This is a genomic window from Campylobacter concisus, assembly GCF_002913045.1.
Taxonomy (GTDB): Bacteria; Campylobacterota; Campylobacteria; order Campylobacterales; family Campylobacteraceae; genus Campylobacter_A; species Campylobacter_A concisus_AP.
This window is the reverse complement of record NZ_PPAF01000035.1, coordinates 516,961-631,059: the sequence shown is the minus strand read 5'-3', so window position 1 is coordinate 631,059 and position 114,099 is coordinate 516,961. Positions and strand designations below refer to the sequence as shown.

Genomic DNA, 114,099 nt, shown 5'->3' with positions numbered 1-114,099 from the left:
AGTGAAAAAACTTAGTGAAAATAAAGAGAAATTTAGCATAAACTATAAAGATCATAAAGGTATTTTAACCTACAATATCGGAAATGTTTCGGTTATCGGCAACGACTTTTTGGTAGCAAATCCTGAATTTGACTTCTTTATCGATGTGACAAATAAAAAAACGCTAAGTTTTCGTGCAAATGGCAAGCTTGACGTTAGTGCCATGGCAAAGCACCTAGTTGGCGGCGGTGGGCATGTTAATGCAAGTGGTGGGCTATTTACAAATTTTAAAGATGGCTTTAGCTATGAGCCGATTAAAGCCCAGATAATCGATCTAATAACCAAAAAAACACAGGAGGATATATGAAAGAAGAAGAGGTAAGCGTAGAAGAACTTAGCTACGAGCTTAGTATGGTGCTTGAAGCGATGTTCTACTATGCTGGGGTAAAAAAAGACAAACTTGAAGAGGCAGTAAATCTTTATGTCGAGTGCATCGATGATGCGTTAGAAAATTCTGATGCTAGCGGAAGCGATGAGGTCATAGAGATAGTTGAGTATATGAAAAAACATCATTCAAAATTATTTAAATAAGGAGAAAATATGAAGAAAATTTTAGTTTTAGCGGCGGCACTTTTTGCACTAAATGGGTTTGCAAATGAAAATTTAGACAAAGCAAACGAGCTTTATGCAAAGAAAAATTTCAATGAAGCTTATCTTTATTTTAATAAGGCTTGCGGCGAGGGTATCAAAAAAGCTTGCACTATGAATGCGATCATGCTATTTAACGGAGACGGTGTAGCAAAAGATAGAGTTCAGGCTGAGAAAATTTTTACAAAAATGTGCGACGAAAATGAGGGCATGGCTTGCGAAAAGCTAGGCGAAATGATCGCTTATGGCCTTGTAAAAGATAAAGACGCAAACGAAGCAAAAAACGAAGAAAAAGCAAAGGCTTTGTTTAAAAAAGCTTGTGATAACGGCTACCAACCAGCTTGCGACTTCGTAGCAAAATAAATTTAAGAGGCTTAAAATGGGCTACAAACATAAAGATTTGATAGGAACTAGAGAGCTTAGCAAGGAAGAAATTTTATATTTTTTAGAGGCGGCGAAAGAGTTTAAGGAGCTAAATTTAAGCCAAGTGAAAAAAAATGACTATCTTCGTGGAAAGACCACGATCAACGCATTTTATGAAAACTCGACAAGAACAAGGACTTCTTTTGAGATCGCAGCAAAGAGGCTTGGGGCTGATACGATAAATTTCAGTTCATCAAGCTCTAGCGTGACAAAGGGCGAGAGCCTAAATGACACGATGAATAACATGGCTGCTATGAGAACTGACATCATCGTGCTTCGTCACCCAAGCTCTGGGGCGGCGAAATTTGCAGCTGACAGGACAGAAGCTAGCGTCGTAAACGCAGGGGACGGCACAAATGAGCACCCAAGTCAAGCTCTGCTTGATCTTTTTACACTAAGAGAGCATGGCAAAATTTTGGATAAAAATCTAAACGTGGCGATCATCGGCGACATCGCTAGAAGCCGCGTGGCAAGGTCAGACATCTGGGCGATGAAGAAATTTGGCATAAATTTAAAGCTCTTTGCACCAAGGATGATGATGCCAAAAGATGCTGAGGTCTTTGAGTCTCAAATTTGCAAAAATATGGAAGAGGCTTGCGAGGGCAGCGACGTTATCATCATGCTTCGCATCCAGCTAGAGCGTGGCGGTGCTGACGTGGCGTTTCCAAGCTCGAGGGAGTACTCAAAATTCTTTGGACTAAATAAAAATAGGATAAAGCTAGCAAAACCTGATGCGATCGTGCTGCACCCAGGACCGATAAATAGGGGCGTGGAGTTAAACTCAGACGTGGCTGATGGCACGCACTCAGTCATACTAAATCAAGTTGAAAACGGCGTTGCTATAAGAATGGCGATACTAAATACGCTTGCAAAAAATAGGGGCTAACGATGAAAATAGCAATAATTAACGGCACTATCGTAAATAGCGACGAGAAATTTAAGGCAAATATCCTAATAGAAAACGGCAAAATAGCCAAAATCGGAAGTGAGAAATTTGAGGCAGAGAAGGTTATCGACGCTACAAATAAGCTCGTAATGCCAGGACTTATCGACATGCACGTGCATTTTCGCGATCCTGGTCAAGAGTATAAAGATGACATTATCTCAGGCTCCGAAGCGGCCGTGGCTGGAGGAGTGACCACCTGCCTTTGCATGGCTAACACAAACCCAGTAAATGACAACGCCTCGATCACAAGAGCGATGATAGAAAAGGCTAGAAACTGCGGACTGATCGATCTTTTGCCAATCGCTGCTATCAGCAAAGGGCTTGGTGGCAACGAGATCGTTGAAATGGGCGATCTTATAGAAGCTGGCGCAGTTGCATTTAGTGATGACGGCCTACCAGTGACTAGCTCAAGCGTGATGAGAGCGGCGCTTGAGTACTCAAGCATGTTTAATAGCTTTTGTATAAGCCACTCAGAGGACTGCTCGCTTTGCAGGCAGGGCGTCATGCATGAGGGCAAGGTCTCAGCCATACTTGGACTTCGCGGTATGGCGAGAGAGAAAGAGGAGATCGCAGTGAGCCGTGATATGCTGCTTGCAAAGCTCACCAAAGCGCACATCCACATCGCTCACGTAAGCTCAGAGTACTCGCTAAAGATCATCGAAATGGGCAAAAAAGAGGGCATAAATATCACGTGTGAAGCCACACCTCACCACTTTAGCTTTAGCGACGATGAAATTTTGAAAAATGCCTACGATACAAATTTTAAAATGTCACCGCCGCTTCGTGAGATAAGCGACGTAAAAGCTGTAAGAGAGGCGCTAAAAAGCGGCCTTATAGACGTTATCGCCACTGATCATGCCCCACACCACACAGACGAAAAGATAGTGGAATTTGACAAGGCGCCATTTGGTATCATCGGACTTCAAACCCTTGTGCCACTTACCTTAAAGCTCGTAAATGAGGGCGTTATAAGCTTAGAGCGCATGGTGGAGCTAACTTCTACAAACGCTGCTAAGATGCTAAATTTAAAAGATAAAGGCAGGCTTGCTGAGGGTATGCTAGCTGACATCGCAGTGATAGATCCTGAGATCGAGTATATCTACGACGAAAAGATAAACCGCTCAAAATCGGTAAATTCTCCGCTTTTTGGCAAAAAGCTAAAAGGCGCAGCAACTACCACGATAAAAAGTGGCAAGATCGTCTATGAGTTTGGAAAATAATATAAATTTGCTCTTGCTCGCGAGTAAATCCTAAATCTTCAAAATCCAAAATTTGCTAGAAATTTCTAGCAAATTTTATTTTTTATGAGTTGTATTTTTTAACGATACCGCGAACTACTTTTTCTATAAAAAGCGCAGATTCAACTTCGCAGTGTTCTCTTGTAGAGTGCGGTGAGTATATATTTGGTCCTATCGAACAAGCACTAAGACCCGCTTTTTTCTCTAAAAGTACGCCGCATTCAAGTCCAGCATGCACAGCTGTTATCCTGGCTTCTGGTTTATAAATTTTTAGCTCTTCTAGGATGTCGTTTGCAAATTGATCATTTATAGGTTTCCATGCTGGATTTCTATCTTTTGCAATGACGCTAAAGCCAAGCGCTTTTGCAAGCTCTGAAATTTCAAATTCCATCCTGTTTAGCCCGTCTTTGCTCATTGATCTAGCAAAAAATTCCACTTCAAGTGTGCCATCATCTTTGATCTTTACAAGTGAGAGGTTTACGCTATCTTGTGGTATGCCTAGCTCGCAGTTATAGGCTCTTACGCCTTGTGAAAATGAGTTAATAAGAGCTAAAATTTTCTCGCCATTTTCTAAAATTTCATCCCCCGCGCCAAGCTTTTTCACGCTTAAATTATCGCACTCGCTCTTTAGCTCCTTACCACTTAAAACCAGTGCAGTTGCGCCACTTGGGATAGAGTTGCTTCGCTCGCCACCTTCAAATTTGACAAGCTTACAGCTATTTTTAGTCACAAATGCCGCCAAAATCTTGATCGCATTTGGGATATTTTTATGTATCTCGTTCCCAGAGTGTCCGCCAGGCAGTCCGCTCACTTTTATTTCATAAAGCGTGCTCTCTTTTGTTTTTTTGCTATTAAGTGAGATAGTGGCAAATAAATTTACACCGCCAGCGCAGCCGATAGTGACGCGGTCGTCTTCTTCGCTGTCTAAATTTAAAAGCTTATCGGCTTTGAGATCGCCACTAAAGCCAGTGGCTCCGATCATGCCGACTTCTTCGTTGTTTGTAAAGAGGCACTCAATGTCATCAAATTCGCTTATCATCTGCATCATGATAGCCACGCCGATGCCGTTATCGGCACCTAAAGATGAGTTTTTAGCTCTCATGTAGCCATCATCGCCGTAAACTATTTCGATCTTTGGAGCATCGCCCATGCAGACCATGTCGTAGTGGCTTTGCAAGCAAATTTTTGGCTTGCCTTTAAACGCATGAATGTTGCCAAAGTTGTCGACTGCGACCTCACAGCCCTTATCTTTTGCATAGCTAGCTAGAAAATCACGCATCTTATCAGTCTCATAACTGCAGTGCGGTATCGACGCAAGTGTCTCAAATTTCGTTAGAATTTCACTATTTGACATATTTGCCTCCGTAGATTTATTTTATTTCGCCCTTATAGCCAGTCGCATCGACTGCCTTTAAAAGCTCTTTTTCATCGACCTTGTCATCTGCTATAACAACAGCTTTTCGCTCTTTTAGCGATACATCTGCCTTTTTTACGCCATCAACGCTAAGAGCAGCCTTTCTTACTATTGCCGTGCAAAGCGGACAGTGCATGCTGGGTACGGAAATTTCTATCTTTTTATCAGCGTAGCTTGCAGCCACCAAAAGGGCTAAAACTAAAATTTTACGCATAAATTTCTCCTAAAAGCTCCGGGTATGTGAGAAGTAAAAGCAAAATCACTCCAAAAAGAATATATATAAGTATCCATTTTTTCTTTTTATAGCTTAGGTTGCAGCTTTTTGGCTTGTAAAATAGACCAATTCCTGAAATCACAAAGCAAATGACTGCTATAACGCTTAAAGTGATGCGGTACTCGTATAAATTTTGCGTCCAAGAAAGAAATGAAAAAGAAGTGCCAAAAAGCAAAAAAAGAAGCGCTGGCAAGCAGCACAAGGTAGCGCCGATAGCACTACCTATGGATGTTAGTATCAGCCAAAAGGCTCTCATTTTAGCTCGGTTGAGGCGTAGTTGTAGCTAAATTCTTTTGGCGAATAGTAGTTTTGTGTGTTGCCATCAACTTCAGCGTATGGATAGCCAAAGTTATTTAGCGGAGTTTGCTCTGGAGTTGGCTTTAAGATAAAGTCGCGGCCGTAGTTAAAGCCTATCCAGCACATTTCCCAGTTACCAAAGCAAAAGTCTCTAACAGCTACGATCTTAGCGTCATCATTTGTTAATTTCTCGCCCAGTCTCACCTTTGTGACGTCTGCTGGATCAACAGGTATCCAACCATAGCCTTTTAGATAAAACTCAGCCCTGCAGTGTTGTCCGCCTGAAATTTTAGCTACGCCATCTTTTGCGCTACCCATTTGATCTGAAAATCTAGACTGGCCAACTCTGATACCAAAAATTTCTCTTGCTGGAATGCCAACTGATCTGCAAAGTCCCACAAAAACTGAGTTTATGTCGGTGCATTTGCCAACTAGCTTGCCACTTTCCAGGATCGCTCTAACATCGCCTGTGCCACATCCAAGGATGCTGTTATCGCGCTGCATCGTATTTGCAACCCATGTGTAGATCGCTTTTGCACGTTCCAAGTCACCTTTTAAGTTTCCAACTATATCTAGTGCCTTTGCTCTTACGACGCCGTCAGTTGGGATGTGTGAAGTTGATTTTAAAAATTCCAAAACAGCAGGATCTACCTTCTCGTTTGGATCGTAATTTACCTTGCTAAAGTCAGTGTTGCGCTCTGTTGTTTGGATTTTAAACTGCACATTTAAGATAGGTCTTGGCTCATTTTCTTCAAAATCAGCATACATTGTAGGTATTAGCGTATCTGAAATATAGACGTTTTTAGCGGTTGTGTTTATGACGTAGTCTTGGGTTAGTTGCTGATAAGTGGTGCTTAGTGGGAGTGGTAACCAAATTTTTGAGCTTTTGCCTTTTTCGAGCAGCTGGTGTTTAAAATTTACATCGAAATTTTTGACAACTGGACTTGCTGGCTCATCTTTAGCTAAAGTGACACTTGGAAGCAGACTCGCTGCACCTAAAAAACTACTGAATTTAAAAAAATCTCTTCTTTGCATAAAATGCCTTTTTGCTTAATATTAGCCAAACTTGGCTCTAAAACTGCCTGCTATTCTAGCATAAAATTTTTATTTATGATAAAATCCGCCACATGAAAAAGATTATATTTTTAGGCTTTATAGCGCTATTTTGCAATGGTTGTCTTTATATGAACGAGCGTGGAGTTTCGACTCAATATTATAATGATTGTAAAGAGTATTATGACGCGACTGGCACCTACCAAAAAGAGTGTCCGCACAACATCGTCGACTGGAAATAGCGTGGATCTTAGCAAATTTAACGAGCAGCAAAAGCAAATTTATAATAGGATAGAAAATTTAGCAAATTTTGACTGCGAGCTTGAGCTAAAAGATAGTGTAAATGTGAAATTTAAAAATTTAGACCAAGCTAAAAAAGATGAAATTTTTGATCTCGCCCTTAGCCTAAAGCCTTGGCGAAAAGGGCCATTTTTGCTTGATGATATATATATAGATAGCGAGTGGCAAAGTTTTATTAAATTTAATATTCTAGCTTCCCACCTAAATTTAGCTGGCAAAAGCGTGGCTGATGTGGGTTGCAACAATGGATATTATATGTTTAAGATGCTTGAATACGCCCCAAAAAGCATAACTGGCTTTGATCCTAGCGTGCATACATATTTGCAGTTTGCTTTTTTAAATAAATTTATCCGCTCAAATATCGCTTATGAGCTTCTTGGGGTAGAGAGCTTGCCAGAGTTTGGAGTAAAATTTGACACCATTTTTTGCCTTGGCGTGATATATCACAGAAGCGATCCCATAAAGATGCTAAAAGAGCTAAAAATGGCTTTGAATCCTGGAGGCGAGCTATTTTTAGACACGATGTATATAGATATGGATGGCGACTTTGCGCTAAGTCCAAAGGATAGGTATTCAAAAATTCCAAATATCTACTTTGTACCGACACTCTCGGCACTTCAAAACTGGTGCGAGAGGGCTAAATTTAAGGATTTTACCCTGCTTGATACAAAGGCGACTGATCCAAACGAACAGCGAAAAACGCAGTGGATAGATGGAGAGAGTCTTGGAAATTTCTTAGATCCAGACGATAATACAAAGACCATCGAGGGCTACCCAGCTCCAAAAAGAGCATATGTTAGAGTTAAAATTTAAGGATAAAAATGGCAGAAGAAAATATCTATGATGTAAAAGACGAATCGCAAATAATCTTACCAGAAGATGAAAACCCATTAAGAAATGAGATCAAAACCGCTCCACTTACAAAGCTAAATTTTAGCGGAACGGCATTTTTACTTGAAAAAAATCACGCAAAGACTAGGTTTTTTACTACAGATGATATGGTGTGCGATACTGAGGGGCTTATTCATAGTGGGTTTATTTTTATGGGCGCAAATCATGCCGCGCTTTTAGCCATTAATGAAGAATTTTGCGTTAGTATCGGGGCTAGGATAAATTTCTTTGGACCGCTAAAGCTTGGTGACGTGGTGGAATTTGACGCTCAAGCAAGATTTGAAGAGAGTAGAAAACGGGAAGTAAAAGTGTTTGGATACGTTAAAGATATAAAAATCTTTGAAGGAATATTCCAACTTGTCACACTTGAAGAGCATATCTTCTTGGCTCAACAAAAAAATATCCAAAAAGAAGCTGCTGTAAGGCAAAAAAAAGAGCAAGAAGAAGCTAAGGCTAATAGCTAAAAGTAAGTAAAAATTTTTGATTTTTAATCCCAAATAAAACGAAATTTTAAAAAGACAATCTTTATCTCATTATCCTATTTTGGTAAATAATTGGTAACATTTTTTAAAATTTTAAGGAAAATTAAGCAATAAAATTAATTTTCTATGATAATGCCCTTTCAAAACTTTTTATCAAAAGAAGATTTAGATGAAAATTACAAAAGTTAGCTTAGCTGCTTTGGTTGTTTTAGGTGCATTTTCAAGCGTTGCAAGTGCAACTCCACTTGAAGAAGCTATAAAAAATGTAGATCTTTCAGGATTTGCAAGATATCGTTATACAAATGATAGTACTAAGAAAACTACAGCTGATACTGTAAAAGGTAATACTGCAGGCCATGCTTTTAGAATGCAAACATCATTTAAAGCCGCTATTGATGATAATTTCTTTGGTGTATTGACACTAAGATATGCTGCTACTGATGATTCAGGCGATAAAGTAGCAACTGGTACAGATAAAACAAATACAACAAATTCTTTTGGTGTATATGAGATGTATCTAGGATACAAAGTATCTGACACTACTATTACAGCAGGCAAACAACTTATCAAAACTTTCTATGATGATGGCGAGCTAGCCGGTACTGGTCTAAAAGTAGTAAGTACTGATATACCAGGCCTTACTTTGACTGCTGCTGCTTATGATGCTTTAGCAAGTGACCAAGATAATGATGGTCCTTTGGTTGGCAGAATAGTAGAAGGCAAAGACGGTAGTAAATTTAATGATGCTCCAGGTAACCTTTACTATTTAGGTGCAGCTGGTAGCTATGATCCAGTATCATTTAAGGCTGCAATTGCTAACCTTCAAGAGATAGCAACACTCTATGGTGCTGAAGCTGGTGTTAGCTTTAATGTAACTGATGATGTAAACCTAAACCTAAAAGGTCAATTTGTCCATAACGACTCAGATCACAAAGATGTAGCCGATGCAAATTTCTGGGCTATCCAAGCTGGCACAAAACTATTTGGTACTAAACTTAACGCTGGCTACTTAGACTTTGATGCTAAAAACAAAGATAATAATAAATGGTCATTTGTTTCAATTGAATCAAATGGTCAACTAATCAACCCAACTAAGATCTTAAATGGTGCAATGAGTGGTAGCAGACAATATTACAATAACATCAAAGGCAACAACGACTACTGGTTTGTTAATGCTGGATATGACATAGATAAATTTGGCTTTGGTGCTGGATATACTCAAGGTAAAGGCTATAGCTGGGATCTTGGCAAAGAGAGAGCAAAAAGAAGCGAATGGTCTCTTGATGCTAGTTACAAATACAGCAAGAAACTTACATTCCTTTCTTGGTATGCAGCTGCTAAAGATAGAAAAGACGGTGTAAAATTCCAACAAGATCGTATTAGATTTGAAGCAAAATATAGCTTCTAAAACATTATATCCGAGCGAGTTTTCGCTCGGATCTTTTCAAACATTTAAAATAGATCCCATATAAAATTTCTCTACCCTTTTTGATTGACTTTTAGCTTTATAAAAAATATAAATTTTTAATAGTGATTAAGTGTATTCTAGAACCTTGAAATTTGAAATTAATACCACCAAAATTTTTAGCTATTTTTTACTATACCTATCCAATAATCAATATCGTTTTGCTCGACCTCTAGTGTACTACTTTCTCCGTGTCCTGGATAAAGTGTGAAGTTGCCTTTTAAATTTTTACACTTTTCTAGGCTTTTTAACATTTCATTTTTGTCTGAAAAAGGAAAATCCCAGCGTCCTATGCTTCCTCTAAATAAAAAATCCCCACTAAACATCGCGTCATCTATCTCTATCATCGAGCAGCCTGGTGTATGTCCTGGAAAATGATGAAATTTAATACAAAAATCATCAACGTTAAAATTTTCATCATTATCAACCAAAACATCTGGAGTAAAAGTACTTTTCATATAACCAAAAATATCACTCTCACACATGAAAGCATCAAATTTGTTAATATAAACTGGAACTTCTAGCTCATCTTTTAATTCACCAGCATCAAAAATATGATCAAAATGCCCGTGAGTGCAAAGGATAGCTTTTAAATTTTTAGCATTTTGTAAAACCCATTCTTTTGCCCCGTCTCCTGGATCTATCACTATAGATGAGCTATTTTTTGTAATGATGTAACAATTAGTGCCAAAATCTCCAAAACTTTTGTGCATTACTCTCATTTTTTACCTTAAATTTATTATTTCTTAAAATTTTACATCTTTTTACTTAAACTTAAAGAAAAATTTTAAATTTACTTAGTATAATTTTTGCAAAAGGAAGCAAATCTAGGCAAAGGAAGAATGAAGGAGTATCAAAAGATCGAAGAAACTTTAGTTTTTAGCTTAAAAGATAAAACTAAAGATAAAAATTTGTTGTTGGGTGTTAGTGGAGGTATTGATTCTGCTGTGGTAGCGACTTTGTGTGCAAGAGCAAAACCAAATGAAACTCATGCACTCATCATGCCAACAGCATCATCAAACAGACAAAATATGGACGATGCCTTAAATTTATGCGAAAAACTAAATATAAAATATAAGGTTTTATCCATAGAGGGTATTTTAAATGCCTTTTACGAAACGATAGATGTAAATTTAAGCAATTTAAGAAAAGGGAATTTAGCAGCTAGAGTTAGAATGAGCTTGCTTTATGATTATTCATCTAGTATAAACGCTCTAGTTATCGGAACAAGCAACAAAAGTGAGCTTATGCTTGGATATGGTACGATATTTGGGGATTTAGCATGTGCAATAAATCCTATCGGAGAGCTTTACAAAAGTGAAATTTTTGAATTTGCAAAACATCTTGGGGTTGATAAAAATTTTATCAACAAAGCACCTTCGGCTGATTTGTGGGATGGTCAAAGTGACGAAGGTGACATAGGTTACAGTTATGCTGTTATTGATGAGATTTTAGAAAATTTAGAAAATAACAAGGAGCAAGTCATCAAAAAGTTTGGATTAAAAGCAGTATCGGATATAGAAAATAGAGTTGTTTCAAACAGGTTTAAACGACAAATGCCGTTGATAGTGAAAATTTAAAGGATTAAAGATGAGAGAGATTCCGTTTTATAGACCAACTATCACTGAGCGTGAAAGTGAGCTTATTGAAGAGGCTTTGCACTCTGAAAATACTACTAATATCGTTGCTAGATTTGAAGAGAAGTTAAAAGAGTATTTTGGTGCAAAATTTGTAGTTACCACAAATAATATCGCAGCCGCACATCACTTGGCACTAAGCGCGCTTGACACTAAACGCGGAGATAAGGTTATTTGCTCCATAAATGCTTTTCCTAGCATTGCACAAGCTGTTAGACATTTTGATGCTGAACCTATTTTTGTGGATGTTGATGAAGAAGATTTTAACATCTGCCCGGACGCTCTTGAGAAAGTGCTAAAAGAGCAAAATCACAAAAAATTAAAATGTGCTTTTATCTCTCATATCGCAGGTCAAAGTGCTAGGATGGATGAGATAACGGCGGTTTGTGAGAAATACGGTGTAAAAATTTTAGATGATGCAAATCGTGGTATGGGACTAACATACAATGGTAAAAAAGTTGGTTCAGACTCCTTTTTGTCATGCTTTCAGACACATTCGCGTGTACAAAATCCTATATCAACGGTTGGATTTTTTACGACAAATGATGAGGAAATTTATAAAAGAGCAAAACTACTTCGCAACTATGCTCTTGTAAATGGCATTGATAAATTTGGTAGCTTGAGTTATATTTATGATGTCGTTGATATTGGCTTAAAGTATGATATAAACTCGATAAATGCAGCATTTTCTATTGCGCAGCTAGAAAGAACAGATAAGCTCATACAAAGAAGACAAGAGATCGCAAAAATTTATGATAAAGAGCTTGGTGAGTGCCACAATATAACAATCCCTGTTAAGAAACGCGAGCACATTTATACTCAGTATATTATTAAGATAAATAAAAATCGTGACGGCTTTGCTAGAGAGCTTTTGGAGCACGGAATTCACACATCATTGCACTACATACCGATACATTTACTAAGTTATTATAAAAACAAATACTCGCTTAAAGTAAATGATTTTCCAAATGCTTTAAAAAATTATCAGCAAGTGTTGTCATTGCCTATTTATCATAGTCTGAGCGATGAAGAAGTGCAATACATCTGCAACAAAGTAAAAGAAATTTCTAAAACTCGTGTTTAAGAAATTAAATATTTTCTTGCATACTTGGGCGAATGAATATTTTTTTCGCCCAAATTTCTTTCAAATTTTACTAGCATTTTTACTTTTGCCATTAAGTTTTATCTATTTTCTTATTGTTGTTCTTAAGAAATTTACTGCTAGAAAAATAGACTTTGGCATAAAGGTAATAAGCGTTGGAAATTTAACTCTAGGAGGAAGCGGGAAGACTCCACTTTGCGTGGCAATTGCTAAAAATTACGAGGGCGCTTTTATCATTCTTAGAGGCTATAAAAGAAAAAGCAAAGGCATGCAAGTTGTCGCTCGAAATGGCGAAATTTTACTTGACGTAACAGCAAGTGGCGATGAGGCGATGATATATGCCACAAGTCTTAAAAACGCAAATGTGATAGTAAGCGAAGATAGGAAAGTAGCTATAAAATATGCCAAAGAGCAAGGTGCAAAGTATATCTTACTGGATGACGGATTTTCTAAATTCGACATAGTCAAATTTGACATTCTAGTACGCCCAAACCCAGAGCCAAGACTAAAATTTTGCTTACCAAGCGGGGCTTATAGATATCCATTTAGCTTTTATAAATTTGCTGATTTTGTGGCGATCGAAGGGCAAACTCATTTCAGAAAGAGTGAAATTTTAAATAAAAGTGAAAAAATGGTTCTAGTTACCGCCATAGCAAACCCAGCCCGCCTTGAAGCGTTTTTTAGCGAGTGTGTGGGACAGGTCTTTTTCCCTGACCATTATGATTTTTCAAAAGATGAGTTAGAAGAGATTTTAAAAAGATATGATGCAGCCTCGCTTTTGATGACGCAAAAGGACTATGTAAAGGCAAAGGACTTTGGGCTGAGAGTATCGCTTATAACGCTTGAAGTTACGCTAAGTGAAGAGTTTAAAAAGGTTTTAGAGCGACAAATTTAAGCCCAGTTTGTTATAATGAGCCACTTTCTTAAAGGAAAATTTAGATCAAAATGAGAATTTTAATCACCTCGGTCGCAAAGAAAAAAGAGGCAAAAAAACTAAGTAAAAAGCTCGTAAAAAAAAACCTTGCAGCTTGTGTGAGTAGCTTTAGCACAAAAAGCATTTATCTTTGGCAAAAGGAGCTTTTTGGTGAAAAAGAGCAAATTTTACTCATAAAAACGGACGCGAAATTTAAAAAAGTAGCTAAATTTATAAGAAAGCACCACAGCTACGAAACCCCAGAAATCTTGGCACTTAAGCCAAAAGAGGTATTTAAAAAGTATGAAACTTGGATAAAAAAATCAACCAAAAAAGGCAAAAAATGAGACTAACACCGACAAGAAGTGTAAAAGATGAAAAGATAAAAAATGTAAATTTAAGCACAGCTATGCTTAGCCCAAGCTCTGCTCACGGCGGACTTTACGCGCCAAAAAAGCTTCCAAAAATAACAAAATCAAAGTGGCAAGAGCTCTCACAATTAAGCTACGAGAAACTCGCACTTTATATCATATCACTATTTAAATTTGATGTGCCAGAGGCGTTTTTCAAAAAGGCGGTTAAGAGATACGCGAGTTTTGACGATCCAAAGCATCCAGTCATTTTTAAAAAAATAGATAAAAATTTATACGTAAATGAGCTCTATCACGGCCCAACTAGGGCATTTAAGGATATGGCGCTTCAGCCCTTTGGCTCGCTGCTTAGCCAGCTAGCAAAAGAGAGAGGCGAAAGATATCTTATTATGTGCGCAACTAGCGGTGACACGGGCCCTGCGACACTTCAAACCTTTGCAAACGATGAAAATATCAAGGTCGTCTGCCTCTATCCAGATGGCGGCACGAGCGAGGTTCAAAAGCTGCAAATGCAGACCATGCAGGGTGAAAATTTAAAGGTTTTTGGCATAAAAGGTGACTTTGACGACGCTCAAAGAGCGCTAAAAACGCTGCTTGCAAATGATAAATTTAAGGCCGAGCTTAAGAAAAAGCGCCTTAAACTAAGCGCGGCAAACTCGGTAAATTTTGGCAGAATTCTCTTTCAGATCATCTACCACGCCTACGCTTACGCAAATTTGTTAAAACAAAAGGCGCTTAAGGCAAACGAGAGCTTTGACATTATCGTGCCAAGCGGAAATTTTGGCAACGCTCTTGGGGCGTATTACGCTAAAAAAATGGGCGCAAAGATCGGCAAGATCAAGATCGCCTCAAATGCAAACAACATCTTGACGCAGTTTTTCACCACCGGCGTTTATGACTTAAGAGATAAAAAGCTGGTTAAGACGATAAGCCCAGCAATGGATATATTGATCAGCTCAAACGTCGAGCGCTTGCTGTTTGATAAATTTGGTAGCGTTAGAACCAATGAACTCATGCAAAGCCTAGCTAAAAATAAATTTTATAACCTTAGTAAGCAAGAGCTTGAAGCGCTAAAAGAGGACTTTGAGGCTAGCTGGTGCGAAGATAAAGAGTGCGAGGCATACATTGCAAAGCTCGCAAAGGACGGCTACGCGATCGATCCGCATACAGCTACTTGCTTTAAGATGGTGGATGCTAGCTGCATAAACGTCATAACATCGACTGCACATTGGGTGAAATTTACGCCAAGCATGATCAAAGCGTGCCAGATCAAAGATACAAAAGATGAAAAAGATGCGCTGGCAAAGACCGCTAAAATCTTAAATGACAGCGTACCAAGTTCAATAAATTCGCTATTTAGCGCGAAAATTTTACACAAAAATATCATAAAAGAGGACGAGATCGAAAAGTGCGTCCTAGAATGGATCGAGCGATGATAATTATACCAGCCCGCCTTGCCTCAACAAGGTTTAGTAACAAAATTTTAAAAGAGATAAATGGCGTGCCAATGTTTGTGGCAACGGCTCTTAGAGTAAGTGGTGTGGATAATGTGGTGGTTGCGGTGGATGAGCAAAGTGTGCTGGATATCGCCAAAGCTCACGGTATAAAAGCGGTGCTAACTAGCAAAGATCATCAAAGTGGCACTGACAGGATAAACGAAGCAACGCAAATTCTGGGGCTAAATGAGAGCGAGATCATCATAAATGTTCAGGCTGATGAGCCATTTATCGAGCCTGAAAATATCGCTAAATTTAGGGCATTTTGCGAGCAAAACAAAGAAAAAGCCTTTATGTTTTCTTGCTATAAAAAGATGGACGATGAGTTTGCAGATGATAAAAATTTAGTCAAAGTAGTGACTGATTTTGAAGGCTATGCACTTTACTTTTCAAGATCTAGGATACCATTTAACAGAAGCGAGTGTAAAAGTTATAAGGCTCACCTTGGCATTTACGGATACAGCGTAAAGAGCCTAAAAGAGTTTTGCGTTCTTGCTGCTTCAAGCCTTGAAAATACCGAAAAGCTCGAGCAGCTTCGTGCTTTAGAAAATGGTAAAAAGATAGCGATGCTAGAAGTTGAGAGCCAAAGTATCGGCATCGATAGTGAAGAGGACTACCAAAGAGCGCTAGCTAAATTTGGCAAGAAATAAGTCGGCAAATTCTCTTTAAATAGAGTCAATATTTAAGGAGAATTTATCTAAATTATTAATCTTTAAATGCAGCAAAAAATATTTTTCTACTCAAATAATATAAAACTAATTTTTCTTGATTTTTATTTTTTTAATTCTGTCTTTAACTACGTAAAATTTTAAAATTGCACTCGAGTAGAAGTCTTTATAGAAACCTAAAAATTTAGGCTCTTTCTTAGTGCAGATAGCTGCGAACACGCTCTCAAGGTCGATTCTCTCTTTTTGTGTCAAATTTTCCATCTATTTTCCTAACAACTTTCTCATCTTATTGATAACAAATAATATTTCATCGTCGTCAAGCTCACAAAGCAATTTACAAACCGCAGCAGCAGCTTGCGGCTTTGAGTTGCCAAGCCTCCAATCTTGATATGTTCTCATTGGTACACCAAGCTCTTCTGCCATTTTTGCTTGTGAAATTTTCTTACCGATATTTTTTGCCTCAACTGCATTATGAAGCAAATTAAATATATCACTTGTTTCAATCATTAAAGTATTATACGGATTATTTTATTAAATATACATAAAATAATATATAAATAATAGTAATACGTATAAATAAATTAAAATATATTATATATTATACTATAAAACATTATATTAATACGTAAAAACGTATAAAAATATTAGAACATAGAGGTAATATAAAAATTTTTAAGTTTGTTTAATTGTTTTTTTGTAATTTTATTTTCGGAAAGGCTTATGCAATTAATATTAAAAAAGCTTAGTTATATAGACTAAATATATATAAATAAATTATTTTAACTTAAATACTTGACATTGATAAACTAAAGTTGTATAATCCACTTAGCAATTAAAAAGAAAGAGTGCTAAAAGTGAGTAAAACAAATAAACGTGATTTGATACTAAATTCTATCATCGAGGCTTATTTACAAGATAATATGCCTATTGGTTCAAACGAGCTTGGCTCTCGTATGAGCGCGGCTATTCCGGCTTCTACGATACGCGTTTATTTCAAAAAGCTTTCAGATGAGGGCGAGATTACAAAGCTCCACATTAGTGGCGGTCGGATACCGACAATTGCTGCGATGAGAAGATATTGGAGTGAAATTTTTGCTATAAGCGATATAAATTTAGAGATAAATGATGCCGAAGAACTGAAAAAGTTATGCGATGAATTTGAGCTTTATTGTATGATTTTTGGCACAATTGATAATGAATTGCTAGAAATTTTAAATTTAAATGATAGATATATGATCTTAAATTTTGGTGAAGATGAGATCGTTATTAAATTTGATGCCAGGATGTATAAATTTTTAAGTAATCTTGTAGGAGTTGGTTTAAACAAGCTTGAGCTTATCTGCTCTCAAGTTGGTTTAAGTGAACTGAAAAGCAAAATAAGAGAGCTTAAAAGGACTAAAATTTACTTCCAAGAAAATGAAATTTTAGCCTTTGATATGTTTAAGGATAGACGTTTTAAGATGGTTTTTGACCCAAGTTTTAGTCTGCAAATGGATGAAAAACTTACATTTTCTCCTATGTTTGATGAAAATTTTATGGGGCTCAAATTTAGCGCAAACTATCTTGGTAACGAAGCACAGATGATCTGTGCTGGCAGTATTTATACTGACTATGTAAAATTTATAAATCTAATAAAGGAGGCTGCGTGAGCGAAGAGGTAAAAGAGCAAAACCTACCTGAGGTTGAGCCTGTGCAAGAACTAGCTAGTGATAGCGTAAATTTGGACGCACTTGGCGATATTTCTAAGGTTGAAAAACTTGAAAAAGAGCTCGGAGAAATAACTGATAAATATTATAGAGCAAATGCTGAGTTTGAAAATATCAAAAAGCGTTATGAAAAAGAGAAAACGGACGTTGCAAACTATGCAAATGAGAAATTTGCTAGGGACTTGCTGCCAGTCATCGATGCTCTTGAGATCGCTGCAAATTTTGATCCAGAAGATGATGAATTTGCTAAAAAGATCAAAGAGGGCATTTTGATAACTATAAATCAGTTTAAAAAATGCTTTGTAAAGCATGGCGTAAGCGAGATACCAACTGATACTGAGTTTGATCCAAGCGTGCATAATGCTGTTTTAAGGGTCGATAGCGAGGAGAAGCAGAGTGGTCAAATCGTACAAGCTTTGCAAAAAGGCTATATGATAAATGGTAGGGTTTTACGCCCAGCTATGGTCAGTGTAGCAAACTAAATTTAAAAAATAAATCTAATAAAAAGGAAAAATATGTCAAAAGTTATAGGTATAGACTTAGGTACAACAAACTCTTGTGTGAGCGTTTTTGAGCGCGGCGAGAGCAAGGTTATCCCAAACAAAGAGGGTAAAAACACGACTCCATCAGTTGTTGCTTTCACAGACAAGGGTGAAATTTTAGTAGGTGACGTTGCAAAACGTCAAGCAGTTACAAACCCTGAAAAAACGATATATTCTATCAAACGTATCATGGGTTTGATGAGCAATGAAAAAAATGCTGAAGAGGCAAAAAGCCGCTTGCCATATCACGTTGTAGACAGAAATGGTGCTTGCGCAGTTGAGATCGCTGGCAAGGTTTACACTCCACAAGAAATTTCAGCAAAAATTCTTATCAAACTAAAAGAAGACGCTGAAGCATATCTTGGAGAGAAGGTAACAGATGCGGTTATTACTGTGCCAGCTTACTTTAACGATAGTCAAAGAAAGGCCACAAAAGAGGCTGGAACGATCGCAGGACTAAACGTACTTCGTATCATCAACGAGCCAACAGCTGCAGCACTTGCTTATGGTCTTGATAAAAAAGAGGCTGAGAAAATTTTAGTTTACGACCTAGGTGGTGGTACATTCGACGTTACAGTACTAGAGACTGGTGATAATATCGTTGAAGTTTTGGCAACTGGCGGTAACGCATTCTTGGGCGGTGATGACTTTGATAACAAGATAATTGACTGGCTAGTAAGCGAGTTTAAAAATGAAAATGGCATCGATCTAAAAGGCGATATCATGGCACTTCAACGCTTAAAAGAAGCTGCTGAAAATGCTAAAAAAGAGCTAAGCTCAGCTCAAGAGACTGAGATAAATTTACCATTTATCACAGCTGATGCAACTGGTCCAAAACACCTTGTTAAAAAGCTAACTCGTGCTAAATTTGAGGGCATGATCGACTCACTTGTGGGCGAGACTATCACTAAGATAAACGAGGTAACAAAAGACGCTGGTTTAAATAAAAGCGACATCAAAGAGGTCGTAATGGTCGGTGGTTCAACTCGTGTGCCACTAGTTCAAGAAGAGGTTAAAAAGGCATTTGGTAAAGAGCTAAATAAGAGTGTAAACCCAGATGAAGTCGTGGCTATCGGTGCTGCGATCCAAGGTGCGGTTATAAAAGGCGACGTTAAAGACGTGCTACTTCTTGACGTTACTCCACTTAGCCTTGGTATCGAAACACTTGGCGGCGTGATGACAAAGATCATCGAAAAAGGCACAACCATACCAACTAAGAAAAGCCAAGTCTTCTCAACTGCTGAAGATAACCAAAGTGCCGTTACTATCATGGTTTTACAAGGCGAGCGTGAGTTTGCAAGGGATAATAAATCACTTGGAAATTTCAATCTTGAAGGTATCCCAGCAGCTCCAAGAGGTGTTCCTCAAATAGAAGTTGAGTTTGACATTGACGCAAACGGAATTTTAACTGTTTCAGCAAAAGATAAAGCAACTGGCAAAGCTCAAAATATCACCATCTCTGGATCAAGCGGCTTAAGCGAAGAAGAGATAAACAACATGGTAAAAGATGCTGAGCTTCATAAAGAAGAGGACAAAAAACGTAAAGACGCAGTTGAAGCTAGAAACCAAGCTGATGCACTAGTTCATCAAACTGAAAAGAGCATGAGTGAGCTTGGCGAGAAAGTTCCAGCTGAGGATAGAAACAACATCGAAGCTGCGTTAAATGATCTAAAAGAGGTCTTAAAAGATGAAAATTCTTCAAAAGAGCAAATCGATGCAAAAGTAGAAGCTCTAAGCAAGGCCAGCCACAAACTAGCAGAAGCTATGTATAAAAAAGATGAAAACGCTGGAGCAAACGGCGGAAATAATAAAAAAGACGACAACGTTATAGACGCTGAAGTCGAGTAAAACTCCTAGAGCAGGGCGCTTGCCTTGCTCTTTTATAAAATTATCTTCATAAATTCTTAAAATTGATTCAAAATAAGCAGTTTAAATAGTTAAAATTTATATAATGCCAAACAAAAAGGCGAAAAATGTATTTATTTTTTTTGATTACTCATTTAATTTGTGCCATTGTATTTATAGGATATGTATTTTTCGATGTTTGCATATATCCGTTTGCTAAAAAAACGGTTGATGTCAAAACCCTTGAAATAGTTAAAAAAGCCTATACAAAAGGTAGTGCAAAGGTTTTTGGTACGGCATTTTTATTGCTTTTAATAAGTGGCGCTTATATGGCAAAAGACTATTTTGGAGGCGAGCTTGGCTGGTGGCAAAGCAACTTTCAAAAGCTACTGCTTGTAAAAATTTTTGTTTTACTTATAATGTGCCTTGTAACTTTTATATCTGTTTTTAATGTCGTTATTTTAAAAAAGCCTGATCCATTTGGTAAATTTTCACATTTAATAGCTCTAGTGCTTTGCCTGATAATGGTCATTTTGGCAAAAGTAATGTGGTGGGCTTAAAAATTTAGCTAACAAATCTAAGCAAATCGCCAGCTAGAAGTTAAAAATTCTTTAATCGATACTCTTTAACTTATCTTTATTTAGCCCTTCTTCTATGCGTTTTATCTCTTCACTTCCGTCTCTTACGACGTTTTTGTCAAATTCCAAGTAGTCATTTATCTTTTTTGGATATTCAACGTGACTTAGGATAAATTTAAAGACATTTAGCCTAGCTTCTTTTTTGTTATCGCTTGAGACAATGACCCATGGCGAAATGCTATTGTGAGAGGCAAGAAGCATTGAGTATTTGGCGATAGAGTATTGATCCCAAAGCTCTTGTGCTTTTTGATCAACGGGTGAAATTTTAAATTGCTTTAACGGATCATTTTGCCTCTCTTTGAAGCGTTTTTTCTGCTCATCTTTTGTGATTGAAAGATAAATTTTAAAGAAAATTATGCCAGAGTTTATGATCATCTCTTCAAATTTTGGCACTTCACGTAAAAATTCCTTATGCTCTTCTTGCGTGCAAAAGCCCATCACTGGCTCAACACCAGCTCTATTGTACCAACTTCTATCAAAGATCACGATCTCTCCAGCACTTGGCAGATGAGTCACATATCTTTGAAAATACCACTGCGTTTTTTCGACATCACTTGGCTTAGCAAGCGCTACTATACGGCAACCTCTTGGATTTAGATGCTCAGTTAGGCGTTTTATCGTTCCTCCTTTACCGGCTGCGTCGCGCCCTTCCATTAACATAAGTACTCTAAGGCCTTTTTCTTTTACGTAATTTTGAAATTTTAAAAGTTCAATTTGAAGTAGTCTAAGCTCTTCCTCATAGCCAAGTTTCTCACTTTTTTGGTGTTTTTTGTCTTTTGACATCTTTGCTCCTTTAAAATTTCACATACTTTCACGATTTTACAATAAAATAGAATAAATTTAAGAATTTAGACTAAAATCATCTTTTTTAATTTAGTAAGGATTAGTATGTTTTTAAAATTTCTTTTTTCGATTATTTTATTTGCAGGCTCGCTTTTTGCCGAGGTTTTAGATGTTAGCAAAGCCTTTGTTTTAACCCCAAGCGTTGATAGTCAAAATGTTGAAGTGAAGTTTAACTTTGGTGAAAATATCTATCTTTATAAAGAGAGTTTTGAGATTAAGCTAGCTGGCAAAAAGATAAATGAGCTATTAAATTTGCCAAGTAGTGAAAATACGGGAGAATATGAAATTTATCCAAAAGATTTTTCGATTTTTATCCCATTAAATTTAGTAAAAGAAAATCTTTCAAATGGCAAAGCAATACTTGACATTAACTATCAAGGCTGTGCTAAAAACGGCATTTGCTATCGTCCGCAAAGTAAAATTTATGAGATAACTGACCAAGCTGGAAAATTTAGCATCGCCACTTTTAAAAAAGAGCAAAAAAACGATACCGACATTCTTGCTGAAGAATTTTCTAGCGAGCAAGATATTGCAAATGGGCTTGGAGATAAAAATTTTTTTATCTCACTTCTTACTTTTTTTGGTTATGGTCTCTTGCTTTCACTAACACCTTGCGTCTTCCCGATGATACCGATACTTTCAAGCATAATCGTCTCAAAAGGTGCTAATTTAAATGCAAAAAAAGGCTTTTTACTATCATTTATCTATGTTGTCGCGATGAGCCTAGCTTACGCACTAGCTGGAGTGGCAGCTAGCCTACTTGGCTTTGGTATCGCAGGAGCTTTGCAAAATATCTATGTACTTGGCACTTTTGCGGCCATTTTTGTCATTTTAAGCTTTAGTATGTTTGGATTTTATGATATAAAATTGCCAGCAAAATTTGAAAATTTGATAAGTAAAAAATCGCAAAATAGTTCAGGCTATGTTGGAATTTTTATTATGGGCTTTGCCTCAGCTCTCATCGTATCGCCTTGTGTAGCAGCACCATTAGCTGGCGCACTTCTTTATATTGCCCAAAGTGGAAATATCTTTTATGGTGGCATTATGCTTTTTGTCATGGGGCTTGGCATGGGCGTGCCGCTACTTATTATCGGGCTAAGCTCTGGAAAGCTCTTGCCAAAACCTGGTAGTTGGATGGACGAAGTGAAAAAATTCTTTGGTTTTTTAATGCTCATAATGGCGATTTGGATCCTTTCGCGTGTGCTCGGAGAATTTTTTGAGCTATTAGGATATGGCATTATAGGTGTTTTTATGGCAGTTTATTTTGGGGCATTTGAAGTAGCAGAGCAAAGCTGGACTAAGTTTAAAAAAGCGTTTTTTATCCTAGTTTTTATATATTCAGTTATGCTAATAGTTGGTTCATTTTTAGGCTCAAAGGAGGCTTTTTCTCCGCTTTCTGGACTAAATTTGGTAAAAAGTGATAGTGCGTTAAAATTTAATTCCGTTAAAAATTTAGATGAACTAAATGAGATAATAAAAAACTCAACCAAACCCGTTTTAGTAGATTTTTATGCTGATTGGTGTGTAAGCTGCAAAGAGATAGAAAAGATCACTTTTAAAGATATTGACGTTATGAATGCTTTGGCAAATTTTGCACTTATTCGTATCGATGTAACAAATGGTGGATCACAAAATGATGAGATGCTAAGAAATTTTGGGCTTATTGATCCGCCTGCGCTCTTACTATTTAATGGTGGCAACGAGCTAAAATTTCTTAGAACTATCGGCTTTATAGATGCTAAAAATTTTCTAGCAAAGCTTGAAAAAATTAAATAATCTTGTCCTTGCTGTTACAAAGATCATTTAAAATACACTCATGGCAAAGCGGTTTTTTGGCTTTACAGGTGTAACGTCCAAAGAGCACCATGGCTTGATGAAGCTTGCCAAGATCTGTTTTAAAGGCATGGCTAAGATCAGCTTCAGTGGCTTCTGGCGTTTTTGCATGGCTAAGATCAAGTCTATGCGCTACTCTAAAAACGTGCGTATCAACAGCCATAACATTTGCATTTGTAGCTTCTAAAAGCACGACATGGGCGGTCTTTTGTCCAACTCCAGCAAGCGCTTTTAGCTTCTCTTCATCAAGCGGGATTTCTCCATTATAAAGCTCAACCACGCTGTTTGCCATTTTGATTAAATTTACCGCCTTGTTATTAAAAAAGCTGCACGAGTTTATCATGAGTTTTAGACTTGCTAAATTTGCGCTAGCTAGCTCATAGACGTCTTTATACGCTTCAAATAAGGCTGGAGTTATTAAATTTACTCTTTTATCAGTACACTGGGCTGAGAGCATGACGCAGACAAGTAGCTCATATAAATTTCTAAATTTAAGCTCGCTTTTGGCGTCTTTAAACTCTTCTAGGAGCCTTCTTTTTATCTCTAAAATATTTTTTTTTGTTCTCATTTTCGTATTTTACCTTATTTTCTTAAGTTAAATGAAAAGTTATCGCTTTATTTGATATAATCCTGCCCATAAAATCAATTTTTTTAAAGGATTTATATGAAAAAATTTTTGTTTCCAGCAGTTTTAAGTTTAGCGGCAGCTGTTACTCTAAATGCAGCAGTAGTTGCAACAGTTGATGGTGATGCTATAAGTGATAGCGATATTTCAAGCCTTTTATCAGCAGCTATGCCAGGATTTGACGCTAGCAAGCTTCAACCAAATGAGAAAAAACGTATAATCGACGATCTAATAAATAGAAAACTTCTTTTAAAAGATGCTAAGTCTAGCGGTATCGAAAAAGATGTAGAGTACATCAAAGCTGTAAAAGCAGCGCAAGAAGGCATCGCGGTTGAGCTTTATATGAGAAAGCTTTTTGACGGTATAAAAGTAAGTGATAACGAACTAAAAGATTTTTACAACAAAAACAAAGCTAGCATGAACCAACCAGCTCAAGCAAGAGCGAGACATATCTTAGTTGAAGATGAAAAAACAGCAAATGACATCATCGCTCAACTTAAAAATTTAAAAGGCGAGGCATTAACAAAGAAATTTGCAGAGTTAGCAAGCCAAAAATCAATCGACAAAGGCTCAGCAGCACACGGCGGCGAGCTTGGCTGGTTTGGTCAAAGCCAAATGGTAAAACCTTTTGCAGATGCAGCATTTTCAATGGCAAATGGCACAGTTTCAACAAAACCAGTTAAGACTCAGTTTGGATACCATGTTATCTTAAAAGAAGATGGCAAAGCTGCTGGCACTGTAAGCTTTGAGCAGGCAAAACCAGAGATTGAGCAAGCTGTAAAAATGGAGAAATTCCAAGCTGCTGTTAGACAAAAAAGTGAAGCTCTACGCCAAAAAGCAAAGATAGAATATAAGTAAAATTTGGAGGATAAAATGGGCGTTTTAGATATCGTAAAACCTGGTGTTTTAAGCGGAGATGATGTAACAAAACTTTATGCTTATGCCAAAGAGCAAGGTTTTGCAATACCTGCTGTAAATGTCGTAGGTAGCGACTCAGTAAATGCTGTTTTAGAAGCGGCAAAGGTTGCTAACTCGCCTGTTATCGTTCAGTTTAGTAATGGCGGTGCAGGTTTTTACGCTGGTAAAGCCTGCGAAAATGCAGCCGTTCTTGGTGCGATCGCTGGAGCAAAGCATGTTCATTTACTAGCCAAGGCTTATGGCGTGCCAGTCATTTTGCACACAGACCACGCTGCTAGAAAGCTTTTGCCTTGGATAGATGAGCTAGTAAAAGCAAGTCATGAGTATAAAAAAACTCACGGCGTACCACTCTTTAGCTCTCACATGCTCGACCTTAGTGAAGAGAGTCTTAATGAAAATTTAAGTACATGCGAGAAGTATCTAAAAGAGCTTAGCGAGCTTGGCATCAGCCTTGAGATCGAGCTTGGCGTCACTGGTGGCGAAGAAGATGGCGTAGATAATACAAGCGTTGATAATGCGCTTCTTTACACTCAGCCAGAGGATGTCGCACTTGCCTATGAAAGACTAAGCAAGATAAGCGATAAATTTAGCATTGCAGCTAGTTTTGGTAATGTCCACGGCGTTTATAAACCAGGTAATGTCGTGCTAAGACCAGAAATTCTTAAAAACTCACAAGCCTATGTGGCAAAGAAATTTAATACAAAAAGCGACAAGCCAGTAAATTTTGTATTTCATGGCGGTAGTGGCAGCGAGCTAAAAGATATCAAAAATGCTGTAAGCTACGGTGTTATCAAGATGAACATTGACACCGATACTCAGTGGGCTTTCTGGGACGGCGTGCGTGAGTATGAGGCTAAAAATAGAGCATACTTACAAGGTCAGATCGGCAATCCAGAGGGCGATGATAAGCCAAATAAAAAATACTACGACCCAAGGAAATGGCTAAGAAGTGGCGAGGAGAGCATGGTTAAGCGTCTTCAGACTGCTTTTAGCGACTTAAACTGCCTAAATAGGAACTAATCCTATGCAAAACCAAAATGATTTTAGTGAGCTAAGCGTACCAAAAGAGCGCCAAGCTCACTCTTTCTTTGTCTTTTTTAAAGTTATCTTTATCCCTTTAGCTATCTACATCTTGGCAATACTTGCGTATCTTGGCGTTATAAATTTTCAGATGAAGCTTCACACCATCGTGATGATGGGTGTTATACTCTTTGTCGCTTTTATATTTTCTCGTCACAGCGCTTTGGTCGCTTACTCAAATTTCTTGGCAAATGCCAAAGACTACAAGATAAGGCTAAAAGAATTTATCATCGCTCATCTTTTTGAAATTTCAGGCGTCAAAAAGGCAAACGCTAAATTTGAAGATTTTTTTGAGAGCTATACAAGAAATTTTAGAAATGACAACCTAGCAAACATCGGCCAAGCAGTCTTTCCTATGCTTGGAATTTTAGGCACATTTATCAGTATCGCTATCTCTATGCCAAGCTTTAGCTCAAGCACTGCAAACGGCCTTGAAAAAGAGATCGCTATACTGCTAAACGGCGTAGCTACGGCGTTTTATGTATCGATCTATGGTATATTTTTAGCGCTTTGGTGGATGTTTTTTGAAAAGATAGGCGTTAGTAAATTTGAGAAATTTTACAGTGAGCAAAAAGAGCTTAGTCGTGAGTTTTTCTGGCAGGAAAATGAGTTAAATGCAAATTTCATGAAAGCAAGTGTAGGCTACTTTAAAGATAGTCATGACGCCTTTAAAATGGTGCTTGACGATAAACTTTTAAGAAATTTAAATGATCAGGTAAATGAAAAATTTGACAGACTAAAAGAGCTTTGCGAGGTCGAGAAAAATATCATAAATCAAAGCAAGGCTGAGCTTAGCACAAACCTTAAAATGCTAAATGAAGCTAGCCTAAAACAAGATGAATTTGTAAAAATCCACTCTGATATGCTAAAGGCAGTAAGCGCGTTTTCTAATGCCTTTAAAGATATGGAGGTTAAAATTTTAACCGAGCATGCAAAGCTTAGCGAAATTTTTAGCAGAAATTTAAACGCTACAAAAGAGAGTCAGCTTAAACTTGAGCAGGCTATCAAAAGTTTTGACAAGGTTTTAAGAGAGTTTTCTTACTCGCTCATGAAAGAGCAAAACGACGCACTAAAGGAATTTAGAGCCTCACTTATAGAGAGTGCGACGATATTTAAGGTAGCTTATGAGCAAGAGGGTAGGAGCTTGGAGCGTGAAAAAGAGCGTGAGAGCTTGATCGCTGAGCTTAAGAAAAACATAGACGAGATCGACAAAGAAGCAAATTCTGTAATAGAAAAAATCGAAAATCTAGTGCAATGAAAATAAACAAAAATAACGAAGATCAATCAAGCTTTTGGGTTTCGTACGCGGACTTGATGGCTGGTCTGCTCTTTGTTTTTATGCTACTTATCGGTGCTGTCGTCGTAAAATACGTCCTAACTCAAAACACCCTTGAAAATAAAGAGCAAGCTATCATCGCAGCTTTAGCAAATTTAAAAGACGCTCAGGGTAAGAATTTTACCCTTGAAGAGCTAAACGACGCCCTAAAAAGCGAGCTTTCAAAGATAAGCGACGAAAATATAAATTTGAAAAAATCAAATGAAATTTTTGTTATCCAAATAGACGCTCTAAAAGAAAAACTAGCCCAGCTCATAGAGGAAAACAAGGACGCAAATACGAGCATAAAAGAGCTAAATGCTAGCATTTTTGATCTAAATCAAAAGATGATCGTGCTAAATGATGAAATTTCATCAAAAGATAGAGCGCTTAGTGACGCAAATGAAAGCAGTGAGAAAAATTTAGCCAAGATCGCCTTTTTGCTTGAGCAAGTGAGCCAAAGAGAGGCTAGATATGACGAGCTTTTAAGGGATCTAAACGTTACTCGTGACAGAGTGAAAAATTTAACCGGCATCAGAGTAAAAGTAATCTCAGCCCTAAAGGATAGGCTAGGCTCAAGCATTGAGATCGATCCAAACTCAGGTGCGTTAAAGCTTAGCTCCTCAGTACTTTTTGATAAAGGCAGTGCAGTCTTAAAAGAAGAGGTCAAAGAGGAGTTAAAGGCCACGCTTAGTAAGTATTTTGACGTGCTTTTAAATGATAAAGAGATCTCCTCAAACATCGATCAAATCATAATCGAAGGCTTTACAGATAGCGACGGAAGCTATATTTATAACTTAGAGCTTTCACAAAAAAGAGCTTACGCTGTGATGGAATTTATAAATTCATTTAGTGACGATACTCGCCTTAGAAAGCTACTTGTTGCAAGCGGACGAAGCTACAACGAGCTAGTTTTTAAAGACGGAGCCGAGGACAAGGATGCTTCAAGACGCATAGAGATCAAATTTTCACTCTCAAATAAAGAGGCTATCAACGAGATAGAGAAATTTTTGGAGTTTAAGGGTGATTGATAAAATTCGCTTAAGAGGGCGAGAATTTTTGCTTTTAAGAGATGATCTGCTAGGCGAGTTTAATGGCAACAAAGCAAGAAAACTAGAGTATTTTTTAAACGCTGATCTTAGCGGCATCAAAGCCATCGTATCTCACGGCTCAAGCCAGTCAAATGCGATGTATAGCCTAAGTCTTTTTGCCAAGCTAAAGGGGCTTAAATTTTACTACATCGTCTCTCATCTAAACTCAAATTTAAAGCAAAATCCGGTTGGAAATTTCAAATTTGCACTTGAAAATGGCATGGAAATTTTTGTAAAAGAGAAGCGTGAGAAATTTGCCAAAGAGCTAGCAAAGAGCCAAAATGCACTTTTTATAAACGAGGGCGTAGCGCAAAGCGAGGCTGAGCTTGGCTTTATTACGCAGGCAAATGAGATAAATGGGTGGAGCAAAAAAAGTGGCATAAGGCCTGATATATTTTTGCCATCTGGCACTGGAACTAGTGCCTGCTACCTAGCAAAACACACCGACCTTAGAGTCTTTACTGCTCCATGCGTGGGGGATGGCGACTATCTAAAAAAGCAAATTTATGAGCTAGATAAAGATAGTAAAGTGCAAATTTTAAATCCCCCAAAGAAGTATCATTTTGGGAATTTATACCAAGAGCTTTATGAAATTTGGCTAGAGGCTTGCAAAAGTGGCGTGGAATTTGACCTAGTGTATGACCCTGTTGGCTTTATCACGCTTTTTGCAAATTTAGATAGGCTTGGAGCTGAAATTTTATATATCCACCAGGGCGGAATTTTAGGTAACATTACACAAAGACAAAGATATGAGAGAAAATTAAAATTAAAGGAGCATAAATGAAATTTTTTCATAGTAGTGACGCTGATTTTGAGAGTAAATTTTTACAGCTTGTTAAACGAAGTGATAATGATATGAGCGCTGTAATGCCAGTGGTTGCAGGCATAATAGATGAGATAAGAAAAGATGGTGATAGTGCACTTTTTGCCCAGATAACAAAATTTGATAAATTTAGCGTCATAGGCAAAAACGACATAATAATCGACGTAAAAGAGATGGAGGCTGCCTATAATTCGTTAGATAATGCTCTGAGAGTAGCTTTAAATTTAGCTCACGATAGGATAAAAAGCTATCATGAGCGCACAAAGCCAAGCGACTGGACCTACAAAGATGAGCACGACATCTTACTTGGTGCAAAATACACCGCGGTTGATCGTGCCGGCCTTTACATCCCTGGTGGTAAGGCAGCATATCCTAGCTCACTGCTTATGAATGCAGTGCCTGCTATCGTGGCCGGTGTAAAAGAGATCGTGGTTTGTACTCCAGCACCAAATGGCAAGGTAAATCCTCTGCTTCTTGCTGCGATGCACCTTTGCGGCATAAAAACAGCCTTTAAGATAGGCGGTGCAAGTGCGATCGCAGCGATGGCGTACGGCACAGCGACCGTGCCAAAGGTCGATGTCATCACAGGACCTGGCAATATCTACGTAGCGACTGCCAAAAAACTAGTTTATGGCGACGTAAATATCGATATGATCGCTGGTCCAAGTGAGATAGGCGTGATCGCTGATGATAGCGCTGATCCTCGCCACATAGCGATCGATCTACTCTCACAAGCCGAGCACGATGAGATAGCAAGTGCCTTTTTGATAACACCGGTAGAGGCTTTTGCAAGAGCGGTGCAAAAACACATCGAAGATGAGCTAAAGACACTAAAACGTGAAGCGATTGCAGGTGCAAGCATAAGAAATAAAGCTGCAATAATAGTAGCAAAAGATCTAAAAGAGTGTTTTGCTCTCATGAATGAGCTTGCTGTTGAGCACCTAGAGATCGCCACAAATGATGCTTTAAGCTATATGGATGAGGTGACTCATGCAGGCGCTATATTTTTTGGACACTTTACACCTGAAGCGATGGGAGATTATATAGCTGGGCCAAATCACACATTACCAACTGGCGGAAGTGCGAGATTTTACTCACCGCTTGGAGTTGAAAATTTCATGAAGCGAAGCTCTATTATTTCAGTGAGTAGAAAAGGTATCATGCATCTTGGCAAATCATGTATGCAGCTAGCCGAAGCTGAAGGGCTAACTGCTCATAAAAAATCAGTTGCAGTAAGACTAGAAGAGTAAAGAAAAATAGATTTTATAAAGATTTTGCAACTTTTTATAGAATTTATAGTAGAATCGGTAGCGAATTATTAAAAAGGAGTTGTTATGAAGTTAGGAACTTATACTGCAAACCAGGCTTCAGGAAACTATTATTTAGATCAAGCAAAAAATAGCGAGAAGAAAGCGCTAAATGCTATCTCTGCAAATAGCGAGATCAAAGCATCAGGTGCAAATTTGCAAATCACAGAGAGTTTGCTTTCGCAAACAAATGTCTTGAACGAAGGTTTGGCAAATGCAAACGACATGATTGGAATGCTTCAAATCGCTGATTCAACGCTTTTAAATTTAAGTAAAAGTACGGATAGAATAGGCGAGCTTTCAAGTAAGCTTACAAATCCTACTCTCTCAGCAAATGAACAAAAAGGCATAAAGGGCGAAATCAACGCACTAAGAAATGCTATGAATGATAGCGTAAAAGAGGCTAAATTTAACGGTAAAAACGTATTTGATGCTGAGCTTGGATTTTTTACAGGTGAGAGTACAAAAAATATAAATTTGGGCACAAATGCTCTTTTAAATGTAAAAGATGACGGCTCAAATACAGGTGAAATTTTAAAAAATATAAATTCACTTCGCTCAGAGATCGGATCAACACAAAATGCTGTATTTAGAGGTATAAATGCTCTAGCCGCAAGGAGCGTGGCAAATGCTAATAGTGTAGAAAATCTTGATAGTAGTGATATCGCAAAGAACTTGGAAGAAAATTTACAAGCAAATTTAAAGCTACATGCTGCGAGCTTAGCCAAAGCTCATGATACTACGAGCTTAGCTGCAAAACTAGATAAACTTCTAGCTGAATAAATTTTTACCGGTCTTGCACCGGTAAATTCTTTTTTAGTTTCTAATAAATTTTTATAATGATTCTATCTTGTTTGGATGAAATATGTTTATAGTTTAGATTATAGGTATAGGCATATTGAGGAATTTTGATGCTAGATTTTCTCGAGTTCAGGCAAAACCAAACCATTTTTATGATAACAAGCAAAAATATCACGTCTTGTATCTTTTAAATTTTTATAGCAAGGCAAAAATAAATTTTAAGAGGTATAAATTTGTAAGACCAAAAACGGCCTTACAAAAGTGACTATTTTTTAGTGTGAGGGTTGTTTACTCTACCACTATCGACAACTTGGAGTCCTACTGTGTCATATGCTGCGCCAAAGCCTTTTACATATCTACCTTTTGTTGGGGTAAGTTTTACTATATAGAAGTCTTTCATCTCTTTAATAAATGCAAGTGCTGATTCATTTGCAAAGGCACTCTCAAATTTTGATATAAATTCATCTCTTGCACTGTCGCTCATAAACTCAGCTTTAGCTTCAAAGCTTACTCTTACACGAGCAAATAGACTTTTTGCGTCTTTTTCATCCTGAATAAAAAGGAGTGAAATTTTATCCGGGTTTTGTTTTATTGAGTGGTAGTGATCTGCTACTGATGATATGCAGATATAAAACTCATTGTTTTCTTTTATGAAAGGTGAATACGACGAAACCGCTTGTCCGTCAAGAATGCTTGAGATCACAACAGTCTTAAAGCTATTTATAAATTTCATCATTCCGCCTTGCACACTAGAGCTGTTTGTATCGCCCTTGATGCTCATATAAAGCTCGATGATCGACTCTCTAAAACCATCTCCACCTGCTTTGCTTAAAAATGGTACAAATGTTTTTGCCTGATCACATGTTATTTCCATACCATCTTCGTTTATATCAGTCATTTTGACATTTGTAGGCTCAGCTACGCCGCTAAATTTCTTACAAAACTCGATCACTATATCCAAATGATCCTTATTCATGTGGTTTAATGCTCTTTGTTTCAAAACTGTTCTCCTTATAAAAATAAAATTAAAAATCGCAAAATCATACTAAAGAAAACTTAAAATTGATTAAAATTATCATTAATATTTTTAAAGCGAGAATTAAGCTTATTTTTTTAAAATTACGAGTTAATAATAATATTTTAGAAAATTTATATCTTTTATTTAAAAATTATATTTTCTGCTTATTTTTATGCTTTTTGTTGTTTTTAGCCATTTGTATTAAAAGGAAATTTATGCAGGGTAGCACCAAGCTTGCCGTTTTGCTTATCATGCTCATTGTTTTGCTCTCTTTTATCTCGCTTAGTATAGGCGGTTCTGACATAAGTATGGGTGAGATTTTAAATTTTATATTTAATAACAAAATAGACGATATGAAAGAGACCATCTTGTTTGACATTAGACTACCAAGACTTGTAATGGCTCTGCTTATAGGCATGCTTTTGGCTAGCTCGGGTGTTGTAACACAAAGCGTCTTTTTAAATCCGCTTGCAGACCCATATATCATCGGTATAGCCGCATCTGCGACATTTGGAGCGGTAGTGGCATATCTTCTTGGATTATCAGAAATTTACTATGGTATCTTTGCCTTTTTGTCTTCGAGCCTGCTTACACTTGCCATTTTTGGAGTTTATAATCGTAGTCGCTCTATTGCTACACTTTTAATAATTGGTATCGCTTTTTCATCATTTCTAGGGGCATTTACGAGTTTTGCGACATATCTTATCGGCGAGGATAGTTTTAAGATAGTGGCATGGATGATGGGTTATTTAGGTTCTGCCACGTGGCAGAAGGTCGGCATAATCGCTATTCCACTTATATTTTGCATGATATATTTTTATCTAAAACGCTTTGAATTAACGATACTTTTAAGCGGGGAAGACGAGGCAAAAAGCCTTGGTATAGATGTCGATGCACTTAAGAAGCGTCTGCTTGTCATAGCTTCGCTCACGGTTGCTTTTTCGGTCGCATTTACCGGCATGATAGGCTTTGTTGGGCTCATTATTCCACACTCTTTTAGAATGCTTTTAAATACCTCAAACAACGCTATTTTACTGCCGCTTTCTACTCTTGGAGGAGGAGCGTTTTTGCTAGCTTGTGACGTAGTGGGGAAGAGTATTTTAAGCCCGGTTGAAGTGCCAGTTGGCGTTATTAGTGCGTTTTTTGGAGCACCATTTTTTCTATTTTTAGCACTTTATCTAAAAAGGAGTGTGCATTGAGCGTAGAAGTGTCAAACTTAAGCTTTTCATATGCGCAAACAAGTGTGCTAAAAAATATAAGCTTTACTGCCAAAAGTGGAAAATTTATAGGTCTTTTGGGCTCTAATGGATGTGGCAAATCAACACTTTTAAAATGTATCTTAAATTTACTTTCTCCAAGCGCTGGAAGTATCAAAATTTTAGAAAAAGATGTACAAAGCTACAGCATAAAAGAGCTTGCGAGAACGACTAGTTTTGTACCTCAAAAAAGCGCACTTGCGATGCCATTAAGCGTTTTTGAGCTTGTTTTGATGGGTAGATATGCTCATCTAAAAAGCTCTTTTAGTGGTTATAGCTCTCATGATATTGCACTAGTTGATGAGGCTTTGCAGACTTTTGGGCTGGCTAAATTTAAAGACCGAGTAGCAAACTCACTAAGTGGTGGCGAATTTGCTAGAGCTTTGCTTGCTCGTGCAATAGTTAGCGAGCCTAAAGTTTTACTTCTTGATGAGCCTACATCAGCCCTTGATCTAAGCCATGCTATAGAGGTGTTAAAGCTTTGCTCGCATCTTACTCGTGAGCTAAATTTAGTCACCATAGCGGTGCTTCATGATCTAAATTTAGCCTCACTGATATGTGATGAAATTTTAATGCTAAAAGGTGGTGTGATAGCTCACAAAGGGAGTGTCAGAGAGCTTTATAATCCAGAAATTTTAGATGAAATTTATGGCCTTAAGGCAGATATCATATATAAAAATGATATGCCATTTGTTTTACCAAAATGATAATTTTAAAGGAGATTTCATGAAAAAAGTATTTTTAGTTTTTGTATTTTTACTTGGTTTTGGCGGTGTTAGCCTAAGTGCTAAAAATATCGTTGTACTCGATCCTGCAGTGGTTGAGATGATGTATATGTTAGAGGCTGAAGATCAGATCGCAGCTATTTCTACTCTTGAGTTTGGTAAGATTTGGCCTGAGGATAAGACGGAAAAGCTAAAGAGCGTTGGCACTTATACAAAGCCAAATTTAGAGCGTATAGTCGAGCTAAAGCCCGATCTTGTAGTTACTAGCTTTCACTCTGATGGTGTAAACGCCGACCTTGCTAAATTTGGTATAAATACACTTACGATGCAGGCAAATAGCGTAGACGATATTTGCAAAAATATAGAAAAAATGGGCGATATCACAGGTAAAAAAGAGCGTGCTGGCGAGCTTGTGGCTAAGATAAAGCAGGATTTTTTAAAATTTCAAAACTCAAATTTAAGCGGTAAGAAAATTTTAGGCGTTTATGCAGCTACCCCACTAGTTGCCTTTAACGATGCTAGCTTGCCTGGGGATATGTTTGCTAAATTTGGTATGAAAAATGTAGCAGGTGGCCTAACTGGAGCGATGCCGATCGTTCAAAATGAATTTATCCTAGCGCAAAATCCAGACTTCATAATAGTAGTAGGCATGAAAGATGGCAGTGATTTTTTATCGCAAAATCCAGTACTAAAAGCAACTAGCGCAGCCAAGAACTCTAAAATTTTAAACGTCCCATCAAGTCTTGTCTTACGTGGTACACCTCGCATAAATGAGGCCGCAAATGAGCTATTTAACATGCTTAACAAGTGAGTATACAAATGTTTAACAAACGTATAAAAGGGCATAGCGTAGCTCCTTCAAAAAGACCTGATATGGTGAGTGAAGATGAGCTATGGGAATTTTTAGAGAGTGCGCCAGATGAGAATGAAGGAGTGATCTACATTCATGTGCCGTTTTGTGATAACATTTGCTCGTTTTGCTCGATGAATAGGACAAAGCTTGAAGATGAGCTTGATGAGTATACAAAATTTCTACTAAGCGAGATAGAAAAATACTCCGCCACGAACTACTTAAAAAGCAAGAAAATAGGTAGCGTCTATTTTGGTGGCGGCACCCCAACGATATTAAAAGAGAGACACTTAGAGCAGGTGATAAACGCACTTAAGGGCAGCTTTAATATCCTGCCTGAGTGCGAATTTAGCTTAGAAAGTACGCTTCATAATCTAAATATAAGCAAGCTTCGCCTTTTAAACGAACTTGGCGTAAATAGATACAGTATCGGCGTGCAAACATTTAGTGAGGCTGGCAGAAAGCTGCTAAATCGCACACATAGTTCAGATGGAGCCGTAAAACATCTACGTGATCTGCGTGAGAAATTTAGTGAAATGCTTTGTGTTGATATTATATATAACTATCCTAATGAAAGCGTCGATGAGGTAGTAAGAGATGCTAAGCTAGTGCGTGAGCTAGGCATTGATAGTGCGAGTTTTTATTCGCTTCAGTTTTTAGATGGCTCGGTACTTAGTAGGACCATAAGCGAGGATTACTATGACGTAGAAGTCGATAAGAGCTTGCACCACGCATTTTTAGACGAAATTTTAAGTCAAGGTGACTATGAAATTTTAGAGTATACAAAGGTGGCCAAAAAGGGTAGGGACCAATATAAATATATAAGACTATCTCATGCAGGTGCTGATGTCTTGCCTCTTGGAAAAGGAGCTGGTGGCAGGCTAGGGGAGTTTGGTATCTATAACATGAGTCAAAAGATGAAAGTTATGGGTCACATGACTGCTAGACAGATGGAGTTTGATAGATTTGTAAATCTTTTTCAGTATCCACAAATAAGCCTTGAGCGTGTTTTTAAATTTGTGAGCCAGACGTGTGCTAATGAGCTTATGGATCTTTTTAAAAAATGTGAGGAAAGTGGATATCTAAAAATCGAAAATAACTCTTTAAATTTTACAAAAGATGGCGTATTTTGGGGAAATTCTATCGCAAATGCAGTGATGGAAATTTCTAAGAAGGAGTTTTTATGAAAAGTATTGTGATATATACATCAAAAAGTGGAAATACAAAAAAGATAGCAGAGGCTATTGCTGGTGAGCTTAGCTGTGAGGCGATAAATTTTGCCAATGCGTGTGAGATAAATTTGAGTGAGTTTGACTTTATCGCGCTTGGATACTATATAGATCAGGGCTCACCGGAGAAGGAATTTAAAAAATTTATCTCTCAAAGTGTAAAAAATAAAAAAATAGGCTTTTTTATAACCCTTGGTGCTGATATACCAAGTGCGCATGCCACGCAGGCGATAGATCAAGGCAAAGAGCTATTTATGCAAAATGGCAATGAAATTTTGCGCACGTTTATCTGTCAAGGTGCGATTGCCCCTGAAGTAATAGAGCAACTAAAAAAACTTGGTAAAGCTATGCCTGATGATCCGAGATTTGCTCTAACGCCTGAGCGACTAGAGCGATGGGAGCGAGCCAAAACGCACCCAGATGAGGCTGATATAAAAGCTGCAAAGGAAGCATTTAGAGGGGTTAAAATTTAAACTCATTTTCTGCCTATTTTTGTTTTAAAATTTTAATAATCCTGCAAATTTTATTTTCATTAGTGAGTGTAATGTGATTATGAGATGATAATCCATTCTCGCTAGTGAATAGGAAACTAAAATTTACTGCAACAATATGCTCTAAAAGTTAACTAGCTTTGTTACTCTTGTAACTAAAATTTATGTGAGAGATATTTGCTTTAATGTGAGTATAGATTTTTGATTTTATGTTCTAGCTCAAATTTATGTGAAATTTGAGCTAGATTAAGACTTTAGCCTTCGATGTAGTTTTTGAGTTTCCTACCAACTTTTGGGTGTTTTAGTTTTTTGATGGCTGAGCTTTCTATCTGGCGGACACGCTCGCGAGTGACATTTAGAGCCTTTCCGATCTCTTCAAGTGTGCGGTCACTCTCATCCTCAAGCAAGCCAAATCTCATTGAGATGACAGCTTTCTCACGCTCATTTAGCTGCGAAAGTACATCATCTATCTGCTCTCTGAGGTCACTTTTTAAAATTTGCTCTATCGGAGAAAGTGAGCTTTTATCCTCAACAAAATCTCCAAATTTACCATCTTCTTCGTTTGCGATCGGAGCTTCAAGACTGATCGGCTCTTTTGTGATCTTGATAACTTGCTTTACCTTATCAACGCTTAGCCCAACCTCTTTTGCAATAATGCTTACATCAGGCTCTTTACCTTCTTCTTGGAGGTATTTGCGGTTTATTTTGTTGATACGATTTATCGTTTCTATCATGTGGATAGGTATCCTAATCGTCCTTGCCTGATCGGCGATCGCACGTGAGATAGCCTGGCGGATCCACCATGTGGCGTAGGTTGAAAATTTATAGCCTTTTCTATACTCAAATTTATCAACCGCTTTCATAAGGCCGATATTGCCCTCTTGAATGAGATCCAAAAATGGCAAGCCCCTATTTGTATAGCGTTTAGCGATACTTACAACTAGACGGAGATTTGACTTAGCCATTCTGGCTTTTGCCTCGTCAGAAATTTTCTTTCCACGTTTGATCTGCTCTAAAATTTCTTTTAGCCTTGTTGGCTCAAGATCAAAGCCTTGCTTGCTCGCCTCTTTTGTAGTAAATAGCTTTTTGATCTCGACATAAGTTGAGACCATTGTAGCTTCTGGCACGCGAGCTGCGATCTCTTCTTTACTAAGCTTGATGATATCTTTTAGTATGCTTTTGTGATTTTTCTTAAGCTCGTCGCTAAACATCGGTAAGCGATACTCCAAGCGTTTTAGCTCTCTGTCAAATTCATCGTCGCTTTTTAGCGCTGTCTCCATTGATTTTACGATCTCGCTAATTAACTTGCTTGTTGGGCCAAGATCCATTAGCTTCTCTTTTAAAATTTTCTTTTTAAATGCAAGAGTCATCTTTGAAGCTGTGTCATCGCTCTCAACTTTATCTTGCTTATTTGCAGTCTTTAGCCACTCTTTTTTTGCCTTTTCGAGGGCCTTGAAACTCTCTATAACTTTTTCTGCGCGCTTGTCGTTTTTGGCTGATTTTTTAGGAGCTTCGTTTTCTTCGTTTTCTTCATCTTCCTCGTCTATATCGTCTTCGCTATCTTCATTTTCTTCGTTTTCACTTTCGTCTTCAAAGCTCTTAAAAAGCTCTTTTACACGGCGTTCTCTGTTGATAAGTGGCTCTTTATAGTCAAGTATGAAATCGATCAAAAATGGCACCGAACAAAATGCGTCGATGATAATATCTTCGCCAAGCTCGATTCTTTTGCTGATCTCTACCTCTTCATCTTTTGTAAGAAGCGCGATCTGACCCATCTCTCTTAGATACATCCTGACAGGACTATCAGATCTTGACCACTCTAAAAGGTCACTTTCGCCTGAAAGATCGAGATCCTCGTCGATATCTTGATCACTTTTTTGAGCGTTTTCTTGACGCTTTTTAGCATCAGCTAAATTTCTAAGCTTTGCGGCCTCAGCAGATGTGATGAGCTGGACTTTGTTTGTTTTTGCTAGTTGTTCTATCTTTTTTACTATCGTAGCAGTCGGAGCTTTGTCTAATAATTTTACTAATTTTTCGTATGTCAAAAAGCCTTTTGCATTTTCAGCGAAAAGCTCTTCTATTTGAGAAAAAGAGTCTTTTGCGGCGCTCATAAATTTCCTTTCGAATCGTCTAATTGTGATTTAAGTATTGTTTAAAAGAAAGTGGATTATACCCAAATTTTTTAAAAAGTGCATCAAAGCAGTGAAATTTTATCTATACAAAGCTACCGCAAAAGTCTAAAATTGCGGTAGCTATAAAATTATTAAAACGTCATTTCAAATGTTAGCTTGAAATTTCTACCAGGTGAGTAAAATCTAGCAAGGCCCCTGCCAGTTTCTTTATTTACCATATTATTTGTGCCAAAAGTCCTTATACTTCTTGCACTATCCCAGCTTGTGTATTTTCTATCTGTGATGTTATACACACCTGCTGTAAATGTGAAATTTTTCATCGGTCTGTAAAATGCTACAAAATCAAATAGACTGTATGTATTACTGACATATCTAACATACGTATTTTTTGCATCTGGATCGTCTTTGGCATAGATATTGTAAGTATCTTCTGGACGTTTTGCTTTTACGTGTGTCATATATAGATTTGCTCCAAATTTATTATTTTTTGTGTGATATCCGACGTTATAGACAAATTTTGCTGGCTGAATGGCATTCATTGGAGCGTCTAGCTTGCCACTTTCATCTACTGACATTCTACCTTTTTGGTATAGGTATTTATAGCCGACATTAAAGCCACTTAGCCCACTATAAACTTGCTCTAGGTCTAGATTTGCACTCAGTTCAACACCTCTTACGCGAGCCTTTGCTCTATTTACGTTTTGGTACATTTCTACTGGCATTCTACTACCGGCATTTCCGTATGTTAACGTGCCACGACCGATGTACTTTAGATCGATGAAATTTTTATAATCAGTTTGAAAGAGATTTATTGTAAAAAAGCTAGGTGAGTTATGAAGAGTTAGGGCAAATTCTTTTGTCATTGCGATCTCGGGCTGAAGGGCTAAATTTGGAAATATCGTAAAATCAGGATGCTGAAAAGTAAAATAAATTTCATCAGATGTTGGAGCTCTAAAGCCATTTGCATATTTTGCCTGAAGTCTTATATGCTCAAATGGATCAAAATTTATTGCAAATGAATAGGAATGATGCATAAAATTTCTTTTTTGGCTTGCCAGATAACGTGCATTTTCTTCAGCATTCTTGGTTTTTATCCTTTTTACTTCTTCTGCGCTAGAGCCAGGCGGTATAGTAAAAGGTATAAAAACACCAGCAAAAAGATCAGTTGGTAGCTTTGGTGTCTTGCCCGGTATATAGTTTGGATTGTGTTTTATCATGTCAATCCTATGGTTTATATCAAAGCTCAAAAATCTAGTGAAAGATACACTATCGCCTACATAAGCTGCCAATGTCTCTGTCCTGACAGGTATTAAGAAGCTAAATTTATTATCTTCATGTCTGCAAAGTGTACTGTAATCATTTCCACCGTGAGGCATACACTTGTCTGGTTGAAAATTTGGTAGCAAGCCTGTGCCCTTGTTTGCCATACCAAAGAAATATTTTGCCCACCACGCCTTGTTGTACGCCTCATAGCCTTGCCTATTTACCATACTTTTATCTGTTTGGCTATAAAGCCCACCGTATTTTAAGGCGTGATCCATTTTGATTTTAGGTATGCTAAATTCCTTTGTTGCATCTAAATTTAGCTGTTTTGTATCGGTATTTAGATCTCTATCTTTCCAGTTATTTTCAAGATATCCTGGAGCTCTTGGCAAAAGTAGTTCCTCAAATCTATTTTTTGGAGTAAGCTCTGCATATTTTCCATTGCCATCTGGCATGTTTTGCGGAGTTAGATTGTAGGTTTCATATCGTTTGGTTGTCTTATTAAAAAGCGTTAAAGGCTTAGAGCAATCATACTGATTACAATTGACAAGAAGTTTATCTGCTCCGCGATTTGTTCTTCCATAGAATGTTTCATCTACTTCGTTTCCATGACTGTCAAATACAATATCTTGAGGAAAAGTAAAGCCAGCTCCAGGCCAAGGCTCTTTTTCTACTTGTCTCATTTGTAGGTCGCCACCATATTTGTCCACTAGCTTACCTTCGTTATTTAACTTTAATCCTGATGGATTTAGTAGGCCTTGACAGTCGTTTTTATCACAGTACTCATCAGTCCTTGCCTTTAGCTGGATCTTTTGCTTTGAATAAGTTATCTTCATACTATCCCAAAGTGGGTTTTCATCGTAGTTTTCATATGTATAAAAGATATTTTCACGTTTGTTTTTATCATTTACATGCCTTACATCGGTGCTATAACGTACGTTATTTAACATACCGCCAGTATAAAGAGCAAATTTATACGACCAGTCAGTACCTACTGTCTCTTTTGTGCTTCTATCGATTCCTACGCTGAAGCGGTTTGTTTCATTAAAATTTACACCAAATTTAAATAGCCTACTATCTGTATTTATGGTATAAGGATCTGGTTTTTCTCTCTCTTTACCAAGTACGCTATCATCGTATGTGTTGTAACCCCAGTTTTTCATCTCATGACCATCTCTTTTTGTAGTGATAAAGAGAATATCAAACCATTTTGCTCGTGCGGCCATCGTATGAGAAAATAGTTTTTCATCGTTGGCTGATGATTTTTGTGCTTTAAAGCCGTAAAACCAGTCTTTTTCTGTAAGATAGTCTCTGGCATCTTTTGTTTCAAACATTACAGAGCCACCAAGTGCACCTGAGCCGGTTTTTATACTATCTGCTCCTTTTGTAATATTTACTTGTTGAATATTTTCTATCTCTACGCCATTTCTTGTGTTATTAAAATTTCCATATCCTTCAAAAAGATCTTTAAAACCCTGTGATGAAAGTGTTTCAGCTTGATTAAGTCCATCAATACTGATAGCTACGCGGTTTTCATCAACGCCTCTTATAGCATATCCGCTAGAGCCAAAGCGACCGGTCTCAACTACGCTGACACCAGTGTCATAGCGTACCATATCTCTAGTATCGCTTACTTGTTGTTTAGTAAGCTCACTTGCCGTCTTTTTTACTTCACTAATCTTTTTATTCTTTACGTTTTCTTCTTCCGCAGTTACCTCTACTCCGCCAAGTTCAACTTCTTTTATATTCTCACTTTCTTGGGCCAACAAATTTAAGCCAGCACAAAGCAAAACAACTAGTGAAGTCTTTTTCATAATAATATGTATCCTTTTTTGTATTTTTATTGTTTTTAATAGTCATTATCTATATTGAAGTCGCGAATCTTAACATTAAATAAATAAATTATTTATTAAACTTTATGAAATATTTAATAATTAAAAAATTAAAATTTTGGAACAGCTATTGCTTTAGAATCATGACAATAATGAATTTTAGGAAATTGTATGCAAAATGGTTATTATCAAGCCACTGCTGGCATGGTAACACAGTTTAACAGACTAAATGTGATCTCAAACAATCTTGCAAATGTAAATACGATCGGCTACAAGCGAAATGACGTAGTTATCGGAGATTTTGCGAGAATTTTTAAAGAGACACAAGATGAGCTTCCACTTAAAAATCACACAAAAGATGGAGCAAAATTTTTAAATAGAACGCTTAATCGCGTGCCACAAGTGAGCGAAGAATACACCGACTTTAGTGCTGGTGGCTTTAAATACAGCTCAAACACGCTTGATTTTGCGATAAAAAGAGATGACGCATTTTTCTTAGTTGATACCCCAAATGGTGTAAAGCTTAGCAAAAACGGCTCTTTTAGCCTTGATGGCGACGGCTATATCGTCACAAAGGAGGGCTATAAGGTTTTACCAAGTGGCTATGAGGCACAAAGCCCCGGTCAAAGAGGCATTCAAGTACCACAAGGTGAGGTGCTAACTGCTGATAAAAATGGAAATTTATACTCAAATAATAATCAATTTTCTAAATTTTTTATCGCTCAGCCAAGAGAGATAAGAGATCTTAAAAAGGTCGGCGGCAACCTCTTTGAAACTAGAAATTTTAACGACATCACAGAGCTTGATGAGGCTGATAGCGTAATGCAAGGATATGCTCAGATGTCAAACGTAAACCCAGTTTTAGAAATGGTGGGTCTTATAGAAACCCAGCGCTTAGTTGATATGTATCAAAAGGTTATGACAAGCCACATGAACGATCTTAACCAAGATGCTGTTCAAAAACTAGCTCTAAAAGCTTAATAAAAGGATAAAACTATGATGAGATCACTTTACACTGCGGCCACTGGTATGATAGCTCAGCAGACGCAGATAGACGTAACCTCACACAACATCGCAAACGTAAATACTTATGGATACAAGAAAAATAGGGCTGAATTTGCTGATTTGATGTATCAAGTCATGGAGTACGCAGGTACGGCTACAAGCCAGACTACCACAAGCCCAACTGGTATCGAGGTGGGTCTTGGTGTGCGCCCAACGGCGATAAATAAAATTTTTTCTCAGGGCTATTTTAAAGAAACTAGCAATAACCTAGATATGGTAATAGCTGGCAACGGATTTTTTCAGATTCAGCTACCAGATGGTACCACTGCTTATACTAGAAATGGTGCTTTTAAGCTTGATGCAAACGGCACGATCGTAAATAGCGATGGCTATCAGCTGATCCCTCAGATCACAGTCCCTGCAAATGCGACGCAAATTTCTATCGGCACAGATGGCACCGTGTCAGTGCTCCAAGCAGGTGAGAGAGAGATGGCTCAGATAGGTCAGATCGAGTTAGCAAACTTTATAAACCCAGCTGGCCTTCACTCGATGGGCGACAACAACTATCTAGAAACAAGCGCTAGTGGTAACGTGGTGGTAGGTGTAGCAGGACTTGACGGACTTGGTACGATCAGACAAGGGTTTGTTGAGATGAGTAACGTTCAGCTAGTTGAAGAGATGACTGATCTTATCACTGGTCAGCGCGCATACGAGGCAAACTCAAAGGCGATAACTACGAGCGATTCGATGCTTGAAATAGTAAATGGGCTTAAAAGGTAGGTAGAATGAACGCAACTCTAGCTATCGTTGGGCTTATACTGCTTTCTTTTACGCTTGAGGTATTTTGCTTTCTAAATAAAACGACAAAAGGCAAGGACTCGATAAAACAGACGCATTAATTTGGGCTAAATAAAAATTTGGCACATTTTGTTTAAAATTTCTACTTTTATGAGTAAGAATAAAAGCAATTTTTAATTAATTAAAATTTTTAAGCTACTGCATGCTTCTTCCAAATCAAGCTCACAGGCTTTTTTGTAGTAGTTTTTTGCTCTATTTTTATCTTTTAGTATACCAGCATCTCCAGCTTCGTAGATGAGTGCAAGGGTGTAGCAAGCAAATGCATTTTTTAGTTCGCAAGCCTTATTATAAAGCCTAAGCCCTTCTTCTTTTTCTTGTGCTAGGGTGTCTTTTTGTAGATATATATTTCCTAAAAATAGACAGCTATGTGGATTGCCTAGCTCACAGGCCTTGTTTGCCATAGCTACCATTTTATCGCGCTCATTTTTGTCAAGGTAGATATATATAAGATCGGTGCAGCTTTCTACGTTATTTAAAGTGCATTCATTTTCAAGCTTGGTAGTATCTAAATTTTTACTCCAAGAAAATAGAATACAAAATAAAATTAGAATTACCTTTTTCATATTTTAACTCCATAAATTTTTATTATTTTATAAAATTTAACTCTATTTTTACTCTAAATTTTTCAAATTTTGCTAACATTTCGGCTTTTTATGAAGGTAAAATTTGACATTTAACTACGTTTTTAAACTATCTATTCCTATTTTTATGGGCTATTTTCCGCTTGGTGTCGCCTTTGGGATACTGGCTAAAAGTATGGGTGTTAGCGCGTTTATCGCCGTCGCTCTTAGCACTCTTGCTTACGGCGGCGCGGCGCAGTTTATGATGCTATCGCTTTTTAGCGTTGGTACGGGGCTAGTTGAGGTTTTTATCGTGAGCTATCTAGTAAATTTACGCCATACTTTTTACGGAATTTCACTTTTAAAAGAGTATAGTGGGATCAAATTTAGGCTTTTAAACATCGCTTTGCTAACGGATGAAACCTTTGCGATATTTAAAAATTTAGGGCTAAAAGATGTAAGCGATCGCAGCTTTGTCTTTACCTGGCTAAATGTACTTTCTTGGTCTTACTGGGTGGCTGGGACGCTGCTTGGTGCGATACTTGGTGATTTTATAAAGGCCGATACAAAAGGGCTTGAGTTTAGCTTAACGGCACTTTTTATAGTTATTGTGATTGAAATGTTTAAAAATGATAAAAACTACCGCGTGCTCTTTGTGGCGACATTTTTTGGCGTGCTTGGAGTGAGCCTATTTCCAGCTAAATTTGTGCTTGTTGGCTCGATGGCGCTTTGTTTTATATTTTTGCTTTTGTTCAAGGATAAAATTTGATAAGTGTAAGCTCAAGCGAGATGGTACTTTTTGTGGCAGTGCTTTTAAGTGCTATAGCTACTTTTATAACGAGAGCAACGCCGTTTTATATACTGAAAAACTATAAGCCAAACCCTTATTTAGACGCCATTGAGAAGCATATGGGTATGATGATAATGGTCGTTTTGGTCTGCTACGGCTTAAAAGATACGAAATTTAGCGAGTTTCCTTATGGCTTAAGTGAGATAGTAGCAGTTTTTACAGCTATTTTGATGCATTTAAAATTTAAAAATACACTTCTTAGCATAGTTATTTCAACCGGAATTTATATGTTTTTGATAAGAATTTTTTAAATAAATATAAAATTTAGAAGTTAATAATTTTTTTAAATAAATGGCATTATAATGACTTTGCAAATTTTAATGCAAAGGAGCTAAAATGCGTTTAATCTTTAAGGCGGTGTTACTCATGATTTTAGGTGCTACTTTAGCGGTTGCTAAGCCAACCATCTACATTCTAGCCACTGGTGGAACGATAGCAGGAAGCGGCTCAGGATCGCTTGACTCTAGCTATACTTCTGGAACTGTTACGGTCGATAAACTAATCGCAGCCGTGCCAGACATCAACAAGATCGCTACCATAAAAGGCGAGCAAATTTCAAATATCGGCTCACAAGATATGAACAACGAAGTTTGGCTAAAGCTTGCAAATAGAATCAATGAGCTTCTAAACAGCGGCAAAGCTGATGGTATCGTCGTTACCCACGGCACAGACACTATGGAAGAGACAGCTTACTTTCTAAATTTAGTAGTTAAAAGCGATAAACCAGTCGTCCTTGTAGGTGCGATGAGAAATAGCGGCTCACTAAGCGCAGACGGCCCATTAAATTTATTTAACGCTGTAAATGTAGCTATCAGCAAAGATAGCGTAGGCAAGGGCGTTGTAGTAACAATGAATGATGAAATTCACGCTGCAAGAGAGGTGACAAAGACCAACACAACAGGCGTTGATACATTTAAATCACCAAATAGCGGCAAAATCGGCACAGTCTTTTATGGTAACGTAAAATACTATATGAATCCGATCAGAAAACACACAGCAAAATCAGCATTTGACCTAGAGGGTGTAAAAGAACTTCCAAGAGTCGATATCATCTACTCTCATGCAAATGACAACCCTGATTTTGTAAACATAGCTGTCAAAAACGGCACAAAAGGCATCGTTAGCGCTGGTCTAGGCAACGGCAACCCTTACTTTAGTGTACTTGATGCACTTGGTGAGGCTTCAAAGGCTGGCGTAGTGGTAGTTCGTGACTCGCGTGTGGGAAGTGGCGAGACAACTATGAACGGCGAAGTAGACGACGCAAAATACGGCTTTTTAACAAGCGATAATCTAAACGCGCAAAAAGCTAGAGTGCTTTTGATGCTTGCGCTTACAAAAACAAGCGATAAAGCCAAAATTCAAGAGTATTTCTTAACTCACTAAAAAAGAGGCGGCTTAGTCCGCCTTTTAAATTTAAGCTATAAATTTGATCGCTGGATCTGATTTATGGATTAAATTTTTATATTTGTTAGCTAAATTTCAAGGGTTTTTATGGACTTCTTACTCTTTTTCGTCACGCTTGCTCCTATCTCGCTAATGCCCGGTATTAACATGACCTATGCGATGAGTATCGGTATGAGCTTTGGTTATAAGTACTCGCTTATTATGATGACCGGGCAGCTTCTTTCGCTTGCTTTCGTGGCGTTTTGCTGTATGCTTGGCGTGGGCGCGGTGCTTCATCATTTTGAGTACGCATTTAAGGCGCTAAACATCATCGCAGGCCTTTACATGCTCTATCTTGGCGCGATGCTTCTTTTTGGCAAGGGCGAGCTTAGCATCACGAACGTCTCAAATTTGCCAAGCAAAAAGCAGATGTTTATAAACGGCCTCATCGTTTGCGTCACAAATCCAAAGGCATGGATATTTTTCTCGGCTTTACTGCCTACATTTTTGGATAAAGACGATCCCTTTAGCCTAACTCGTATGTGCTTGATTACGGCAACGCTCGTTTTCATCGAGTTTTGCTCGCTAAATATCTACGCGCTTGGCGGAGCTATGCTAAAGAAATTTTTACAAACGCACCTAAGGCTACTTGAAATTTGCACCGCCATTATCGTCTGCACGATCGGAGTACTTTTACTTTTTAGATAAATTTAGCCTCTTTTTATATAGCTTGGCTAAAATTTGCTCGGTTTGCACTACATTTTTGGCAAAAGGAGAAAAAGATGAAAAAATTTCTATTTATACTTACAAATCAACCATACAACGGTACCGACAATGCTTACAACGCATTAAGGCTAGCTAAAACGCTAAAAGAAAAAGGCGAAGAGGTTAGAATTTTTCTAATGAACGATGCGGTCGATCTTGCGCGAAATAGCACCAAAAAGCCGGAAAACTACGACGTAGATCTAGTAGTGATGTTAAAAGAGCTTTACGCTAGCGGCGCTATGCTAAAGGTTTGCGGTAGCTGCCAAACGAGGTGCGGTTTGCATGCGGGAGAGCCTTATTTCGAGGCTGAGGTGAAAGGCAGCATGGATATCTTGTCCGAGTGGGTTAGGCAGTGCGATCAAGTGATGACGTTTTAGAGTAGTCGAAAGAGAATTTATGAGCGTAACGTTTAAGGTAAAAAACAAAAAGAAGCTTTTCGGCGGATATGAAAAGGCGCTAAGCGAGCGTGAAATTTCAGAGTTTATAGATGGATTTTGCTTTTTTAATAGCCAAAACGACGAGCCGAGCGAGCTTTCGCTAAACGAAAACGTGATGATCGCTGGCGTATGGCAAAAGAGCGCTCGCGGTTTTGAGCTAAGCTACGAAGACGGCAAATATATCGTGCGAGTCTGTACTCCAAGCGGCGTTGGCGACTGGCAGACGGCACTTTTGCTTTTATCTAAAATTTCAGCCAAAACCGGCTCGAAAATAGAGTGCGACAATGAAGAAATTTACGATAGCGAGCAAATTTTAAAATTTGATTATGAAGCCGACATAATGTGGGGACTTGAGGCTCTAAAGGACGCAAAAGAGAAAAATCAAACGCTTTATATCTCTGGCCTGGAGCGCGACGTGGCGTTTGACGCGGTTATAATAGATGAAATTTTTGCAAGCGCTAGCCCTGCGGCTAAATTTGATGAGATGATGAGGCGGGTGCAGTATCTTGACGCTTATAGCGCAAGAGAGAATTTATACGAAGATAAAGACGGCAACGAAATTTTTGGCGCATATACGCTTAGCGAAAAATTACCGACTATCTTGCCTTACACCCCTTCTCCATCGTGGCAGGCGCAAGAAGTTCTAGGAGATCGTAAGATCTCGCGCTGGATACTTACGCTAGTAGTCGGCTTAGACGATAGGGACGCGCACGTGCTCGGCGAATGCGAATATGGCGCTTTTATGGTAAATCTGCCAAAAGAAAAATATCGCTTCATAGACGCCGCAAATATACTAGTTGAGCCGCTTAGCGAAGAAGAGATGATGAAAATTTTAAAAAAGGCAAATGAAGCTTAGGTTTAAGTTGATAAACCGCCCGGAAATGAAAATTGCCTCAGGCTTGCTTAAAAATTTAAGTCGGTTTCAAGCGCGGATTTAAACTCGCAAAAGCTAGGATTTTACCGGTATTGCCGCTTTTTAGGCTAAACTAATCTAGGCTTTGCGTGATTTGAAAAAGGATAAAAATGAAAATTTTAAAGGCTATTTTAGCGGCGGCATCGGCGATTTGTTATCTAAACTCGGCCGTTTTACCGCAAAGCGACTGGAGCAAAAGAGAGCTAAAAGGCGAGGTAAAAAGCATGACGGCTACGGAGTACGAATACTCTACGGACGGCTCCGGCACGCTAGAAAATACGCGCGTAAAGCGAACGGAGTTTAACGAAAACGGCTATATAGTGCAAGAAACTGAGCACACAAACGGCGTGCCAAACAGCTCGGTTTTGTTTGAATACGGCAAAGACGGGCTAATACGCAAAAAATATCAAGATAGCGCCGTTTATCTCTACGAATACGAATTTGACGGCGAAAATTTAGTCGCGACGGCCAAAGAAAAGTATGTCGAGGATAGATTTTACCCCCGCACGGAGAAAACTATCTACGGCAAGGACGGCAAAATGATCGCTAGGGCGACGTATTCGGGTGGGACGCTAGTGACGGACGATAGCTACGTCTACGATGAAATGGGTGTTTTAGTGCGGATAGAAAATAATATGGAGCCGCGCCACGGCATAGAGATAAGCTTCGAGCGCAAGCCAAACGGCGAATACGAAAAAATCACGCAAGCTCCTGGCTCAAAATGGATTTATTACTACGCCGCAAACGGCGACGAGATGGAGTATACGTCGGTAAATTACTTTGGCTCCGAGGCAAAAATCTGGCAAATTTTGCAGTTTAAAGACATAATGAGGGACGAGCGGGGAAATTTGACGCATAAAACCTCGGTCAAATTTAAGCCCGCGGACAAATACTACGAAAACGGCGACATAACGGAAATTGGCCTATATAAAAAGCTAGAAATCAGCTACGAATACTACTAAAGTAAATTTTTGAGCTAAGGCTATTTTTCCGAAAAAATTTCGCCGTTTATTATGGATTTAACCGTTAAAAATCCGACTATCAAAATCGAAGCGACTAGAGTCGCAAAAGCGCCGACGCCTAAAAATAAATAAAAATCGCTTTGCGTAATTTCGTAAGCTTTTAAAAACGCTATAGAGCTAGCAGCCGTCGGGAAGGTAAAAGCCCACCACGATAGGGCGAATTTGAGTTTAATAAATCTTTTATACGAAAAAAGTATAAGCGCCGCGAAAAACACGTTTATATTAAGCAGTATCGCCGCAAAAGCGTCGAATCGCTCGGTTAGTTTTACGTATCCCAAAAACGCCATAGCCGGCGGCGCTAGCGTAATGACTAGCGTCGGGACGAATTTGTCGGCTAACTTATCGCAGAAGACTAGCCTATAAAATATAACGGCGAATAAAATAATCCAGAAAAATAGCCCCAAACTAAAATAATACCAGATCGCTTGAGATTTTTCGGCTATGATCGGGATTAGCAAGTTGCCCACTACGGGGATAAACCATGCTGGATTTAGCATCGCGATATCGAATTTTTCGTCGATCCAAAAAGAAATTACGTAAAGCGTAAAAATCGTTTGCAAGCCTAAAGCCGCGTAAAAAAGCGAGTAGTATAGTCGCGGCGCGTCTTTGTAGGCTAGAGCTAAAAGAAAAAGCGAGATGATAAATCCGCCAAAAAAATTTATCTTTATAGGGTGTGAAAATTCGGCCTTTACCTCTTCTTTAAATTTTAAAAGCTTAAAGAAGTAAAACGCCGAAAGCAGGCAAAATACCGTGCAGTCTAACGCTCTAAGCGCCGAGAATATCTCGCTCGGTAAATCAAATATCTCGCTTAATTTCTTGTAAGCCGCGCAAAGCCCTCCAAGCCCCATAGTACCGGCAAAAAGCATAATCGGAAGCGATTTTATTTTGCTTTGCGAGTCGTTTTGCTTAACGTCGTGCATTTTTTTTCTTTTCGTATTAAATTTTTATGCAATATTACCTATAATAAGGTTAAATTTTTGTAACGAAGTCACGAAAGGGCAAAATGCTAAGCGAAGAGTTAAAAGAAATTTTGCGCGAGAGATTTACGAATAATTTCGATCTAGCAAGCGAGGATCTAAATGCGATCTTTGCTAACGCGTATCTAAAAACCGTAAAAAAGGGCGATATATTTTACTCCGGAAACGATTGCTTCGGATTTATCCTTATACTAAAAGGCGTTTTAAGGGCGTTCGTATCGTCTAACGCAAAGGAAATAACGATATTTAGGCTAACTAAAGACGAGAGTTGCGTGCTGTGCGATACGTGTTCTATAAATTCGCTAGAAAATAAAGTAAGCGTCGAAATCGAGCAAGATAGCGAAATTATCGTTATTCCGGCGCGAATCTACAAACCTCTTAAAGAAAAATATCCGAGCGTTTTAAATTTTACTCTAAAAATCGTAGCCGATCGGTTTGCCAGAACGATAAACGTTATGGAACAGGCTTTGTTTTCGCCGCTTTCGGCGCGGATTATGAATTTTTTATCTCAAAGCATCGAAAATCTAAACGAAAATTTTATAAAAATAACTCACGAAGAGCTGGCGAATCATCTAGGAAGCGCTAGAGAAGCGGTATCTAGGGTACTAAAAGAGCTTGAGAGAAGCGGGCAAATAACGCAAAGCCGCGGCGAAATAAGGCTAGTTTCTTAAAATTCTCGTTTTAAGGTAACTTTGTTACGGAGAGGGTGGCCTTTTTTATGTAGCATTTCATAAACTCGTTTGAAAGGAGAATTTATGAAAGGACTGCAAAGAAGAGACGCTTTAAAGCTAATGGGGGCCGCGGGACTAGCCGCGAGTATGAGCGGTTGTTCGGCAACGGGCGGCGAAAACGACGATATAAATTCTAAAATCGTTATAATGGGCGCGGGACTTAGCGGTATCGCGTTGGCGGCTAAACTTAGAAGAGATATGCCTAACGCCAAGGTAATTCTCGTGGATAAAGACGAGAAATTTTACTACCAGCCGGGCTTTACGCTAATCGCCGTCGGAATTTACGAAGCTAGCGACGTCGTTTACGAAAAAGCGGATTATATCCCGCAAGGAGCCGAGTGGATACGCAAAAACGTATCGGAGATAAAGCCCGAAGCCAATCTACTCGTCCTAGACGACGGGAGCGAGCTGGGGTATGATTATCTAATCGTAGCAAGCGGCGTGGAATACGACTTTGAAGCCGTTAAGGGGCTAAGCTTAGAGGATATTAACGATATGAGCGGCAACATATCCTCCGTCTATACTCTACAAGGCGCCGTAAAGAGCAACGAATTGATGAAAAAATTTTCTCAAAACGGCGGCACGGCGGTATTTTGCGATCAAAAAACCCCGATGAAATGCAGCGGCGCTAATAAAAAAGTAACATGCATGAGCGAAGATAGGCTGAGGTTGGCCGGCAACCGCGATAAAGGCAGCGTTAATCTTTACGTCGGCGGCGGCAAGCTTTTCGGCGATCCGACTTATGCCGCGGCGATGACTCAAATAATGATAAAAAGAAAGATAAAATTTAATCTTCGCCACCAAATCGTAGCCGTCGATAAAAGCTCAAATACCGCTACTTTCGAGTTTTGGACGGCGTATAGACAAAACGGCGAAGATAAAATCGCGTCCGAGCTAATCGACGTAAAATACGACTGGCTTCACTTGCCGCCTAAGCAAAAAGGAAGCGAAATTTTAGCTCGCGCCGGCCTAACCAAAGAGGGTGACAAGCTAAATTTTTTAGCCGTCGATAAATACAGCCTGCAAAGTACAAAATTTAAAAATATATTCGGTATCGGCGATATTTGCGGATTTGCGGCTGGTAAAACGGGGGCTAGCGTTAGGAAAATGTATCCGATCTTAGCTAAAAATTTAGCCGATACGATAAAAGGACGAGAACCTAGCGAGAAATTTACCGGATATACGGCTTGCCCTTTTATCACCAAATACGGCAAGGCCATAATGGTAGAGTTCGACTGGGAGGGAACGGCTCCGACGTTAGAGTGCTTCGGCGCTACCAGAGAGAGCTACATGAGTTGGCTGGTTAAAATTTACGGATTTAAACCTATGGTTATGAACGGAATGCTAAAAGCTTTGGCTTAAAGGAGATAAAATGAGCGTTTTAGATAAAACTATACGTTTGATTATAGCGGCGATTTGGTTTTTTATTTTCGGATTTATTTGCGACTGCTGGTTGTGGACGGTCGGGCTAATTCCGCTTTTAACGGGATATTACGGCTACTGCCCGCTTTATAAAATTTTTAAGAAAAGGTAAAAATATGGTAAGCGTGAAAAGTAGAATTATTAGGGTCGTACTAGGGCTAGTTTTTATGGTGGCAGTTTGGTATTTTTACGAGAGCTACTGGGCGTTAATCGGGTTAATCCCGATTATCGTCGGCGTTACGGGTTTTTGCCCTGCGTGTAAATTCTTAGGCAGGTGTTCTTTAAATTTAAAAAAATAAAAGGGGGCGTTAAACGCCCTTCGCCTTGCCCTTTAGCCGTTTAGGCCGCAAATTTTATTCGCCGTTTGATGAATTATTTAGCTACTTTTGGCTAAAATCTCGAAAATTTAAAAAAGGCGAAACGATGAATAAAGTTTGGAAATTCGGCGACAATATCGATACCGATATAATTATCGCCGCCAGATACTTAAATACTTCCGACGAAAATATCTTAGCAAAACATATAATGGAGGATGCCGATCCTAATTTTAGCTCCAAGATAGATAAGGGCGATATTATCGTAGCGGGCGAAAATTTCGGCTGCGGTAGCTCTCGCGAGCACGCTCCTATCGCACTTAAAGCTGCTGGCATTGGCGCGGTGATAGCTAAAAGCTATGCGAGAATTTTTTATAGAAATAGCTTTAATACGGGGCTTTTGATACTTGAAATCAAAGAAACGGACGAAATAAACGAGGGCGACGAGCTAAAAATAGACGTAGATAACGGCGCGATCGTAAATTTAACCAGCGGCAAAGAGTATAAATTTAGCCCTATACCGCCGTTTATGCAAGAGCTTTTAAACGCTGGCGGACTTATAGAATACGCAAAAGTAAAGTTGGATTAAATAATGAGAGAATATAAAATTTGTGTTATAAAAGGCGATGGCATCGGTCCTGAGATCATAGATGAGGCGATAAAAATTTTAGATGTTGTTAGCGCTGAGTTTGGGATAAAATTTGAATACGACTACAAGCTTATGGGCGGTGCAGCTTATGATGTATTTGGCGTGCCTTTGCCAGATGAAACGCTTAGCTCTGCTTTAAACTCTGATGCTGTGCTTTTTGGAGCGATCGGCGGCGAGAAGTGGGATAGCTTGCCAAGACATCTAAGGCCAGAGAGCGGGCTTTTAAAGATCAGAAAAGAGCTTGAAGCTTATGCAAATTTACGCCCAGCCATTGTTTTTGATGAGCTAGTGGATGCTAGTACACTAAAGCCAGAGGTTTTAAGAGGCGTTGATTTTGTCGTGGTTCGTGAGCTAACGGGCGGACTTTATTTTGGGCAGCCACGTGAAAAAGGCGAAGATAGAGCGTTTAATACGATGATTTATTCTAAAATGGAGATAGAGCGCATCGCAAAGATCGCTTTTGAAACAGCAATGCTTCGCAAGAAAAAGGTCTGCATGGTCGATAAGGCAAATGTGCTTGAGACAAGTCAGCTTTGGCGTGAGGTGACTAGCGAAGTGGCTAAAAAATACCCTGAAGTAGAACTTAGCTTTATGTATGTGGATAATGCGGCGATGCAGCTAGTAAGAGCTCCAGCAAATTTTGACGTCATCCTTACTGAAAATTTATTCGGCGACATCTTAAGTGACGAAGCAAGTATGGTTTGTGGCTCGATAGGACTTTTGCCAAGCGCCAGCATGGGCGGCAAAGTGGGAATTTATGAGCCAATACACGGCTCAGCTCCAGACATCGCAGGACAGGGCATAGCAAATCCAATCGCAACAATTTTAAGTGCAGCAATGATGCTAAGATACGCATTTAGTGAAAATGAAGCCGCAGATGCGATAGAAAATGCTGTGAAAGAGGCACTTGCAAAAGGTTACAGAACAAAAGATATCGCTGCTTTTAACGCAGTTGAAATTTGCTCAACTAGCGAGATAGGCGATGTTATCGCAGGATTTATCAAAAAATGAAAAACACAATCACTGAAGCACTGATCTACGAAGCTCAGGGGCTAAAAGATGATGCACTTGAAATTTATAAAAATATCTTAAAGCAAGATCCGTCAAATAAAGATGCCCTTAGCGCGATAAACCGTCTGAGCGGACTTCGCAAAGAGCGAGCGATAAAAAACGAGCAGATGAAAGAGTTTTTTATAGCGATGAAAAGTGATGAAGAGATAAATGAATTTAAAAGGTGGTTGATAAGATTATGAAGCTTGATGATATCGCTAGAATGGCAATCAGTGAGGTTAGCGCTGAGCTTGAGAAAATAGAAGCATTGCAAAATAAAAAGCAAGAAGAGCTTGAGCGTGAGAATCTAAAAAAAGAGCTTTTGGCCATAGAGTCTAATGAAAATATACTAAATAACGAGCTAAAAGTTGAGACAAATTTACAAAATGAGCAAGTATTTGAGGTAAAAGAGGAACCAGTAAGTCCAATAAAAAATAGAGAGGTGAGCGAAGAGAAAATTTTCTTAGCAAACCTTGCTGAACGCATAGAAGTGCTTTTTGAAGGGCTTAAACAAACTAGTGAGCAAAATCTCGCTTCAAGGCTTGAGCTAACGACAAAATTTTTAGAATTTACCCTTGCAAATATCGAAAATAGACTCCAAAATCTCTCAAAATAAGCCATTAGATGGCTCAAAAAATGAGATAAAAATCAAAAATGAAATTTATAAAAATAGCGAGCTAGACTTTTTTAGATCGCTATTTGCCCCATTTACTTCACGTGTCTATCTAGTTGGTGGCTGCGTGAGAGATGCATTTTTGGGGCGAGAAATTTATGATTATGACATCGAGGTTTATGACATTGAGCCTACTAAATTTAATGAGCTAATGGCTAGTATAGGCGCTAGCGGTGTTGGTAAAAGCTACTTTATCTACAAATACAAAAACTACGATATTGGGCTTCCAAGAAGCGAGAGCAAAACTGGAAATTCACACAAAGACTTTGCAGTAAGCTATATTAATGATCCCAAAATGGCGAGCCTTAGGCGAGATTTTACGATAAATGCCATGATGATGAATATCTTTAATGGAGAAATTTTAGACTTTTACGGCGGGAAGCAAGATTTAGCAAACAAGATATTAAGGCACATTGATAGTGAAAAATTTAAAGAAGATCCGCTAAGGGTGCTACGTGGCGTGCAGTTTAGCGCAAGGCTTGATTTTAGCATAGCTGACGATACGCTAGAGCTTATGAAAATGCTTGATTTATCGCATCTAAGTAAGGATAGGATAAATACTGAGCTTATTAAATTTTTTCGCGCAAAGTATCTAGAAAAGGGAGCTTACTATCTTTTTGAGCTTGGGTTTTTTAAAGAAATTTTTGGCGTGCAAATTTCTATGGACGATGGGTTTTTAAGTGATCTTAAGAGTGCTAGAGAATTTGTGGATGATGAGAGGCTATTTTTGTATCTTTTGTTTGGCAAATTTGAGCTTGACGCAAATGAAATTTTAGAGAAAATTCGTCTACCAAAGAGCTACTTTTCTATCTTAAAGCAGCCTTATTTTAAGGACATGCCAATCGATAAAGAGCTAATGCAAATAGCTCTAAATATGCCCATAAAATCATGGCTTGGAGCTTATAATAAAGAGCGGATAGAGCGTGCCAAGAAGCTTGGAATTTATGAGGTAAAATTTGATGCGAAGGTTGATGTAGCGGAAATTTTATCAGCTGATTTTAAAAACGAAGAAATTGCAAAAGAGATAAAACGTAGGCAAGAGCTTGAAATTTCAAAATATCTAAGCGAGCGTAAGCCTAGAAAAGATTAGTCTTTAAAACTCTTAAAAGCCCATTTTGGCTAAAATAGGCTAGTTTATAACACTTTTTAAGGCAAAGAAAGCTTATGTTTAACATAGTCCTAGTCCATCCTCAGATACCGCAAAATACTGGAGCTATCGGTAGAATGTGCGTTAATGCAAATTTAAAGCTACATATCGTTAAACCCACCGTGTTTGATTTGAGTGAAAAGGCTGTTAGACGAGCAGGGCTTGACTACTGGAAAATTTTAAATCCAAAAATTTGGGATAGTTTGGAAGAATTTTTAGAAGCAAACTTAAGCCACAAGGATAGATTTTTCTTCGCTACTACAAAGACAAATAGGCTTTACTACGAGGCCGAGTTTAAGCCAGGAGATTTTATATTTTTTGGTGGCGAGAGTACTGGACTGCCAAGAGAATTTATGGATATAAATTTTAAAAACGCCATAACCATACCAATGGGAAAAGAGGGCAGGAGCTTAAATTTAGCTATGAGTGCTGGCATTATCGCGTATGAGGCGATCAGGCAAAATATCACTGAATTTGACTTTAGGGGTGAAATTTGAGAGTAGTTTTTGCTTTGTTTTTTACCATTTTAGTGGCATTTGCGAGTGAAATTAGCATCGCAACTTATAATGTGCAAAATTTATTTGATTGCAAAGATGATGGTAGCGAGTATCTTGATTTTAAAGTAGGCGTATCAAAATGGGACTGCGAGGCAGCTGATTCAAAACTACAAAGGACAAGACAGATCATAAATGCACTAAATACTGACATTATCGCACTTCAAGAGATCGAAAATGAGCAAGTTTTAAAAGCTCTAGTAAGTGATAGCGAGTATAAATTTGTAAGCTTTACAAAGGAGAAAAACTCTCCTGTTGGGCTTGGGCTTATTTCAAAGTTGCAGCCAAGTGGCAGTGAAGTTTTTAAAGTTCCAAATGTAAAGACGAGAAATATTTTAAAGGTTATTTTTGAGACAGAAGGTAAGAAATTTAGCATATTTGTAAATCACTTTCCAACTTATAAAAATGGCATAAATATGCAAAAAAAGGCTGAAAAAACGTTAAGAGCGGCTCTAGGTAAAGAGAAAAATGCGATTATTTTGGGTGATTTTAACTCGCCCTTTGGACAAAAATCTATCCTAAATGACATCATTGCAACGAGAAATTTTTATGATCTTTATAAAGAGCTTGAGCCAAAAGATAGATATTCTCACGCAGTGCATGGCAAAAAAAGAGCGATCGATCATGTTTTGCTTTCGCCTAGTTTTATGGAAAATGGCGATCTAAGTTATATTAGTGGCAGCTTTGAAGTCTTTAAACCAAGCTTTGCAGTCGATGAAAAAGGCTTTGCAAAGAGCGACCTTTACTCAGATCACTTTGCGTTAAAGTTTAAAATTTCAACTGATCCAAGCCTAGTAAAAAAGAGCTTTGTAAGTAAAATTTTTAAAAAAGATGAAAACAAAGCCAATAAAAAAATAAGCGAACAAAACTATAAGACGGTCAATGTAGATACGCTTTTTGATCATCCAGAAGCTGTGCCAGCAGTGATTGAAAAAGTGGTTGTTATCCTAAAAGATAAGCATGGCTTTATTTTCTCGAAAAATCACCGCGGAATTTATGTCTATGATCCTAAAAATAGCGTTATTGTAGGCGAAGAGCTAGATATTTTAGTAAGGCGAATGAAAATTTATGAAGATGCGCTTGAAGTCAGCTCTTATGAGATCATAAATGAGCATGACACAAAAGATATTAGCGAAAATTTACTAGATGCATCGCAATTAAGCGAAGCTAGAAGTGGTGATGTCTTTGCTGAAATTTCGGGTAGACTAGAGAGGGGCTATCTGCATACACCATACGGTAAGATCAGAGTTTATAGCAAGAAAAAGCTAAAAGATGGCGAGTATAATTTTGAAAATGCGAGAGTTAAAATTTATAAGAGAGAAAACCAAATCGTTGTGGAGTAGAGAGTGCAAATTTTAGATATTTTTATGATTGCGGCGTTTGTTTTATTTCTTATTTTTATGATAAGAGGCGTCATTTTACAGTCACAGGAGAAGGAGAGGGCAAGAAAAATGGTAAGAGAAAAAAGAGAAAATTTTAATAAAAAGAGTGAAATATGAAAGAGTTATTATTAGAAATTGGAGTTGAGGAGCTTCCAGCGATACCGTTTTTAAGGGAGCTGCCAAATATCAATGCTAAATGGCAGGCTGTTCTTGAAAAATATAACATCAAAAGCGAGTTTAAATTTTACTATACGCCGCGTCGTTTAGTCTTTTTCCATGAGAAATTCCCACAATCTCAGCCTGATAGCGTGGCTAGCTTTATCGGTGCGCCAAAGCAAGTTGCGCTAAAAGACAGAGCTTTTACAAAGGCAGCACTTAGCTTTGCAAATAAATGCGGCATAGATGAGAGTGAGCTTAAATTTAAAGAGATAGACGGCAAAGAGGTGCTCTACTACGAAAAAGAGGTAAAGGGTGATCCGGTTGCCAAGATAATGGGTGACATGGTTGAGGAGTTTTTAAAGAGCCTAAATTTTGGCAAGTCTATGCGCTGGGGCAACGGCGAGTTTGAGTTTATCCGTCCGATAAGATCGTTTTTGTGTTTACTTGGTGATGAGGTCATAAAATTTAATAAATTTGGCGTTGAGAGCGGTGATTCAACCTATCCACACAGAAGCATTAGCTATGACAAGATAAAAATTTCAAATATAAAAGAGTATTTTGAAGGCTCAAAAAGCCGTGGTGTCGTGCTTGAAGCAGGCGAGAGAGAAAAAATAATTCTTGATGAGTTTGAAAAGATCAGCCAAAAAAGCGGGCTAAAGATCGAAATCGATAAAGACTTGTTAGCTGAAGTTGTGGCGATCACCGAGTATCCGACAGCACTTCTTGGCTCGTTTGAAGAGGAATTTTTGGAGGTGCCAAGCGAGGTCATCATCACTTCTATGAAAGAAAATCAGCGCTACTTCCCAGTCTTTAAAAATGGCAAGCTAGCAAACGGCTTCGTTGTCGTTAGCAACGCCATAACGCAGGACTATTCGCTCATCATCAAGGGCAACGAAAAGGTGCTAAGGGCAAGGCTAAGTGATGCGATGTTCTTTTGGCAAAGCGACCTAGCGCACGAATTTGGCCCAGAAAAACTAAAAAATATAACTTACCTAAAAGAGCTTGGAAGTATCTACGAAAAAGAGCTTAGAGAGCTACAAGTGGCTAAAAAGCTTGCTAGCAACTATGACGAGCTACTCAAAAAAGAAGCTGGCGAGTACGAGGCTAAGCTAGAGCGAGCTGTGATGCTAAGTAAGGCTGATCTTACAACGCAGATGGTTTATGAATTTACCGAGCTTCAAGGTATCATGGGTGCTTACTACGCAAAGGCTAAAAATGAAGATGAAAACGTCGTTTTAGCCATAAAAGAGCAGTATCTGCCAGACGGCGAGGAGGCGCAGTGCCCAAGCAAGGTCTTTAGCTCGGTTGTGGCGCTTTCAAATAAGCTTGATACGCTAATGGGACTCTTTAGCATCGGCAAAATCCCAAGTGGCACGAAAGACCCATACGCTCTAAGACGCGCGGCAAATGGCGTGATAAAGATCGTTTTGGCGCATAATTTGAAATTTAACGTAAAAGAAATTTTAGAAGATATCGCAAAGGATTATAAGAAATTTGACGTTGAAGTGCTTATAAATTTCATCCTTGATAGGCTCTACACCTTCTTTGACGCAAACGCTTCTATCGTAAAAGCGTGCATAAAAAGCGGCGAAAAGGATATCTTGGAGCTAACTAAGATGATAGAGGCGCTTGCTAAAATTTCAAGTGAGCCAAATTTTAGGGAGAATTTCTCTACATTTAAGCGCCTTGCAAATATCATCAAAGACGATAAATTTAGCAAGATTGATGAGAGTCTCTTTGAGATAGATGCTGAAAAGGCCTTAAATGATGCATTTAAAGCGGTCGATAAGAGCCTAGCGTATGAGCCAATGCTAAAGGCGCTATTTGCATTAAAACCACAGATCGATGAGTTTTTTGACAAAGTTATGATAAATGTTGAAAATGAGAAAGTGCGAAATAATCGCATTGCTATTATCGGCCAAATTTATAGCGAGATACTAAAAGTAGCTGATATAAAAGAGATCAGCTTTTAAATTTGCGCCAGCTTCAGGCTCTTGCCTAGGCTGGCTTTTTAAAATTTATATTCTAAAACTACCTAAAAATATCGAATTCTGGCTCATAGACCTTAGTTTTTATTCCAAAATATCCAAGAACTGAGCTAAATATAAAATCATGCGAAAGGCTTTCATCTCTCCTGGTTTTTAGCCTTTTTAAAAGTTCTCTATCGCTTGAAAAGACGATGGCAGGGATGTGTTTTTGCTCATCTGGAGCGATGGAATAAGGCAGACCATGTAAGTATATGCCGTTTTCGCCTAGGCTCTCTCCGTGATCTGAGAAAAAGAACATGGTGACTTCAAATTCATCTTTTCTTGCTTCAAGGGCATTTATCAGCTTGCTTTGTAGATAGTACTCATATAAGATGGTGTTGTCGTAGGTATTTGCTATCTCTTCTGGCGCGCATTTATTTAGCTCGGCAGTGTCGCATGTTGGGGTAAATTCTTTAAATTTTCTTGGGTAGCCTTTGTAGTAGATAGGGCCGTGTGAGCCTTGCAGGTGTAGCACGATAAGGGTAGTGGAATTTGCATCTTCGATGACCTTTTTGGCCTCATCAAATATCACTTCGTCAAAACCTTCTGCTCGATGATCTGAAGTATGGTTTTGATCAAGATTGTCGCAAACCACTACTTCTATTTTTTTTGCAACCGCCACTATTATTGTCAAAAAAGTATGTCTTTATACCAAGCTTATTGATAATATCAACTAAATTTTCACGAGCTTTTGCTTCACGGTTACTAAAATTTTCTCGCTTTAAGTCTGAAAATAGGCAAGGTACACTAGTCTCTGTGGCTGTTCCACATGAGTAGAAATTTGTAAAACTTACCACATCTTTTTGTTTAGTAAATTTATTCGTATCGTTTTTGGCGTAGCCATTTAGTGAGTAGTTTCTGCTTCTTTGTGTCTCGCCAACTATCAAAACTAAAATTTTCTTTTTATCGTTAGCAAGAGTTGCGTCATCTGCCACGTAGGTAAAAGGGAGTGGTTTTTGAGTGATCGATTTTACTAGTTTTATAGCCGAGTAGATGGGATAGTATGGGAGCAATGCGGTTCTTAAATTCGAATGCTCTCTAAAAAATGGTATAAAAATTTTAGACGTTAATAAAAATATGGTAGCTATCGCAACTATAGAAAATGAGATAATTTTTGCTCTTAATTTAAGCTCATTAAATGCTAGCAAAAACTAAGATAAAGACAATTGTAAATATAAGAAAAAGAGTATAGAAAAAAGAGTGGATTATTTTATAAAAAGCCATAATAATAGGACTCAAATGTAAATGGCTAGAAATTTTAAATAAAAATAAGATTATTTTTTCTTTTTCTTGCCTTTAGAATTTTTTGCTTCAGACTTTTTGACTTTTGCATTCTCTTTTATGCTAAGTTTTTCTTTAACTTTTTGCATATCGTTAAAGCCAATACCTTGGACTTTTTCAAGTTCATCGATGCTTTTAAATTTATGGGCTTTTCTATATTTTATAATGTTTAACGCTTGGCCTTTACTTAGGCCAAGTTCCATCAACTCATTTTTGCTGGCTGTATTTAGATTAGCGCCATATGCAATACTTGCGACTGCTAAACAAAGTAAAATTTTAATCCTCATATTATCTTCCTAGAATAATAATCCATCGTTTTCTTGATCTTGTATGATGTCATTTGCTGGTATATTTTGAGGTAGTGGTGAATCGTTTGTGTAGTATTCGTCACTGCCACCATAATAGCCTTTATAAACACCGTCTGGCTGCTCAAATGCACGTCTTAAAGTAGGATAAAGCTTAATGTAGCCTTCCATAAATTTTTTAAACACAGGTGCTGCTGTCCTGCCGCCGCCTTCAATCTTTTTCATAGGGCTGTTGTCGTCATTTCCGTACCAGATTATCGCTTCGATATCAGGTGAGTAACCACAAAACCAAGCATCGATGTTATTATTTGTTGTGCCGGTTTTGCCTGCTATTTGGATGCCATTTATTTTTGCGTTACGTCCAGTACCATTATTTACGACATTTTGAAGAAGTGTCGTCATCAAAAATGCTTGTTCTGGTTTTAGCACTTGCTTTCTTTGTGGTTCATAGTCCATCGAAGCCCCAAAGCTATTTTCTATATGCTTAATAAGTGTTGGCTCAACCATCTCGCCCTCATTTGGGAACATTGAGTAAAATTTTGCAAAATCAAGTGGTGAAATCCCAAAACTTCCAAGTGCGATAGATAAATTTTCTGGGATATCGTTAAAGCCCATATCAGTAAGCTGTTTACGAACCGAGCTAAGGCCAAGATCGTTTAGCAAATTTATGGTTGCGAGGTTACGAGACTGAGTTATGGCTGATTTTATAGTGATATAGCCTTGAAAACCGCCACTATAGTTCTTTGGTGTCCACTCTTTGCCATTTCCCATATCAAATGTCCTGGCGATATCAGCCACTTGAGAAACAACTGAGTAGCCACTGTCAAGTGCTATTTGGTATATAAACGGCTTAAAGCTAGATCCTGGCTGGCGCTTGCTTTGAGTGGCACGGTTATAACTGCTTTTTGTGTAGTCAATACCGCCAATTAGTGCCAAAATTTGACCACTTTGTGGATGAGTGACTACTATAGCTCCATTTAGGATTTCTGCATTTGCTTTTTTGTCGCGTTTTAAAATTTCATTGTAGCCATAGACTAGAGCTTCTTGAGCGATCTTTTGAACATTTAGATCAACTGTGCTTTGTATCTTATAGCCACCAGTTTTTATATCGTCAAATTTCTTTGAAGCCTCTTTTATTATCTCATCGACTACGTAAGGGGCTTTATTTCTTGTGAGTGTATCGTCAAAGACTGCTGGCTCTTCAAGCACGCCCTTGCGGTACTCGTCCTCGTTTATCCAGCCGATGCTATACATCCTTTCAAGTACTCTATTTGCACGGCTAAGCGAGAGATCAAGGTGCTTTGTAGGATCATAGGTGCTTGGAGCCTTTGGCAAGCCAACTAGCATGGCAACCTCTTTTATGCTTAGCTCATTTAGCTCTTTTCTAAAATATCCTTCAGCTGCTGTTTTTATGCCGTAGTAGCCATGTCCAAAATATACGTGGTTTAGGTATCTTTCTATGATATCTTCTTTGCTAAGCTCGCTTTCAAGCTTCATAGCAAGCACGATCTCTTTTATCTTTCTTGTAAATTTCTTCTCGCGGCTTAGGGCTAGATTTTTAATGAGCTGTTGTGTTAGTGTTGAAGCACCCTCGACCAGCTTTCTAGCTTTAATATCTTTTATGGCAGCCCTTGCCATGGCTTCTACGTTTATGCCACCATGCTCAAAGTAGCTCGTATCCTCAATAGCCACGAGTGCTTCGATGACACGCGGCGGGATGTCGTTATATTTTACGTAAATTCTATTTTCTTCAAAGATATTTGCGATGAGTTCGTTATTTCTATCAAAAATTTGCGTTGTAAGCTTTGGTTTATAATCAATAATAGCGTAAGCATCAAATCTAACTTGCGAATAAAAATATAAAAATGCTCCGCCAAGTGAAATGGCAACTATAAAGATAAATGCCAGGATATATTTCATAAAAATGCCTTTAATATTTTTAAATTTAGCCCCATAGCGGTGCTGGTTTCGCCGTGTTGGGAGATGATATATTTTTTATTAAAATTTTCTATCGTCATGGCTCCAGCCTTGCCTTGCCACTCATTATTTTTTATGTATTCATTAAGGTCATGCTCGTCAAATTTTTTAAATTTATACGTAGTCCTACTTACGTTTATAAGCTCAAATTCGCCTAAAAATATCATCGCCGTATAGACGCTGCATTCGTTACCGCTTTGTAAATTTAGCATGGCAATCGCTTCTTTTTCGTCCTTTGCTTTACCTAAAATTTTATCTCCACACGCCACACAGCTATCTGCAAAGAGTAAATTTTTAAGACCTATATTTTCTTTTAAAAATTGCTCTTTTTTAGCTTTTACGACATTTTGGACATAAATTTCAGGCTTTACATTTTTTTCTATCTTGCTCTCGTCAAACTGGAAAGAAATTTGAGTGAAATTTATGCCAGCATCTTTTAACAAATTTGCCCTTGTTGGCGAGCTTGAAGCGAGTGTTATCATAAAAATACCTTATAGCTTATACCAAGATAAATAGCTGCTAAAGAAGCTAATAAATTTAGCGGTGTGAAGTAATAAATTATAACGATCAAACTTTCGTTTAGCTCGATCATTTCATGCGATCTTAGTGCTTTTAAGGCCTTTTTATATCTATAAAATATATAGCTTAAATTTAATAACAAAAATAGTTCTATTGCGCATTTTGTTGCCACCATTGCACTTGCCATAGGATTTGTCAAATTTGCATCATAAAATCCAAAAATTATAACTATGCTTGTCGCTATCACGCAAAGGATTAGTATGAAAATCGCAATGCCAAAGCGTCTTATAATGTGAAGTAAGATGTGGTAGCGTTCCTTGTCTTCAAATTTATTTTTTATAAAGTAACTTCCAACAAGCACAAGACCGGCTTGCAGCCCCACAAAAAGAGCTACAAAGCATACATGCAAAAATAGTACAACTTGGTCAAATTTTATAAAAGCTATATCGTAATGACTCATTTTTCTAGGGCTTGCCTTGCATACTCAAGTGAGTCTTTTATAGCATCTTCTATCATTGATGCATCTTTGCCACCGGCTGTCGCAAAGTCATCTTTGCCACCGCCATTGCCACCTAGGATTTGCGCTGCAAATTTTACCCAAGCACCTGCCTTTAAAGGAGCATTTTTAACGCCAGCTGCAAGAGAAATTTTGCCACTCTCATCAGCTTGGATTAGCAAAATAGCAGCACTTTTATGCTCATTTTTAAACTCATCTATCAAAGTTTTTATATCTCCACCATCTATGCTTGTGACGCAAAGTTTGGTTTTATTTATATCTAAATAGACTAGCTCATGAGAATTTTTAGCATTTTTTAGTTTGTCTTTTAAAACTCTTAGTTCATTTTTTAGCTTTTTGACCGCATTTAGTGGCTCGGTGCTCTTTAACTCATCTTTTAACTCATCAATCTCAGCTCTAAATGACTTTGCTAAATTTAGCGCAGCTCTTGAGCAAACAGCCTCGATACGCCTAACGCCAGCACTTACGCCACTCTCTTTTGTGATGAAAAACAATCCGATCTCATCTATATTTTTTACGTGTGTGCCGCCGCAAAGCTCTTTGCTGACGTCGCCAAAGCTCACAACTCTTACTTTGTCGGCATATTTTTCGTTAAATAGCGCGATCGCTCCGCTTTTTTTGGCCTCTTCAAGCTCCATAACCTGTGTTTTTGCATTTGCACCGTCTAAGATCCACTCATTTACAAGGTTTTCTATCTTTGAAATTTCTTCGCTAGTAAGTGCCTTTGGATGTGAGAAGTCAAACCTTAGCCTATCTGCTTCTACGCTTGAGCCAGCTTGAGCGATATGCGTGCCAAGCACGTTTCTAAGGGCTGCATGAAGCAAGTGTGTGGCGCTGTGGTGACGTGCGATCTGGGTTCTGTCGCTACCAACTTCAAGCTCTACCTCATCGCCAACTTTTAGCGCCGCGCTAGCTTTTACTAAAGATAAATTTAGTCCATGAAATTTTTGCGTATCAAGCACATTTGCTTTGCCTACTATCTTACCGCTATCGCCGCACTGACCGCCACTTTGAGCGTAAAATGGAGTGACATCAAACATCACCCAGCCCTCTTTGCCAGCATCTAAGCTATCTACATTTTTAAATTCTTCATCAAGCAGGGCTAGAATTTTACTTTTGCTCTTAAGCTCTTCGTAGCCTATAAATTTATTCTCGCCAAATTTTTCAAGTAGCTCTTTAAAATCGCCCTTCGCACTCTTATCGCCACTGCCTTTCCAAGCAGCTTTTGCACGTGCTTTTTGCTCGCTCATAAGCTCATCAAACCTTGTCTCATCGACTTTTAAGCCTTTTTCTCTAAGCATATCAGCTGTTAGGTCAAGTGGGAAGCCAAATGTGTCATAAAGCTTAAACGCAGCCTCTCCGCTAAAAATTTCTTTTGTATTTTTAAGCTCGCTCTCAAATAGCTCTAAACCACTAGCGATTGTCGCCAAAAATCTCTCTTCTTCAAGCTTGATCTGCTCTTTTACAGCCGCTTTTTTCTCATTTAAATAGGTGTAGTGCTCGCCCATAAGCTCGCAAACTTTATCGACAAGCTTATACATAAATGGCTCTTTTATGCCTAGCAAGTATCCATGGCGGATCGCACGGCGTAAGATGCGACGAAGCACGTAGCCACGGCCTTCTTTATCAAATGTCGTACCTTGAGCTAGCAAAAATGTGACTGAGCGGATGTGATCGCTTATGACGCGGTAGCTAGCGCCACTTTCATAGACGTATGGCTTACCACAAAGCTTTGCCACTTCGCTAATTAGTGGCATAAAAAGTGTGCTGTCGTAGTTGCTAAATTTACCTTGCAAGATAGCAGTAACGCGCTCAAGTCCCATGCCAGTATCAATACTTGGCTTTGGTAGTGGGCTTAGTTTGCCATCGGCGCTTCTTTCATACTGCATGAAAACAAGGTTCCAGATCTCTAAAAATCTATCGCCATCGCCACCCATGTAGTCTTCAGGCGTGTTAAAGTGTTCAGCACCTTGATCGTAAAAAATTTCGCTACAAGGGCCGCATGGTCCAGTATCGCCCATCTGCCAGAAGTTATCATGATCGCCAAAGCGGTAAATTCTCTCTTTTGCGATGTGAGCGCTCCAAATTTCAAATGCTTCATCGTCGCTTTCATGAACGGTCACATAAAGCTTATCTTTTGGTAGTTTTAACACCTCTGTGACAAATTCCCAAGCATAAGAGATTGCCTCTTTTTTGAAGTATTCGCCAAAGCTAAAATTTCCTAGCATTTCAAAAAATGTGTGGTGGCGCGCTGTATAGCCGACATTATCTAGGTCGTTGTGCTTTCCGCCAGCTCTTATGCAGGTCTGACAGCTAGTGCGGATAGGTGGTGTTGGGCGTGGCACTTCGCCTGTGAAAATGCTCTTAAATGGCACCATACCGGCGTTTGTAAAAAGTAGTGTTGCATCGTTTGGCACGAGTGGCGCTGAAGCTACTACTTCGTGACCTTTTGATTTAAAAAAATCAAGATATGCCTTTCTTATATCTAAATTTTGCATTTTTATCCTCGTTAGTTTTAAATTTTGCTCGATTTTAGCTAAAAATCGTTTGTAAATTTATAAAAAAATACAAAATTAATTTTTGCTTAATATATTTTATAAATTTATTTGTTTAAAAGCGATTTGCAATTAAAATAGCCTAAAAATTTATAACTAAAAGGTCTTTAGTGAAACTCAAAATTGGCATTGTTGGATACAATCTGGTTGGCAAGCGGCACTATATGGAGCTGAGGCGTTCTGACAAATTTGAAGTTTGTGGAGTTTTTGATAAAGAAAATAGAGATGATGCTTGCAGAGCTCCGTTTTTTGATGAGTTTAAGAAATTTATAGAAGTAGCCCAGCCACAAGCTGTCGTACTTTGTTTGCCTCAACATGAGATCGTAGAGGCTTTTTGTCAGTGTGCAAAATATTGCCAAAATATCTTGATTTCAAGGCCAATATTTAAAAGTGTAAGCGAGCTAAAAGAGATAAAATATGCTTCAGTGGTAAACAAAGTAAGAGTTTGCACCGGCGTTGATGAGCGCTTTAATCCGACCATCGTTTCATTAAAAAAAGCACTTTTAAAAGAAGAAGAAATTTATAGCATTTCAATTGCGCATTTTAAACCACTTTGTGAGGGAAATATTATAAACGAGCTTTCGCTTTGCGATATAGACCTTGCGAAAAATTTAGTAGATAGTGAAGTCTGCAATTTCTTTTATACTCAGGCAAATAAAACAAATACCAAAATATGCGACAATGTTGGAATAAACATTAAAATGAAAAATCAAATTTTGGTGAGTATTACTGATTCTTTTTGTGGCTCTTTAGAGCGTTTTAAAATAGAAGTAAATGCCAAAGAAGGTGTTTATTTTGGCGATCTTATTGATTACAAACTTCACAGAGTAAATGAAAATGGTCAGATGAATTTAAAAACCGATCCTTTAAACAATGAAATAAAAGCCCAATATGATGCCTTTTATGATCTTTGTCAAAGTGGCGAAAGTGGCGAGCTTTCAAGCATCGATGATGCGATAAAAATTAAGGAGTTGTTTTGATGAAAAAGGCACTTTTGCTTTTGAATATGGGTGGGGCAAATAGCCTTGCTGATGTAGAAATTTTTTTAAAAAATATGTTTAATGACCCTTATATTTTGGGTATAAAGAATAAATTTTTAAGAAAATTTGTAGCTTTTATGATCACAAAAGGTAGACTAAAAACGGCTAAGCATAACTACAAACAAATAGGTGGCAAATCGCCTATTTGCGAGCTTACAGCTAAGCTTTGCGATAGAATTTCAAGCTTACAAAGTGAGTTTGATGCAGTTGATTTTGCGATGAACTATACTTCACCATTTGTAAAAGATGTGCTTAAAAAATACGAAAATTTTGATGAGATAGTGCTTTTGCCACTTTATCCTCATCATTCACAAACCACAATAACTTCGAGTTTAGATGATTTTAAAAAAGCAAAAGATGAGCTAGAGATAAAGGCTAAAATTTTGCTTTGTGGGCCATTTTATGATGATGAAATTTATAATAAAATCATAATCTCGCACATAAATGAAGCCATAAATAATATAGATGTAAGCGATATGGGGCTTATCTTTTCGGCTCATTCGTTGCCTCAAAAAATTATCGATAAGGGCGATGTCTACGAAAAACATATAAATGAGCATGTGCAAATTCTAAGCAAAATGATAAAAGATAGTGGACTAAACTTCAAAGAGATAAATTTAGCCTACCAGTCGCGTCTTGGCCCTGTAAAATGGCTAGAGCCATCACTAAATGAAATTTTGGCAAAGTGCAAGAGTAAAAAGGCTCTTATCTATCCGCTCTCTTTTTGTATAGATAACTCTGAGACCATTTTTGAGCTAGTTATTGAGTATGCAAAGATCGCAAAAGAGCTAAATTTTAGCTTCTACAAGGTTGTTTGGTGCCCAAATTTTAGTGATGAGTTTGCTAGTTTTATCTTACAAAAAGCAAAGACAGCTAAAGAGACTAACTTTTAGGAATAAATCTTGCTTATGAAATATATCTCAATACAGTAAAAGGAGATATATGAAGGTACAAAATAACGACATAATCGATTATTTATTGCAATCAGGCTCAAGCAAAACTAAAGATAAAAAAAATAGTTTTGATGAAATTTTAAACCTTGCTATGGATAAAATCGCAAGCGATGCAAAAATTTCAGATAAGATTGAACAGTTTAAAAAAAGACTTACTGAAATCGGCGCAGTTGGTTTTATAAGTGAGCTAAATTCTAACAAGATAGAAGAAAAAATAGCCCAAAAGAAAAAGGAGTTAACTGAACTTCTAGGCATAGATGATCTCGCAAAAACACAGGATCAAAAAAATGAGTTGCTTAAGATAATGGATAAAATTTTAAGTGATTATCGCAAAGAGCTAAATGTAGCACTTGCTAATCAAGCTCTGCTAGAGAAGCAAAAAAATCTTAATAGTAAGAGTAGTAGCTCGGTTAATCTAAGTTCTGTTTTAAATGAGCTAGGACTTGCTTAAAATTTATATAAAAGATATTTAAGCCTATATAACTTTGCCAAAAAAATCTATCTTTTTACGGCAAGGTTATGCCAAATTTTATAGCAGCCCCGTATATTATTGCGCTAATTATTCCAGCAAAAAAACCAGCCACCATATCATCGCCCATTACGCCAAGGCCACCTTTTACATTGCGGTCGATCCTGCCTATTATCGAAGGCTTTTTAATATCAAGTACTCTAAAAAGTACAAGCGAGAGTATGAGCTGAGAAATCGTAGCTCCGCTAATGGAAATAGCAAGCCAAACGCCAGCAACTTCGTCGATCACGATAAAGCTCTCGTCGTGCGAATTTACCTTTTTTTCAAAATCATCAATAACGCTGATGCTTACCAAAAATAGCAAAATGCTAGCTAGAAAAAGCGTGGTTGATGATAAAAAATAAAGCACAAAATAAGCTACCACAGCACCAGCTATAGAGCCCCAAGTACCAGGCGCTTTTGGCAAAAGTCCAAATCCAAAAAAAGTTAAAAATAGTTTTTGCATAAATTTCCTTAAGTAAGTGATGACGTTTGATAAAGCTTCATAAGCTCTTCGTAAAAGTCGCGGTCAGTTTTGTTTTCAAGTAGTCCTGAATTTACAAAAAGGTCATCGCAAAGCTTTTGCACGTCTTTGAAGCGATTTATAAAGAGTTTGCTTAAAACTAGTGCAGAAATTTCTGGCCTCACAAGAATGGCTGGTGGCATAATGCCGTTAAATAGCAGCTCCTTGATAACATCTGGATGATATTTGATCTGATGATGTTGTCCGTGCGGGCAACTTTTGGTGCTAACTAGTGTCTTGCATTTATTGCAATAAACTAGCTCTGGCAGCACGATTATCTCTAAATTTAGGTCGTTTTTATAAATATCAAGAATCGTATGAGCTTCATTGTGATCAAAAAACATTCCAATCCCTGAGTGGTTTTGCCCGATTACTAGCTTATTTGCCCCAAATCTTGAAGCAGCGATGCACTCAAGTGTAGGATTTGCATGTGAGCTAAAAAGGGTTGTGTTTTTTAAAGCAAATACAAAGACCTTTTTTGTCGGCAAATAATTTTGTATAAAATAATCCAGCACTTGCTTTCTAATCTCGTAATCAACGTGTTTTTCTTCGCGTGTTCGTATTAAAAAAATGATTACTAAATCAGCCTTGTCAATAGTCATTCTAACAAGGCGCTCGTGAGCTCTATTGAATGGATCAGCCGTTAAAAAGACCGCCGTTATCTTTTTAGCACCATCTTCTTTAATTAGATCATTTAGTGCATTTTTGCTTATTTGCATACTTTCATCATAAAGCTCAAATTCGCCACTAATGCCGTATTTGCCTAAATTTAGCTCTTTATCATTGCTGGCTTCATTTGCTAAAAATATATTTTTAGCCCTCATGCTCTCGTCAAATTTAAAGACCTTAGCAACATTGATGTGTCCAACGATCTTATCATCAAGACTTAGATTTACCCTTTGCCCAGGAGTAAGCTTGCTAGCAATATTTTGATTTAGCTCGCCAAATGGAGCAAATCCAAAAGAATACGGCATCGGCTCGCCATTAAAATAGCCTTTTTTGCTCACCTCTTTTATCTGTTCATCATCCATAAGCGAGTCGTAATCTGAGAGAATTTTATTTTTTATTAGCTCCAAAGCACCAAAAACTTCGGTATTGATTGAAATTTCACTATTTTTTCTTGCTGACGTCATATTTCTTTCTCTTTTCCCAAAGTGATTTTCTAGAAATTCCAAGCTTTTTGCTAAGTTCTGTATCAGGGAATTTATCTTGATAATTAACGATTATGTATTTTATGTATTCATCGATCGTAACGATCTCATCGATATTGAAATTTTTATCGCGTCCTGAAAGTTCAAGCTCGTCAAATGGTGCTTTTTGTGCAAAATCACTAGTTGATATCGCGACCTTTTTCTTTTTGCAAATTTCTAAAATTCTCTCTTTTTCTTCTTGTTTTAGCTCCTCTAAATTTGTCATATAGATTAGCTCGTCACCATTTTTGGCTAGTGCCTTTTCAAGCTCAGAGAAACAGGCTTTGCCTAAAAATAAAAATGGTAATTTGCAAGCTTTTACGTAGCTAAATATAAATTTATCGCTGTATCCGCTTTTGCTTGATTTTAAAAGCAGTGGAAATTTTATCTTTTTTGCTTCAAAGCTAGAAATTTCGTACTCTTTTAAAGCGTAATTTACGTAGCTTTCATAGTTTTTGATCTCGTTTTTGAAATTTCTAAATTCCTCAAAATGCTTTATCTTTCTAACTAGCTCTTCTATCATAAATGGCTTTTGGATGTAATCAACCGCACCTGCCTGAATCGGTTTTAGCACAGTGTCGCTATTGATATAAGCGATTAATAAAATGATGATAGAGCTTTTAAATTTTTCGATAACAGGGTAAAAATCCTGCCCTGGAAGTGTGGTAGAAAGTAACACTACATCAAAATTTTCAAACTTCAATGCTTCTTTTACGCTTTTAGCGATCTCGCAATCGTAGCCAAAGTCAGCTAGTTTACTAGCCATCGAGCCAGCTAGGTAAATTTCATTTTCTACTATTAAAATTTTCATATTTGCTTCCAGTTGTAAAATTTAAGGCTTGCACTTGCCATTACGGCGATCCCTTCGCATCTGCCAACAAAGCCAAGCCCTTCAGTAGTCGTCGCTTTTACATTTATGCGGCTCTGGCTTAATTTTAGAGCTTTTGCTATGTTTGCCTCCATTTTTGACTTTAGTTTTGAAATTTTTGGTTTTTGTGCCATTATCGTGATATCAGCGTTTGTTAGCACAAAGCCCACACTTTGCACCCTTTTGTAAGCTTCCTCAAGCAAGTAAATGGAGCTAATATCTTTAAATTTAGCATCCGTATCAGGAAAAAGCTCACCTATATCGCCAAGCCCAGCAGCTCCCAAGATAGCGTCAGTTAGCGCATGAAGCGCCACGTCGCCATCGCTGTGAGCTTTTAGCCCAAACTCATAGTCGATCTTCTCGCCACAAAGAATCAAAGGACGACCTTTTTCAAACTCATGCACATCAAAGCCATTTCCCACAAAGACTTCATTTTCTGGCTCTTTTAAAGCAGGAATTTTGGCAAGATCTTCTTTGTAAGTGATCTTTCTTGCCATTTCATCGCCTAAAATTTGCCATACGCTTGCGCCAATGGCTCTCATAGCTGAGCTATCGTCTGTATAAATTTCACCGCTACTGAGAGCTTTTTTAAGAAGTGCTGTGCGAGAGAGTTGTGGTGTTTGGATAAGTTTTACTTTATCTCTATCAACCACATTTTCGCCAAGATAAGCAGTGTCTGCGATCTTTAGCGCTGGAACCACACAATCAGCCTGACTCGCTGCCTCTATAATTTTGTGAAAAAGCTCGCTTGAAATGCAAGGGCGCGCGATGTCGCTAACTAGGACAAATTCGCTACTAACTAGCTCGAGCGCGTTTTTTAGGCTATCTTGCCTTGTCTCGCCGCCATCAACAAATTTATAATTTGGAGCAAATTTAGACATGTATTTGCACTCTTTACTAACGACTATTATCTCTTTAAATGTGTAAAAGTTACTCAAATTTTTAGTGGCAAATAGCCAAAGTGGGTCACTGCCTATACGAAGCCATTGCTTCTTTACAGGTAGCTCAAAACGGCTGGAATTTCCTGCTCCTAGCATTATAAGTGAGATATCAAGCAAGGTAGCTCCTTTGAAGATTGTTACGGAATTATACATTCTAAAACTTGAAAAAATCTTTTTAAAAAAGAGTAGAAATTTAGATTTATTTAGTTAGTTCAAATATAAAAAGGACTAAAATTAGTTTTTTTATAAATTTAAAAAGGCTACTCATGAGAGAAAAGACGCAGATGTATTATGCTAGGTGTGGTGAGCTCACAAAGGAGATGAACTATGTGGCAAAGGTCGAGGGGATAGGCGAAAATTTGCTTATGGATGAGGTAGCAAACGGCAGGATCATCATCCCAGCAAATGTAAATCACATAAATTTAAAACCAATGGGCATAGGCAGAAAGCTAAAGACAAAGGTCAATGCTAATATCGGCAACTCAAGCCTAAGTAGTGACATTTGCGCGGAGCTTAGAAAGCTTGAAATTTGCTTAGAATTTGGCGCTGATACGGTTATGGATCTAAGCACGGATGGCGATTTGGATGCTATTAGAAGTGCGATCATAGAGCATTCAAGCGTGCCAGTTGGAACTGTGCCGATGTATGAAATTTTAAAAGAGGCAAAAGAGGTTACAAATATCACAAATGAGCTAATTTTAAGCGTGCTTGAGAAGCAAGCAAAGCAAGGGGTTAGTTACTTTACGATACATGCTGGCTTTTTACGTGAGTTTTTGCCGCTTGTTAAAAAGCGTAAAATGGGCATAGTTAGCCGCGGTGGCAGTTTGAGCGCTAGCTACATGTCAAAGCTAAATAGGCAAAACCCATTTTACGAAATTTTTGATCAAATTTTAGAAATTTGCGCTAAATACGACGTCTCGCTCTCGCTTGGCGACGGACTGCGCCCAGGCTGCCTTTATGACGCGACAGATGAGGCACAGCTTAGCGAGCTAAAAGTGCTTGGAGAGCTAACACTTCGTGCGTGGCAGAAGGATGTGCAAGTGATGATCGAGGGCCCTGGTCATGTGCCATTAAATCAAATTGAGTATAATATGAAAATCGAACAAGAGCTTTGTCATGACGCCCCATTTTACGTGCTTGGGCCGCTTGTTACTGATATTGGTGCAGGATACGATCATATCACTTCAGCGATTGGTGGCACGATGGCGGCATATCATGGCGCTAGCATGCTTTGCTATGTGACGCAAAAAGAACACCTTGGTTTGCCGAATGAAAATGACGTAAGAGAGGGAATCGTAGCTCATAAGATAGCAGCTCATGCCGCTGACGTCGCACTTGGCAAGGTGGGAGCGATCGAAAAAGATCACGAGATGAGCGACGCTAGATACGCATTTGATTGGAACAAGCAGTTTGAGCTAAGCTTTGATCCAAAAAAAGCAAGAGAACTGCATGATGAGAGCTTGCCAGAAGATGCGTTTAAGAGTGCTCATTTTTGTTCGATGTGCGGACCAAAATTTTGTGCATATAAAATTTCAAAAGATCTAGAAAAAGGAGAAAAATGTTAAATAAAGAAGAGGTCTTAAATAGACTAAAAGGCGTCATATATCCGGGATTTGAGAAGGATATAGTTAGCTTTGGCTTTGTAAAAAACGTAGAAATCGACGATAAAATTTTAATCGAAGTCGAGATCGTTAGCTCAAGCCCAGAAGTGGCAAATGAGCTAAAAACGGACATCAAACGTGTCATGGGCTCAAATGAATATGTGTTAAATTTGATCCAGCCAAAGATACCTGAGGAGAAAAGTAACACTCAAAGTGGCAAAAATATCGCGCCGCAAGTTAAAAATTTCGTAATGGTAAGCTCAGGCAAAGGCGGCGTTGGCAAATCAACCACAACGCTAAATTTAGCCATCTCAATGGCAAAACTAGGCAAAAAAGTGGGAATTTTAGACGCTGACATCTACGGACCAAATATCCCAAGAATGCTTGGCGAAGTAAATACTCAGCCACAAGTCGTTGGCAACAAACTAAAACCGATACTTAGCCACGGTGTGGAGATGATGAGTATGGGCGTTTTGATGGAAGAGGGCATGAGCCTTATCTGGCGTGGTTCGATGATCATGAAAGCGATCGAGCAGCTGCTAAGAGACGTGCTTTGGAGCGAACTTGATGTATTATTTCTCGACATGCCTCCAGGAACGGGCGACGCGCAGCTAACTCTAGCTCAAAGCGTGCCAGTAACGGCAGGTGTCTGCGTCACAACGCCTCAAGTAGTAGCACTTGATGATAGCAAACGTGCGCTTGATATGTTTGAGAAGCTTCACATCCCAATCGCTGGTGTCATAGAGAACATGAGTGGCTTTATCTGCCCAGATAACGGCAAAGAGTATGATATCTTTGGTAAAGGCACGACTGAAGAGATAGCAAAAGCTTACAATACGCAAATTTTAGCTGAAATTCCTATCGAGCCAGCTGTTCGTGTGGGCGGCGATAATGGCAAGCCAGTTAGCTTTTACGAGCCAAACTCAGTCACTGCAAAACGTTACGAGAGCGCGGCTGCTAGACTTTGGGAAGTGATAGAAAATATAAATAGTGATGGCGGAGCTGATAACTCAGCGATCCAGCCAGTAAATGACGGCAAGAGTGCTTGCTCGAAGTAAATTTACAAAAGATAAAATTTAGAGCAAATTTTAAAATTTGCCAGTTTGAATTTGGCTACCAAAATTTAGCTTTGCTTGATGCTTGGCTTAAATTTTGGGGTCAAAATGCAATCATTTAAAATTTAATAGGAGAAAACATGAAAGCGATCGTAACTGTAGTCGGAAAAGATAGAGTCGGCATCGTTGCTGGCGTCTCAGCAAAGCTTAGTGAGCTAGGGCTAAATATAGATGATATCTCACAGACTATTTTAGATGAGTTTTTTACGATGATGGCGGTGGTTTCAAGTAATGAAAATAAGGATTTTACGGTCCTAAGAGAAGAGCTTAATAAACTTGGAGAGAGCCTAAAAGTAAAGATAAATATCCAAAGTTCCGCTATCTTTGATGCGATGCATACAATCTAAGGAAAAACAATGGACATCAAAAACGTAACCGAAACGATCTCGATGATCGAAGAGCAAAATTTTGACATCAGAACGATCACGATGGGCATTAGTTTGCTTGACTGCATCGATCCTGACATCAACAAAGCTTGCGACAAAATTTACGCAAAAATCACCACTAAAGCCAAAGACCTAGTCAAAGTAGGCAACGAAATTTCTGCTGAGCTAGGCATACCAATCGTCAATAAAAGAGTGAGCGTGACGCCTATCTCGATAATCGGCGCCGCAACGGACGCAAAAGACTACGTGATGATCGCAAAGACGCTTGATAGAGCGGCTATTGAGGTTGGTATTGATTTTATAGGTGGTTTTTCAGCTTTAGTTCAAAAGGGATATCAAAAGGGCGATGAAATTTTGATAAATTCTATCCCGCAAGCACTTTCTCAGACTTCAAAAGTATGTGCAAGTGTCAATGTCGGCTCAACAAAAAGTGGCATAAATATGAGCGCTGTGCGTGACATGGGACGCATCATAAAAGAGACGGCGGCAGCTTCAGAGATGGGCTGCGCTAAGCTTGTCGTTTTTGCAAACGCAGTCGAAGATAATCCTTTTATGGCTGGTGCATTTCATGGCGTGGGTGAGGCTGATGTGGTGATAAATGTGGGCGTTTCTGGTCCAGGCGTAGTAAAAAGAGCCCTTGAAAAGGTGCGTGGCGAGAGTTTTGACGTAGTGGCTGAGACAGTGAAAAAGACGGCGTTTAAGATCACGCGTATCGGCCAGCTCGTGGGCCAGATGGCGAGCGAGCGCCTTGGGGTTAAATTTGGTATCGTAGATCTCTCTCTTGCTCCAACACCAGCCGTTGGAGACTCGGTAGCTCGCGTGCTTGAGGAGATGGGGCTTGAGGCTGTTGGTACACACGGCACGACTGCGGCACTTGCTCTGCTAAATGATGCGGTCAAAAAAGGTGGCGTCATGGCGTGTAATCAAGTTGGCGGCTTAAGCGGTGCATTTATCCCGGTCTCAGAAGATGAGGGTATGATAGCTGCGGTACGCGCGGGATCGCTAAATTTAGAAAAGCTTGAAGCGATGACGGCGATATGCTCTGTGGGACTTGATATGATCGCTATACCTGCTGACACACCAAGCGAGAGCATAGCTGCGATGATCGCTGATGAGGCGGCTATCGGCGTTATAAATCAAAAAACAACGGCCGTTCGTATCATACCTCTTGGACGTGAGGGCGATATGATCGAGTTTGGAGGCCTTTTAGGAAGAGCACCTGTGATGAAGATAAACAAAGCCTCTAGTGCCGACTTCATCGCCCGTGGCGGACAAATTCCAGCACCTATTCATAGTTTTAAAAACTAAAAGTTTCTAAAAGGATGGTTATAAAATGAAAGCAGTTGGACTATTTTTTATGATTTTGCTTTTATCTGGTTGCTCGGCACTATATCCATTTTATAGCAAAGAGATGAAATTTGAAGCAGCAGGTCTTGGTAAAGATGGTATCTATAGATCAAATTTTAATAATGATGAAGACATTCTTATTAAGATGACATCAGCAAAGACAAAAAAGGGCGAAAAATACCGAATAATATATACTTTGCACATACCAAGTAATTCTACGCAGATGGATTTTAACATTGGTGATAAGTTTGTAGCAAAGTATGATTGCTCAAAAATGTATTGCGAGCCAAATGATGATCTAGACAATATAGTCGTAGAGTGGGTTGAGCCTGAAAGAGGAGTATTTTTAGGCGGTATAAATTTAAAAAATTTACGACTAATAAAGGCGTATTAAATTCATAAGGATATGTAAAAATACGAGTTTTTTAATAAATTTGATAGTAAAAAAAGAAAAATTTAACAAGGAGCTAAAATGAAAATTTTATCACTGCTTACGGCGCTACTTTTTGGAGCGGTATGTGGCTTTGCAAACGACGGCAAAGTAAGAAGTATCGACATCTACGTCACACCTTACTACTCAGCAAATGCTGGCAAGGTGGAGTACGTCAAGGTCTATGACAAGATAGATGAGCTTTTAAAAAGTGGCAAAGAAGAGGACTTTAAAAAGGCTGAAAAGATCGTGCAAGACGCCCCACAAATGGTCTCTCCGATAACTCTTTTTGTCCTTTCAGCTCGCGCATACGATCTTGGACTTCGCGATGATGCGATATTTTGGTTTTATGCGGCAAAAAATCGCGCGATCTTGCTAAGAGGCGTTATAGACATGGAGGGCGAGAAATTTACTGATGTGGTGGCCGCGATAGGGGCGTTTATGAAGCTTGTTGGTGACGTGGTCAATCCTTACGCATTTTGCGATATCAAAAAGCAACAAGAGATCGCTGATAAAGCACTTGAATGGACTAAGAAAAACGCCTATGAAGCGATGTTTTCGCCAGAATTTAGCTCGCCTCACGAAGATAGAAAAGCAGCCCTTGCAAAAGGCATAGAAAAGCTTGAAGCCCGCAATAAAAAAGAGAAAGATTACTTTTTAGACAAAGACAATCTTGCTAACTTTAAAGCTATGCGCAAGCAAAATGGCACTGATGAGAAATTTTGCTTCTAAATAGCGAGAGAAACTGAAAATCTGCTTGTAAATTTAGCTTTTGCTTTATGCTAAAAGGGCAAATTTACAAGCTATATCTATTTTATGTCACGACAGATTTGCTTAAATTTCGCTTTTTTAGAAGAGTAGCAAAATCACAAAAAATGAGAATAAAAAATGACTTTGAAATTTGGCGAGCTTGAAAAAGTAGTAACGGATGATGGCTTTATCTGGTATGCGGAGATGAAGCTTGAAAGTGAAATTTTTGGGCAAGTGCCATTTTGCCTTGTTAGCACAGATGGGGCAGATGTGGATGATGAGACGATTTTGCTTGTGCAGCGTATCGCTCAGAATATCGACCGACACATAAAAGATGCGCTTACATTTTTACAAGATGAGCTTAAGCAAAAATGCCTTTTGAGCAAGGACGAGCTTAAATTGCTTGACATGCCAGTTTGCGACCTGCCATTTAGCTCGCCACAATGTACCTTTTATTCACGCGATAAGCAGTGGCTTATGAGATTTGCCGAGGGTGCGCTTGATATTTGCGAGCCTTTTGGTATAGGGGTGATTTTTGAAGGTGAAAAGCCACTTCGTTTAGAAAATTTAGAGCTTAGCCAGGAGTGCTAATCGCGGATAAATTTTGCTTTTAAATTGTGAGATAAATTTAGTTGCTGTTTTAGGTTTTTAGCCCAAAACAGCAAAAATTTGCATTTATGCGTTGCAGCAGCAATAATCACTTGGATCTTTTTCTTTTGTTATCCTAGCTCTTAGGTCGTGACGGATGATCTCTATCGACCAGAACCATATCATGTGACCGACAAATTCAGATACATGCTCGTACCAAGGGAGTGTCCAAAGTGGTGGAGTAAGCCCCAAAATAGGTAATGTGATCACGTGAACAGCGATATTTACGATAACGCCAACTAGTAAGCCTTGCCATATTGTAATCTTTGGAAATTTCTCAGCCAAAACACAATAAGCCACCGCAAAAACGATCGAAAACAATATATGCGTCATCATTACGTAGTTAAATGCATGCCCTGCAAACTCGTAAATAGCGGCATTTGGATCGGCCACTCCCAAATAATCTCTTAAAAATACATAAGGCGGATTTAAGAAATTTCTAGAGCAATCGATCGCATCGGCTGCTCTAATGGCACTCTCTGGTCCGCAAGCAGCGTTAAACATATCCATCGGACTTCTTGGAGGAAGTGGAAATTCTGCCCCCCATTTGACAAAGGCTGAGACAACACCAGCGACAAGGCCGATTAACGCAGCCAGAGCAAATCTAGGTTTTGTTACTAAATTTGACATTTAACCCCCTTCTTTAAATTTGCAAAATCTTATTGCAATTTGCTTTATGATAAGATTAATCATTATTAAAAATATAAAAATATTTAAAAATTTAACGGACTTAAAATCATAAAATTTTTAGCCATTTTTGGCTAGACTAAGAAAAATTTAAAGGAGAATAGATGTCTAAAGAGTTTAAAGATGCAAATGAATTTAAGGAATTTTTTGAAGAATTTAGAAAAAAAGATGGTTACAAAGATCCGCTTGCTTTTGGTATCGCTAGGATCGATCGCGGACAAAAAAATACAGACAAAATTTTGCAAGCGACATTCGCTGTTGTAAATTACAAAGAGAGCTTTTTAAGTGCAGCTGCTTATATCTATGCTTTGCAAAAATGTGATGTTAAGGTTGACTTTAATGGCTCTGAATTTGTAGCTGATCTTACGCCAAAAGTAGTGAAAAAAGCTAGCAAGCTCTTTAGCGTCTTTGAAAAAGAGATAAGCTCTCATAAAAATGTACAAAATTTACATGCCGTAAAAATGGCATTTGATGATGATCTTGAACTAAATGAGAATAAATTTAAGCTTGTGTTTTTGTTTGATGATGCAAAACCACTTAGCGTGGAGGCCATATATCTCAAGCTTTACTTGATATCGCTTGGAAAGGTCGCACCTAGAACGATCGTGCTTGATGGAGCTTTTGGTGTGTTGCCAAATGTTGCATGGACTAGCCAAAATACGCCAATTGAGCTTGAATGGCTAAGAGAAAATGAAATTTCTCTAAAGATGTTTGGCGAATACCCAGCGATTGTTAGCGTCGATAAATTCCCAAGATTTTTAAGCCATATCATTCCAGCGAATAATACGAGAATTTTAGACTCAGCCAAGGTTCGCATGGGCGCTGCCGTGTATCCTGGCACAGTCGTTATGCCAGGTGCTGCCTACATCAACTTTAACGCGGGTACAACTGGTGGCGTTATGGTCGAAGGCAGAGTCAGTAGCTCTGTTGTAGTGGGCGAGGGCAGTGACGTAGGCGGAGGGGCAAGTATACTTGGCGTGCTAAGTGGCACAAACGGCAACCCTGTAAGCATCGGCAAACACTGCTTGCTTGGCGCAAATTCAGTCACAGGCGTACCTCTTGGCGATAACTGCATCGTGGATGCTGGCATAGCGGTGCTTGAGGGCACAAAGGTTTATATACCAGCTAGCGAGCGCGAAAAGTTAGCTAAGCTAAATCCAGAGTTTAAATTTGAAGCTGAAATTTACAAAGCGCTCGAGCTTGGTGGGCTAAATGGACTTCATTTTAGACAAAATAGCCAAACAGGTCAGATCACTGCAAGTGCGAGCAAAAGGGCGATCAAGCTAAATGAGGCACTTCATTAAAGGAGCTAGCATGAAAGTTGGCATTTTGATGTTTGACAAGCTAAATCTACTAAGCTTTGCCAAAATTTATGATTTTTTACATAAATTTGAGGATTTTAATATCAAGTCTTACGCACTAAAGCCTGAGGTTGTCGATGAATTTGGCGTCAGGCTTCATCCAGAAATTTATGCTGAAAGCCTTTATGGTGTGGATATCTTAGTCGTGCCAGATGGCGTTGGAGCACTTGGATTAAGATACGATGAGATATTTTTAAGCTGGGTTAAAAGCTCGGCTAGCGCTAAATTTAAGATAGGTTTTGACCTTGGCGTGCTCATCCTTGGTGGGGCTGGATTTTTAGAAGATAGAGAGGCTTGTATAAGGGGCGGATACAAAAATGCGCTGAGTGACTACTGCGATGTTAATGATGCTAAGATGTGCGAAAGTAGGGGTGTCATAAGCGTTAGTGAATTTGATGATGAGATCAAAGAGCAGCTCGCAAAAATCCTAAGTAAAGATAAAATTTAAGGGCTTTGGCTCTTAAATTACGATAGAAATTTTATATTTTTAGTAAGCTTATAGCTTGTTTATAGCGCTATTTACCGCTTGTAGGTGTGCTACATTATCCACTCTGTGAAATCAAAATTTAAATTATTTCCAAGCTTTGTTATCTGCTCTAAAATTTCATAATAATTTTTTCTATTTGCTTAAATAATGCTAGAGATAGAAAATGGCTTAACACCATCTTCTCTTAAAAAGTAGTGCGCCAAAGCCCTTATTATGTGTCCATTACCGTCATCATAAGGATGGATAAAAAACTAAAGATGTGCAATAAAACTTTTTAGATATGCGTTTTCAAGGCTTTTGTTGATAAAATTTTAAAAGTTCTCATCTCATCTTCTATACCTCTACTGGCAAGGCTTCATAGTGGATTTGCACATTTTCTGGAGAGCCTGAGACGACGCTCATCTCATCATCTCTAAACTTGGCTCGTTTTATCTTGTAAGTTTTGCTTTGGATATATTCAAACAAGGTATTGTGCCAGCCATGTAGCCGCTCGAGGTTCATATAGTCTTTGTTTAAATTTACTTCAAACATTAGCGAGACTAGATTAACACTGTGTCTAGTCGCATGAGTATCAGCTAGCCAGTCAAAATTTTCATCTAGCCTCTTTTTTATCTACGAGCGAATGCTTGATCTTTTAAGCCTTTCGCCCCCTATGAGAGATGAACTTATTATTTCATCTTCAAGTGCACTAATTTGCACCTTTAAAAGATCGTCTCTGCTGATATTGCTTGTTAGCTCTTTTAAATTTTTATGGTCTTGCTCTAGCTTATTTGTAAGGGTGTCTATTACTCTTTTGTCGAAAGAAAAATTTGGGTAGTTGGGATGTTGTCGTATCCACAGGTTTTGTAATTTTTAATCAATGCACTGAACTTATTTATAGCAGTAAAATTTGGTATATGTATTGTTTTTGATTTGCTATTTGTAGAAGTCGTTTTTTTGTTAGAAAAGAGCCAGTTAAAGTTAAGGCTAGAGATAAGTTATCTACCTAGCCTATAGTCTCTTCTAGCGTCCTTATAACCACGTCTATAACCACGATCGAAGCCATCATCATAGTCGTCATCGTTATAGTAGCCTCCGCGGTAACCACGCTGAAATCTATCATATCTTTCGTACTCATTTCGATAGTATGGGCGGTAGTTAGGCGGATATGGCGCATAGTTTGGATCAACAGGATAGTAGCCATTTGCACGGCAACTATCCTCGTCAAATTTTTCTATTCCGTTGCGAAATTTGTAGCTTTCTATTTTTTTGTCAAAGCTATCAATGCTTCTTATGTCGCCATAAAATTTAGCCATTTCTCTTTGATTTATAAGATTGCAAAGTCTAGCTTCAACTTTTTTTTCATAACTCATAGCAAGCAAAAAAGTCAATGAACAAAATAAAATGGCTAAAAATTTCATATTAATCTCCTACCTTTAGACTTCCGCCTTTGCCAAGACCGCCTTTTACATTTTGTGCTTTGTAGTCTTTTAGAGCAATAACTAATTGATTCATTGAATCAAGGAAAGCATTTACAAGTGTTTTTCCCTCAGGTGTTCTTGAATATACGCCAAGTCCAGCACCAAGAGAAGCGCCAGCACCGCCGCCCATGCCAAAGAAGTCAGTGCTAGAAGCTGAGCCAATAGCTGCCGCTAATTGAACACCTGAACGATTTTCTATAAGAACCAATGTAGTTTGTGTCTCTTTTGTTGAAAAACCACCAGCTATAGCACCTGCTACACTACCAAAAAGTGCTTCAACAAGAGCACCTGCTCCGCCTGTATCTTCGTTGCTAAAGAAAATTTCAGGGCGAATAGTATAATCAGCTGCTACCATTTTACCTTTGCCAAAACCAGAACTGCTACGTAGTTCGCCTGATCTATCAAGTGCACGCTCTTGCATCATATTATCCATCATAGCGCCACGTTCAACTATAACAAAACAACCAGTTTGTTGCGCAAGAAGACGCAAAACCGGAATAGTTGATGTGAGCTTGTAGTTGTGTGTTAAATATGAATACCAATCAGAATTTTGGTCTTCATAAAACGCAAGTGTTCCAAGGGTGCTACTACATTTTTCTATTTTTGTGTTAGCATTATTGTTATTGCTTCCAGCAGCACTGCCAGTTACACCGTTGCTATTGCCAGTTGCACAACCGCTTAAAAGTAAAACTCCAAGACCCACGCTTAGTAAAGATGAACTTAACTTCATTTTTATCCTTAATATTTAAGTTGGTTTTAGCATTATATATAAGCAAATATTATAAAAATATTAATATAAAATTTATGTTTAGTAGCATAATGCAAAACTACTTTTATAAAAATTTAAGCGGCTAGTAAGATGCCAGCCACACGAGTTATTCGACAGTCACGCTTTTTGCAAGATTCCTTGGCATATCGACGTTGTTGCCAAGTCTAACAGAAATTTCAAGTGCAAGTAGCTGAAGTACAAGCATCATCTCAAAAAATTCGCTCATATAGTGATCTTGAACGCTTGTTTTTACGTAGTCATCGCTTAGCTCAAACTCAAGTGGGCTTATCGCTAGGATGTATGCATCTCTTGCAGCAAGCTCTTCGACGTTGCTCTTTGTTTTTTCGTAAAGTAAATTTTGAGGCATTAAAGCTATTGTAAATAGCTTCTCATCTGCAAGTGCGATAGGGCCGTGCTTCATCTCGCCTGAAGGATAGCCCTCGGCGTGAAGATATGAAATTTCTTTAAGTTTTAAAGCACCTTCAAGCGCAAGCGGATAAAAAATGTCTCTGCCGATAAAGAAGAAGCCATGACCGTGTAAATAATGCTTGCTTAGGCGGTGAAGCTTCTCTTGAAGAGAGTTATTGATATTTAAAATTTGTGGAATGTGAAGAAGCGTTTTGATCTCGTGATCAAGCTCTTTTTTGCTGACAGACTCTTTTGCTGCTGCCATTTGAAGCACAAGCATCCAAAGCACGATGATCTGCGTTGCAAAGGCCTTTGTGCTTGCCACACCTTTTTCGATGCCAGCGCGAGTTAGAAGAGTATTGTCAGCTAGTCTAACGATAGATGAGTTATCGACATTGCAAATCGCAAGCGTCTTTAGCCCAGCCTCTTTTGCGATCCTAAGTGCCTCAAGAGTGTCGGCTGTCTCGCCACTTTGTGAGATAACGATGAAGAGCGAGTTTTTGTTTAGATAAGGCTTTCTATATCTAAATTCGCTTGCTACTTCGACCTTTGTTCTAACTTTAGCAAGTCTTTCAAAAAGATAGCTTGCAGTTAGTGCTGCATGGTAGCTCGTACCGCACGCACAAAGCACGACATCATCGATACTTTTTAGATATTCATCGTCTAAATTTTCAAGGGTGACTTTGTGGTTTTTAACCCTACCCATGATAGTTTCAGATACGACTGCACCTTGCTCGTAAATTTCTTTCTCCATAAAAAATGTATAGCCCTCTTTTTGGGCATAGCTTTTATCTTTTGGAAGTGCGTTAAAGGTTATATTGGCTTTTTTACCATCTTTGAAGACCGCGATTTCGTCCAAGCTTACATAGCCATAGTTGTTATCATCTAAGTAGGCTACTTCTGTTGCGTTGCCGATTAGTGGTGCGTCAGATGAAGCAAAATATAACTCTTTTTTGTCACTTTTGCCTATCGCCATAGGAGCGGCATCTTTTGCGAAAAATATCTTATCAGGTGCAGTTTTGGTGATAAGTAGCGTCGCATAAGCGCCTCTTAGCTTTGCGATAGTCGCCTCATAAGCTTTAAATGGGTCTTTTTTCTCTTTTAAAATTTCTTCAAAAAGATGCACGATCACTTCGGTGTCGGTTTGGCTCACAAATTTCACGCCCTTTGCCTCAAGCTCATCTTTAAGCTCTTTGTAGTTTTCGATGATGCCGTTGTGAACGACAAATGAGTGCTCGCCAAGGTGTGGGTGAGCATTTATCTCGGTTGGTTTGCCGTGCGTAGCCCAGCGTGTGTGACCTATCGCTACGCCAAAACCTTCTGATGTAAAGTCCTTTGTCTTTAGGACTAAATTTTCAAGCTTGCCGACCGCTTTGAAAAAGTCGATCTTGCCATCACTCATCACAGCCATGCCAGCGCTGTCGTATCCGCGATACTCAAGCTCTTTTAGACCGCTTAAAATGACCTCTTTTTTCTCTCTATCTCCGATGTATCCTACGATTCCACACATGTTTTACTCGCTTATTAATAAATTTAATATCTCATCGCTTTTACTCTCAAGTCGCTCGTTTTTCTCGATCAAAAAGAGATTTCTCGTTCTATTTTTAACCGTCTGAATTCTCGCACTCGTGACTTGAAAATGAAGCCTATCAAAAACACTCATCACATAAGCCATTAGTCCGCGCTGATCTTTTGCGTTAATGCTAAGTTTGGCGTAATCTTTTGAGTGATTTAGCTCGAAGTTTATCTCATCTTTGTTAATATTTGGTTTCAAAGGCTCTTTTAAAACCTCGCTATTTAAGGATTTTAGAGCTAAATTTTTAGTATTTTCAAGCTCCTCTTTTTTAACATTTTGGTTAAAATCAAGCCTGATATAAAATTTCTTCTCAAATAGCTCAAAAATTTCCATGTATGCCAGGTCGAATTTAGCAAATTCATAGAGCAGGGCACTTAAATTTAGGCTTTTTTTTGTATAGATCTGAATGCTTAAATTTTTAGAGTTATTTATAAAAATTTCTGTCGCATCTAAGCTATCTGCAACCTTGCTTAAATTTATGATCTCACTTGCACTATATTTTATAAAGACAAGATTTGATGTGATTTTAAAAATTTTCTCTTGCAAGCTTGGTTCAAGTACCAAAAACTCGCTATTTCTTTTTATAGACTGCTCTTTTTTTACTCGCCTTGTCGCTTCATCGAGTAAATTTTCATCGCTAAATGCACTAAGAGAAATTTCATAAAGTTCCCTTAAAAGCTTTGCTGTGTAGGCATTATAAAGCCTCTCGTTTGTCGCATTTATCACGCAGTAGCTAAGGATGTAAAGTAGTTTTAAAACCTGCTTGTCGCCAAGCTTTGAGATAAAAGCAAATATAACGCGTTGGGAATAAATGTCTTCTCTGTTTGAGACGTTGCTCATTAGCGTGTGGTATTTTATCAAGATGACGCCGATATTTACGGCTTTTTGGCTTAAATTTAGCTTGTTTGCGTAGGCTCTAAAGATATTAGCACCGATATTTGCGTGGTCTTTGCCAAGCCCCTTGCCAACGTCGTGCATTAAAGTCACGATCTTTAGCATCGTCTTGCCCTCCAAGCAAAGCTCGGTATAGAGATTTTTTATGAATTTATCTTTTATATTTTCAAGAAATTTTACACTTAAAATGCTATGCTCATCGACCGTAAATTCGTGATAGCCGTCGTACTGAGCTAGCTGGCTGATATGCTCCATTGGCTTTATTAAAATTTGTATCATTTGCGCATCGAGCAATGATTTTAAAATCGCGTAGGAATTTTTTCTTAAAAATATCTTTTTAAACTCACTGATAGCACGCTCTAAGCCACTTTTTGTGATGATGGCTCGCTTGATGTAAAAGATCGCGCTTATATCAAATTTATAATCCACATCTTTTAGTTCTAAAAGCTCGGTTATTAGATTTTCAATGAGAGCTGGCTTTTTATGAAGCGGCACGTAAATAACGCCATTTATCTCATAAAAGCCATTTTTTAGCCTTGCAAATTTTCTCTGATCAAAATTTAGCTCACTTTTGAAAAATGGCCTGCAAAGAGAAGCGACGATAAACCTTGAATAAATAGCAACATTATTCATTGAGCTTAGCATCTTTTGGCTGATAACGCTTTCGTTATCTTGAAGCTTTTTAGACTTTGTTTGCATGAAATTTGTCGTGATCTCAACGCTTGAAGCGCTAAAAGTATCAGAATTTTGCGTTAAATTTAAGGTGGTTAGTAGGCTTAGTAAAAAGTCCACATTTAGGTTAAAGCTAGCGATCTCTTTTTCATTCATAACTTTTAGGGCTTGTGATCTAACTGAAATGTCGCTATCTAGGCAGTTTAGTATGCAGTTTAGGTGATAAATTTCATCTATCCCGCCAAAGCCACTTTTTAGATTTGGCTCTTGGGCTAAGTAGCTGATGCTAGAAAATGGCAAAAATACCTTTAAATGGTAGTTTAAAAAGGCTTTTTTATCAAATTCTTTTAATTTTATGATCTCGCTTTTTACTAAGCGGTAGAGACTTTTTGAACCACAGATATATCGGACTTGCGATGTTTCGCTTTTAAATTTGAGATCGTCTTTGTAATTTGTAAAAATTTCATCTATTTCAGCGCTTTTTATATAAAAATTTATTCCAGAGCTACTTAAAATTTCGCTAAATTCTTTTAAGAAATTCTTTATGTTATAGCCTTTTAAATTTTTATAAACTAGTAAAATTTCAAGCTCACTATTCGCGCTAAGTAAGGTTTGGGCGTATTTTCCAGTAGCTAAAACACTAAAAGCAAAGTTGTCATTTTGCGGCACAAACTCATCAAAAAAATCTCGCATAGTTTCATTTAAATAAGATTTTATAAAATCATCATACTCTTTGGCTAAGAAATTTGTGAAATTTCTGCCTTGATTTTTTTGAAAATGTTTAGGCAAATTTGCCTTAAAATCAAGAAATTTCTCTTTGATTTTTAAATAATTATCGCTATTTTTGGTACTTTTATCGGCCAGCATTTAATGTTTCCATTGTTAAAAATATCTTGGCAAATGTTACATAATTTTTGCAAAAACAAAGCTTTATTTGCCTATAATAAAGCCTTAAGTTCAGCTTTAGGACGATACAAATAATGAATCTATTACAAAAACTAGAAAGTGGCGAGAGATTAAGCAAGCAAGAGGCTTTTTCGCTTTATGGGCTTGATCTTTTTACCTTGGCTAAATTTGCCGATAAAAAGCGCAGAAAACTGCATGGCAACAAGGTCTTTTTTAATGTAAATCGCCATATCAATCCAACAAATATCTGTGCTGATATCTGTAAATTTTGCGCATTTTCAGCTCACAGAAAAAATCCAAATCCATACTTAATGAGCCACGAAGAAATTTTAAAGATCGTTGATGAGAGCGTAAGCCACGGCGTAAAAGAGATACACATCGTATCAGCTCACAACGCAAAAAGTGGCTGGCAGTGGTATTTAGAAATTTTTAAAAAGATAAAAGCAGCTCATCCAGAGCTTCACGTAAAGGCGATGACGGCAGCTGAGATCGACTTTTTGTCAAGGCATTACGGCTTAAGCTACGATGAGGTTATAGAAAAGATGCTCGAATACGGCGTCGATAGCATGCCAGGTGGTGGGGCTGAAATTTTTGATGAAGAGGTCAGGGCTAAAATTTGCAAAGGCAAAGTAAGTAGCGAAAACTGGCTAAAGATCCATAAAATGTGGCACGATCACGGCAGACAAAGCAATGCAACGATGCTTTTTGGTCACATAGAAAGCCGCGACAACAGGATCGATCATATGCTAAGGATTAGGGATTTGCAGGATGAAACTGGTGGATTTAACGCGTTTATCCCGCTTGTCTATCAAAGAGAAAATAACTACTTAAAAGATGTGAAATTTCTAGGATCGGCTGAAATTTTAAAGACTCTGGCGATCTCACGTCTAGTGCTTGATAATGTTCCACATATCAAAGCTTACTGGGCTACTTCGACGCTAAATTTAGCGATGATCGCTCAGGAATTTGGCGCTGATGATCTTGATGGCACGATAGAAAAAGAGAGTATACAAAGTGCAGCTGGTGCAAATAGCGCAAATGGCGTTACACTAAAGACATTTTGCGATCTCATAAAGACATCTGGTTTTACGCCGGTTGAGCGTGATAGTTTATATAACGAACTTAAAATTTACTAAAAGGAGCTTGGGGTGAAATTTTTTGACTTAGCACAAAATAAAACGAGTGTGAAGCAGGAATTTGGAGCGGGACTTACGACGTTTTTGGCGATGATGTATATCGTGCCGGTAAATGCGATCATTATGAGCAAAACTGGTATGCCTTATGAGGCATTAATCACGGCAACTGCGCTAATTACCATCTTTTCTACGATATTAAATGGTCTTTGGGCGAACACACCAGTTGCGATGAGCGTTGGTATGGGACTTAATGCTTATTTTACATTTGGTCTTTGCATCGGCATGAAAGTACCTTGGCAAACGGCTCTTGGCGTTGTTTTTCTAAGCGGCGTGATATTTGTCGTCTTGTCTTTTACAAATTTTAGAATGTGGATAATTAGATCCATCCCGCTTGACCTACGAAGAGCGATAAGTGCTGGCATAGGTACATTTATCAGCTTTGTCGCATTTCAACAAATGGGCTTTATCGTAAATAGCGACGCAGTTTTGGTTGGTATAGGAAATTTCAAAGATCCAAACGTACTTCTTGGCGTTTTGGGACTATTTTTAGTTATTTGCTTTTGGGCGTGGAAGATAAAGGGCGCGTTTATCCTAGCTGTGCTTGCTACTTCAGTGATAGCTTGGGTGCTTGGTATCGCTCCTCATCCAACAGAAATTTTCTCAACTCCGGCTTCTATCTCTCCGATATTTTTAGAGCTTGATATAAAAGGCGCGCTTAGTCTAGCCTTGCTGCCAGTTGTTATCACCTTTTTTGTGACTGATCTTTTTGACTCGATAGGCACACTAGCTGGTGTAGGCACGAGGGCTGGAATTTTTGATGAAAACAAAAAAGATGGCGTCGTAAAACTTGAAAAAACTCTTGAAGCTGACGCTATTGCTACGGCAGCTGGCTCGCTTGTAGGCGTAAGTACGACCACATCGTTTGTAGAGAGTGCTAGCGGCGTAGAAGAGGGCGGCAGAACTGGTCTAACGGCTGTATTTTGCGGACTTTTATTTATACTTACACTCTTTATGTTGCCACTTTTTAAAGCGATCCCTGGCAATGCTATCTATCCGATCCTTGTAATGGTTGGCGTGCTTATGTTTGCTGAGCTTGCTAGTATAAATTTCAAAGATCCAGCCATTGCGGTTGCAACATTTTTCATAGTTGTGCTCATACCACTTACTTATTCGATCACAAACGGCCTTGCATTTGGTTTTATGTCATACGTCATAGTTAAGCTCATAAAGAGAGAATTTAGCGATATAAATTTAGGTGTAGTAGTGCTAGCGCTCATTAGTTTTATCGTATTTTTAGTGCATTGATAAGGAAGAAAGATGATATTTTATAGCTACGATGAATTTGCTATTGATACTAAAAAGATGGCAAAACAGATAAAAGATGAGTTTGATCCAGAGGTGATACTAGCTGTGGCAAGAGGCGGTCTAACGCTTGGCCACTCGCTAGCTGTTGCGCTTAACAATAGAAATTTATTTACCCTAAATTCTATCCACTATGAAGATACAAACAAGCTTGATACGATTAACATCTTTAACGTGCCAGATCTTAGCAAATACACTAAAATTTTACTCGTCGATGACATCATCGACAGTGGAGAGAGCATGGTCGAGATAAAAAGAGAACTGCTTAAGCGCTATCCAAATTTAGATATCAAAATAGCGACCGTCTTTTATAAAGAGAAGGCCCTACTTTTGCCAGAATTTAAGGTAAAAGAGGCTCACGATTGGATTGAGTTTTTTTGGGATATACATATTTAAGGAAAATTTTTGCTAGATAAATTTAGAGAATTTGTTGGACATCACGTCGCTTTTAGCGTATTTTTGATATGTTTGATTGATTGTATATTTTTACTTTATACGGCAAATTCTCTTAGCATAAGTTACAGTGAAGCTGAAATTTTTTTTAACAAACAAAATTTTCTTAGCCATGTTTTAAACTTAAGTGTTCAAATTTTTGGTCAAACAGATATTGCTCTAAGATCCGTGATGATCGCTTTTCATGTAATAAGTGTCGTTTTAATGTATAAGATAAGCAAATTTTACATTAAATTAGAGTTTGACAGACTTATTGCGGTATTGCTTTTTATCTTACTTCCTGGCACGCTAGCTTCAGCTCTTATCGTCAATAATGCTGGGCTTTGCGTTATGCTGGCGCTCCTATGTATATACTTTTTTCATGTTAAAAATAAAATTTTATTTGTAACATTTTTTTGTCTTTCTTTTTTTATAGATGGCGATTTTTTGATATTTTACGCAGGATTTTTTATATTTTCACTTTATAAAAGAAGGCCTCCGCTTGCTTGGCTAAGTGCTATTTTGTTTTTGCTAACACTTTACTTTTTTGGTTTTGATACAAATGGTAGGCCAAGTGGGCACTTTATCGATACTTTTGGTATCTTTGCCGCTGTTTTCTCGCCATTTATTTTTATCTTTTTTGTCTATACGATTTATAGAATTTGGGTAAAAGAGAAAAAAGATCTTTTATGGTTTATTGTGATTTGCTCATTTTGCTTTTGTATGATAGTCTCTGTGCGTCAAAGACTGGAGCTTGAGCAGTTTTTGCCATTTTGCGTGATCGCAACGCCACTTATGGTAAGAGTTTTTTTTAATTCGTATCGCGTAAGATTGCCAAAATTTAGAAAAGGCTATAAAATTTGTACGACTTTAGTGATGCTTTTTCTAGCCATAAACTGGTCGATGATCGTATTTAATCAAATTTTCTATCTATTTTTAGACAACCCAACAAAACATTTTGTATATAAATTTGATGTTGTAAAAGAGCTTGCTGCTAAATTAAAAGAAGCGGAAATTAAGGATTTATACACTGATAATAAAAAGCTTGCATTAAGACTTAAATTTTATGGTATAGATGTAAGAGATGAGTCTAAAAATTTATTAGTAAGCGCCGATCTAGATGGAAAATCAAAATTTTGCATAGAAAAAATGGGAAAAGTAATTGTAAATTTTGACATAAGAGGTAAGTAGATGCATAAAAACAAGGGTTTTACTGTTATAGAGCTTATCTTTGTGATTATTGCCGTAGGCATACTTGCAGCAATGATCATACCAAGGCTAGAAATAAACGGAGCTAGGGAGGCAGCTACACAGATGCTAACGCATATAAGGTACGCCCAGCACCTTGCCATGCAAGATGATAAATTTGTACATTCAGAAAATGAAAAATTTTGGTTTAAAATGAGATGGGGGATAGCTATTAATGACACTAGTTTGCAAGAGTGCTCTGTAGATGAGCCTGGGGTTAAATCTTGGAAATATAGTATTTTTTATGATAAAAGAGGTAGTGGTAATAAATTTAGTGGTAACTTAAATTCCAAAGAAGAGGTTGCCATCGATACACAAAAATCAAACAAATTCTTAAGTGCGGGTTGGAGAGGCATTCCTCAGTCCTATTGCAATAAAATTAATATAGATTTAAATATTGAGAAAAAATATGGCATAAAGTCGGTTAAATTTATAGGTAGTTGCGGAAAAGGCAAAACGCAAACCATTGATTTTGACGAATTAGGTAGGCCTATGAGAGTGGTAAGTGTTACTGGCAATAAAGGAGCAAAAAGACCTTATTCAAGACTATTAAAAGGTGATTGCAAGATAGTTTTAATAGATAAAAATAATAATGTAGCCTCTATAAATATGGAGAAAAGAAGTGGATACACATATATAAACTAAACCCTTAAACCTAATAATAAAAATACATATTTTAAAATTTTAAAGTAACAAACAAATTTTTCTAAAATTCCCTAAATATTTCAACTATCTTTAAGTATTACTCGTATATAATTCCAGCTCACGAAACGAGAAACCACCTTTAACTTCATTGGTTAATAAAGCCTTTTCTTTTTATCGTTGTTCTTTTAACTTACAATTGTTAAACTATTAGTCAATCTTTGAAATCTAAACAAGTGATCGATTGAGCCAGTCTATTATTTTATAATTATAATAGATTAGACAAACTAATAAATAAAACTAAAAGTTTTTTTGATTAAAAACTTCATAATAAAATCCTATCAAATAAATTTTGCTAGGTAATTAATATGGAGAGTTTGATCCTGGCTCAGAGTGAACGCTGGCGGCGTGCCTAATACATGCAAGTCGAACGGACAAGTAAGAGCTTGCTCTTATGAGTTAGTGGCGCACGGGTGAGTAATGTATAGCTAATCTGCCCTACACTAGAGGACAACAGTTGGAAACGGCTGCTAATACTCTATACTCCTGTCTTACATAAGTTAGATAGGGAAAGTTTTTCGGTGTAGGATGAGGCTATATTGTATCAGCTAGTTGGTGAGGTAATGGCTCACCAAGGCTATGACGCATAACTGGTCTGAGAGGATGATCAGTCACACTGGAACTGAGACACGGTCCAGACTCCTACGGGAGGCAGCAGTAGGGAATATTGCTCAATGGGGGAAACCCTGAAGCAGCAACGCCGCGTGGAGGATGACACTTTTCGGAGCGTAAACTCCTTTTGTTAGGGAAGAACAATGACGGTACCTAACGAATAAGCACCGGCTAACTCCGTGCCAGCAGCCGCGGTAATACGGAGGGTGCAAGCGTTACTCGGAATCACTGGGCGTAAAGGACGCGTAGGCGGATTATCAAGTCTCTTGTGAAATCCTATGGCTTAACCATAGAACTGCTTGGGAAACTGGTAATCTAGAGTGAGGGAGAGGCAGATGGAATTGGTGGTGTAGGGGTAAAATCCGTAGAGATCACCAGGAATACCCATTGCGAAGGCGATCTGCTGGAACTCAACTGACGCTAATGCGTGAAAGCGTGGGGAGCAAACAGGATTAGATACCCTGGTAGTCCACGCCCTAAACGATGTATACTAGTTGTTGCTAAGCTAGTCTTGGCAGTAATGCACCTAACGGATTAAGTATACCGCCTGGGGAGTACGGTCGCAAGATTAAAACTCAAAGGAATAGACGGGGACCCGCACAAGCGGTGGAGCATGTGGTTTAATTCGAAGATACGCGAAGAACCTTACCCGGACTTGATATCTAACAAATCATCTAGAGATAGAAGAGTGTCTGCTTGCAGAAATGTTAAGACAGGTGCTGCACGGCTGTCGTCAGCTCGTGTCGTGAGATGTTGGGTTAAGTCCCGCAACGAGCGCAACCCACGTCATTAGTTGCTAACAGTTCGGCTGAGCACTCTAATGAGACTGCCTTCGTAAGGAGGAGGAAGGTGTGGACGACGTCAAGTCATCATGGCCCTTATGTCCGGGGCGACACACGTGCTACAATGGCATATACAATGAGAAGCAATATCGCGAGATGGAGCAAATCTATAAAATATGTCCCAGTTCGGATTGGAGTCTGCAACTCGACTCCATGAAGCCGGAATCGCTAGTAATCGTAGATCAGCCATGCTACGGTGAATACGTTCCCGGGTCTTGTACTCACCGCCCGTCACACCATGGGAGTTGATTTCACTCGAAGCCGGAATACTAAATTAGTTACCGTCCACAGTGGAATCAGCGACTGGGGTGAAGTCGTAACAAGGTAACCGTAGGAGAACCTGCGGTTGGATCACCTCCTTTCTAGAGTACATATAGATATTCTCTCACAAGATATCTATAAGAAAGATATTCTCAATCATCCTTGTTTAGTTTTGAAAGATTGATAGACCTATAGGGGCCTATAGCTCAGCTGGTTAGAGTGCACCCCTGATAAGGGTGAGGTCACAAGTTCAAGTCTTGTTAGGCCCACCAGAGAATTTAATTGGGGAATTAGCTCAGCTGGGAGAGCGCCTGCTTTGCACGCAGGAGGTCAGCGGTTCGATCCCGCTATTCTCCACCATAAAATAGTTTAACTATATTAAGTCTAATTAGAGAGCTTAAAAATTAAACTTTCTAATTAGACTTTTGTCTAAATGTTCTTTTAATTAATATTGTTAATAGTCACAAGCAAGTTTTAAAAACAATTTTACAGGACTTGTTAAAGATTTAAATTTCTATTCTCTTTGCATTTAATGCAAAAGTTTGACATCACAATCTATTTAGGATTTAAAACTTATCTAAATAGTAGTCAATGCTTTCCGTCTTGAGAGCTGGGATTTAAATTTAGTAACATAAAGTTATCTTTAACAAGGAAGTGATGCGAATTAGAATAATCTAATATAGAAAAGGTAAGCTACAAAGAGCAAGTGGTGGATGCCTTGGCTAGTAGAGGCGATGAAAGACGTGCCAGGCTGCGATAAGTCTCGGGGAGCCGTCAAGGGGCTTTGATCCGGGAATTTCTGAATGGGGCAACCCAGTTAAGCGCGAGCTTAACTACCTAATATGGAGCGAACGAGGGGAATTGAAACATCTTAGTACCCTCAGGAAAAGAAATCAAAAGAGATTACGCTAGTAGCGGCGAGCGAACGCGTAAGAGGGCAAACCGTTAGTTTACTAACGGGGTTGTAGGACTGCAATATAGACTAAACTTAGCTAATAGAATAATTTGGAAAGATTAAGCATAGAGGGTGATACTCCCGTATATGAAAGCTTTGTTTTACTTAGCAGTATCCTGAGTAGGGCGGAACACGTGATATTCTGTCTGAAGCTGGGTAGACCACTATCCAACCCTAAATACTACTACTAGACCGATAGTGCACAAGTACCGTGAGGGAAAGGTGAAAAGAACTGAGGTGATCAGAGTGAAATAGAACCTGAAACCATTTGCTTACAATCATTCAGAGCCCTATGATTTATCAGGGTGATGGACTGCCTTTTGCATAATGAGCCTGCGAGTTGTGATGTCTGGCAAGGTTAAGGAAACCCGGAGCCGTAGCGAAAGCGAGTCTTAATAGGGCGTTTAGTCAGACGTTGCAGACCCGAAACGATGTGATCTATCCATGAGCAGGTTGAAACCGGTGTAAGAGCCGGTGGAGGACCGAACCCGCTAGCGTTGAAAAGCTATGGGATGACTTGTGGATAGGGGTGAAAGGCCAATCAAACATCGTGATAGCTGGTTCTCTCCGAAATATATTTAGGTATAGCGTCATGTAGTAACACTAGGGGGTAGAGCACTGAATGGGCTAGGGCATACACCAATGTACCAAACCCTATCAAACTCCGAATACCTAGTGTGTAATCATGGCAGTCAGGCGGCGAGTGATAAAATCCGTCGTCGAGAGGGGAACAACCCAGACTAACAGCTAAGGTCCCTAAATCTCATTTAAGTGGAAAACGATGTGGAGTTACTTAAACAACCAGGAGGTTGGCTTAGAAGCAGCCATCCTTTAAAGAAAGCGTAATAGCTCACTGGTCTAGTGATTCTGCGCGGAAAATATAACGGGGCTAAAATGAGTACCGAAGCTTTAGACTTAGTTTTACTAAGTGGTAGGAGAGCGTTGTATTTGCGTTGAAGGTATACCGGTAAGGAGTGCTGGAGCGAATACAAGTGAGCATGCAGGCATGAGTAGCGATAATTGGGGTGAGAATCCCCAACGCCGTAAACCCAAGGTTTCCTACGCGATGCTCGTCATCGTAGGGTTAGCCGGGTCCTAAGCAAAGTCCGAAAGGGGTATGCGATGGAAAATTGGTTAATATTCCAATGCCAACTATAATGTGCGATGGAAGGACGCTTAGAGTTAAGCAAGCTAGCGGATGGTAGTGCTAGTCGAAAGGTGTAGGTTAAGATTCAGGCAAATCCGGATCTTTTTAAGCCGAGACCCCACAGGCGTTTGAAGTTCTTCGGAATGGATAGCGAATTGCCGATACTGTCGAGCCAAGAAAAGTTTCTAAGTTTAGTTATAGTTGCCCGTACCGTAAACCGACACAGGTGGGTGGGATGAGTATTCTAAGGCGCGTGGAAGAACTCTCTTCAAGGAACTCTGCAAAATAGCACCGTATCTTCGGTATAAGGTGTGCCTAACTTTGTTAAGGATTTACTCCGTAAGCATTGAAGGTTACAACAAAGAGTCCCTCCCGACTGTTTACCAAAAACACAGCACTCTGCTAACTCGTAAGAGGATGTATAGGGTGTGACGCCTGCCCGGTGCTCGAAGGTTAATTGATGACGTTAGCTCTGCGAAGCGTTTGATCGAAGCCCGAGTAAACGGCGGCCGTAACTATAACGGTCCTAAGGTAGCGAAATTCCTTGTCGATTAAATATCGACCTGCATGAATGGCGTAACGAGATGGGAGCTGTCTCGAAGAGGGATCCAGTGAAATTGTAGTGGAGGTGAAAATTCCTCCTACCCGCGGCAAGACGGAAAGACCCCGTGGACCTTTACTACAGCTTGACACTGCTATTGGGATAAAAATGTGCAGGATAGGTGGGAGGCTTTGATCCATAGACGCCAGTTTATGGTGAGCCATTGTTGAGATACCACTCTTTTTTATTCTGATAGCTAACTAGCTTGAGTTATCCTCAAGTAGGACAATGTCTGGTGGGTAGTTTGACTGGGGCGGTCGCCTCCCAAAATGTAACGGAGGCTTACAAAGGTTGGCTCAGAACGGTTGGAAATCGTTCGTAGAGTATAAAGGCATAAGCCAGCTTAACTGCGAGACATACACGTCAAGCAGAGACGAAAGTCGGTCTTAGTGATCCGGTGGTTCTGTGTGGAAGGGCCATCGCTCAAAGGATAAAAGGTACCCCGGGGATAACAGGCTGATCTCCCCCAAGAGCTCACATCGACGGGGAGGTTTGGCACCTCGATGTCGGCTCATCGCATCCTGGGGCTGGAGCAGGTCCCAAGGGTATGGCTGTTCGCCATTTAAAGCGGTACGCGAGCTGGGTTCAGAACGTCGTGAGACAGTTCGGTCCCTATCTGCCGTGGGCGTAAGAAGATTGAGGAGAGTTGACCCTAGTACGAGAGGACCGGGTCGAACCAACCACTGGTGTACGAGTTGTTCTGCCAAGAGCACCGCTCGGTAGCTATGTTGGGATGTGATAACTGCTGAAAGCATCTAAGCAGGAAGCCAACTCCAAGATGAATCTTCTTTTAAGAGCTCATATAGACTATGTGTTTGATAGGCTGGGTGTGTAATGGATGAAAGTCCTTTAGCTGACCAGTACTAATAGCTCGTCTGCTTATCTTTTTATAAGCATCACTTCCTTGTTAAGGATAAAAACTTAATAAGATATGTTTTTGCAAAACTTTGTTTATGACTTTTAACTTTATCAAGTAGTGTTAAATAAGAGATTTATCTAATATATCTTTTATTTAACACTGCCCGTGACTATACAGACGAGGAAACGCCTTGCTCCATCTCGAACCAAGAAGCTAAGCTCGTCCTGGCTGATGATACTCTCCCTTACTGGGATGTTGGAAAAGTAGGTCGTTGCGGGCTTTGTTAATTTTTAATCTTCTTTGTCTAAACAATTATCTTTTAAAATATTATTTCTTAATTTATAACAAAATATCAAATCTTACATTTATTTATTTTTTAAATAATCAGACTTTTTATCTCTATGTTTATAAATATCTTTTAGCTTATGCTCTTTTATGCGAGTATTGACTAAAAACACCAAATATGATAGACTCCAAACCCAAATTTACCCAAAAAGGACAAAAATGAAAAAGATTATATTCTCACTATTAGCAGCAGCTTCTACATTACTAGCAGCCATAAATTTAAACACCGCCACAAAAGAAGAGTTAATGAGTTTAGATGGTATAGGATCTTCAAAGGCAGATGCAATAATAGAGTATAGAAAAGCGAATAAATTTAACTCAATAGAAGACATAAAAAATGTAAATGGTATAGGTGATAAGACATTTGAAAATTTAAAATCAGATATATCAGTATCAGGCACTACAAAGATAGATAACACAAAATCAAAAATAAAATCTAAAAAAGATGAGATAAAAGAAAAAGCAAGTAAAAAGAGTGATAAAGTAAAAGAGAAAAAAGATAGTGCTAAAGATGATAGTATAAAAGAGATAAAAGATAAGAAAGAAAAGCTAAAAGATAAAGCAGAGAAAAAGAGTAAAGCTAAAAAAGAGAAAAGCAAAGAGTAACAAAAGCTAGAAATTTATAAAAATTCTTACATAAAGTATATAAAAATAGTTAGGAGCACATGGTGCTCCTAATAAATAAAATAGATTGATTTTTTATATATCAGCCTACTTTTTAAATCTTATAACTTAATCTGCTTACTTTTTAAGTTTACAAATTAATAAGTTCATCTAATAGATCTTGTAAAGTAATACTTCTTAAACTATCTTCTAAAGCTTCTTGTGCTTTTAGGAGGGGGGGTGGTTAAGAAAGTAGGAGAGTGTGTAAACTAGCTAAGAATCTTAACTTATAAGATTTTCTATTTAATATTTTAAGTAAGCTTACTATTGAATATTCTAAATATCTAATTAAATTTATAAAAAACTCTATTTAGATAAAGCCCTTCAGCTGGAGCTGGGATACGAGTTAAGGCAAGGTGTCCATTAAGCGAAGCATTGATGAGCTCACCACCATTTTTTATACTCAAGGCCTTAAGTAGATTTGCAACCATAAGCCGTACTTGAGCGCGTAAAAAGCCATTCGCTTTAAAAACGATGATAGTTTGGTTTTTGTATTCATAACAAAATGCCTTAAAAATTTCTCGTACTGGGCTTTTTGTGTCACTTCCTGTTTTCATATAGGAGCTAAAATCATGCTTGCCAACAAAATTAGATAAAATTTCATTTGCTTTTTTGATATCGAATTTTGGCAAAAAGACTTTATAGTTTGAGTCAAAAACATCAAATTCTCCATGATCTATAATGTATCTATAAGACCTTGCTACGGCGTCAAATCTTGCTTGAAAATTTTCATCAACTAAATTTATACGTTTTATATGAATATTTGGGTGGGCATGGCGGTTGATTAGCTCTTTTAAGTGCTCTAAATTTTTAAAATGATCGCCACAAATTACGCTTGAGCTTTGATTGATCGCATGGACATTTTTGTCTGTACGTGAGCTAGAGACTATTTTTTCAAATATTCCGACGTGAGCTAGAGCACGCGAAAGCTCATCTTCTACACCATTTTCATGCGGCTGAGTTTGCGAGCCTTGAAATTTGGAGCCATCGTAGCTATAAATTAGTTGGATTTTCATTAGTATCTTCGCATGATCTTGGCTTTAAAAAGCAAAATTCCTACCAATAAAAAGACGAAAAATATTAGCGGAATCGCAAAAGCTGGCTTTGACGAAAAGAGCATTATGAGCGTAAAATACCCAAATAAAACGCCAAACGTACCAACATAAACCATACCCTTTTCATATCTATAAGTAACGATGCCAAAGCTTATGGCAAAAAGTGTACTGGCAAGTGGAAATAGCGCAACAAGCACATATGTGCTAAGGTCTTTTCTTCTTTTTTCACTACTATTTGCCTCCGTCCAGTACTCTTTTATACTTCCTATATCACTTATCTCTTCACTTTGGGCAGTCCTTATCTTCATAGATTTGAAGTTGCTTTGATGATAAATTTCATCTTTTATGTCATACATTTTTCCATCTAATAAAGAGAGTTCAATGCTTTGATTTGTATTAGTGATCTTTGCATTTTTAGCAGTGATTAAGCGTTGGGAGTCTTTAATGTAAGGATTAAACATCACGATATCTTTATAAGTAGTGCCATTATTATCTTGCATTTCACTGCCCACATAGACCATCCAGTCAGAGAATTTTTGTCCAAACTGAGTTGGCTTTAAATTTAGCTTTGCAACAGTCTTTTTATAATCAATAAAATTTGCATTTAGCTGTGCGGCTATTGGTATCATTATGGTAGCAATTACAAGTAGAGCAGTGCTTAAAAATGCTGAAAATATTAAGAAAAATTTAGCAATCTTATTTGGCGAGCCACCAAGCGTAAAAATAACGATACTTTCATTCTCTTTTGATAATCTAAAAAGAGTCATGGCAAGTGATACAAAAAATGCGATAGGCACGACAAAAAGTAGTACACGTGGAAGCATAAATGAGTAGAGTTTAAAAAGCTCACCAAAACTGATTTCAATGTAAGAAGTGATGCGTGCGATCTGGATGAAGAATACGATCGACATGATCAAAAAAAGCGTACTAAATAGCGACGCAAAAGTCCCTAGGAAGTTAAACAAAAGATATCTATTCACTCTACTCATAAATAAACCTTAAAATTTCTAAAATTTGCTCTTTAAAAGCGTATGTAATAAGTAAGCCAAGACTTAAAAACGGTACAAAGGCTAGCTCGTAGCTCTTTTTGCGAACGACCGCATAGACTGGAAGTGTAAAAAGTGCTGCAAGATAGATCGCCACTAGAGCCAGTTTGGCTGGCAAGGTAGCTCCGATGATCGCTGCTATAAAGATATCTGCACTACCCATCGCTTCTTTTTTTATGGCAAAACTTACGACAAATCTAAGCACCCAAAAGATAAATGCAAAAAGGAATAAATTTAAAATTTGGGCAAAATTTCCTTTAACTATAAAAAGCATCAGAGCATAGATAAATGCGAAAAATAGCGCCGCAAAAAGAAGAGGATCTGGTACAGCTTTATATCTTATATCTATGATGCTAAGAGCTAGTAGCATTATAAAACAAAGCCCTAAAAATAGCGCATAAAGCAAGGTTTCTACACTTAAAATTTCGCCACACTCTTTAAAAAAACAGATCAAAAAAAGTATCCCAGAAATTAGTTCGATCACTGGATATATGAGGCTTATTTTTTGCTTGCAAAAGGCACATTTGCCGCCTAAAAATAGCCACGAAAAAATTGGAACATTGTGGTAAAAATTTAGCTTATGATCGCAGTTTGGACAATGAGAAGCTGGAAAATTTATGCTCTCATTTCGTGGCAAGCGATATATCAGCACATTTGAAAATGAGCCCACACAAATACCCAAAACAAAAGCAAAAGCGGCAAAAAAAATGACTAAATTATCCATTATTTCGCTAAACTCCACCAAATCTTCGCTCTATGTTTTTAAATTTACTAACGATATTTGCAAGCTCATCCTTTCTAAAGTCAGGCCAAAGTGTGGGCGTAAAAAATAGCTCCGCGTAGCTTGCTTGCCAAAGCATAAAATTTGAGAGCCTGCTCTCGCCACCAGTCCTAATGAGAAGATCCACCGGCTCACTCTCATCAAGTGCTGCATTTAGGCTTGCTTCGTTTATATTTACACCTTCTAAAGTTAGCTTTCTTGCAGCTCTAATGATCTCGTCTTTTGAGCCGTAGTTTATCGCTAAATTTAATAATAAATTTTTATTCTCTCTTGTAGCGTTTTTGGTGATTTCTATCTCGTTTTTTAGCTCATCGCTAAATGGCGAAATATCACCAATCGTATTAAATTTGATCCCATTTTTTATAAAGTCAGCACGCTTTAAAATGAGAAATTTCTTAAGCAAATTCATCAAAAATTCGACCTCTTTTTGCGGTCTTTTCCAGTTTTCAGTACTAAATGCGTAAAGACTTAAAATTTTCACTCCATTATCGATACAAAATTCGCACATATCGCTTACTACATTTGCTCCAGCTTCGTGCCCATTTGTCCGCAAAAATCCACGTTTTTTAGCCCAGCGTCCATTTCCATCCATGATAATAGCAAGGTGGTTTAATTCATTCAATCTTTAACCTTTTATATCAATAATTTGTTCTTTTTTGCTCCAAAGAGCACTCACATTTTGCACTGTTATGTTGGCGCTAAATTCTTTTTTTAGCAAGCTAGCTACATTATTAAATGGAGTCGCGATCTCGCACAAAGCTTCATCTTTAAATTTAAAAATAAGTGGAGCAAAATTTGAAAATATTAAAAAAATTTTCATATCATTCTCCTCTTTTTTTAGCTGAAAAACGCCGTTTATGCCATTATAAATAAATGGTATGTGCACGACATTTTCTTGCAGAGCAAAGAGCATTTTTGCTAGCACTTTCATTTTGTCTTTTGTCTTAGTTTCGCTTAAGCTTTTAAATAAATATTCATAAAACCATGATAAATTCTCATTTTCTATCAAATTTTCGATAAGATTTAGCCCATCAGCCAAGACATCTTCGTCTAAAATTCTTGGCTTTTCGTATAAATTTTTTATGACGATATTTTCGCCCTGGCTTTGCACCTCGCCCCAGTATCTCGAGCCTACGTTTAGCTCTTTTGCGCTTTTTGTGTTTAAATTTCTATTTGCAAAATTTAAAATGTATCTGTTAAAACCGATCTTTTGGCTTACTAAGATACTAAGCGGAAGCGACGAATTTATAGCTACTAACGGTGAATTTGCATTTTTTGCTATTTTTTGAATGCGAGAAATTTTCTCTATCATAAATTTGCCGCTAGCTCCACGATATGTCTTGCGATCTCGTCTTTTGCGGCAAGCGGCAGCAAAGTTTCACTATTTTTCGTGATGAAATTTACCTCATTTTGCTCGCTTGCAAAGCCATTTTTCTCACCCAAGATATTTAGGCAAACTGCGTCAAGTTCTTTTCGCTCTAGCATTGCTCTAGCATTTTTGTGTGCGCTCTCACTTGAGATTTCAAGCTTAAAGCCGATCTTTTTACATTTAAGCTCTTTTAGGCTTTGCAAAATATCGACATTTCTCTTTAGGCTTAAGCTTAAAATTTCGCCAACGTCCTCTTTTTTTATCTTGCCATCAATTTTTGTCGGCACAAAATCGCTTACTGCAGCACACATTACAAGCAAATTCGCACTCTCGCACTCGCTTTTGCAAAGCTCTAAAAGCTCTCTACTTGAACCAAATTTAAAGCAAAGAAACGGCTCGTTTGCGGTTTCAAAACTAGCAAGTAGTTTTACCTCCGCACCTGCGTAGTAAAAGGCTCTAGCCAAGGCTCTTGCCATCTTGCCGCTTGAGAAATTTGTAATGGCTCTAACATCATCTATCTTTTCGGCTGTCGCGCCACCAGCGATCACCACTTTTTTGCCTGCAAAAATGGGCTTGCTAAGCCTTTTAATGGCAGCTTCTACTATCACTTCAGGGCTTGCAAGACCGCCCTTGCCAACGTCGCCGCAAGCTAGAGTTTTAAGAACTGGCTCGACTACTAAAGCGCCGTTTTTCTTTAAAATTTCAAGCGAATTTTGCGTCGCGTAATGCTCGATCATATTGTTATTTGCAGCCGGAGCTACAACTAAAGGCACGTGTGAGGCGGTGATTAGCGTTTGCATAAAGACATTGTCACAGATGCCAGCTGTTAGCTTATTTATCGTATTTACCGAGGCTGGCGCTATTAGGACTAGATCCATTTTAGAGTAGGATATGTGATTTACGCCATCTTGCCAGTTTTGTGTTTGAGAGCTTAAAATTTTATGCTCGCTTAGCGCTTCAAAGCCGCTTACGCTGCAAAATTCAAGCGCGCCTTCACTTAAAGCCACATAGACATCAGCGCCTTGCTTTTTAAGCAGAGATAAAATCTCGTAAGCTTTATAAAAGGCGATGCTACCGCAAACTGCTAGTAAAATTTTCTTATTTTTTAACATCGTCTTTGCCAAAGAATTTCTCAAAAAAACCGCTTTTGTTCTCTTGACGAACTCTGCTAATGGCTAGTGCTCCGCTCTCAACGTCTTTTGTGATGGTACTTCCTGCTGCGATGATGACGTTATCAGCGATATTTACAGGAGCTACTAGCTGCGTATCTGAGCCTACAAAGACGTTTTTGCCGATCTTTGTCTTGTATTTTGCTTTGCCATCGTAGTTGCATGTGATCGTGCCGCAGCCGATATTTGTGCCACTTTCTATTTCGCAGTCGCCAAGATAGCTCAAATGTCCAGCTTTTACGCCGTTTAAGATGCCTTTTTTAACCTCGACGAAATTTCCTATGTGTGTGTCAGAAATTTCAGAATTTGGCCTTATATGGGCTAGTGGGCCGATGTCTGAGTTTTTGATGACACTACTTTCGATCACTGATGAGCTTTTGATGACACTCTCTGTGATGACGCACTCGCCAAGGATACTTACGTTTTCTTCGAGCACGCACTCGCCTTCAAATTTAGCCCTACTGTCTATGAAAATGCTCTCAGGCATGCGCATCAAAACGCCAGCCTTCATCAAATTTTGCTTGATCTCATCTTGCATTATTTTTTCAGCGATACTAAGCTGAAATTTATCATTTATCCCCATGAAATTTTGCTCGCTAACACTCACTGCAACGCACTTTAAACCCTTTTCATTTGCTATTTTTATGGCGTCAGTTAGGTAGTACTCTTTTTGCGCGTTTTGGTTGCTTATGAGCGGTAAAATTTGCTCTAGCGCCTCGCGTTTAAAGCAGTAGCAGCCAGCATTTACGCTTTTTATGGCAAGTTGTGCTTCGCTCGCATCTTTTTGCTCGACGATGGCTTCAACTTTGCCGTTTTTTATGATAACTCTACCGTAGCCGAAAGGATTTGCTGCTTCAAATGAGCTCATAACTACATCTGCTTCGGCATTTGCTAGGCGCATGAGGTCAGTTGATCTAACAAGTGGCATATCGCCGCAAGTAACAAGCACCTTTTCGCCACTTAGGCTAACGCCTTTTATAGCTCCAGCAGTTCCTGGGAAATTTTCTAAATCTTGCTCAAAAATTTTAGTTTGAGGGAAAATTTCTTTTATTTTTTGACTAATTAACTCTTTTTCGTAGTGAAGCACGACACTAACGTCATTTGTGATCGCATAGGCTTGTTTTAAGATGTGAATTATCATCGGCTCACCACAAAGTTCAAATAATACTTTTGGGCGGGTTGATTTCATTCTGGTGCCAAGACCAGCAGCTAAGATTATGATTGAAGTATTGTTCATTTTTAAGCCTTTTAACGTTAAAAATTTCGCAGATTGTATCAAAAAATGGCAAACAATTTTTTTAATTTAACGATTTTTTCAACAAAAAGCTAATAGAATAGGCAATCTTAAGAATTTATAAATAAAGCGAGTTTAAATGGATTTAGGAACCGTCGTCGGCTGGGTTTTGACCCTAGTGCTTTTGTTTGGATCAATGGCAATTGGCGTTGGTATAGGACCATATATCGACGTACCTTCGATAATGATCGTTTTTGGTGGTACTATCGGCGTTATGATGGTTGGCTTCAAGATGGAGACGCTTAAAGGTATTGGTAAATTTTATGGTGTTGCCGTTAAGCCACCTGTTGTTGTAAATTTGCCTGAGACTATAAAAAAGATAGTTGATTACTCTACAAAAGCTAGACGCGATGGAATACTAGCACTTGAGAGCGAAGTAAATAACGAAACAAATCAGTTTTTAAAAAAAGGTCTTTCAATGGCTGTCGATGGTAACGAGCCAGATGCTATAAGAGCACTTTTAGAGATTGATATAGACCAAACTAGTGCTAGACATACAAATAACATTAAAATTTTTGAACAAATTGGCGGTTTTGCTGGTGCGATGGGTATGATCGGTACTCTAATAGGTCTTGTTGCGATGCTTCTTAACATGTCAGATCCTAGTGCGATCGGTCCGTCAATGGCGGTTGCTTTGCTTACGACACTTTATGGTGCGATGATAGGTAACATCATCGGTGCACCTGTGGCAAATATCCTCTCAATACGTGACTCTGACGAGGCACTTGAAAAACAAGTCATTTTAGAGGGTATCATGGCGATACAAGCAGGGGATAATCCAAGAACTCTTGAAGCTAAGCTCTTGGCGTTTTTACCACCAAAAGATAGAAAAAGTCAGTTTGAATAATGGGTAAATTAATAGATCCTAAAGAGTGCCCAAAGTGTATGCCTGAGTGGCTTGCTACTTTTGGTGACCTCATGTCGCTTTTACTTTGTTTTTTCGTTTTGCTTCTTTCGATGGCAACAATGGATGCTAAAAAGATGGAGGCTGCTGTTGGCTCGCTAGCTGGCGCTCTAAGCGTACTTGAAGGCGGTGCTAGGCCTGAAAATCAGATAGAAAAAGAGACAGACCCAGAAAGCACTCGTGCAAAAAAATCAAGCAGGCAAAAAGGCTCACAAAGCGAGCTAAGTGCGACAGTTAAAAAAATAAATGAGTTACTAACTGCTAGTGGCGCACCTGAGATTACGATGGAAGAGAGCGAAGATGGCTTTATCGTAAGGCTTCCAGCAGCCATGCTTTTTGATAAGGATAGTGCTGAAATTTCTGGTGAAGATGCAAAGTTATTTTTAAAACGTATAGGTATGATTGTGGCAAAAATGCCAAATGAAGTAAAGGTCGACATCATCGGACATACTGATAACATAGAGCCAAATAAAGACTCAGCTTATAAAAACAACTGGCAACTTTCAACTGCAAGAGCTTTAAGCGTAGTAGAGCAGCTTAGTAGTGACGGCGTACCACAAAATAGGCTGATAGCTTCAGGAAAGGCTTCATTTGATCCTATTGCTACTAATAACACAGAAGAGGGTAGGGCAAAAAACAATAGAGTAGAAATTCACTTCGTCTCTCTTGAGCCAAAAAACAAAGAGGCTACTAAGAAAAGTATCCTTGATATGAGGAATTAGTCTTGAAAGCACTGCTTAGCTTAGCGGTTTTATTTTGTGTGGTTTTTGGGGCTGATCCGGCCTTGCCAACTATAAATTTAAGTCTAAATTCTCCTGCAAATGCTGAGCAGCTTGTAAATTCTCTAAACGTTTTACTAATCCTCACCGCACTTGCACTTGCTCCTTCGCTCATTTTTATGATGACAAGTTTTTTAAGGCTTGTTATCGTATTTTCATTTTTGCGCCAAGCCATGGGCACGCAACAAGTTCCACCTTCAACAGTACTCATCTCGCTTGCGATGGTGCTTACATTTTTCATCATGGAGCCAGTTGGGCAAAAGAGCTATAATGATGGCATAAAGCCTTATATAGCTGAGCAAATAGGCTATGAAGAGATGCTTGATAAAAGCTTAAAGCCATTTAAAGAATTTATGGTAAAAAACACAAGAGAAAAAGACCTTGCACTTTTCTTTAGGATTAGAAATTTACAAAATCCAGCAAATATCGAAGAGATACCGCTAAGTATTGCAATGTCAGCTTTCATGATAAGTGAGCTAAAGACATCTTTTGAGATAGCGTTTTTGCTCTATTTGCCATTTCTTGTCATCGACATGGTCGTAAGCTCAGTGCTAATGGCCATGGGTATGATGATGCTTCCTCCTGTAATGATCTCACTACCATTTAAACTGCTCATATTCGTGCTTGTTGATGGTTGGAATTTACTAATAGGAAATCTTGTAAAAAGCTTTCACTAATGAAAAAAATTTTATTCATTTTTTTGCCGATATTTTTGCTTGGTTCAAATTTAAGCGTGATCGCAAACAAGGCAACGCAAAATGAAATTTCAAAGATCAAAGAGCTTGAGTTAAAAAGAGCAAATTTAAACGATGAAGCCACATTGAGCTCATATATGCCAAGCCTTAGCCTAGAGGGCTCATATGGCAAAAATGCAAGCACTTTTCCAAGTGTAGTCGCTAAAGAGTCAGCCGGTGTGCTAGCTAGGATAGATTTTTTGCTATATGACGGCGGGGCTAGAGAGGCTAGGCTAAAGATGAGCCAGCTTTTAAAAAACAAAGCCATGATCGCTAGTGATGAAGCTAAAAACTACCTTGCATTTAAGGCTGTAAATTTATACTTTAACGCAGCTGCACTTGAAAATATAATCACAGCCAAACAGGCTCAAGCAAATTTTTTAAAAGGCGTTCTAGACAAGCTTGAAAAGGCAAACAAAGCAGGCCTTGCCGCAAAAGATGAGCTTGAGAATGTAAGGGCTAAATATTACTTAGCTAATAGCACGCAGCTTGAATACAAAAACAAAATGGAGCAAATTTTAAATGAGATAAATTTGCTAACTGGTGAGAAAATTTTACCAGTAGCCGGAGCAAAGATGGCTGATATTAGCTCAAATTTAGTTTCAAAGAATGCTGAGCTTGATAGACTAAGCCAAGATATATTTTTAAGTGAAGCTAAGCTTAGCGAGGCAAAGGCTGGCTTTTTGCCTCAAATTTTGCTTTATGACACATATGGATTTTATAAAAATAATTACGATATCGATCTAGGCAGGCTTAGTTCTTACCGCTCATACGTGGATAAATACCTAAAAGAAGATACTCATGGTAATAAATTTGGTATCACTTTTAAATGGAAAATTTTTGATTTTTTTGCTACTAGCAAGATGAGTCAGGCTCAAAAGATCGCGCTTGATGAGGCAAGGCTAAATTTGGAGTATAAAAAGCGTGAAAACGAGACAAGGCTTAAAAATTTGCAAAGTGAAATCGTGGTGCTTACTTCAAAAATTGCTTCACTAAACGAATATGTAAGAGCAAGCGATTTGGCATTAAAAGCTAGCTATGAGAAGTATAACTCTGGGCTTTTAGGATATAGCGACCTGCTTGAGGCACTCTCTCAAAAATTTGATGCCATTAGTCTTTTTGAGAGTGCAAAAGATGAGCTTGAGATCAAAAAAGCGGAGTTCTTTTTTGAAAAAGGTGAGCCGATTTTAGAGAGGATTAGGGATTGAAAAAGCTGATAATTTTAATGATATTTGGCATTTTTTCATTTGCTAGTGAGGAAATTTTTGCTGATTTTGAAGTCTATGCCAAACAAAACTCAAAGCTTGCTTTTGAGAGTAGTGGCAAGGTGGATAAAATTTTTGTAGATGTTTCAAGCCACGTTAGAAAGGGCGACGCTTTAGCCATTCTTGATCAAAGCAGCTTAGAAATCGCTCTTAAAAAGGCAAAAAATGATCTTGAGCTGGCAAAAAATGCTAGTGAATTTGCAAAAAATACTTTAAGTAAATTTACTCAAGTAAGAGATGTCACTTCAAAGCAAGAATTTGACGAGGTAAAGTATAAATTTGACGAAGCGATACTTCGGGTTCAAAGTGCACAAATCGCTATTTTAAATGCGCAAGATCGCCTTAAAAAAGCTGTTTTAAAAGCTCCATTTGATGGCGTCATCGCAAGCAAAAACATTGAGCTTGGAGAGGGCGTTTCGCCACTTAGTCCAGCTTTTGTTTTAAATTCAAATGAGGCAAAAATTTTAATAGCGATCGATGAAAAATATGTAGATTTGGTAAAGATTGGCGATACATTTAAATTTAAACTTGACGCAACAAGCAATGAAAAAGAGGTTAAAATCGCTCTCATCTATCCAGAGATTAAGCGAGAGACTAGAAAATTTTACGCCCAGGCTTATGACAGCGGCCTAAAACCTGGCATGTTTGGTCAAGGAAAAGTGATAATCGGCAAAAATAAATGATAAAAACAGCCATCAACCGCCCTATAACTACATTAATGGTTTTTTTAAGCCTCGTTGTCTTTGGAATTTATTCTCTAAAGACGATGAATATAAATTTATATCCGCAAGTAAATATCCCAATCGTCAAGATTACGACTTACGCAAACGGCGATATGAACTATATAAAAACTAAGATCACGCAAAAGATCGAAGATGAAATTTCAAGCATTGAAGGTATCAAGAAAATTTACTCAACAAGCTTTGATAACCTAAGTGTGGTTAGCATCGAATTTGAGCTAAACAAAGACCTAGAGAGCGCTACAAACGACGTCCGCGACAAGATGCAAAAAGCAAGGTTAAACGCAAACTACGAGATAGAAAAGCTAAACGGCCTCTCTTCAGCCGTCTTTAGCCTCTTTATCACGAGGCTTGATGGCAACGAAACTAAGCTTATGCAAGAGATAGATGATGTGGCAAAGCCATTTTTGGAGCGCATTAGCGGCGTTTCAAAGGTCAAGACTAATGGCTTTTTAGAGCCAGCGGTGAAAATTTTACTAGATAGATTTAAGCTTGATAAAAACGCTCTTAGCGCAAACGAAGTGGCAAATTTGATAAAGGTTGAAAATTTAAAAGCGCCACTTGGCAAGATAGAAAATGAGCAAATTCAAATGGCTATCAAGTCAGATTTCAGCGCCAAAAGCATAGATGAGATAAGAAATTTAACGATCAAGCAAGGGGTCTTTTTAAAAGATATCGCAAGTGTTGAGCTTTCTTACAAAGACGCAAACGAAGCAGCGATAATGGATAAAAAAAGTGGCGTCTTGTTGGGTCTTGAGCTAGCCCCAGACGCAAACGCTCTAACCGTGATCGCTCTAGCTGAGTCAAAGCTAGATCAGTTTAAAAGCCTGCTTGGCAATGAATACGACGTAAAAATAGCTTATGATAAGAGCGAAGTGATACAAAAACACATCGATCAAACCGCCTTTGATATGATCCTTGGTGTCTTGCTAACCATAGTGATCGTATATCTGTTTTTAAGAAATTTCTCGATCACCATCATCTCAGTCGTAGCTATACCAACTAGCATCGTGGCGACATTTTTCATCATAAATGCCCTAGGCTACGACATAAACCGCCTAAGCCTCATAGCGCTAACGCTTGGCATTGGAATTTTCATCGATGATGCGATAGTTGTCACTGAAAATATCGCTAGTAAGCTAAAAGATGAGCCAAACGCCCTAAAAGCAAGCTTTGCAGGCATAAAAGAGATAGCGTTTAGCGTCTTTGCGATCTCGCTCGTGCTGCTTTGCGTCTTCGTGCCAATAGCCTTTATGAGCGGTATCGTTGGCAAATACTTTAACTCATTTGCGATGAGCGTGGCAGCTGGCATCGTCATTTCATTTTTTGTGAGTATATTTCTTGTACCAACGCTTAGTGCTAGGTTTGTAAATGCCAAACAAAGTGGCTTTTTTCTAAAAAGCGAGCCATTTTTTGAGGCACTTGAAAATTTCTATGAGAAAATTTTAGCTTTGGCGCTTAAATTTAAGCTCGTATTTTTAGCCATAACGTTTGTGGTCGTTGTTTGCTCGTTTGGACTGGCTAAATTTGTAGGCGGTGACTTCATGCCAAGCGAGGATAACTCGGAGTTTAACATCTACTTTAAGCTTGATCCTTCACTTAGCCTGCAAGCTAGCAAAGATAAACTAAAAGATAAAATTTCACTCATAAATGCCGATCCTCAGGTAGCTTACGCCTACTTCATCCTTGGCTACACAGATGCCAAGCAGCCTTATCTTGTAAAAGCTTACGTTAGGCTAAAAGAGCTAAAAGATAGAGCCAATCACGAGCGGCAAAACGCTATCATGCAGAGGTTTCGCGACAAGCTAAAAAGTGATGATATGAGCGTCATTGTAGCTGATTTGCCAGTGGTTGAAGGTGGCGATGTGCAGCCAGTTAAGCTTACTATCACCTCTGAAAACGGCAAAGATCTAGAGAAATTTGTGCCAAAGATCAGCAAAATGCTAAAAGAGATAAATGACGCAACGGACGTAAATTCGCCCGAAGAAGATCTGCTAAAACGCGTGCAAATTTCTATCGATGAAGATAAGGCTAAGAGGCTAAATTTAGACAAAGCCAGCGTTGCAAGCGCCGTTTATAGCGCATTTAGCCAGAACGAGGTCTCTGTTTTTGAAAACGAAAATGGCAAAGAGTATGAGCTTTATATGCGCCTTGATGATAAATTTAGAAGCGATACAAATGATATCTTAAAGACCAAGATAAGAAGCAAAGAGGGCTTTTTTGTCACACTTGGCGATGTGGCGACGATTAGTTTTGAGCAAAAGCCAGCTAGTATTTCTAGATTTAATAGAGCTGATGAGATAAAATTTTTAGCAAATACCAAAAATAACGCTCCGCTAAATAGCGTGGCAAATGAAATTTCAAAGAAGCTTGATGAAATTTTGCCAGCAAATTTCAAGTATAAATTTCTTGGATTTGTCGAGCTGATGGATGATACAAACGCTTCTTTTATCTTTACGGTAAGTGCGAGTGCGGTGCTTATTTAC

At 38.3% G+C, this 114,099-nt stretch carries 116 protein-coding genes, 2 tRNA genes and 3 rRNA genes (2 of these 121 cut by a window edge); 82 read left to right on the top strand and 39 right to left on the bottom strand.

The genetic code is table 11. From position 1 onward, the window contains the following. The 5 genes in view from CYP43_RS07110 to CYP43_RS07090 are tightly spaced (at most 16 nt apart) and all read left to right on the top strand, a layout consistent with a single transcriptional unit that may run on beyond the window. On the top strand, positions 1-346 hold the 3' portion of the coding sequence (locus tag CYP43_RS07110) for a DHH family phosphoesterase (RefSeq protein WP_103583031.1). The gene continues 680 nt to the left of window position 1, outside the view; the window shows 346 of its 1,026 coding nt (coding positions 681-1,026); its start codon lies off the left edge, out of view; its stop codon occupies positions 344-346. Then, positions 343-570 carry a hypothetical protein gene (locus CYP43_RS07105; RefSeq protein ID WP_103583030.1) on the top strand — a complete coding sequence of 76 codons (228 nt, stop codon included), beginning with the start codon at positions 343-345 and terminating at the stop codon, positions 568-570. Before CYP43_RS07110 ends, CYP43_RS07105 begins: the two co-directional genes overlap by 4 nt. Before the next feature lie 9 nt (positions 571-579). Next, a complete protein-coding gene (locus CYP43_RS07100) occupies positions 580-990 on the top strand; it encodes a tetratricopeptide repeat protein (RefSeq protein ID WP_103583029.1) in 411 nt (136 codons plus the stop codon). Between the two features lie 16 nt (positions 991-1,006). Beyond that, on the top strand, positions 1,007-1,936 hold the full coding sequence (locus CYP43_RS07095; protein WP_002942659.1) for an aspartate carbamoyltransferase catalytic subunit: 930 nt from the start codon (positions 1,007-1,009) through the stop codon (positions 1,934-1,936). A 2-nt stretch (positions 1,937-1,938) separates the two neighbouring features. Beyond that, complete coding sequence (locus CYP43_RS07090; RefSeq protein WP_103583028.1) at positions 1,939-3,216, top strand: dihydroorotase; 1,278 nt, start codon at positions 1,939-1,941, stop codon at positions 3,214-3,216. Between the two features lie 82 nt (positions 3,217-3,298). On the opposite strand, the gene CYP43_RS07085 is transcribed toward CYP43_RS07090, so the two are convergent. From CYP43_RS07085 to CYP43_RS07070, 4 genes are read right to left on the bottom strand one after another with little or no spacing between them, the layout of a single operon-like run. Continuing rightward, entirely contained in the window at positions 3,299-4,588 is a 1,290-nt protein-coding gene (locus tag CYP43_RS07085; protein ID WP_103583027.1) for a M28 family peptidase, read from the bottom strand. Between the two features lie 16 nt (positions 4,589-4,604). After that, positions 4,605-4,862 (bottom strand): heavy-metal-associated domain-containing protein, encoded by a 258-nt coding sequence (locus tag CYP43_RS07080; protein ID WP_054196909.1) that lies wholly within the window; start codon positions 4,860-4,862, stop codon positions 4,605-4,607. Beyond that, complete coding sequence (locus tag CYP43_RS07075; RefSeq protein WP_103583026.1) at positions 4,855-5,178, bottom strand: aryl sulfotransferase; 324 nt, start codon at positions 5,176-5,178, stop codon at positions 4,855-4,857. Before CYP43_RS07075 ends, CYP43_RS07080 begins: the two co-directional genes overlap by 8 nt. Continuing rightward, positions 5,175-6,254 (bottom strand): transglutaminase-like domain-containing protein, encoded by a 1,080-nt coding sequence (locus tag CYP43_RS07070; protein WP_103583025.1) that lies wholly within the window; start codon positions 6,252-6,254, stop codon positions 5,175-5,177. The genes CYP43_RS07075 and CYP43_RS07070 overlap by 4 nt, the downstream gene beginning before the upstream one ends. Before the next feature lie 92 nt (positions 6,255-6,346). Between CYP43_RS07070 and CYP43_RS09530 the strand changes: the two genes are divergently transcribed. The 4 genes from CYP43_RS09530 to CYP43_RS07055 all read left to right on the top strand — a co-directional run bounded on the left by CYP43_RS09530 (position 6,347) and on the right by CYP43_RS07055 (position 9,353). After that, positions 6,347-6,514, top strand: coding sequence for a hypothetical protein (locus tag CYP43_RS09530; protein ID WP_002942642.1), 168 nt, complete (start codon positions 6,347-6,349; stop codon positions 6,512-6,514). Between the two features lies 1 nt (position 6,515). Further along, positions 6,516-7,385: a tRNA 5-methoxyuridine(34)/uridine 5-oxyacetic acid(34) synthase CmoB gene (gene cmoB, locus CYP43_RS07065; RefSeq protein WP_258032185.1), complete on the top strand. Its 870-nt coding sequence runs from the start codon at positions 6,516-6,518 to the stop codon at positions 7,383-7,385. 8 nt (positions 7,386-7,393) lie between these two features. Then, complete coding sequence (locus tag CYP43_RS07060) at positions 7,394-7,927, top strand: thioesterase (RefSeq protein ID WP_103583023.1); 534 nt, start codon at positions 7,394-7,396, stop codon at positions 7,925-7,927. 187 nt (positions 7,928-8,114) lie between these two features. Next, on the top strand, positions 8,115-9,353 hold the full coding sequence (locus CYP43_RS07055) for a porin (protein ID WP_103583022.1): 1,239 nt from the start codon (positions 8,115-8,117) through the stop codon (positions 9,351-9,353). Positions 9,354-9,529: 176 nt separating this feature from the next. Here CYP43_RS07055 and CYP43_RS07050 read toward each other — a convergent pair whose 3' ends face one another. Then, positions 9,530-10,132, bottom strand: a complete 603-nt coding sequence (locus tag CYP43_RS07050) for an MBL fold metallo-hydrolase (protein WP_103583021.1) — start codon at positions 10,130-10,132, stop codon at positions 9,530-9,532. A 120-nt stretch (positions 10,133-10,252) separates the two neighbouring features. On the opposite strand from CYP43_RS07050, the gene CYP43_RS07045 reads away from it, so the two are divergent. From CYP43_RS07045 to kdsB, 6 genes are read left to right on the top strand one after another with little or no spacing between them, the layout of a single operon-like run. Further along, the gene (locus CYP43_RS07045; protein WP_103580590.1) at positions 10,253-10,990 is read left to right on the top strand and encodes an NAD+ synthase; all 738 of its coding nucleotides are present in this window, start codon (positions 10,253-10,255) and stop codon (positions 10,988-10,990) included. 10 nt (positions 10,991-11,000) lie between these two features. Next, positions 11,001-12,131 carry a DegT/DnrJ/EryC1/StrS family aminotransferase gene (locus CYP43_RS07040; RefSeq protein ID WP_103583020.1) on the top strand — a complete coding sequence of 377 codons (1,131 nt, stop codon included), beginning with the start codon at positions 11,001-11,003 and terminating at the stop codon, positions 12,129-12,131. After that, positions 12,124-13,044, top strand: a complete 921-nt coding sequence (locus CYP43_RS07035; RefSeq protein WP_103583019.1) for a tetraacyldisaccharide 4'-kinase — start codon at positions 12,124-12,126, stop codon at positions 13,042-13,044. Before CYP43_RS07040 ends, CYP43_RS07035 begins: the two co-directional genes overlap by 8 nt. Positions 13,045-13,094: 50 nt before the next feature. Beyond that, entirely contained in the window at positions 13,095-13,409 is a 315-nt protein-coding gene (cutA, locus tag CYP43_RS09895; RefSeq protein WP_103583018.1) for a divalent cation tolerance protein CutA, read from the top strand. Next, positions 13,406-14,869 (top strand): threonine synthase, encoded by a 1,464-nt coding sequence (gene thrC / locus CYP43_RS07025; RefSeq protein ID WP_103583017.1) that lies wholly within the window; start codon positions 13,406-13,408, stop codon positions 14,867-14,869. Before cutA ends, thrC begins: the two co-directional genes overlap by 4 nt. Further along, entirely contained in the window at positions 14,866-15,579 is a 714-nt protein-coding gene (gene kdsB, locus CYP43_RS07020) for a 3-deoxy-manno-octulosonate cytidylyltransferase (RefSeq protein WP_103583016.1), read from the top strand. Before thrC ends, kdsB begins: the two co-directional genes overlap by 4 nt. A gap of 105 nt (positions 15,580-15,684) precedes the next feature. Here the strand turns inward: kdsB and CYP43_RS09525 are convergent, their stop codons facing one another. Both CYP43_RS09525 and CYP43_RS07015 read right to left on the bottom strand, forming a co-directional pair. Further along, positions 15,685-15,858 (bottom strand): hypothetical protein, encoded by a 174-nt coding sequence (locus CYP43_RS09525; RefSeq protein WP_021091517.1) that lies wholly within the window; start codon positions 15,856-15,858, stop codon positions 15,685-15,687. Then, positions 15,859-16,104: a DNA-binding protein gene (locus CYP43_RS07015; protein WP_072594609.1), complete on the bottom strand. Its 246-nt coding sequence runs from the start codon at positions 16,102-16,104 to the stop codon at positions 15,859-15,861. A gap of 347 nt (positions 16,105-16,451) precedes the next feature. On the opposite strand from CYP43_RS07015, the gene CYP43_RS07010 reads away from it, so the two are divergent. From CYP43_RS07010 to CYP43_RS06995, 4 genes are all read left to right on the top strand, one after another. Beyond that, the gene (locus CYP43_RS07010) at positions 16,452-17,246 is read left to right on the top strand and encodes an HrcA family transcriptional regulator (protein ID WP_103583049.1); all 795 of its coding nucleotides are present in this window, start codon (positions 16,452-16,454) and stop codon (positions 17,244-17,246) included. Further along, a complete protein-coding gene (grpE, locus tag CYP43_RS07005; protein ID WP_103583015.1) occupies positions 17,243-17,785 on the top strand; it encodes a nucleotide exchange factor GrpE in 543 nt (180 codons plus the stop codon). The genes CYP43_RS07010 and grpE overlap by 4 nt, the downstream gene beginning before the upstream one ends. 33 nt (positions 17,786-17,818) lie before the next feature. Continuing rightward, the gene (gene dnaK, locus CYP43_RS07000) at positions 17,819-19,693 is read left to right on the top strand and encodes a molecular chaperone DnaK (protein WP_103583014.1); all 1,875 of its coding nucleotides are present in this window, start codon (positions 17,819-17,821) and stop codon (positions 19,691-19,693) included. A gap of 125 nt (positions 19,694-19,818) precedes the next feature. Then, positions 19,819-20,250 carry a trehalose-6-phosphate synthase gene (locus CYP43_RS06995; RefSeq protein WP_103583013.1) on the top strand — a complete coding sequence of 144 codons (432 nt, stop codon included), beginning with the start codon at positions 19,819-19,821 and terminating at the stop codon, positions 20,248-20,250. Positions 20,251-20,301: 51 nt separating this feature from the next. On the opposite strand, the gene ppk2 is transcribed toward CYP43_RS06995, so the two are convergent. Then, the gene (gene ppk2, locus CYP43_RS06990; protein ID WP_021091543.1) at positions 20,302-21,111 is read right to left on the bottom strand and encodes a polyphosphate kinase 2; all 810 of its coding nucleotides are present in this window, start codon (positions 21,109-21,111) and stop codon (positions 20,302-20,304) included. A 105-nt stretch (positions 21,112-21,216) separates the two neighbouring features. Between ppk2 and dsbD the strand changes: the two genes are divergently transcribed. Next, positions 21,217-22,947 (top strand): protein-disulfide reductase DsbD, encoded by a 1,731-nt coding sequence (gene dsbD / locus CYP43_RS06985; RefSeq protein WP_103583012.1) that lies wholly within the window; start codon positions 21,217-21,219, stop codon positions 22,945-22,947. Here dsbD and nth read toward each other — a convergent pair. Next, a complete protein-coding gene (gene nth, locus CYP43_RS06980) occupies positions 22,940-23,572 on the bottom strand; it encodes an endonuclease III (protein WP_103583011.1) in 633 nt (210 codons plus the stop codon). The genes dsbD and nth overlap by 8 nt on opposite strands. A 96-nt stretch (positions 23,573-23,668) precedes the next feature. Here nth and CYP43_RS06975 point away from each other — a divergent pair, with 96 nt between their 5' ends. From CYP43_RS06975 to CYP43_RS06945, 7 genes are all read left to right on the top strand, one after another. After that, positions 23,669-24,487: a peptidylprolyl isomerase gene (locus CYP43_RS06975; protein ID WP_103583010.1), complete on the top strand. Its 819-nt coding sequence runs from the start codon at positions 23,669-23,671 to the stop codon at positions 24,485-24,487. Between the two features lie 15 nt (positions 24,488-24,502). Next, positions 24,503-25,567 carry a class II fructose-bisphosphate aldolase gene (fbaA, locus tag CYP43_RS06970; protein WP_103583009.1) on the top strand — a complete coding sequence of 355 codons (1,065 nt, stop codon included), beginning with the start codon at positions 24,503-24,505 and terminating at the stop codon, positions 25,565-25,567. Positions 25,568-25,571: 4 nt separating this feature from the next. Continuing rightward, the gene (locus tag CYP43_RS06965) at positions 25,572-26,885 is read left to right on the top strand and encodes a MotA/TolQ/ExbB proton channel family protein (protein WP_103583008.1); all 1,314 of its coding nucleotides are present in this window, start codon (positions 25,572-25,574) and stop codon (positions 26,883-26,885) included. Then, complete coding sequence (locus tag CYP43_RS06960) at positions 26,882-27,973, top strand: OmpA family protein (protein ID WP_103583007.1); 1,092 nt, start codon at positions 26,882-26,884, stop codon at positions 27,971-27,973. The genes CYP43_RS06965 and CYP43_RS06960 overlap by 4 nt, the downstream gene beginning before the upstream one ends. Beyond that, positions 27,966-28,817, top strand: a complete 852-nt coding sequence (locus tag CYP43_RS06955) for a pyridoxal-phosphate dependent enzyme (RefSeq protein ID WP_103583006.1) — start codon at positions 27,966-27,968, stop codon at positions 28,815-28,817. Before CYP43_RS06960 ends, CYP43_RS06955 begins: the two co-directional genes overlap by 8 nt. After that, positions 28,814-30,106 (top strand): histidinol dehydrogenase, encoded by a 1,293-nt coding sequence (gene hisD, locus CYP43_RS06950; RefSeq protein WP_103583005.1) that lies wholly within the window; start codon positions 28,814-28,816, stop codon positions 30,104-30,106. Before CYP43_RS06955 ends, hisD begins: the two co-directional genes overlap by 4 nt. An 84-nt stretch (positions 30,107-30,190) precedes the next feature. Beyond that, positions 30,191-30,946 carry a flagellin gene (locus CYP43_RS06945; RefSeq protein WP_180998656.1) on the top strand — a complete coding sequence of 252 codons (756 nt, stop codon included), beginning with the start codon at positions 30,191-30,193 and terminating at the stop codon, positions 30,944-30,946. Between the two features lie 283 nt (positions 30,947-31,229). Here the strand turns inward: CYP43_RS06945 and CYP43_RS06940 are convergent, their stop codons facing one another. Beyond that, the gene (locus CYP43_RS06940) at positions 31,230-31,964 is read right to left on the bottom strand and encodes a HugZ family heme oxygenase (protein WP_180998655.1); all 735 of its coding nucleotides are present in this window, start codon (positions 31,962-31,964) and stop codon (positions 31,230-31,232) included. A 233-nt stretch (positions 31,965-32,197) separates the two neighbouring features. Between CYP43_RS06940 and CYP43_RS06935 the strand changes: the two genes are divergently transcribed. From CYP43_RS06935 to CYP43_RS06915, 5 genes are read left to right on the top strand one after another with little or no spacing between them, the layout of a single operon-like run. Then, positions 32,198-33,181, top strand: a complete 984-nt coding sequence (locus tag CYP43_RS06935) for a FecCD family ABC transporter permease (RefSeq protein ID WP_103583003.1) — start codon at positions 32,198-32,200, stop codon at positions 33,179-33,181. Further along, positions 33,178-33,945 carry an ABC transporter ATP-binding protein gene (locus CYP43_RS06930; protein ID WP_103583002.1) on the top strand — a complete coding sequence of 256 codons (768 nt, stop codon included), beginning with the start codon at positions 33,178-33,180 and terminating at the stop codon, positions 33,943-33,945. The genes CYP43_RS06935 and CYP43_RS06930 overlap by 4 nt, the downstream gene beginning before the upstream one ends. Before the next feature lie 19 nt (positions 33,946-33,964). Continuing rightward, positions 33,965-34,774: an ABC transporter substrate-binding protein gene (locus tag CYP43_RS06925; protein ID WP_103583001.1), complete on the top strand. Its 810-nt coding sequence runs from the start codon at positions 33,965-33,967 to the stop codon at positions 34,772-34,774. Positions 34,775-34,782: 8 nt separating this feature from the next. Next, complete coding sequence (locus tag CYP43_RS06920) at positions 34,783-36,000, top strand: radical SAM protein (protein ID WP_103583000.1); 1,218 nt, start codon at positions 34,783-34,785, stop codon at positions 35,998-36,000. Further along, on the top strand, positions 35,997-36,515 hold the full coding sequence (locus CYP43_RS06915; protein WP_103582999.1) for a flavodoxin family protein: 519 nt from the start codon (positions 35,997-35,999) through the stop codon (positions 36,513-36,515). The genes CYP43_RS06920 and CYP43_RS06915 overlap by 4 nt, the downstream gene beginning before the upstream one ends. Before the next feature lie 272 nt (positions 36,516-36,787). Here CYP43_RS06915 and rpoD read toward each other — a convergent pair whose 3' ends face one another. Together rpoD and CYP43_RS06905 are read right to left on the bottom strand one after the other, a co-directional pair. After that, entirely contained in the window at positions 36,788-38,644 is a 1,857-nt protein-coding gene (gene rpoD, locus CYP43_RS06910) for an RNA polymerase sigma factor RpoD (RefSeq protein WP_103582998.1), read from the bottom strand. Between the two features lie 152 nt (positions 38,645-38,796). Then, positions 38,797-41,742, bottom strand: coding sequence for a TonB-dependent hemoglobin/transferrin/lactoferrin family receptor (locus CYP43_RS06905; protein ID WP_103582997.1), 2,946 nt, complete (start codon positions 41,740-41,742; stop codon positions 38,797-38,799). Positions 41,743-41,931: 189 nt separating this feature from the next. On the opposite strand from CYP43_RS06905, the gene CYP43_RS06900 reads away from it, so the two are divergent. Together CYP43_RS06900 and flgG are read left to right on the top strand one after the other, a co-directional pair. Beyond that, positions 41,932-42,741 carry a flagellar hook-basal body protein gene (locus CYP43_RS06900; protein ID WP_103582996.1) on the top strand — a complete coding sequence of 270 codons (810 nt, stop codon included), beginning with the start codon at positions 41,932-41,934 and terminating at the stop codon, positions 42,739-42,741. Positions 42,742-42,756: 15 nt separating this feature from the next. Next, entirely contained in the window at positions 42,757-43,545 is a 789-nt protein-coding gene (gene flgG / locus CYP43_RS06895) for a flagellar basal-body rod protein FlgG (RefSeq protein WP_021091447.1), read from the top strand. A 191-nt stretch (positions 43,546-43,736) separates the two neighbouring features. Here flgG and CYP43_RS06885 read toward each other — a convergent pair whose 3' ends face one another. Beyond that, the gene (locus tag CYP43_RS06885) at positions 43,737-44,186 is read right to left on the bottom strand and encodes a tetratricopeptide repeat protein (RefSeq protein ID WP_103582994.1); all 450 of its coding nucleotides are present in this window, start codon (positions 44,184-44,186) and stop codon (positions 43,737-43,739) included. A gap of 103 nt (positions 44,187-44,289) precedes the next feature. On the opposite strand from CYP43_RS06885, the gene CYP43_RS06880 reads away from it, so the two are divergent. The 7 genes from CYP43_RS06880 (at position 44,290) to CYP43_RS06850 (ending at position 49,493) form a co-directional block, all read left to right on the top strand. Beyond that, positions 44,290-44,952: an AzlC family ABC transporter permease gene (locus CYP43_RS06880; RefSeq protein WP_103582993.1), complete on the top strand. Its 663-nt coding sequence runs from the start codon at positions 44,290-44,292 to the stop codon at positions 44,950-44,952. Beyond that, positions 44,949-45,284, top strand: a complete 336-nt coding sequence (locus CYP43_RS06875; protein WP_103582992.1) for a branched-chain amino acid transporter permease — start codon at positions 44,949-44,951, stop codon at positions 45,282-45,284. Before CYP43_RS06880 ends, CYP43_RS06875 begins: the two co-directional genes overlap by 4 nt. 85 nt (positions 45,285-45,369) lie before the next feature. Further along, the gene (locus tag CYP43_RS06870; protein WP_103582991.1) at positions 45,370-46,416 is read left to right on the top strand and encodes a type II asparaginase; all 1,047 of its coding nucleotides are present in this window, start codon (positions 45,370-45,372) and stop codon (positions 46,414-46,416) included. Positions 46,417-46,524: 108 nt separating this feature from the next. Beyond that, positions 46,525-47,124: a LysE family translocator gene (locus CYP43_RS06865; RefSeq protein ID WP_103582990.1), complete on the top strand. Its 600-nt coding sequence runs from the start codon at positions 46,525-46,527 to the stop codon at positions 47,122-47,124. A 74-nt stretch (positions 47,125-47,198) separates the two neighbouring features. Beyond that, on the top strand, positions 47,199-47,558 hold the full coding sequence (locus CYP43_RS06860) for a DsrE/DsrF/TusD sulfur relay family protein (protein WP_103582989.1): 360 nt from the start codon (positions 47,199-47,201) through the stop codon (positions 47,556-47,558). Between the two features lie 19 nt (positions 47,559-47,577). Beyond that, positions 47,578-48,474: a DUF4299 family protein gene (locus tag CYP43_RS06855; protein ID WP_103582988.1), complete on the top strand. Its 897-nt coding sequence runs from the start codon at positions 47,578-47,580 to the stop codon at positions 48,472-48,474. 167 nt (positions 48,475-48,641) lie between these two features. Beyond that, a complete protein-coding gene (locus CYP43_RS06850) occupies positions 48,642-49,493 on the top strand; it encodes a hypothetical protein (protein WP_103582987.1) in 852 nt (283 codons plus the stop codon). A gap of 20 nt (positions 49,494-49,513) precedes the next feature. Here CYP43_RS06850 and CYP43_RS06845 read toward each other — a convergent pair whose 3' ends face one another. Then, complete coding sequence (locus CYP43_RS06845) at positions 49,514-50,473, bottom strand: SLAC1 anion channel family protein (RefSeq protein WP_103582986.1); 960 nt, start codon at positions 50,471-50,473, stop codon at positions 49,514-49,516. 83 nt (positions 50,474-50,556) lie between these two features. Between CYP43_RS06845 and CYP43_RS06840 the strand changes: the two genes are divergently transcribed. The 12 genes from CYP43_RS06840 (at position 50,557) to glyS (ending at position 60,584) form a co-directional block, all read left to right on the top strand. Next, positions 50,557-51,201: a Crp/Fnr family transcriptional regulator gene (locus CYP43_RS06840; RefSeq protein ID WP_103582985.1), complete on the top strand. Its 645-nt coding sequence runs from the start codon at positions 50,557-50,559 to the stop codon at positions 51,199-51,201. A gap of 84 nt (positions 51,202-51,285) precedes the next feature. Continuing rightward, positions 51,286-52,623, top strand: coding sequence for an NAD(P)/FAD-dependent oxidoreductase (locus CYP43_RS06835; RefSeq protein ID WP_103582984.1), 1,338 nt, complete (start codon positions 51,286-51,288; stop codon positions 52,621-52,623). A gap of 10 nt (positions 52,624-52,633) precedes the next feature. Then, a complete protein-coding gene (locus CYP43_RS06830) occupies positions 52,634-52,795 on the top strand; it encodes a YgaP family membrane protein (RefSeq protein WP_021091464.1) in 162 nt (53 codons plus the stop codon). Positions 52,796-52,808: 13 nt separating this feature from the next. Beyond that, the gene (locus tag CYP43_RS06825; protein ID WP_258032174.1) at positions 52,809-52,982 is read left to right on the top strand and encodes a YgaP family membrane protein; all 174 of its coding nucleotides are present in this window, start codon (positions 52,809-52,811) and stop codon (positions 52,980-52,982) included. Between the two features lie 124 nt (positions 52,983-53,106). Continuing rightward, positions 53,107-53,586: a 3-isopropylmalate dehydratase small subunit gene (locus CYP43_RS06820; protein WP_054196874.1), complete on the top strand. Its 480-nt coding sequence runs from the start codon at positions 53,107-53,109 to the stop codon at positions 53,584-53,586. A 3-nt stretch (positions 53,587-53,589) separates the two neighbouring features. Next, complete coding sequence (gene leuB / locus CYP43_RS06815; RefSeq protein ID WP_103582983.1) at positions 53,590-54,657, top strand: 3-isopropylmalate dehydrogenase; 1,068 nt, start codon at positions 53,590-53,592, stop codon at positions 54,655-54,657. Further along, positions 54,654-54,899: a hypothetical protein gene (locus CYP43_RS06810; protein ID WP_021091490.1), complete on the top strand. Its 246-nt coding sequence runs from the start codon at positions 54,654-54,656 to the stop codon at positions 54,897-54,899. Before leuB ends, CYP43_RS06810 begins: the two co-directional genes overlap by 4 nt. Continuing rightward, entirely contained in the window at positions 54,896-55,312 is a 417-nt protein-coding gene (locus tag CYP43_RS06805; protein ID WP_103582982.1) for a CiaD-like domain-containing protein, read from the top strand. Before CYP43_RS06810 ends, CYP43_RS06805 begins: the two co-directional genes overlap by 4 nt. Next, positions 55,272-56,459 carry a CCA tRNA nucleotidyltransferase gene (locus CYP43_RS06800; RefSeq protein ID WP_103582981.1) on the top strand — a complete coding sequence of 396 codons (1,188 nt, stop codon included), beginning with the start codon at positions 55,272-55,274 and terminating at the stop codon, positions 56,457-56,459. The genes CYP43_RS06805 and CYP43_RS06800 overlap by 41 nt, the downstream gene beginning before the upstream one ends. 74 nt (positions 56,460-56,533) lie before the next feature. Beyond that, entirely contained in the window at positions 56,534-57,013 is a 480-nt protein-coding gene (locus CYP43_RS06795; RefSeq protein WP_103582980.1) for a tRNA (cytidine(34)-2'-O)-methyltransferase, read from the top strand. After that, the gene (locus CYP43_RS06790; RefSeq protein ID WP_103582979.1) at positions 57,010-58,413 is read left to right on the top strand and encodes an endonuclease/exonuclease/phosphatase family protein; all 1,404 of its coding nucleotides are present in this window, start codon (positions 57,010-57,012) and stop codon (positions 58,411-58,413) included. The genes CYP43_RS06795 and CYP43_RS06790 overlap by 4 nt, the downstream gene beginning before the upstream one ends. A 152-nt stretch (positions 58,414-58,565) precedes the next feature. Beyond that, positions 58,566-60,584 (top strand): glycine--tRNA ligase subunit beta, encoded by a 2,019-nt coding sequence (gene glyS, locus CYP43_RS06785; RefSeq protein WP_103582978.1) that lies wholly within the window; start codon positions 58,566-58,568, stop codon positions 60,582-60,584. A 58-nt stretch (positions 60,585-60,642) separates the two neighbouring features. On the opposite strand, the gene CYP43_RS09735 is transcribed toward glyS, so the two are convergent. The 7 genes from CYP43_RS09735 to alaS form a co-directional block, all read right to left on the bottom strand. Next, positions 60,643-61,260, bottom strand: a complete 618-nt coding sequence (locus CYP43_RS09735; RefSeq protein ID WP_258032173.1) for a sulfatase-like hydrolase/transferase — start codon at positions 61,258-61,260, stop codon at positions 60,643-60,645. Then, positions 61,214-61,786: a sulfatase-like hydrolase/transferase gene (locus CYP43_RS09730; RefSeq protein WP_258032172.1), complete on the bottom strand. Its 573-nt coding sequence runs from the start codon at positions 61,784-61,786 to the stop codon at positions 61,214-61,216. Before CYP43_RS09730 ends, CYP43_RS09735 begins: the two co-directional genes overlap by 47 nt. Before the next feature lie 126 nt (positions 61,787-61,912). Continuing rightward, positions 61,913-62,206: a ComEA family DNA-binding protein gene (locus CYP43_RS06775; RefSeq protein ID WP_103582977.1), complete on the bottom strand. Its 294-nt coding sequence runs from the start codon at positions 62,204-62,206 to the stop codon at positions 61,913-61,915. Positions 62,207-62,215: 9 nt separating this feature from the next. Next, on the bottom strand, positions 62,216-64,144 hold the full coding sequence (locus CYP43_RS06770; protein ID WP_103582976.1) for a transglycosylase domain-containing protein: 1,929 nt from the start codon (positions 64,142-64,144) through the stop codon (positions 62,216-62,218). Continuing rightward, on the bottom strand, positions 64,141-64,683 hold the full coding sequence (maf, locus tag CYP43_RS06765; RefSeq protein ID WP_103582975.1) for a septum formation inhibitor Maf: 543 nt from the start codon (positions 64,681-64,683) through the stop codon (positions 64,141-64,143). Before maf ends, CYP43_RS06770 begins: the two co-directional genes overlap by 4 nt. After that, the gene (locus tag CYP43_RS06760) at positions 64,680-65,180 is read right to left on the bottom strand and encodes a hypothetical protein (RefSeq protein ID WP_054196863.1); all 501 of its coding nucleotides are present in this window, start codon (positions 65,178-65,180) and stop codon (positions 64,680-64,682) included. Before CYP43_RS06760 ends, maf begins: the two co-directional genes overlap by 4 nt. After that, on the bottom strand, positions 65,177-67,735 hold the full coding sequence (alaS, locus tag CYP43_RS06755) for an alanine--tRNA ligase (protein ID WP_103582974.1): 2,559 nt from the start codon (positions 67,733-67,735) through the stop codon (positions 65,177-65,179). The genes CYP43_RS06760 and alaS overlap by 4 nt, the downstream gene beginning before the upstream one ends. Before the next feature lie 167 nt (positions 67,736-67,902). Between alaS and CYP43_RS06750 the strand changes: the two genes are divergently transcribed. Genes CYP43_RS06750 through CYP43_RS06740 form a run of 3 tightly spaced genes read left to right on the top strand, consistent with a single transcriptional unit; the run spans position 67,903 to position 70,236 of the window. Continuing rightward, positions 67,903-68,772: a Gfo/Idh/MocA family protein gene (locus CYP43_RS06750; protein ID WP_103582973.1), complete on the top strand. Its 870-nt coding sequence runs from the start codon at positions 67,903-67,905 to the stop codon at positions 68,770-68,772. Then, positions 68,772-69,725, top strand: a complete 954-nt coding sequence (gene hemH, locus CYP43_RS06745; RefSeq protein ID WP_103582972.1) for a ferrochelatase — start codon at positions 68,772-68,774, stop codon at positions 69,723-69,725. The genes CYP43_RS06750 and hemH overlap by 1 nt, the downstream gene beginning before the upstream one ends. 49 nt (positions 69,726-69,774) lie before the next feature. Beyond that, complete coding sequence (locus tag CYP43_RS06740) at positions 69,775-70,236, top strand: response regulator (RefSeq protein ID WP_103582971.1); 462 nt, start codon at positions 69,775-69,777, stop codon at positions 70,234-70,236. A gap of 55 nt (positions 70,237-70,291) precedes the next feature. Here CYP43_RS06740 and CYP43_RS06735 read toward each other — a convergent pair whose 3' ends face one another. Genes CYP43_RS06735 through CYP43_RS06720 form a run of 4 tightly spaced genes read right to left on the bottom strand, consistent with a single transcriptional unit; the run spans position 70,292 to position 73,932 of the window. After that, positions 70,292-70,759, bottom strand: a complete 468-nt coding sequence (locus CYP43_RS06735; RefSeq protein WP_087578941.1) for a phosphatidylglycerophosphatase A family protein — start codon at positions 70,757-70,759, stop codon at positions 70,292-70,294. An 8-nt stretch (positions 70,760-70,767) separates the two neighbouring features. Continuing rightward, the gene (locus tag CYP43_RS06730; protein WP_103582970.1) at positions 70,768-71,949 is read right to left on the bottom strand and encodes a sulfate adenylyltransferase; all 1,182 of its coding nucleotides are present in this window, start codon (positions 71,947-71,949) and stop codon (positions 70,768-70,770) included. Further along, positions 71,927-72,817 carry a response regulator gene (locus CYP43_RS06725; RefSeq protein WP_103582969.1) on the bottom strand — a complete coding sequence of 297 codons (891 nt, stop codon included), beginning with the start codon at positions 72,815-72,817 and terminating at the stop codon, positions 71,927-71,929. The genes CYP43_RS06730 and CYP43_RS06725 overlap by 23 nt, the downstream gene beginning before the upstream one ends. Next, positions 72,814-73,932 carry a bifunctional 2-C-methyl-D-erythritol 4-phosphate cytidylyltransferase/2-C-methyl-D-erythritol 2,4-cyclodiphosphate synthase gene (locus CYP43_RS06720; protein WP_103582968.1) on the bottom strand — a complete coding sequence of 373 codons (1,119 nt, stop codon included), beginning with the start codon at positions 73,930-73,932 and terminating at the stop codon, positions 72,814-72,816. Before CYP43_RS06720 ends, CYP43_RS06725 begins: the two co-directional genes overlap by 4 nt. Positions 73,933-74,081: 149 nt before the next feature. Between CYP43_RS06720 and thiC the strand changes: the two genes are divergently transcribed. From thiC to CYP43_RS06685, 7 genes are all read left to right on the top strand, one after another. After that, the gene (thiC, locus tag CYP43_RS06715; protein WP_103582967.1) at positions 74,082-75,380 is read left to right on the top strand and encodes a phosphomethylpyrimidine synthase ThiC; all 1,299 of its coding nucleotides are present in this window, start codon (positions 74,082-74,084) and stop codon (positions 75,378-75,380) included. Next, positions 75,374-76,474: an Mrp/NBP35 family ATP-binding protein gene (locus CYP43_RS06710; protein WP_103582966.1), complete on the top strand. Its 1,101-nt coding sequence runs from the start codon at positions 75,374-75,376 to the stop codon at positions 76,472-76,474. The genes thiC and CYP43_RS06710 overlap by 7 nt, the downstream gene beginning before the upstream one ends. Before the next feature lie 137 nt (positions 76,475-76,611). Beyond that, entirely contained in the window at positions 76,612-76,878 is a 267-nt protein-coding gene (locus tag CYP43_RS06705) for an ACT domain-containing protein (RefSeq protein ID WP_087583839.1), read from the top strand. 9 nt (positions 76,879-76,887) lie between these two features. Then, positions 76,888-78,225: a PFL family protein gene (locus tag CYP43_RS06700; protein WP_103582965.1), complete on the top strand. Its 1,338-nt coding sequence runs from the start codon at positions 76,888-76,890 to the stop codon at positions 78,223-78,225. A 25-nt stretch (positions 78,226-78,250) separates the two neighbouring features. Then, a complete protein-coding gene (locus CYP43_RS06695) occupies positions 78,251-78,658 on the top strand; it encodes a hypothetical protein (RefSeq protein ID WP_103582964.1) in 408 nt (135 codons plus the stop codon). A 78-nt stretch (positions 78,659-78,736) separates the two neighbouring features. Continuing rightward, complete coding sequence (locus CYP43_RS06690) at positions 78,737-79,426, top strand: cytochrome-c oxidase (protein ID WP_103582963.1); 690 nt, start codon at positions 78,737-78,739, stop codon at positions 79,424-79,426. 156 nt (positions 79,427-79,582) lie between these two features. Continuing rightward, positions 79,583-80,035: a hypothetical protein gene (locus tag CYP43_RS06685; protein WP_103582962.1), complete on the top strand. Its 453-nt coding sequence runs from the start codon at positions 79,583-79,585 to the stop codon at positions 80,033-80,035. Between the two features lie 84 nt (positions 80,036-80,119). Here the strand turns inward: CYP43_RS06685 and CYP43_RS06680 are convergent, their stop codons facing one another. Next, the gene (locus CYP43_RS06680; RefSeq protein ID WP_103582961.1) at positions 80,120-80,722 is read right to left on the bottom strand and encodes a YagU family protein; all 603 of its coding nucleotides are present in this window, start codon (positions 80,720-80,722) and stop codon (positions 80,120-80,122) included. A gap of 161 nt (positions 80,723-80,883) precedes the next feature. Here CYP43_RS06680 and CYP43_RS06675 point away from each other — a divergent pair, with 161 nt between their 5' ends. Together CYP43_RS06675 and CYP43_RS06670 are read left to right on the top strand one after the other, a co-directional pair. Beyond that, positions 80,884-82,083, top strand: a complete 1,200-nt coding sequence (locus CYP43_RS06675; protein ID WP_103582960.1) for a 2,3,4,5-tetrahydropyridine-2,6-carboxylate N-succinyltransferase — start codon at positions 80,884-80,886, stop codon at positions 82,081-82,083. A gap of 10 nt (positions 82,084-82,093) precedes the next feature. Continuing rightward, on the top strand, positions 82,094-82,588 hold the full coding sequence (locus tag CYP43_RS06670) for a hypothetical protein (RefSeq protein WP_103582959.1): 495 nt from the start codon (positions 82,094-82,096) through the stop codon (positions 82,586-82,588). Positions 82,589-82,960: 372 nt separating this feature from the next. Here the strand turns inward: CYP43_RS06670 and CYP43_RS09400 are convergent, their stop codons facing one another. The 6 genes from CYP43_RS09400 to CYP43_RS06645 form a co-directional block, all read right to left on the bottom strand. After that, positions 82,961-83,158 carry a hypothetical protein gene (locus CYP43_RS09400; RefSeq protein WP_141081831.1) on the bottom strand — a complete coding sequence of 66 codons (198 nt, stop codon included), beginning with the start codon at positions 83,156-83,158 and terminating at the stop codon, positions 82,961-82,963. Between the two features lie 81 nt (positions 83,159-83,239). After that, positions 83,240-83,461 (bottom strand): DUF4172 domain-containing protein, encoded by a 222-nt coding sequence (locus CYP43_RS09890; protein ID WP_223154482.1) that lies wholly within the window; start codon positions 83,459-83,461, stop codon positions 83,240-83,242. Between the two features lie 143 nt (positions 83,462-83,604). Then, positions 83,605-84,027 (bottom strand): gamma-glutamyl phosphate reductase, encoded by a 423-nt coding sequence (locus CYP43_RS06660; protein WP_103582958.1) that lies wholly within the window; start codon positions 84,025-84,027, stop codon positions 83,605-83,607. 1 nt (position 84,028) lies between these two features. Next, positions 84,029-84,817: a peptidoglycan-binding protein gene (locus tag CYP43_RS06655; RefSeq protein WP_103582957.1), complete on the bottom strand. Its 789-nt coding sequence runs from the start codon at positions 84,815-84,817 to the stop codon at positions 84,029-84,031. A 145-nt stretch (positions 84,818-84,962) separates the two neighbouring features. Further along, positions 84,963-86,774 (bottom strand): glutamine--fructose-6-phosphate transaminase (isomerizing), encoded by a 1,812-nt coding sequence (gene glmS / locus CYP43_RS06650; protein WP_103582956.1) that lies wholly within the window; start codon positions 86,772-86,774, stop codon positions 84,963-84,965. A 3-nt stretch (positions 86,775-86,777) separates the two neighbouring features. Continuing rightward, complete coding sequence (locus CYP43_RS06645; RefSeq protein WP_103582955.1) at positions 86,778-89,273, bottom strand: HD domain-containing protein; 2,496 nt, start codon at positions 89,271-89,273, stop codon at positions 86,778-86,780. A gap of 110 nt (positions 89,274-89,383) precedes the next feature. On the opposite strand from CYP43_RS06645, the gene mqnE reads away from it, so the two are divergent. From mqnE to CYP43_RS09885, 11 genes are all read left to right on the top strand, one after another. Beyond that, positions 89,384-90,448, top strand: a complete 1,065-nt coding sequence (gene mqnE, locus CYP43_RS06640) for an aminofutalosine synthase MqnE (RefSeq protein ID WP_103582954.1) — start codon at positions 89,384-89,386, stop codon at positions 90,446-90,448. Positions 90,449-90,460: 12 nt separating this feature from the next. Further along, positions 90,461-91,753, top strand: a complete 1,293-nt coding sequence (locus CYP43_RS06635; RefSeq protein WP_072594681.1) for an NCS2 family permease — start codon at positions 90,461-90,463, stop codon at positions 91,751-91,753. A gap of 12 nt (positions 91,754-91,765) precedes the next feature. After that, positions 91,766-92,206, top strand: coding sequence for a phosphoribosyltransferase (locus tag CYP43_RS06630; RefSeq protein ID WP_103582953.1), 441 nt, complete (start codon positions 91,766-91,768; stop codon positions 92,204-92,206). Between the two features lie 9 nt (positions 92,207-92,215). Further along, the gene (locus tag CYP43_RS06625; protein WP_103582952.1) at positions 92,216-93,433 is read left to right on the top strand and encodes a glycosyltransferase family 39 protein; all 1,218 of its coding nucleotides are present in this window, start codon (positions 92,216-92,218) and stop codon (positions 93,431-93,433) included. Next, a complete protein-coding gene (locus CYP43_RS06620) occupies positions 93,434-94,135 on the top strand; it encodes a pilus assembly FimT family protein (protein ID WP_103582951.1) in 702 nt (233 codons plus the stop codon). Positions 94,136-94,497: 362 nt separating this feature from the next. Continuing rightward, a 16S ribosomal RNA gene (locus CYP43_RS06615) occupies positions 94,498-96,008 on the top strand. 94 nt (positions 96,009-96,102) lie between these two features. After that, a tRNA-Ile gene (locus CYP43_RS06610) sits at positions 96,103-96,179 on the top strand. A 12-nt stretch (positions 96,180-96,191) separates the two neighbouring features. Further along, positions 96,192-96,267: transfer RNA gene (locus CYP43_RS06605), tRNA-Ala, on the top strand. 326 nt (positions 96,268-96,593) lie between these two features. Next, a 23S ribosomal RNA gene (locus CYP43_RS06600) occupies positions 96,594-99,497 on the top strand. A gap of 133 nt (positions 99,498-99,630) precedes the next feature. After that, positions 99,631-99,749, top strand: a 5S ribosomal RNA gene (rrf, locus tag CYP43_RS06595). Together the 16S, 23S and 5S rRNA genes with 2 tRNA genes alongside form the textbook arrangement of a ribosomal RNA operon. Positions 99,750-99,973: 224 nt before the next feature. Next, positions 99,974-100,420, top strand: coding sequence for a helix-hairpin-helix domain-containing protein (locus CYP43_RS09885; RefSeq protein WP_103582895.1), 447 nt, complete (start codon positions 99,974-99,976; stop codon positions 100,418-100,420). A 341-nt stretch (positions 100,421-100,761) separates the two neighbouring features. On the opposite strand, the gene truA is transcribed toward CYP43_RS09885, so the two are convergent. Genes truA through glmU form a run of 7 tightly spaced genes read right to left on the bottom strand, consistent with a single transcriptional unit; the run spans position 100,762 to position 107,134 of the window. Further along, the gene (gene truA, locus CYP43_RS06585) at positions 100,762-101,493 is read right to left on the bottom strand and encodes a tRNA pseudouridine(38-40) synthase TruA (protein WP_087586584.1); all 732 of its coding nucleotides are present in this window, start codon (positions 101,491-101,493) and stop codon (positions 100,762-100,764) included. After that, positions 101,493-102,521, bottom strand: a complete 1,029-nt coding sequence (locus CYP43_RS06580; protein ID WP_103582950.1) for an LptF/LptG family permease — start codon at positions 102,519-102,521, stop codon at positions 101,493-101,495. The genes truA and CYP43_RS06580 overlap by 1 nt, the downstream gene beginning before the upstream one ends. Next, the gene (locus tag CYP43_RS06575; RefSeq protein ID WP_103583048.1) at positions 102,514-103,302 is read right to left on the bottom strand and encodes a prepilin peptidase; all 789 of its coding nucleotides are present in this window, start codon (positions 103,300-103,302) and stop codon (positions 102,514-102,516) included. Before CYP43_RS06575 ends, CYP43_RS06580 begins: the two co-directional genes overlap by 8 nt. A gap of 7 nt (positions 103,303-103,309) precedes the next feature. After that, a complete protein-coding gene (uppS, locus tag CYP43_RS06570; protein WP_103582949.1) occupies positions 103,310-103,981 on the bottom strand; it encodes a polyprenyl diphosphate synthase in 672 nt (223 codons plus the stop codon). 3 nt (positions 103,982-103,984) lie between these two features. Next, a complete protein-coding gene (locus tag CYP43_RS06565) occupies positions 103,985-104,671 on the bottom strand; it encodes a hypothetical protein (protein ID WP_103582948.1) in 687 nt (228 codons plus the stop codon). Then, the gene (coaBC, locus tag CYP43_RS06560) at positions 104,668-105,840 is read right to left on the bottom strand and encodes a bifunctional phosphopantothenoylcysteine decarboxylase/phosphopantothenate--cysteine ligase CoaBC (protein WP_103582947.1); all 1,173 of its coding nucleotides are present in this window, start codon (positions 105,838-105,840) and stop codon (positions 104,668-104,670) included. Before coaBC ends, CYP43_RS06565 begins: the two co-directional genes overlap by 4 nt. Further along, a complete protein-coding gene (gene glmU / locus CYP43_RS06555) occupies positions 105,827-107,134 on the bottom strand; it encodes a bifunctional UDP-N-acetylglucosamine diphosphorylase/glucosamine-1-phosphate N-acetyltransferase GlmU (RefSeq protein WP_103582946.1) in 1,308 nt (435 codons plus the stop codon). Before glmU ends, coaBC begins: the two co-directional genes overlap by 14 nt. Before the next feature lie 136 nt (positions 107,135-107,270). Here glmU and CYP43_RS06550 point away from each other — a divergent pair, with 136 nt between their 5' ends. The 6 genes in view from CYP43_RS06550 to CYP43_RS06525 are tightly spaced (at most 11 nt apart) and all read left to right on the top strand, a layout consistent with a single transcriptional unit that may run on beyond the window. Beyond that, a complete protein-coding gene (locus tag CYP43_RS06550; protein ID WP_054196832.1) occupies positions 107,271-108,038 on the top strand; it encodes a motility protein A in 768 nt (255 codons plus the stop codon). Continuing rightward, positions 108,038-108,817 (top strand): OmpA/MotB family protein, encoded by a 780-nt coding sequence (locus tag CYP43_RS06545; protein WP_103582945.1) that lies wholly within the window; start codon positions 108,038-108,040, stop codon positions 108,815-108,817. Before CYP43_RS06550 ends, CYP43_RS06545 begins: the two co-directional genes overlap by 1 nt. A gap of 11 nt (positions 108,818-108,828) precedes the next feature. Next, positions 108,829-109,551 (top strand): flagellar type III secretion system pore protein FliP, encoded by a 723-nt coding sequence (gene fliP, locus CYP43_RS06540; RefSeq protein ID WP_374057409.1) that lies wholly within the window; start codon positions 108,829-108,831, stop codon positions 109,549-109,551. After that, positions 109,551-110,816 (top strand): TolC family protein, encoded by a 1,266-nt coding sequence (locus tag CYP43_RS06535; protein WP_103582944.1) that lies wholly within the window; start codon positions 109,551-109,553, stop codon positions 110,814-110,816. The genes fliP and CYP43_RS06535 overlap by 1 nt, the downstream gene beginning before the upstream one ends. Beyond that, positions 110,813-111,556 (top strand): efflux RND transporter periplasmic adaptor subunit, encoded by a 744-nt coding sequence (locus CYP43_RS06530; RefSeq protein WP_103582943.1) that lies wholly within the window; start codon positions 110,813-110,815, stop codon positions 111,554-111,556. The genes CYP43_RS06535 and CYP43_RS06530 overlap by 4 nt, the downstream gene beginning before the upstream one ends. Continuing rightward, positions 111,553-114,099, top strand: the 5' portion of a protein-coding gene (locus CYP43_RS06525; RefSeq protein WP_103582942.1) for an efflux RND transporter permease subunit. 480 nt of this gene lie beyond the right edge of the window; the window shows 2,547 of its 3,027 coding nt (coding positions 1-2,547); the start codon lies at positions 111,553-111,555; the stop codon falls past the right edge of the window. Before CYP43_RS06530 ends, CYP43_RS06525 begins: the two co-directional genes overlap by 4 nt.

Excerpts from the sequence above, each read along its gene's own strand:
- CYP43_RS07105 (WP_103583030.1), top strand. The coding sequence starts at position 343 with ATGAAAGAAGAAGAGGTAAGCGTAGAAGAACTTAGCTACGAGCTTAGT.
- CYP43_RS07100 (WP_103583029.1), top strand. The coding sequence starts at position 580 with ATGAAGAAAATTTTAGTTTTAGCGGCGGCACTTTTTGCACTAAATGGG.
- CYP43_RS07095 (WP_002942659.1), top strand. The coding sequence starts at position 1,007 with ATGGGCTACAAACATAAAGATTTGATAGGAACTAGAGAGCTTAGCAAG.
- CYP43_RS07090 (WP_103583028.1), top strand. The coding sequence starts at position 1,939 with ATGAAAATAGCAATAATTAACGGCACTATCGTAAATAGCGACGAGAAA.
- CYP43_RS07085 (WP_103583027.1), bottom strand. The coding sequence starts at position 4,588 with ATGTCAAATAGTGAAATTCTAACGAAATTTGAGACACTTGCGTCGATA.
- CYP43_RS07080 (WP_054196909.1), bottom strand. The coding sequence starts at position 4,862 with ATGCGTAAAATTTTAGTTTTAGCCCTTTTGGTGGCTGCAAGCTACGCT.
- CYP43_RS07075 (WP_103583026.1), bottom strand. The coding sequence starts at position 5,178 with ATGAGAGCCTTTTGGCTGATACTAACATCCATAGGTAGTGCTATCGGC.
- CYP43_RS07070 (WP_103583025.1), bottom strand. The coding sequence starts at position 6,254 with ATGCAAAGAAGAGATTTTTTTAAATTCAGTAGTTTTTTAGGTGCAGCG.
- CYP43_RS09530 (WP_002942642.1), top strand. The coding sequence starts at position 6,347 with ATGAAAAAGATTATATTTTTAGGCTTTATAGCGCTATTTTGCAATGGT.
- CYP43_RS07060 (WP_103583023.1), top strand. The coding sequence starts at position 7,394 with ATGGCAGAAGAAAATATCTATGATGTAAAAGACGAATCGCAAATAATC.
- CYP43_RS07055 (WP_103583022.1), top strand. The coding sequence starts at position 8,115 with ATGAAAATTACAAAAGTTAGCTTAGCTGCTTTGGTTGTTTTAGGTGCA.
- CYP43_RS07050 (WP_103583021.1), bottom strand. The coding sequence starts at position 10,132 with ATGAGAGTAATGCACAAAAGTTTTGGAGATTTTGGCACTAATTGTTAC.
- CYP43_RS07045 (WP_103580590.1), top strand. The coding sequence starts at position 10,253 with ATGAAGGAGTATCAAAAGATCGAAGAAACTTTAGTTTTTAGCTTAAAA.
- CYP43_RS07040 (WP_103583020.1), top strand. The coding sequence starts at position 11,001 with ATGAGAGAGATTCCGTTTTATAGACCAACTATCACTGAGCGTGAAAGT.
- cutA (WP_103583018.1), top strand. The coding sequence starts at position 13,095 with ATGAGAATTTTAATCACCTCGGTCGCAAAGAAAAAAGAGGCAAAAAAA.
- thrC (WP_103583017.1), top strand. The coding sequence starts at position 13,406 with ATGAGACTAACACCGACAAGAAGTGTAAAAGATGAAAAGATAAAAAAT.
- kdsB (WP_103583016.1), top strand. The coding sequence starts at position 14,866 with ATGATAATTATACCAGCCCGCCTTGCCTCAACAAGGTTTAGTAACAAA.
- CYP43_RS09525 (WP_021091517.1), bottom strand. The coding sequence starts at position 15,858 with ATGGAAAATTTGACACAAAAAGAGAGAATCGACCTTGAGAGCGTGTTC.
- CYP43_RS07015 (WP_072594609.1), bottom strand. The coding sequence starts at position 16,104 with ATGATTGAAACAAGTGATATATTTAATTTGCTTCATAATGCAGTTGAG.
- dnaK (WP_103583014.1), top strand. The coding sequence starts at position 17,819 with ATGTCAAAAGTTATAGGTATAGACTTAGGTACAACAAACTCTTGTGTG.
- CYP43_RS06995 (WP_103583013.1), top strand. The coding sequence starts at position 19,819 with ATGTATTTATTTTTTTTGATTACTCATTTAATTTGTGCCATTGTATTT.
- ppk2 (WP_021091543.1), bottom strand. The coding sequence starts at position 21,111 with ATGTCAAAAGACAAAAAACACCAAAAAAGTGAGAAACTTGGCTATGAG.
- dsbD (WP_103583012.1), top strand. The coding sequence starts at position 21,217 with ATGTTTTTAAAATTTCTTTTTTCGATTATTTTATTTGCAGGCTCGCTT.
- nth (WP_103583011.1), bottom strand. The coding sequence starts at position 23,572 with ATGAGAACAAAAAAAAATATTTTAGAGATAAAAAGAAGGCTCCTAGAA.
- CYP43_RS06975 (WP_103583010.1), top strand. The coding sequence starts at position 23,669 with ATGAAAAAATTTTTGTTTCCAGCAGTTTTAAGTTTAGCGGCAGCTGTT.
- fbaA (WP_103583009.1), top strand. The coding sequence starts at position 24,503 with ATGGGCGTTTTAGATATCGTAAAACCTGGTGTTTTAAGCGGAGATGAT.
- CYP43_RS06965 (WP_103583008.1), top strand. The coding sequence starts at position 25,572 with ATGCAAAACCAAAATGATTTTAGTGAGCTAAGCGTACCAAAAGAGCGC.
- CYP43_RS06960 (WP_103583007.1), top strand. The coding sequence starts at position 26,882 with ATGAAAATAAACAAAAATAACGAAGATCAATCAAGCTTTTGGGTTTCG.
- hisD (WP_103583005.1), top strand. The coding sequence starts at position 28,814 with ATGAAATTTTTTCATAGTAGTGACGCTGATTTTGAGAGTAAATTTTTA.
- CYP43_RS06945 (WP_180998656.1), top strand. The coding sequence starts at position 30,191 with ATGAAGTTAGGAACTTATACTGCAAACCAGGCTTCAGGAAACTATTAT.
- CYP43_RS06935 (WP_103583003.1), top strand. The coding sequence starts at position 32,198 with ATGCAGGGTAGCACCAAGCTTGCCGTTTTGCTTATCATGCTCATTGTT.
- CYP43_RS06925 (WP_103583001.1), top strand. The coding sequence starts at position 33,965 with ATGAAAAAAGTATTTTTAGTTTTTGTATTTTTACTTGGTTTTGGCGGT.
- CYP43_RS06920 (WP_103583000.1), top strand. The coding sequence starts at position 34,783 with ATGTTTAACAAACGTATAAAAGGGCATAGCGTAGCTCCTTCAAAAAGA.
- CYP43_RS06915 (WP_103582999.1), top strand. The coding sequence starts at position 35,997 with ATGAAAAGTATTGTGATATATACATCAAAAAGTGGAAATACAAAAAAG.
- rpoD (WP_103582998.1), bottom strand. The coding sequence starts at position 38,644 with ATGAGCGCCGCAAAAGACTCTTTTTCTCAAATAGAAGAGCTTTTCGCT.
- CYP43_RS06905 (WP_103582997.1), bottom strand. The coding sequence starts at position 41,742 with ATGAAAAAGACTTCACTAGTTGTTTTGCTTTGTGCTGGCTTAAATTTG.
- CYP43_RS06900 (WP_103582996.1), top strand. The coding sequence starts at position 41,932 with ATGCAAAATGGTTATTATCAAGCCACTGCTGGCATGGTAACACAGTTT.
- flgG (WP_021091447.1), top strand. The coding sequence starts at position 42,757 with ATGATGAGATCACTTTACACTGCGGCCACTGGTATGATAGCTCAGCAG.
- CYP43_RS06885 (WP_103582994.1), bottom strand. The coding sequence starts at position 44,186 with ATGAAAAAGGTAATTCTAATTTTATTTTGTATTCTATTTTCTTGGAGT.
- CYP43_RS06870 (WP_103582991.1), top strand. The coding sequence starts at position 45,370 with ATGCGTTTAATCTTTAAGGCGGTGTTACTCATGATTTTAGGTGCTACT.
- CYP43_RS06865 (WP_103582990.1), top strand. The coding sequence starts at position 46,525 with ATGGACTTCTTACTCTTTTTCGTCACGCTTGCTCCTATCTCGCTAATG.
- CYP43_RS06860 (WP_103582989.1), top strand. The coding sequence starts at position 47,199 with ATGAAAAAATTTCTATTTATACTTACAAATCAACCATACAACGGTACC.
- CYP43_RS06855 (WP_103582988.1), top strand. The coding sequence starts at position 47,578 with ATGAGCGTAACGTTTAAGGTAAAAAACAAAAAGAAGCTTTTCGGCGGA.
- CYP43_RS06850 (WP_103582987.1), top strand. The coding sequence starts at position 48,642 with ATGAAAATTTTAAAGGCTATTTTAGCGGCGGCATCGGCGATTTGTTAT.
- CYP43_RS06845 (WP_103582986.1), bottom strand. The coding sequence starts at position 50,473 with ATGCACGACGTTAAGCAAAACGACTCGCAAAGCAAAATAAAATCGCTT.
- CYP43_RS06840 (WP_103582985.1), top strand. The coding sequence starts at position 50,557 with ATGCTAAGCGAAGAGTTAAAAGAAATTTTGCGCGAGAGATTTACGAAT.
- CYP43_RS06835 (WP_103582984.1), top strand. The coding sequence starts at position 51,286 with ATGAAAGGACTGCAAAGAAGAGACGCTTTAAAGCTAATGGGGGCCGCG.
- CYP43_RS06830 (WP_021091464.1), top strand. The coding sequence starts at position 52,634 with ATGAGCGTTTTAGATAAAACTATACGTTTGATTATAGCGGCGATTTGG.
- CYP43_RS06820 (WP_054196874.1), top strand. The coding sequence starts at position 53,107 with ATGAATAAAGTTTGGAAATTCGGCGACAATATCGATACCGATATAATT.
- leuB (WP_103582983.1), top strand. The coding sequence starts at position 53,590 with ATGAGAGAATATAAAATTTGTGTTATAAAAGGCGATGGCATCGGTCCT.
- CYP43_RS06810 (WP_021091490.1), top strand. The coding sequence starts at position 54,654 with ATGAAAAACACAATCACTGAAGCACTGATCTACGAAGCTCAGGGGCTA.
- CYP43_RS06805 (WP_103582982.1), top strand. The coding sequence starts at position 54,896 with ATGAAGCTTGATGATATCGCTAGAATGGCAATCAGTGAGGTTAGCGCT.
- CYP43_RS06795 (WP_103582980.1), top strand. The coding sequence starts at position 56,534 with ATGTTTAACATAGTCCTAGTCCATCCTCAGATACCGCAAAATACTGGA.
- glyS (WP_103582978.1), top strand. The coding sequence starts at position 58,566 with ATGAAAGAGTTATTATTAGAAATTGGAGTTGAGGAGCTTCCAGCGATA.
- CYP43_RS06775 (WP_103582977.1), bottom strand. The coding sequence starts at position 62,206 with ATGAGGATTAAAATTTTACTTTGTTTAGCAGTCGCAAGTATTGCATAT.
- CYP43_RS06770 (WP_103582976.1), bottom strand. The coding sequence starts at position 64,144 with ATGAAATATATCCTGGCATTTATCTTTATAGTTGCCATTTCACTTGGC.
- maf (WP_103582975.1), bottom strand. The coding sequence starts at position 64,683 with ATGATAACACTCGCTTCAAGCTCGCCAACAAGGGCAAATTTGTTAAAA.
- CYP43_RS06760 (WP_054196863.1), bottom strand. The coding sequence starts at position 65,180 with ATGAGTCATTACGATATAGCTTTTATAAAATTTGACCAAGTTGTACTA.
- alaS (WP_103582974.1), bottom strand. The coding sequence starts at position 67,735 with ATGCAAAATTTAGATATAAGAAAGGCATATCTTGATTTTTTTAAATCA.
- hemH (WP_103582972.1), top strand. The coding sequence starts at position 68,772 with ATGAAAAAGGCACTTTTGCTTTTGAATATGGGTGGGGCAAATAGCCTT.
- CYP43_RS06740 (WP_103582971.1), top strand. The coding sequence starts at position 69,775 with ATGAAGGTACAAAATAACGACATAATCGATTATTTATTGCAATCAGGC.
- CYP43_RS06735 (WP_087578941.1), bottom strand. The coding sequence starts at position 70,759 with ATGCAAAAACTATTTTTAACTTTTTTTGGATTTGGACTTTTGCCAAAA.
- CYP43_RS06730 (WP_103582970.1), bottom strand. The coding sequence starts at position 71,949 with ATGACGTCAGCAAGAAAAAATAGTGAAATTTCAATCAATACCGAAGTT.
- CYP43_RS06725 (WP_103582969.1), bottom strand. The coding sequence starts at position 72,817 with ATGAAAATTTTAATAGTAGAAAATGAAATTTACCTAGCTGGCTCGATG.
- thiC (WP_103582967.1), top strand. The coding sequence starts at position 74,082 with ATGAGAGAAAAGACGCAGATGTATTATGCTAGGTGTGGTGAGCTCACA.
- CYP43_RS06710 (WP_103582966.1), top strand. The coding sequence starts at position 75,374 with ATGTTAAATAAAGAAGAGGTCTTAAATAGACTAAAAGGCGTCATATAT.
- CYP43_RS06705 (WP_087583839.1), top strand. The coding sequence starts at position 76,612 with ATGAAAGCGATCGTAACTGTAGTCGGAAAAGATAGAGTCGGCATCGTT.
- CYP43_RS06700 (WP_103582965.1), top strand. The coding sequence starts at position 76,888 with ATGGACATCAAAAACGTAACCGAAACGATCTCGATGATCGAAGAGCAA.
- CYP43_RS06695 (WP_103582964.1), top strand. The coding sequence starts at position 78,251 with ATGAAAGCAGTTGGACTATTTTTTATGATTTTGCTTTTATCTGGTTGC.
- CYP43_RS06690 (WP_103582963.1), top strand. The coding sequence starts at position 78,737 with ATGAAAATTTTATCACTGCTTACGGCGCTACTTTTTGGAGCGGTATGT.
- CYP43_RS06685 (WP_103582962.1), top strand. The coding sequence starts at position 79,583 with ATGACTTTGAAATTTGGCGAGCTTGAAAAAGTAGTAACGGATGATGGC.
- CYP43_RS06680 (WP_103582961.1), bottom strand. The coding sequence starts at position 80,722 with ATGTCAAATTTAGTAACAAAACCTAGATTTGCTCTGGCTGCGTTAATC.
- CYP43_RS06675 (WP_103582960.1), top strand. The coding sequence starts at position 80,884 with ATGTCTAAAGAGTTTAAAGATGCAAATGAATTTAAGGAATTTTTTGAA.
- CYP43_RS06670 (WP_103582959.1), top strand. The coding sequence starts at position 82,094 with ATGAAAGTTGGCATTTTGATGTTTGACAAGCTAAATCTACTAAGCTTT.
- CYP43_RS09400 (WP_141081831.1), bottom strand. The coding sequence starts at position 83,158 with ATGTTTGAAGTAAATTTAAACAAAGACTATATGAACCTCGAGCGGCTA.
- CYP43_RS06660 (WP_103582958.1), bottom strand. The coding sequence starts at position 84,027 with ATGAAATTTTTAGCCATTTTATTTTGTTCATTGACTTTTTTGCTTGCT.
- CYP43_RS06655 (WP_103582957.1), bottom strand. The coding sequence starts at position 84,817 with ATGAAGTTAAGTTCATCTTTACTAAGCGTGGGTCTTGGAGTTTTACTT.
- glmS (WP_103582956.1), bottom strand. The coding sequence starts at position 86,774 with ATGTGTGGAATCGTAGGATACATCGGAGATAGAGAGAAAAAAGAGGTC.
- CYP43_RS06645 (WP_103582955.1), bottom strand. The coding sequence starts at position 89,273 with ATGCTGGCCGATAAAAGTACCAAAAATAGCGATAATTATTTAAAAATC.
- CYP43_RS06630 (WP_103582953.1), top strand. The coding sequence starts at position 91,766 with ATGATATTTTATAGCTACGATGAATTTGCTATTGATACTAAAAAGATG.
- CYP43_RS06620 (WP_103582951.1), top strand. The coding sequence starts at position 93,434 with ATGCATAAAAACAAGGGTTTTACTGTTATAGAGCTTATCTTTGTGATT.
- CYP43_RS09885 (WP_103582895.1), top strand. The coding sequence starts at position 99,974 with ATGAAAAAGATTATATTCTCACTATTAGCAGCAGCTTCTACATTACTA.
- truA (WP_087586584.1), bottom strand. The coding sequence starts at position 101,493 with ATGAAAATCCAACTAATTTATAGCTACGATGGCTCCAAATTTCAAGGC.
- CYP43_RS06580 (WP_103582950.1), bottom strand. The coding sequence starts at position 102,521 with ATGAGTAGAGTGAATAGATATCTTTTGTTTAACTTCCTAGGGACTTTT.
- CYP43_RS06575 (WP_103583048.1), bottom strand. The coding sequence starts at position 103,302 with ATGGATAATTTAGTCATTTTTTTTGCCGCTTTTGCTTTTGTTTTGGGT.
- CYP43_RS06565 (WP_103582948.1), bottom strand. The coding sequence starts at position 104,671 with ATGATAGAGAAAATTTCTCGCATTCAAAAAATAGCAAAAAATGCAAAT.
- coaBC (WP_103582947.1), bottom strand. The coding sequence starts at position 105,840 with ATGTTAAAAAATAAGAAAATTTTACTAGCAGTTTGCGGTAGCATCGCC.
- glmU (WP_103582946.1), bottom strand. The coding sequence starts at position 107,134 with ATGAACAATACTTCAATCATAATCTTAGCTGCTGGTCTTGGCACCAGA.
- CYP43_RS06550 (WP_054196832.1), top strand. The coding sequence starts at position 107,271 with ATGGATTTAGGAACCGTCGTCGGCTGGGTTTTGACCCTAGTGCTTTTG.
- CYP43_RS06545 (WP_103582945.1), top strand. The coding sequence starts at position 108,038 with ATGGGTAAATTAATAGATCCTAAAGAGTGCCCAAAGTGTATGCCTGAG.
- CYP43_RS06535 (WP_103582944.1), top strand. The coding sequence starts at position 109,551 with ATGAAAAAAATTTTATTCATTTTTTTGCCGATATTTTTGCTTGGTTCA.